We start from the raw sequence: 105,163 nt of genomic DNA, 5'->3' as shown, positions 1-105,163 counted from the left end.
CGAATTTGCAGACCATGCTCGAGTCTCAAACAAGACTGGGGCAACAATATACTTCGCCAGGCCATATGCAAGCTGGCAGAGAGGGACGAATGAAAACACCAATGGCAGACTCCGCAGATTCTGGCCTAAAAGGTTCGATTTTGCCACTCTCTCAGAGCAGGAGATTCAGGACGGAGTGTTCGTGCTAAACCTAACACCAAGAAAAGTACTGAACGGCCTGACGCCTCTGGAGGCGTTTACTGGTCGACGCGTTGCACTTATTACGTGACTCCAGCACTAACCATAGTATGGGGTATATCTGCGGCAAAATTAAGAAAGAAAAGCTTTTGATTAGCCGATATATAAAGATGAAAAATCTTGTGAGGTAAAAAGAACAAGAAGTGATTACTTGTCTGGAGTTATTCTATTCTTGAATTTTTCATTGACCTGATAGACAAATGCAAGGACCTCAGCCACTGTCTGGTAGAGTTCTACGGGGATTTCATCACCGATAGGGACTTTGGCAAGCAACTCAACAAGATTGGGGTCTTCATGGATGTGGATACCGGCTTCTTTGGCAGTTTCGATAATCTTCTCAGCGAGAAAACCTTTACCTCCTGCAATGACACGTGGTGCTGCACCTGTCTCTTTCTCGTTGTAGATAATGGCTACAGCCTGTTTCTGAGCCGCGCGTTCCTGCATAATCAAGCCGTGGTGTCGAATACCGATCGTCCTTCAGGGACGATGCGGCGGATGAGTTCTGTAGCAGGGTCAGGAGCGTTGGCGCCAAACGAGATGCCAAGGAGAGGTGCTTCTGAAATTGACTGTTTGAGATCGCTTTCGTATGTGGCGATAAAGTTAGCTTTTTCCTCCGAATCTGCATGAAAGCGGATGAGCAGTCCTTCCGGGCTGTGAAAAAAATCTATCCGCAGATTTCCCAGTTCCTTCAGTTTCAAAAACAATGAAAAACGATACTCCTGCTGTTCATAATCAGCACCGCCGCCACCATCATCGTCATTTCGTTTCTCCACCAGAAGAAACCCCTGTTCGAGAAAGGGTAGGGGAAGAGGGAAAATAAATTGCTGGGATGATTCGGTGTGGAGTTGAGCGAGCTGAAAAAACTCAAGGGTGGTCAGGGAGCGCAAGGCGCTATTGTGGATTTGACTGTCTGTTTTGAAGTTGCTAAGCACTTCAAGGAGGGCTGCTTTCAGGGTTAGAGCACTTCTTGCGCCATTTCCTTCACCAATCATTCTTTCAAATGCTAATCCTATCTGGTCCACCATTTGTTTCAGGAAGGTTCCGCCGTTCTCCGTATTTGGGTTGAGACTACTTTGTTGCAGACTCATAAAACTTTCCAGCGCTTCTTTGCTGTTAAGAGACAAGGTGGTGAGAAGTGATTGCGGTTGTTGGAGAAGAGAAAACAGTTCCCGAATATCGACGGTATTGCCGATCAACGTTAGTGGACGGCCGAGAAACTGCTGGAGGGTATCGTTGACTATTTTCAGTTCAATCTGCGGAGAGGTGGCGACCAGTTGCAGCTGCAACGTCTGACCAGGTTGCAGGGGCATGTCAGAGCGGGCGGGGAGGAGGTTGTCGCCGATCTGCAGAATAACAGTGTTGCCAGCTCTGGCTTCGATAACCAAAGCCTTCAGTAACTGGCCTGGTTCTGGGAGTTGCAGTGATTGAGGCGTTCGAGCGGTTGCAGGGCTGCTTTGAGTATACTGTGTTATGGATTGAAGTGGAGTTATGGTCTTCATGAGCGCTCATCTTACTCGTTATAATGAACAGCAGCCCCAGAGAAAACATGGTGGTTAAGTAGAGTGCGGTGAAGTGCAGCGTAATAATCAGCTCGAAAGTGTCAATTCTCAGCGGTCTGAACTCTTTCTCTCAACTGCCGGCGCTGTTCCCAAAGGCAATTGGTGATGATCGAATCCCGATCCTTGCTGGTAATGTTATCAAAATGCAAGGCAACCTGCCAGCGGCCGCCACGCAGTCGGTTGGTTCTCACCACATGGCCGATGCACTGGATCGATTTTTCCGGGTGGGTGAGACGTATTTCAATAAAGAGGCTCTGGCTGTTTTGCGGTGCATCACTGAACAGGCCAAGCACTCCGGAGCCGGAGATGTCAAGAGTTTGACCTTTTATGGACCAGTTGCGGGATGAGTCCGGGTTCATAGTTTCATGGCTGATCGTCATCGCAGTGCGAAGGTCCACCCGAAAATATTCACGTAAGCTTATAGGATCAATAGCCTTCGTTGCAGTCAACTCAATCGATCGCTCACTTGCTACATCAAGAATCCTGGCATTGATAGCAAAGGAAGTTCCGGTTTCGTCCTGTAATGTTACAAGGCATGGTGCCGAGGTATTAACATTTTCCGGAATGGACCCGGGAGGAACAACAACAAAAAAACTCGGAGCGTGCGACTCCTTATACATGCAGTCGATGGAAACGGCATATCCATCGGTGGTCGAGAGTTGAATGGATGCCGGCTGGTTGTCTTGTAAGGATTTAACCAGATTACTGAGAGAAGAGTCGGACATGGGATCGAGACAGGTAGATATTAAAGTTTAGTGCTATCCTTAACCTGAACCTTCAATCGCAGTAGTTTGCGCTGAATGATCAGGCAGTAGCCGATAATCCGGTCTCTGTCTTCTGTTGAGATATCGTCAAAATGATAGGCCACCTCGTAATGGTTTTCTGCAATTTTCAGAGATCGGACAGGATGGGCAAGTACGGAAATTGTGCTGGATTCGCCGGTCGAGAGAGCGATTTCAAGTTTGATCTGTTTGTCTTTTGGCGGTTGCTCTGTAAAGACGGCAAGAATACCACTACCACTGATATCGATTGTTCTGCCTTTAATTGCCCAGGGTTCTCCCTGTTTATCAAAAAATTCCGGATGGAATGAACTGCTGATGACACTGGTGGTGGCATCAACGCGAAAAAATTCGCGCATCTGCTCGTGACTGACCGATTTTTCAATGGCCATCTGCAGCGTCTGTTCGCCGATAATTTTGATGATACGGGCTTCAATAGAAATACTTGGCCCACCCATATCGACAGAAATCAGACATGTCTGGTAGGTGTCGATAACATCGGTGGGCATGACACCGGCCTGAAAGAGGAGTTGAAATGCTGTTGGGCCTGTTTTATGAAGGACGCAGCTTGCTCTATATCGTTCCGCCTTACCGATTATAGGGATGAATACACGAACCGGCTTTGCATCGGGGATTGAGTCTAGCAAATGAATATCAGAGGTCATAGGTTGTCCACAACAGGAGTTTTTTCAGTAAATCTCAAGCGAAGCTACCGCTCTTAGGCATCTTGTATCTCTGCATAGTATCACCTAATTTATGCTGAGGCAATAGCCTATCAAAACAAGGTGTTGATATTACAAGCGAGTTGGCAATTGAGATGTGTGGTCAATAGATGTTATGGCAGATTACCTCATTGCAAACTATTGGGCGTCTCAGGCAAGGAAGGAAGATTAATGACGCGTAACATCCTGAAGTGATTGTTTGATAATAAGCAGCTGACTGTGAACGGAATTCACGGATTGGACCGCTGATGAAAAGGCTTTTCTATAATGGTTGAGATGATCGTTATGGACAATATCTTTGCCTGCCAGTTTGAGAATTTCTATAAGCTCATCGTCAAGGGTGGATAATTCTAACCGCTCTTCGTTAAGTTTTTGGCATCTATGTTCTATGATATCCGGTTGCAAGAGATGGATTTCTGAAGCAAGTGACGCAGCCTTGTGCCCAATAAGCGTGTATCTTTCTGTAATTCTTTCTAGGAAGTCATTTACGTCTATGATGGATGCATTGTTCATTGGAAGTTTGGCTGCTCTCGTTTATTGGAAAAGAATCGGTGAAGGATGTGAAGAGGGCAGCCTGAGGTGTTCACATCGCATTTCTGAAAGATCCGCTGTTTCGTTGCTGCTCTGGGGTGCGATATCCTTTAATGGCAGTATGGCCGTTTGTCGCTTTTCGAATCTCATCACCAATCAGGGATTTGACGGCCTGTGCTTGCACGGTTACCGTTTTGTTCAGATTGATCAGTTCTTCTATTAGTGCATGACGCTCGTGCAGTAGTTGTTCAATATGCTCATCTCGGTGATCCAGCTCTAACAGGGTCGTATTCAGCAAGCGATCATTGGCTTCAATGTTCTCTTGCAGCACACTGAATCGTTGATATCTAACTTCAATCTGTTGGGCTGTTGCTGTTTCGGGCGATTCTCGCAGTGTCTTCAACATATGCAGCATCTGTTGATAGAGTTCGTTTGATTTCTGGAGATGTTCGCTACAAGTTGTCATAATGTTTTTCGTGGGGCGAAGGAGAAGTACTCTCTTTATTCCGGTTTGGAAACAGATGGTTTAAGATTTGATCAACCGGCAGTCATTAATGATTTATACGGTCTTTGCATATCTGCCGCGGAGTCTGCTGTACTGGTTTGAACAGTTCTGGCCACAGCGATTTCTTGACGATTGATCTCTACTGCCTGACCCCAGGTGTCACGCAGATCGAGCAACAACGTCTCAACAGTCTTCAAATGTTCGCCGCTGTTGTCATTTCGAGCGAGATTCAGTTCACGAATCATGAACTGGTAAAGGGCATCAAGGTCTTCTGCGATATTGCCGCCAATATCGTGATTGAGCGAGTTGGAAAACTCGGCAACAATAGCCATGCACTTGCTGATTCCCTGAAGCTTCTCCACTTGTTTGCTCTCATCGTTGGCAACAATGGCACGGCGTATAAACCTGATTGCTCCGTCATAGAGCATAAGCAGAATCTGCTCTGGCGTAGCGGTTGCGATCTGGTTTGTCTGATACTGGTTGTAACCGTTCATGCTTAATCCTTTTGATTCAGATTATTGATCTGCTGGGTAAGAAAATTCCCTTGGGCATTCAAACCGCTGATCAGCTGTTCCATTGCGGTAAACTGGGCGCGGAGGGAGGCCTCGCGCTTGGTCATACGTAATTCCATGAGCCCAATCTGTTTATCAATGTTGGCTTCCGACGATTGGAAGACTTTTTTCTGGGTCGCATAGATGCCACTTGAGAGGCTGGTCATGTTAAGCAAAACGGAATTGAACCGTTTCATGACGCCGCTCACCTCGCCTTCTCCGGAGAGCAATGCAACCATATCATCAAAGTTGTTGGCAAGTGCCTTGTCGAGCTTGGTGTTGTTTTGTTTGAGGCTACCATCCTTCTGGGTGGAGATACCAATTTCCGAAAGGATATTGAAGGTGCCGCCGCTCTTGATACTGTCCGTGAGGACGGCCTGAAGTTGACGTTTGGCGCCATTAACGGTTGCGTCGCCACGGAGAACCGCTCCCAGCAGCTTATCCTTATCGGTAGTGGTTGATTCTTTATCCTCTTCAGCGGTATCTTCAAGCAACGAGCTGCCGCCAAACTCCTCATATCCCGAATTGATGAATTCCATGACAGAGTTGTAAGCCGTAACGAAACTGGTGATTTTTTCTTTCAGGGCGTCGGTGTCAGCGGTTACATCGAAGCGGGTGGTAGCCAATGTCGGTGGATCGGTGTTAGGCACCATCTCGTCCACCGCAGTCAGATTGAGTGTTACACCACTGATGGCATCGGTGATTGTGTTGGAATTACTCACCACCTTGATCCCGTCGATATAGGCAACGGCCTGTTGCGCGGATTTTGCCAGGGTTGTGGTGAATGCTATTGAATTTCCGGGGCTGCTTTCCAGGTCAGGCACAATATCAAACTCGGTGTTCGCATCTTTGCCGGTAAAAACCATACGGTACGGACTGGAGCCACCGTCGTTGATGATGGTGGCGCGTACCCCGGTCTGATCTGCCACAGCGTTTACGCTCTCGGCCAGGGTCCGGAGCGAATTGTTGCCTTCACCAACGGTGATAGTAACACTGTTTACCTCTATAGTGCCGGTGCCAAGGATGCTGTCGGTATCAGAGCTGAATCCACTGGTGATCGTTTTTTGTGTCTGGGCCAACTGGGCGACCGCAATATCGTAACTGCCAAGTGCTGCGCTGTTGGTGGTGGCGGTAAAACTTCCTTCTTTACTGAGTGTGCCTTTGGTACCCCTGACCTGGCTGGTCAGGCTCATATCACTCACGGCGGTTTTCAGCGCATCAAGTTTGCCTTTGAACTGAAAGAATGCATTCAATCTCTGGGTTGCATTGTTTTTCTGCGTTGTGAGCCGATCAATAGGGGCACGTTCGAGCTGCATGATCTGCGTGACGATCGAATCCGTGTCCAGGCCGGTGGCAAGACCGCTGAATGTGATAGCCATAACTGAGCCTCGTAGTTGTTACTCGTGCTGCTTGTTGAGATTACGCGGAAGTATTTACCAGATTGCCGCGTAACTCTTCGATGGTCATTTTTAATTGAAGAAGCTCTTCAGCCGGGATTTGCCTTATAACCTCTTCAGTCTCGTTGTCAAATATCTGCACAACCAGCTCGTTGGTATCCTTGAACTGCTCAAATCGAACACTGTACAAGCCATCCTGGGTGATTGACTTGATGGCGGCCAGCAGCTCTTCCGGTTGCACCTTCGCTTCCTTGGTCTCGACCTGAGGTTCGCTCGACTGCTCCTCTTTCACCTTCTTGCGCTGGAGATCAACTTGCTCTGAAGAGGAAAATTTCGGTAGAGCTGATCCTCCCAGGCTATTTACTGTATCGACATTCATGGGAAACTCCTTAACGGAAAAATCGTAAAGTGAGTTCAGGGGAGCTGGAAAACCAGCTCCCCTGAACGGTTAAGGATATTAGCCAAGCAGTGAAAGCGCAAGCTGCGGGGCCTGGTTTGCCTGGGCAAGAATGGATACGCCAGCCTGCTGCAGGATGTTGTTTTTCGTCATAGCTGAAGTTTCCTGGGCGATGTCCGCGTCAAGAATCCGGCTACGAGCTGCCGAAAGATTTTCAGAAACGTTGTTAAGGTTTGAGATGGTTGATTCAAAGCGATTCTGCATGGCGCCGAGAGTACCTCGGAAACTATCAATATCACTTATTGCCTGGTCGACACGTTTTATTGCCAACCCTGAATTGCTTGCAGTGAGGATGTCAGAGTTGTCAATGCCTTGTACATTAGTGGTCTGATTGGCACCATTTGCAGGTCCAGTTCCACCAGTACCACCGGCAAATAAGTTAGCAGATCCAGCGGCTACTGCTACTGTGATAGATTCCGCACCACTCAAGGTGATATCAGCCTTGTAGATATCATGGTTTGTGGCAGCGGCTCCGGTAAGAGTATTACCAAAATAACCGACGACAGTGTCAGCAGCGCCGTCAGTGGCGCCACCAAGTACTTCCTTGATATCGATATTGCGGCCATCAGCGGTGGAAAGTTTCATGCTCCCATCGTCCTGGGCGGTGGCGATAACACCTGTGGTGTCACTTAGTGCGTTAATATCAGACACAAGCTGGGTAACAGTTTTTGGGGTGTCACTTTCACCGGCTTGGAAGATCTGAGTATCGTTAATTGACAGGGTATATGTCAATGTATCAGCAGTACCAACATTATCAGTCCAGATACCACCCGCAGCAATATCAGCACCAGAGACCGATACTGAGCTGGTACTAGCTTCGGCAGTAACGCCGGTTTTATCGGTTAACAAGTTGATCGCATTGGCAATTGATTCGGCACTGCCATCCGACAAGCCGTTGAGACCATCTACTGCAGCACCTATTGCTTCACCGTTGATGGTCAGATCACCTGAAGCATCCATCAAAAGTGTGTCATCTACTGCTGAGTCAAGCACATTGCCCAAGGTATAGGTTACGGATGCATAATCACCAATGGCACTAGCCCGCATGCTAGAGCTGAGATCCAGCGTGATAACCTCGCCGGAATTAGCGCCAACTTGGAAGCTAGCTTGTCCAAAAGTACCATCAAGAAGCTTTTTACCGTTGAAGGAGGTTGTTGTTGCGATACGATCCAATTCTTCTGAGAGTTGCTTGAATTCGGAGTTGAGGGAAGAACGGTCACCGTCGCTATTAGTTGCGTTGGCAGATTGAACAGCAAGTTCACGCATCCGCTGCAAGATGTTTGTACTTTCCTGCAGAGCACCCTCTGCGGTTTGCGCCAAGGAAATACCATCATTGGCGTTTCTGGAAGCCTGATTCAGACCGCGGATCTGCGAGGTCATACGGTCGGAAATGGCAAGACCAGCTGCGTCATCTTTTGCAGAGTTGATTCTGAGGCCAGATGACAGGCGCTGCATGGATTTGGACAGCGCGTTTTGTGATGTGCCCAGGTTACGCTGAGCATTGAGAGACATTACGTTTGTGTTAATTGAAAGTCCCATTTTATTCCTCCATGAATAAGTTGATGGGTTACTGGCGGGCATCCTTGCCCTGGTATTGCGTATTTACTTTTTTCTACTTTACTGCTTTCGTTGTTTCGTGTGCGGCACCTCCCTCCTTGCAGTGATTCTTTCTAGTTTATGCTGTATCGACAGCGTGGTCAAAAAGCTTAAGAGAAAAAATCTATCAGTTCTCTTTTCCTGTAAGTCTCATATCGGTGGACCTTAAGGAAAGCTTTAGGGAAAAATGTATTTTTTCTGGAAATATGTAAGAGAAAAAGTAAAAGGCCGACTAAATAGTCGGCCTTTTACAATATTTATGATGTAATTATGGAATGTTATCCTTGGAGTAACTGCAGCGCCAACTGCGGAGTAGTGTTGGCCTGGGCCAGAATCGAGACACCCGCTTGCTGGAGAATATTGTTCTTGGTCATGGCCGACGTCTCCATGGCGATGTCAGCATCGAGAATCCGGGAGCGGGCCGCCGACAGATTCTCAGATACATTCTGCAGGTTGGCAATGGTTGATTCAAACCTGTTCTGAATTGCACCCATGTTGCCCCGCAGACTGTCGATCTGGCCAATGGCACCGTCAACAATTTTTATTGCCTCGTTGGCACCTGCCACTGTGGAGATGTCGATAGTATCGACGGATTTGAGTTGGGACGCGTTGGCCTCACCATCGTCTGTGTTGAATAATGAGCCGGCTGCCTGGGCTATACTGCTGGTAATATTGTAATTACCTGAGCTAGTAAAGGTGATTTCTCCTCCTATAACGGTGGAGTCACCAGGAACTGTGGGAGCCTCAACTGTTGCTGCGGCGACAGCTGCGACACCACCCAGAGTGATTGTTGAAGCTGGCGTTACTTGGGTTATTGCCGCACCGTCGCCGGCAATAACGTCAAGAGAGGCTGGGATCGCTGTACCGCCAGAGTCGACTACGCCAAATGCTGTGATAGCGATTGTCTGGTTGGTCGCTGCGGTTGACAAGGTGATACTGCTCTTATCGTCCCCAAAGACATCGGTAAAAGATGCTGTTATTTTAGGGGTAGTGCCCTTAATATTTATAGCTTCCAATAAATTAGTAAGATCCTTGGTGTCAAGAACGACAGCGGTAATCACCTGAGCACTTGGCAGAGTTAAGGATACGGTTCCAGGATCTGAGAGGTTAGAAAGAGAAGCAATGGTCGCCGCTTCGTTAACACCCTCGTCAACAAGATTGGTGGCAACGCCTTCCGTGCCTGTGACCCGGATGGACTGGAGCGTCCCATCAGCTGCGCTATGTGTGTAATCGCTAATCTTGATGTCGTAACCTTCACTCTGAACAAGCCGCAAGCTTTCCTTATTCCCTGAGAGTTCGGCAGAAATGCCGGTATTGCCGCTCTGGGTATTGATGGCCAGGGCAAGGGCTGTCAGATTATCAGTGGTTACAGTGGCACTGATCGGGATGGGAAACTCATTATTGCCCTGAATGTCAAAACCGATGGTGCCGTCGGCGGCCAGATGGCTGAGGGTGACTTCCGTCCTGGCGTTGGCTCTGACCCCGGTAATGTCTGCTTCGATATTGACGAGCTCAGCGATCTTTTTGGCGCTATCGTCAGCATCGATTTTGACGATGCTTGTTCCGCGAGCACCAGTAATGGTAAGGTCCTGGGCGGCAACGGAATTACCTGCACCGGTATTGGCTTTTCGAGGGGTTGCCATTTCAATACCGGTCGGATTGTTGGAACTGAGGGACTCGTCTCCAAGTTCACCGGCCTTGGCTGATGAGATAGAAAAGGAGATGGTCTCATTGGCGTTGGCGCCAACCTGGAACTGGGCACCAGTAAGCGAGCCATCAAGAATATTCTGCTCATTGAAACTGGTGGTTTCCGCAATTCGGGTTATCTCCTGCTGCAGCTGATTGACTTCAGCCTGCAGGGAAGCGCGATCGGAGGCGCTGTTGGTATCGTTGGCGGACTGGATTGCCAGCTCACGGATACGCTGGAGCATATTGGTGGTCTCCTGCAGCGCGCCTTCTGCGGTCTGGGCCATGGAGATTCCATCATTGGCATTTCGGGCAGCCTGGTTGAGGCCGCGGATCTGCGAGGTCATACGATCGGAGATCGCAAGACCGGCAGCGTCATCTTTAGCGGAATTGATTCGAAGGCCTGAAGATAGCCGCTGCATGGAGCGGTTCAGATCGTTCTGGCTTTTTCCTAAGTTTCTCTGGGCATTCAGTGCAGCAATGTTTGTATTGATTGTCAGTGCCATTATTCGTTCCTCCTTGAAAAGGTCATTTGGCGTCGTTGTCAATCGATACAAACGTAATATCTCTTTGGGTGTACCTCGCAGTTGGATCTTTTTCGTCAGAAGAGAGATCTATCTTTAATCTAAAAGAGAAAAAAAACATTAATACAGAAAAAAATATTAAGCAGGTAAGATTCTGAAAAAATATCTAAAGATTTGAAAAACCAGAGCAGGGTGGCAGGATGGCTGAGCATTGATAGATGCTCATGTTTGGATAATGATGATGGGATGAAAAAAAAATGCCGGAATCCAACAGAAGGACGCCGGCATTTTGAAGGTATTGAGAAATGTATTATTTCGGCAAAGGTGTTTTCGTCAGATATTTCGGATCATCTAAAATAACTTGTATTGCCCTGTTGGTGTTTGGGGCAAACAATATAGGAGCTGAAAGGTTCAGCGTAATATTCTGGTCGGGTGGAACCGTAACTACAGTTAGGATAAAACATTCATCCTCATTGGCGATCTGTAATATTTTTCGCTCTGTTTCATCAGGTACAACAATGTAATCAAGAAAGAAGTTCGAGGGATCTGTCAGGACAAAGGCGATATCCGGATCGTCGACACTCTGGATCCAGAAAAGCGGCCCCTCTTTTTTATTGGGCATGACGATGAACTTATGGAGCTGCGGAAACCCGATCATGCCTGCTGGGAAATACAGCAGATTGTCCGGATCATAGTCGACTTGGCCAAAACGGGTGTTGATTGTTTTCATTTCTTCCGTGTCTTTTCTTGAAGGTTGTCACTCAGAGAGTCGAGAACGTCCATGTTCCAGTTCGCGGCTTCAAGGTTCTCCTGACAGATTTTCTCGTAAACTTCCTGGCGATAGATCTTGTTTTCACGGGGGGCTTCAATGCCAATTCGAACTGATCCCCCCTTCATCTCAATGATTTTGATCGTTATATCGTCCCCGATGATAATGCCTTCACCGAGTTTTCTGGTTAAAACCAGCATGTCGTGCTCCGTTCCGAAGTGGTGGTAAGTAACGTGACTGCAATGAGTATAGCGTATTACGTTCTGCTATACTAATTGAAATCACCAATAGATGTCAAAGGTTAGCTTGCCACACTAAAAATAGTCGAGGATGGAAATTTGGGAAATCTTTGCGGTGACGTTTAAGGCTGCCTGAAAAGCCGTTTCTTGCTTCACAATATTATTGAAGGTCTCGATGACATCCGCATCCTGATAGCGGGAGAGAATCTGCTCGAGGTCAACTTTTACACCCTCTTGACTAGAGATAGCCGTCTCAACACGTCCGGCCCTGGCACCGAGCCGGCTGCGAACCCGGCGGTTCTGGTTGGCGGCTGTCTCAAGATTGTCCACCTGGGACTGGATAGAACCGCCTGGACCGGTTGGGTCATCAAAATTGCCGGCTCGGACTGCCTCTTCGGTACGGGTGAGAATAGAGAAAATATCTATTCGACCACTGTGGCCATCAAGGGTGGTTGGCGTCAGGCCGAGGGCAGTCAGGCCTGCGCCGTCGATGGTCACATTCTCACGAGTATTGGTGGCGATATCGACTGTACCGTAAACCGTTTGGTTGCCGCCGGAGATGCCTCCACTGGTGCTTGAGTCAGGATCGAAAATGGTTTCAGTGAGAGATATTTCCTCACCTGTTGTTGGCCCGGTGAGGACTAATGATCCGCTCGAAATATCGTAAGTAACGCCATTGGCAAGAGTACCACCGGTTGTTGTAACTGCGATGGCACCTACGGTATTGCCAAGTGCATTGGCTAGGCCTTGCAGTGTGTAATCATACGTTGCTCCATCAAGCGTGACGTTTATGGGGGAACCGGCGACATCTACGCTGAGGCTATAGGTATCTCCACCGTTATAGCCAGCCAGGTTGAGAGGGCCTAGATCGGTTGTGGCAGCATTAACCGTCGCCGTTAACCCTGTGGGATTGCTGTTGATAACGTTGGCCACATTGGCGGCATAATTGGCGTCGGTATCGGCAGGGATGACATAGCTAACGAGCGGGGCATCACCGATAGTAAGGTCGAGTGGACCGGGAGCAGTGGCGGGGTTGAGCGTTGCCGTGACTGTTTCTCCGAGGTAGGGTGGGTTATAACCTGATGCCGCCAGCTCGTTGGTCACGCCCATAAACAGTTCGTTACCGGTAATATTCACCGATACATATTCGCCCGGAGTAATCTCCAGCATTGTCGGATTGGCATCACCCTGATACAGGTAGGGCCAGGTGTTGACGTTGTTCTCGTCGTAAAGAGCTGGGTCGTAATCTGGATTTTCGACAAAGGGAATGGTGTTTTCTTTGAATCCGGAGAAAATGTACTTTCCGTCAATTGTTGCATTGGCTGAGTCGAGGAGCTGGTTTTTTAGCTCGGCTATTTCGTCGGCAATAGTCTGGCGGTCTGCGCTGCTGAGAGATGAGTTGATCGCGCTGAGTGCAAGTTCCTTGGCACGTTGCATGATATTTTCCACGCTAGCCATGTGACCATCGGTTGCCTGCATTTTATCGAGACTGACTCCCATCGTTTCCAGATAGCGATCGGTGCGGCTCATCTGGGTACGGGTAGTCAGTACCGGACGGATTGAGCCGGGAGCATCGGAAGCTTTGTTGAATTTCAGGCCGGTTGCGCCCTGATACCTGAGATCAAGCAGCTTATTGGAGACCCGGTCGAGGTTGGTCTGCATCAGCCGGAATGTGGCGTTGTCGGTAACTTTCATAGCAGGGCTCTCCTGTGGATATTCTCAAACTATCGCTTATCGATGGTGCAGATTATCGCTTGATAGCCAGGAGTGTATCCATCAACTCATCGACGGTTGTAAGGAATTTGGCTGAGGACTCAAATCCACGTTGGTAGGTGATCAGTTCAATCATCTCTTCCTCAAGAGATACGCCGGATAGTCCGTCTCGCAGGTTATCGAGTTGTACCACCGCGTCTTCAGTTCCCTGTAAAGAGAGCTGGTTTTGGTTGGTTTCGAGACCAACACGGGCAACAAGTTTGCCGTAAAAGCCATTGAAATTGTCAATGCCAGCAATGAGGTAGGACTCGTCAAGATCAGCGAGCAACAGGGCGTTCCGGTTATCACCAGGTGCAACAACGCCAGGTGGAGTTGGCGCCTGGGAAGCTGCAATCTGTTCAGCACTGGTTATCTGCACTGACATTGCGCGTGCTGCATCATGCCAGGGATCTGTTGGTGGCGCGGCAGTTCTGTTCGGTGAATCGACGAAAAAGTATCTGCCGGAAATGGAATCGAGTCCGGCACCAAGTGCGTGCTGCTCATTTACCTGGGTGGTGATCTCATAGGCAAGGCGGTCGATATCATCAATTAACCCAGGGATAAATGAGTCCCTTAGATACATTAACCCTTTAAACTCACCACCGATATTTCTCTGGTCTATTGGTCGGGTAATCCCGCCGGCATGCAGTACGACATCAAGATCTGCGCCTGATGAGATTGTTTCCAGCGACATCGCGGTGCTGCCCTGAACAAGTGGCAATCCTCCGGGCAGCTGGACAGTCAGCATGCCGCGTGAATCGGAAAAAGACTGGGCGCCAACCGATTCCGCCAGTTGTCTGGCCAGGAGCTCGCGTCGGTCTCGAGCGGTATTGGCGGACTGACCATTAATCTCTACCGAAAAGATACGGTAGTTCAGGTCGGCAATTTCCTGGATCTTGGAGTTGATGTCATCAACCTTCGAGGTCAGGGTGTCGTTGATGTTTTCCTGGACCGTATTGAGTTCGGTGATGGTGTTGTTGAAATTCGTGGAGAGTATATCCCCGCGCTGGATGACCACATCTCGCAATACGAGATCGCTTGGGTTGGCTGACAGCTCTTGCCATGAATCAAAGAAGTTGTCCACATCGGTGGCCAGGTTTCCATCGGTGATTGCAAAGACCCTCTCAAGCTCGGAGAGCGGGCGAGCCTGGGCATTCTGGTAGCCGTAGTCGGCAGATTTATCGACCAGCTGGTTCTGAATGAAGACATCGTGGTCACGCTGGATGTCGGAGACTTTTACACCTTGTCCGATAAAAAAACCACCGAAGTTAACGGAGGGGTATTGGGTCAACTGAGTGTACTGCCGGGAATACCCTTCGGTGTTGACGTTAGCAATATTGTTGCCAACTACCTCAATCGATTTCTGATTGACCTCGAGTGAGGTTTTGGCTGAATTGAGGGCATCGAGCAGGCCAGCCATCTCACACCTTCCCGGAGATAAGTCTGCCGTTTACTTGTGCGGCTACCTGATAGGCAGATGCGGAATAGGTCGAAGAGACAGTTTTTCGGCCGAAAAATTCCATGGTATCGCGAATCCAGCCCAAGGCGGATTTGAATAGAAAGGCGTTGCGGCGATTCTCATGACGAATTTCAGCGGCAAGCGGTTTATCCTTGTCGTCGATAAGTTTGACATGGGCCAGAACCTGGAGCAGTTGCTCTTTCTCGTAGGTGGCGGAGGCCATTCCTTCCAGGTCGAGTTGTTTGGCACACTCTCGCTCCTGGAGAATAACGTCCCGTAGGCGAACGAGATAATCATGTGTTGTTCCGGCATTCATATCGTTATTTTCCCTGCAGCAGAAATTCCACCAGAGAGGACGCTACTTTTTCCAAGTCTGGCTTGTAGGAGCCATCAGCGATTTGGGCTTTCAGTTCAGCTATTCTTTCAGTACGTTCGGAGCTGGCTGCGCTTTTGGCACCCTGCGCCTTGTTAACGTTCTGCAGAACAGTTGAGAACTCTACCTTGTCAGCTGAGGTGCTTTCAGTTTTTTTGTCGGTTACGGCCGCTGGCGTCTTTTTCAGACTACCTATCTGTTTTGGTCCACCGACTCCGAAGAATTCAACGCTCATAATGTCACCTGCTTAGGTTATGCCTGGATTGACGTTGTGTTGTTGACCCAGTCATCAAGTTTTTCCATCACTTTATCATAGGTATTGTAGGAAATATCTGGGAGCCAGTCGCCGAATGCCTGCTTCGCTTCGCTGAATCCCTTATCAATACCCGCCTTTATTGCATCAATTCTGGTGGGATCTCCGCCGGCGATGCCTATGGCGAAATCTACAATACGATCGGAAGTCTGTTCAACTCCAAAATAGCCGTCATCTGCGATAAGTTGTTCGGCTTCTTGCGGGGTTATCTCTTCAAGGTTGATTTCTTCCATCCCAGGCTCGGTATTGCCGGTTGGGATATTCAGTGAGAGCCCCTGTTCTTTAAACATGTTGATGACCAGGCCTCGAAGCAGATCAAACCCGTCATTATGTACGACCTGCAGCGTCATTGAACTGTCATAGGTGGTGACGGATTCGGTGCTATATGAGAGGGTGACTTTATCGACAGATAAAGAATTTCCAACTGCCTTCACCGTCTCGTTTTGCCTGGATTCGCTATAACTTTCAGCTTTGTACTGTTGAAAGATCCTTGGGTTTATCCCAGGTTGAATCGCTGTATTTTCAATCATTTTGACGCCTCCGTGCTGTCTGAATCTGCATCCGTGCAGTTCCTGAAGGAGATGTTATCTGCCTCCTGTTATTACTCTTATCGGAGTATTATGACGTGAACTTTAGAAAAAAACTACGAAAGGGAGAAAGTGCGGAAGGAGGCGGGCGAATGTGTCAGGCAAAAGGAAAAGAGGGCTGAGGACTGTGTGTTAAGCACATCCGTCCTCATGTATTATTCATACTTTTTGTTTTCGATCTGATCAGCCATTTGGCGGTACATCGCCTCGGCTATGCCAATGCCGGAGCCACTGGCGGTCTGACGTGCAACCTCCATATCAAACATCTCTTGATATGTGTCTTTGGCTATCGATTTCTCAAAAAGACCGCCCTCGGGAACAGCCTTTCGCATGGATTTGTACATTTCCATCACCAGTATGGACTCAAATTCCTGGCAAGTTTCACGTAATCGCTCCAAGTCCTTGGCCTTTTTTTCCTGTGGTGTAGATGGGCTAAGAGAATGACTTAAAACTGTTCGAGGATCAATTTTCATATGTTTTTCCAGTTATAAAATAACAAGTTCTCCATTCATGGAGCCCGAGGCCTTGATTGCCTGAAAAATGGCAATCAGATCACGAGGCGTAGCGCCGATTGCATTCAATGCTGTGGCGATTTCGCCAATGGTTACTCCCTCTTTCATGTCAATGAGTACCAGTTGTCCCGGTTCTTCAGATATAGCGATGTTGGTATTCGGAGTCGCAGCGGTCTGGCCTGCCCCGAGTGGGTTCGGCTGCACTACATCAGTATTTTCTTTAATAATGAGACTCAGATTTCCATGGCTGACGGCAACAGTAGAGAGTCGCACGTCTTTGCCCATGACGATGGTACCGGTACGTTCATTGACAACCACCTTGGCCCTGGAGTCAGCTTGGACATCAAGACTCTCGATCGAAGCGATAAACTGCACGGTATTGTCTTGCAATTGTGTGGGGATGTTGATTCGCACTGCACCGGAATCCAGCGGGAAAGCAGTTTCCGGACCAAAATTGGCGTTGATGACTTCGGCCATATTATTGGCAGTGGTAAAATCAGCATTACTGAGCTGATAGACGAGTTGACCGTTTTCGCCAAGGGCGACAGGTACAGTTGATTCTACAATTGCGCCACCGGGGATGGTTCCGGCGTTGGGATGGTTTTTCTGCGCCTGCGCAGCTTTGCCGCCAAAAGAAAATGCACCAATGGCAAGCGGTCCCTGGGCTACAGCATAGACCTGATTGTCAGCCCCATGGAGAGGTGTCATGAGCAATGTGCCGCCAGCGAGGCTTTTGGCGTCGCCAATGGAGGATACAAGGACATCAATGGTTGAACCCGGCCGGGCAAATGGCGTAAGTTGGGCGGTGACCATAACTGCTGCGATGTTTTTCAATTTGATATCGTTAATATTGTCTGGGCTGATAGTGACGCCGTTTCTGACAATCATGTTGTAGACCGACTGCAGGGTGAAACGTGATTTTTTCATGTCATCGCCGGTGCCGTTGAGGCCCGTGACGAGACCATAACCCAGGAGTTGGTTATTACGAACCCCCTGTAAAGAAGCGATATCCTTCACCCGTACAGCCATACAATCTGCAGCCATGAAAATGGTGAGCCAAACTGCTACAAGTAGGACTCCATAAAAGGTGGGGCGTTTCATATGCTCTGGCTGTTTGTTTTTTGTGTTCATGATGGACTCACAATGTCAGAAAGGCCAGACGTTATCAAGGGTGCGCATGAGCCAGCCTGGTTTCTGTTTGTCGGCAATGGCCCCTTGGCCGGTGTAGGTGATTCTTGCGTTGAGCACTTTCGATGAAGGGATAGTGTTTGCCGCTGTAATGTCTACTGTTCTGATAATACCGGTAAGATAGATTATCTGAACTTCGTTATTCACCATCACTTCCTTGCCGCCACGAATCTTGAGGTTGCCATTGGGATAACGCTCGATGACCTGGGTTGTGAGTGATGCTGTCAGGTTGCCTTTTCTGGTGGTTGTTCCAGTGCCGTCGAAAGTGTCTGAAAAGTTGCCTGTCACGATATTGTTGAGGTCAAGATTCGAGTCGGTGATAAAACTGGAATTCTCCAAACCAAACAGATTAGGGATACCCGCGCTGATTTCTGTATCACGGCCGGTGGAGGTCGTTGCTTGTTTGGAGGCGCTCGAACTCTCACTGATGATGATGGTGACGATGTCACCGACATTTCTTGCCTTCTGGTCGGAAAACATCGATGTGGACTCGCTGGTCCAGAGGGAGCCTGGAGTGCGGTGGCTCTGTTCCGGTGTTTTGCTGTCTTCGAGCGGTTCCGGGATATCAACGATACTGGTTTGTTGGCGGGCACAAGAAGCGAGCAACAAGAGCAGCATGGCAAAAAGTACATTTCTCATATCAGAGTGCGACCTCCACGACTCCCGGGGCGGCAACCCGGCAGTAGATCATTTTTTTTGATGCGATATTTTGGACACGAATTGTTTCGTTGGCTATTCCGTTATTTCTGGCTATACCGGTGGCTGTCAGGTACAGATCGCCGCGCTGCAGAATGATACGTACAAGCTCCCCCTTCTTGACCATTGGCGGAAACTCAACCTGATGCTTTGCAAGAGGCTTGCCTGATTGGAGGGAAACAAGAAGTCGTTTGCCCAGAACTTCCCTGGGGTTAAGAATTGGATCTTGCAATTCGCTGATGTCCTGCACAGTCATAGCCAGATGTTGAGGGCCAAGTATGGTGCCTTTTCTGACATCACCCTTTAGCACGACAATCTGGGCGAGGACCTCCAGCTGACCTCGAACCGACATGTTTTTTCTGACCCGGCCGTCAACACTGAAAATGACCGAGAAGCGGGAGCTTCCAATGATTTGTGGGTCAGAAGGGACTACTTGCCAGGTCAGCTTGCCTGACGGTAGGGAAAATGGCAGCGGTTGGGCTGAAGGAATAAACCTGATCTTCGCCTGCGCAAATTCTCTGGTGTTTTCATGAATGAACGTATCGATAATTTTCAAGACATCGGCGGAGCTGACAACGGTGGCGCTTCTTGTCACCTTGATATCCGTCGCACCTTGCCATTGTACCGGTGCGTACTGGTCAAGACCGTTAACCAGGTTTTTAATTATCGAAGAGGCCTGCAGGGTGATTTCCTGGCCTGGCGAGGGGGCCTGGCCGACTGGCTGACTGGCCAGGGCTCTGCTCAAATCTGTATCTTCATCAAAGGTGGCTATATCACCGAGCGTGACAGTGGCCTCTGCAACCTCGGCTGATCCGTTGAGCGAAACGGTGAGCCCGTACGCGTCGGCGCAGACAGCAAGTAGCAGGATGATGAGAGATATTCTGAACATGATAATTCTATAATTATTTCAGGTTATTGGTGGTCTGCATCATTTCATCAGAGGTCTGGATGGTCTTCGAGTTGATCTCATAGGCTCGTTGAGTGGTGATCATGAGCGCCAGTTCCTCGACGATGTTGACGTTTGAACCTTCTAAGTAGGTCTGGAGCAGGGTGCCAAAACCATCTGTGCCGGGTGTGCCGATGTCGGCGGTACCGGAGGATCCGGTCTCTTCAAAGAGGTTTTTTCCTACAGCCGAAAGTCCACCGTTATTGGTAAATCGGGCAAGCTCGAAGGTGCCGAGTTCGGTAGCTTCGGTATCACTGCCGATTACGGCAGTAACAATACCGGTATCCCCGATGGAAATTCTCTGAGCACCGTCGGGGATAGTGATTGCCGGCAGTATCGGATAGCCATCGGAATTGGTAATGCGACCGTCGCTGTCACGTTTAAATGCGCCGGCGCGAGTGTAGGCAGTGTTGCCGTCGGGAAGTTCGACCTGAAAAAAACCATCTCCTTCAATGGCTACATCGAGTTCGTTTTCTGTCTGGATGATATCTCCCTGAGTGAAAATTTTTGTCACGGCGGCAGGTTTGACTCCGAGGCCAATCATGATACCTGTGGGTGACTGCGTATCAGGTGAGGTTTGGCTGCCTGGTACCTTCATTGCCTGGTAAAGAAGATCCTGGAAGTCGGTATTGCTTTTCTTGAAACCAGTGGTTGAGACGTTCGCGAGATTGTTGGCGATGACGTCGATATTGAGCTGCTGGGCGTTCATACCGGTGGTGCCGGTCCAGAGTGAACGAATCATGTGGCGTCTTCCTGTTGGTAAAAGTTATCGGGCAGGTGATAACCGGGATGATCTATTTTCAGGATCGCTGATTATCCTGTTTAGCCGATTGTGCCCAGTTCATCTTGCTGCTGGCCAAGCGTCGAATAGCTTTCAAGTACTTTATGATAGGTCTCGAACGTTCTCATGCTGTCGATCATTCGGGTCATCTCTGTTGTCATGTTGACATTGGAAAGTTCAAGAAAACCCTGGTCAACCTGCGGATTGTCCAAGGCGATCTCCGTCCCCCCAGGTTGAAGTGAGAAGCCAGTATTATCTTCTCTTTGCAATAGAGAACGGTCATCAACATCGACTATTGCCAGGCGACCAGCTTCGGTGGCGATTCCATCAGGGGTAATGGTAGAGACCGTGCCATCCTCGTAGACGACCAGTTTGGAGGTGTCAGTATCGGGGACAGTAATTTGGCCATTGGCGTCATCGAGTACCGCCAGGCCGGAACTGGTACGTAGCACGCCTTCCTGATCGACGGTGAAATCGCCACGGCGGGTGTAAAGAGGGCCGTCAGGTCCTTCAATTTTAAAAAAACCGTCGCCTTTAATAGCCACATGGAAGGGATTGCCGGTTTCACGCATTGCACCTTGTTCAAAATCGGTGACATTTTGCTTAACCCGACTGTAATTGATGCCTTTTGCTTTCTGCGTTTGTTGTTCTCCGCGGAGAAGCGACTCAAAGCTGACAGAAGTTCGTCGATAACCTGAGGTGTTAACATTTGCCAGATTGGCGCTGATGTTAGCGATTGACTGTTCTCTGGAGATAGCTCCTGCCAGTGCGCTGTATTTTCCGGATACCATAGTTTTGATCCTGGCTGATGGGGAAAAAAGATTTTTCTCTGCTCTGGTGATGTATCGGTTGTAAGGGCTGTTTTCTTAATGAAAAACAGAGGAAAATCACAATTCAAGACTATTGGTGTTATTTGCTGGCACCTGAGCGAGCCTGGAGAGGTTGACCAGTTGCTCAGCCTCTTGGGTGGAGATGGAAAGGATGGAGGCAATCTCTTTGGCATCCATACCATTCTGGGCAAGCGAGCGGACATAGAGGTAGCGCTCTGGCGCATTGACCTGGCCCAGGACATGCTGTGCGGAAAGTCGTGGCTGCTGCAAACGAGTGGTGAGCTCAGCCTCGCTCAGATTCTTCTGGAATTCAACGGTTTCTTGATAACGTTGGTCCAAGTCCTGTAACTCGGCATGAGCTACGGCGAGTTTCTCTAAGGCAACAGAAAGTTTACGGGATAACGTTGCGGCTTTACGACGATAGTAAACGGACAGGCCAAAGGCGAGGCAGGTGAGGAATAACGCCAGGAGGGCGATGATGATGGCGAATGAATCGTTGTCCATGTTCAATGGTTGGTATCTCGTTTGGCGGGGGTATTATTCCCTGCATCGATAAGACCATGGCGGCCTGAGTGTTCAGTGAATTGACACGTTCAGTCGAGACGGGACTGAACTTTGGTCTTCAGTTTAATAAGGGCCTGACTGTGAAGTTGCGAGACTCTGCCTTCCGAGAGTTCGAGGATGTCGGCAATTTCTTTCTGGGTTAGCTCCTCGTAATAATAGAGTGAGATTACCAATCGTTCCTTCTCGGAGAGTTGCTCGAGAACCTGGGCGATAACCTGGGTCAGTTCAGTGGCCTCGAGCCTGTGCCCAGGCTGCATGCCTACCTTGTCTTCGGTGAGCGAATCGAGAAACGACTGTCCCTCGTCTGAGTGATCAAGGGTTTCGTTGAGGCTCACACAACCAAGGTGGCTCACCTCGCCAAGCATCAACTGGTACTGGTGGAGGCTCATTTCCATAGCCGCGGCAATTTCCTCCTCTTCGGGGTCTCGGCCGAGTCGCAGTTCAAGGTCATGGATGGTGCGGGCGATACGATTATGTTTGTCGCGCAATGATCTGGAGAACCAATCGAGTTTTCGCATCTCGTCAAGGATGGCGCCACGAATGCGATGCTCGGCAAAGGTCTTGAACATGATATTTTTTGAAGCGTCGAATTTGTTGGCTGCGTCGAGCAGACCGACCATGCCGGCGCTTCGCATGTCATCCTTGTTCATAAAGGATGGTACCTGTGTAACCATGCGCCCGACAAGGATGTCGACGAGGTAAAGATTCTCCTGGATGAGTCTGGAGCGGTCATCGACCATAGGAGGCTGGTTGTAGAGCATTGTTATCCTTTGCTGCCGAAATTAAGGAGCTTATTCCAGAAAAACTGCAGATTACCTTTGGGCTCGGTGTGGGCCGGTTCCATGCAGATCCTGCCGGCAATCTGGGCAAAGGCGGCGGTGATCTTGGAATGAGGGTAGAGATCGATGATTACCCGTTGTTTTCGTATGGAATCAATCATCTGTCGGTCTTCAGGGACAGAGCCCAGATAATCGATGGAGATGTCGAGATACCTGTTGGATACCATAGTGAGTTTTCGAAAAACGTCGAGGGCCTCATCCTCATTCTGGATCTGATTGACAACAAGGTTGAAGTGTCGCTCGTGATATTTTGTGGAAAGCAACTTCATGAGAGCGTAAGCGTCGGTAATGGCGGTTGGTTCTGGAGTGGTAACCAGCAGAATTTCCTGGGCTGCCGTGTTGAAATAGGTGACGTTTTCAGAGATGCCGGCTTCGGTGTCGATCAGGACGTAGTCAAAGCTGTTGTGCATCGAGTCGAGCCCGTCGAGCAACCGCATTTTTTGATGGGAGTCGAGGCGTATAAAGTTCTGGATGCCTGAGCCTGCCGGGAGAATTTTGATACCCATTGGGCCCTCGACCAAAATGGCATCAAGCTCCTGGTCACCTGAAAAAAAATGGTTGAGATTGTACGTTGGGGTCAGGCCGAAAACCACATCAATGTTGGCCAGTCCAAGGTCAGCGTCAAGGATCAGCACCTTCTTGCCGAGTTTTGCCAGGGAATAAGCGAGGTTGGCGGTGACAGCGGTCTTGCCTACGCCACCCTTGCCGCTGGTCACCGAATAGACGCAGGTGACCCGATCTGATCCTGTCAATAGACCCGTCTCATTCTGTTGTGAATTCAGGGCTCGCAGGGTTTTTGCCTGATCGGCAGCCATGTAGCTTGTATTAGTCATGCGCAATTCCTTCATGATGGGACATTATGAGTTCCGCAACCGAGCGTTTTGTAATCTGCAGCAAATCTTCAGGTACCCGCTGACCATTAGTGATATAGGAAAGCGGCGCTTGGTGCTGCAGTTGAACGTTCAGGATGACTCCGGTTCTCATGCACTCATCAACCTTTGTGAAAATGGTCTTGTCGATACCAACTTTTTCAAAGTGATGGATGGTGTCCAGCAGTTCATTTTCTCGCGTGGCGGCAGAAAGAACAAGGTGTTTTTCTATTTCAAGATGAGGCCGGAGAAAAGAGGTCAGCTCCTCGATACAGAGGGTGTCACGCGGACTGCGGCCTGCAGTATCGATGAGAATGAGTGATTTGTCGGAGTGGCGTGTAATTGCCTCTTCAAGCTGGTCAGGGCTGATTACCACGTCTACCGGCAAGTGCATGATTTCGCCATAGACTTTCAACTGCTCCACCGCGGCTATCCGATACGTATCGATGGTAATCATTGCCACCGAGTTGGAGTGGTTGCCGAGATAATGAGCAGCTAACTTGGCCAGGGTAGTGGTTTTGCCGACACCGGTCGGGCCAATAAGGGCGATTCTGGACTGGGCTTTGGTTTTCTGAAAAGCCGGCGGTCTGACCTCGACCAGGCTTTCAATGGCCCGAAGAGCAAAACGTCGTATTTTTCCCTTGTCTTTGAGGTCATCCTGCGTAAGCTGTTCAGCTGCAACAGCGGCGATGGTTCTCGCTGGTTCACCTTCAATGCCATGGCGGTGTAAAAGCTCAGAGACCGGATCGCGCACCGGTTTCATCTGGCTTAAACGATCTCTTAGGGCAGAATTGAAAGTGTCCTGGCCTTGCTCCTCGCCCTCATTGTAGGCCGGCTTATCTGCAAGTTGGGCTGCGAGCTGTTGCACTAAGCCTTTTAATTCATCGACTTCATTACGAAGTGCGGTATCGGCTGTTGACTGGGAGCTACGCTTTGGTGTTGGGGACATGGTCAGCAGTTGCCGTGCTTCTTTGCTGTTGAGATCGTCCGATGTTTCATTCCCGGAATAGTCCAGTTGGATATCATCTCCACCTACCGTTGTGTTGATACGCTTTTTCTTTGAGCCTGTACGGCCAAAGATACGAGATGGCGAGGTGGGCCTGCCTGCTGCGGCAGGTTCCTGAATAGTAGTGTTCTCTTCCCTGGGCCAATTGGTGTCGATGGCGGCGGTGATCTCGATGGTCGGCTTCCCGAGAAGGCCGAGCTTGCCATTGCGCACCGTACGGGTCGAGAGGATCAGCGCGTCTGGGCCAAGCTCTTTACGGACAAGCTTTAAGCCGGAAGCCATATCTGGTGATTCAAATACTCTAACTTGCATTAAGCGTTACCGTTCCGAGTGATCGTACTTTAAGGTTAGGAGTGATTTCGTTATGTGAAATCACCGCCAGTGCTGGGTAATACCTTTCGGTCAGACTGCGAACATGCGGACGAATCTGGGGGGCTGCCAACAGTGTAGGTCTACTGCCCCCTTCAAACAAGGGGATCGCCTGGCCAATCGAGTCGAGGATCTTTTGGGCAGTATGCGGATTGATGGCCAGGTAGCTGCCGGTTTCCCGATGCTGGATCGAGGTCTGGATTGCGTCTTCCACCTCTTTAGCCAACGTGATAAGAGGGATAATGCCGTCTATAGCCAGCTGAGAGCTGATGGTACGGGCCAGGGCATGACGGACATATTCGGTGAGGACGTCTGTGTCCTGGGTCGCCTGGGCCCAGTCAGCCATTGTTTCAAGGATCGTCCGAAGATCGCGAATGGAGACACCCTCTTTCAAAAGATTCTGAATGACCCGCATGATGGTACCAAGGGAAAGGACCGTCGGCACCAGTTCTTCCACGAGTTTCGGATAATGCTTGGACAGACTGTCGAGCAGGCCCTGTACTTCCTGTCTGCCGATCAGTTCGTGGGCATGTTGTTTGATCACCTCGCTGATATGGGTAGCCATAACGGTCGTGCAGTCTACCACGGTATAGCCCGCCAGTTGGGCGCGATCTTTTTTATCGGCGGTGATCCAGATAGCGGGTAGTCCAAAAGCCGGTTCTGTGGTAGCGATGCCTTTGATGGTCTCAGTGACCATACCGGGATCCATAGCCATGAAGTGGCCTGGAAGGATTTCGGCTTCGGCGACGACGACACCTTTTAAAGAAAAGGTGTAATGGTTTGGCGAGAGCTGCAGGTTGTCCTTGATGTGCACCGGAGGCACAATGAAGCCATTATTGATTGCAAACTGCTTACGGATTGACTGGATTCGAGTCAACAGCTCACCATCCTGGGAGGAGTCGACAAAAGGAATGAGACCGTAGCCTACTTCAAGCTGCAGCAGGTCGACATGGAGCATCTCCTCATAATTTTCTTCCCGTTTTGCTATAGGAGCTTCTGGTGGAATCTCTTCTCGTTCCTTGATTTCGGCAATTCTCTCTTTCTTGTCGAGAGTGAAAGCCAAAAAGGAAAGCGATATTGCCATCAACAAAAATGGGAAAAATGGTAGCCCAGGGATGAGTGCAAAAGCAAGAGCAATAAAGGCTGCAACCCAGATGGCAACCGAGTTTCGGCTGAACTGTTCTTTTATGTCGCTGCCGAAATCCTTGTCGCCCGTTGAGCGGGTAACAAGCATACCGGCGGCAGTGGAAATGATCAGCGCCGGGATCTGGCCAACAAGACCGTCGCCGACGGTAAGGATGGTATAGGTCTGAGCGGCTTCTGCCATGGGCATGCCTTTTTGCAGTACCCCGATAATGAAACCCGCACCAATATTGATGAGGGTGATGATGATGCCGGCAATAGCATCGCCTTTGACGAATTTCGATGCACCGTCCATAGCACCATGGAAAGCTGATTCAGCGGCAATTTCCTCTCGTCTGCGACGTGCTTCTCCCTCATCAATCAGGCCGGCGTTAAGGTCTGCGTCGATGGCCATTTGCTTGCCGGGCATGGCATCAAGGGTGAAACGGGCGGCAACCTCAGCGACACGGCCGGCACCTTTGGTGATGACCATGAAGTTGATAAGGACGAGAATGGCGAAGATAACGATGCCGACTACGTAATTGCCGCCGACCACGAACTGGCCGAACGACTGGATGACCGAGCCGGCTGCTGAAGGTCCTTCATCACCGTGGAGGAGAATGAGTCGGGTTGAGGCGACGTTCAATGCGAGGCGAAAGAGGGTAGTCGTGAGGAGGATCGACGGGAAAATCGAGAACTCCACCGCTTTTACCGCATAAAGACTAATGATCAGAATGAGTAGGCCAATAGTGATGTTTGTGGCCAGAAAAATGTCGAGAATGATAGAGGGCAGGGGGATGATCATGATCATCAGGATCGATATCAGACCTATCGCAGCAATAACATCGCTGCGTGCCGCCAGATCCTGGATCTTTATCCTGCTGAATATGTCACGTGCTTCTGCTAATTCCATCTCTTCGTATTGGTCGTTTAGTGTTGATCAGATAATGTTGAGATTGTTCATCGCTGTTTCAGTGAATAGACATGGGCTAGAATTTCAGCTACAGCCTTGAACAGGTTCTCAGGAACAAATGAATTTAATTCAAGCTTATGCAATAACCGCGCCACGGGCGGATTTTCAATGATGGGGATCTCGTGTTCACGGGCGATTTCGCGGATTTTCATGGCAACAATATCAGAGCCTTTGGCGATGATCATTGGTGCATCCATTTCGTCTGCAGAATAGCGAATGGCAACAGAAATGTGCGTAGGGTTGGTAACAATCACGTCTGCTTTGGGAACCTCGGCCATCATCCTTTTTCGTGCCATCTCCTGCTGAATTTGCCTGATCTGTGCCTTGATGTGAGGGTCGCCTTCCATCTCCTTGTATTCTTCTTTCAGTTCCTGTTTGGTCATCTTCATTTTTTCTTCCATCTCCCAGCGGACAAAGAGAAAGTCGAGAAAGGCAATAAAGATCAGGACAGCGCAGATTTTAGCGAGAATAAGTGCTGCTGTTTCGGCTAGAAAAGAGACCGTGGCCCCGACCGTTGTGTCAGCAAGCAACAAGGCTTCGCCGAATTTTCCCAAGACTGTTGAATAGCCCACCCAGGCGATGAGAGCGACTTTGGCCATGGATTTCAGGACTTCAATAAGGGATCGACGTGAAAAAAAACGTCCAAAACCTTTGATTGGATCAAGTTTGGAAAAATCTGGTACGAGTGGCTGGGTGGTAAAGAGCCAGCCGATCTGGAAAAAGGAAGAGAAGAATCCGATGATTAAGACAAGAAGAAACAGTGGTGCCAGCAGCAGAGCGGATTTCTGAATAATAAACCAGAAAAGGGCAATGGTCTGGGTGTCGGTAGACTGGAAATTGCCAATTCCTTGGAAAAACGAGGTGAGTAGATCATTTATTCCACGCCAGAATACAGGCATATAGAAGATCCAGAACAACAACACGATGGTAAAGAGCGTCGCAGTCTGTACCTCTTTGCTCTGGGCGACCTGGCCTTTCTTGCGAAAATCCTCCCGTCGTTTCGACGATGGGGCTTCCGTGCGTTCTCCGCCTGTGGGGGCCTCTTCAGCCATGGAGTTGGCTCCTGCCTGCAGCTGTTGCGACCAAGTGGGTCGGTAAGGTGGTTCTGGTTATCTTCTGGATCTACTGCAACGAAATATGTTGCAAATTGCAGGCCGGAAGCCAGGAAGGAAAAGCTGGAGGATATTTATTGTGCCAGGTAGTTCATAAGCGTGACAAGGGTTTCACCAAGCGTGTCAAATTCCCGACTCAAAAGGGCCGCTGCAAGCTCAAGTGTCAAAGCGATGACAATAAAAGCTGTGGCGATATTGAGTGGAAAGGAGAGGAGAAAAACATTGAGCTGAGGAAATACCCGGGCGAGAACGCCAAGTATCAGACCTGATAGGAGGAGGAGAATGAGGACGGGAGCGCTGAATTGGACACCAAGGGCAAACATGCGGGAGGCGAGTTCCATTAAAAAAGGTACTGCATCTCCGCTGAGATTGAGGTCGCCGGGAGGCAGCAATTCATAAGACCTTACCGCCAGTCGGAAAAAGAGGTGATGACCATCTATTGCCAGGAAAATAAGAATGGCAAAGACGTTTTGAAACTGGGAGACCAAGGCGATTTGCCTCTCTCCGGTTGGATCAAAAACGTTGGCGGCGGCAAAACCCATCTGATAGCCAATGACCGTAGCGCCATATTCCACTGCTGTGAATATGAGTCTGGCGACGAGTCCAATCATTGCTCCTAAAAGGGACTCGTTAATGAGAAAAATCATGAAGGGGAGCGGCATAAAGCTGATCGGGGGCAATTTCTGTGACATTATTGGAAAAAGTACCATTGCCACAGTAAATGCCAGGGCGACGCGAACCCTTACTGGTGACTGACCTGAAGAAAAAATAGGGATGGCCCCGATAAATCCTGCAATCCTGGCAAGGACTACAAGGAAGGCCTGGACCTGCTCTATCGGGATAAGCTGGAGATCCACAACCTGCTGCTAAAGGGTAATCATGGTCTCAAAGAGACCGATGGTGAAAGTGGTCATGATATGGATTATCCAGGGCCCGAAGAAAAGTAAGGTCAAAAAGACCGCGACTATTTTCGGGATAAAGGACAATGTTTGCTCGTTAATCTGGGTTGCCGCCTGAAAGGTGGAGACGAGAAGACCGATTAGAAGGCCGGCCAACAGCATGGGAGCCGAGATCATGAGAATTGTCTGGATTGCCTTACGGCAGATATTGATAGCCAAGTCCGGAGTCATGTTCTCCTCCTTCAAGCAAAAAAGTTGTGTCAAAAAATGTTGAAGCTCTTGATCAGCGAGCCGACGATCAGGTTCCAGCCGTCAACGAGCACGAACAAGAGCAGCTTGAACGGCATGGAAATAATGACCGGTGGCAGCATCATCATGCCCATGGACATAAGGATGGAGGCGACGATCATGTCAATGACCAGAAATGGGATATAAATCATAAAGCCCATCTGGAACGCGAGCTTCAGCTCTGAGAGCATGAAAGCAGGGATGAGGGTCATTGTGGGGATGTCATCTTCGTTGGCTGGTTCACCGTCGAGGGTGAGTTCTGTCATGAGGCCCAGTTCTGATTCTCGCACCTGGCTGAACATGAATGTCCTTAAGGGGATAATAGCTTTATCCAGCGCCTCGCCCTGGCTGATTTGCTCTGCCATATACGGCTGCAATGCAGTGTCGTTGATTTGGGAAAGGGTTGGTGACATTACGAAAAAGGAGAGAAACAGTGATAGACCGAGGATAATCTGGGTGGGCGGCATGTTCTGAGTGCCCATGGCTTGGCGTAAAAAGCCGAGGACAATGACGATCCGGGTAAAACATGTGGTCATCAGGATGATACTGGGGGCGACAGAGATAATGGTGATAATGAGAAGGATCTGCAGTGCTGTCGAGACCTGCTGAGGGGATTCGGCTTGGGTCAGTCCCAGGTTAACTGTCGGTAGGGTAATGGCAGCGCCAATTGTTGGTAGCAACAACAGGATGCAAGCGGTAAGGATAGCCGGAAAGGTGACGCGGCCGGTTGCTGAAAAAGCACGGTGTTTCATGGCTGCTGCCCATTGTGGGAATCGTCCAGTATGTCCTGGAATGAGCTTTTGTTGCTGTTGTTCATGTCTGCAAGAAGGGTTATCGATTCGTTGGCAATGCCAAGCAAATACTCTTTTCCTCGAACTTCGATGAGGCAGATCGATTTTTTTGGCATCAGTGGTTGTATTTCCAATACCCTAATGGCCTTGGTGCTGCGAGGGTTGATAATGGAAAATCTTTTTTTTAAAAAAGCAAAGAGAACAAGCATGATGGCTAGGACTATTAGGAGCCCCCACATGACCCGAAAATAAGCAGTGATATCACTTGTGGCAGCTACCGCGGCTTGAGCGCTGGCGGCGGGCGCGAGGGCAAGCACGCAGGCGGCAATAATCTGGATATGTGAATATGGCCGGTTCATGTTTTATCCAAGCTTTTCGATGCGATCAGTTGTGGAGATCACCTCGGTGAGACGGATGCCGAATTTTTCGCCAACCATGACGGCTTCACCTCGGGCAATGAGGCGGGAATTAACATAAAGATCGAGTGGTTCACCAGCCATTTTATCAAGCTCTATGACATACCCTTCGCCCATTCGCAAAAGATCACGCAGGAGAATGCGGCTTCTGCCAACTTCTACTGAGACCTGGAGGGGGACGTCATAGAGAAAGTCGAGAGATCTCGAACGATCGCGATCCTGTGCTCCCGCCCTGCCGCTGGTCATGTCCTCATTATCAAGGAGCTCTTTTAATTCCTCTGGGGCTGGTCGAGCACTATTGCTGTGATTGTGTGAATCCATATTACATTCCTTCTTGGGCGACGCCGGTTATACTGATGGCTTTTCTGCCATTAATTGTTCCGGGTATGGCATTGAATTTTAATTGATCCTCAATAAGAATTTTGAGCGGCGAGTTGGGATCGTAATCCAACTGAATGATATCGCCTTCATTCAGTCGAAGAATCTTGTCAATTGTCAACGTAACCGAGCCGGATTGGGCGACGATATCGACAGTGGTATATTTGATGGCATTCTCAAGCGACTCCTTCCAGGTGTCCCGGGTGGTAACGTCAACCATGAGCAGCTCGCGAAGTTTATCGCGAAGCGGATCGAGCGTCATGGCCGGGAAGACGAGATCGATCTCGCCGGAGAGATCGTCAACTTTCAGGTGAAAGGTACCCACCAGTACCTCGGATTCCGGTTCCGTGATAGAGACGAGTCTGGTGGTGTTTTCAATTTTCACCAGAGTTGAGTGAAGATCGATCAGAGATTTGAAGGATTTGTCAATATCAACACAGGCATCGCGCATTGCGGTTTTCAAAATCGACAGCTCAATGGTAGTGAGTGGACGATCAAGCTGCAATGGATCAAGTTCGGTGGATGCGCCTAGCATGACTTCGATCATGGAGTAGGAGAGTTGCCGATCAAAAACAAGCAGCGAGTTATGCTGGAGCGGTGACATATTCAACATGCCGATGGCTCCTGGAACCTTGCGTTTGGCGAGATACTCCTGGTATTCGCAGTTCTCCATTGAGATGCGAGTTAAAGTGAAAGTCCTTTGGAGCTGGTTTGTGAGTGATATTGAGTAGTTGCGGCAAAAATTATCAAGGATAATGTCAAAGTTTGGTATGCGGGTTTGTTCATCCTTCCGCTGGGCCATCTGGAAAAGATTGATCGGAGTGCAGGCGAGAAAATGGTCATCGCGATAATCTTCATCCAGGTCAAGCGGAACCTTGCCCGCTTTGATAGCGGCGAGCAGGTCGGCAATTTGTTGTTTTGAGAGAATGGGCTCCAAAGGACACCTTGACGTAAATGACTTATTGGACGACGAAATCGGTAAAATATATTGCCTTGACTTTTCCTGTTTGCAGAATCGAGTTGATCTTGCTGGTCAACTCGGCTTTGAGTTGTTTTTTTCCCTGCAGATCTTGTAGTTCCTCGTAGGTTTTATTGCCAACCAGCAACAGGATGGAATCGCGAATCTGCGGCATACGTTGGTTCATTTCGTCCTTGACTAGTTCGTTGGTAAGTTCAATGGTCAGTTTTGCCTTAACATAGTGGTTGGCATCGTCGCTTATGATGTTGACGATGAACTCATTGATATCGACCATGGGGCCGATGGTGGCGGCAGGATTCAGCTCAGGTACGGGTACCTCGAGGCCTGGGTCTTTATTTTTCTCATCTTCCTCTGCCTGTTTCTTCTTCATAAAGTAGAATGCGGCACCCCCACCAAGTGCGAGCAGTAGGACGAGCGCAGCAACGATGATGATAATCATCTTTTTTTTGCCGCCGCCTTCTGCCCCTTCTTTTTTCGTCGCCTTTTTCTCAGCCATGACAGTCCTGATGCTAAATTAAATGTGCTGGTGATAACCACTCATCAGAGCGGCACATGAGTGTTTCTTGTTGAACCCTGCTTTGTATCGTCCGGTAGCCTGTCGAGTCGAAGGACAAAGTCAACACGCCGGTTTTTGGCCCTGCTCGCTTCATCGCGATTGGGAACAAGCGGCTGATCAGGACCAAAACCGATAGCAGAAATGCGTTCCATGTCAAGCAAGTCTCCCTGCTTGAAAAAGCGCATGACCGAGACGGCACGGGCCATGGAAAGATCCCAATTGCCGATAGGATTTTGGGAAACTTTCACATCGTCAGTGTGACCTTCTACGAGAAGCTTCATCGGCAAAGGGCGAATAATGTCTGCAATGTTTCTGAGGAGAGGATACGCGGTCGGAGGAACCTGTGACTGACCTGGTTTAAACAGCAGCGATTCATTTACCCGCAGAATAATGGTATCGCTGTCTTTCTGGACCACGTCGACATCATCATTCATGTTTTTCATCTCAAGCTGCGCCTTAAGGCGTTCATGAATCTTGGTTGTCATCTCCTGTTGGACCGGGGTGAATTTTGTTTGCGGTGGCGAAGGCAGGATGGGCAAGGTGAACTCTAGTTGGGATGGCTGTTTATGCATACCGAAGGCATCTTGCAAAGAGTTGGAGGCTTGGGTAAACCTGACCGGGTCCATGCTTGCCATCGATAAGAGCAATACAAAGAAGGTGAGCAGCAGGGTCACCATGTCGGAATAGGTGACCATCCACATTGGTGCACCGGCGGGACAACTCTTTTTCTTTTCTTTTTTTTGTTCCTGAGGAGCCTGTTCTTCTGCCATGATCTGGTCTCCTTGCTACTTGAACATCGATTCACGCATCTTCGGAGCGATGAATGAATGGAGTTTTTGTTCCATAATTCTCGGGTTCTCACCCGAGAGGATGGATTGCATTCCTTCGATAATAAGGGTTTTTTGCAGCACTTCCGATTGGGAGCGGAGTTTTAGTTTACCTGACATCGGTGTGAAAATGATATTAGCTAGAACTGCACCGTAAAAGGTGGTGAGGAGAGCGACAGCCATGGCAGGTCCGATGGATGACGGATCATCCATGGTCTGGAGCATCTGGACAAGACCGATCAGGGTGCCGATCATACCCATGGCTGGGGCGTAAGCCGCAAGAGAAAGAAAAATCTCAGCACCTTTTTCATGGCGGAGTTCGATATACTCAATTTCGGTAGAGAGCATGTCTCTCAGGGTTTCCGGTTCCTGGCCGTCAACTGCCATCTGCATGGCCTTGATGAGAAATGAATCCTCAACACTTTCCATGGCACCCTGCAGGGAGAGTATACCCTCTTTCCTGGCTTTGTTGGCGAATTCCATCAACTGGACGATCATATTGTTGATCGACGATTCTTTGTGGAGTAGGGTTTTTTTGGCCACGCTGACGGCACCGAAAACCTCGCTGAAGGGGTAATGAACAAAAGCTACGCCGATAGTGCCACCGATAACGATCATTGCAGAAGGGACGTCGAAGAAAATAGAGAGCGGCCCGCCCTGAAGGATCGCCATGATCATAAGCCCGAAGGCTGCACCAATGCCGATTATAGTTGAAAGGTCCAAATAACACTCCTCTAAGTAAAAATAGAGACCTTTGTGGTTCTCATTGTTATGATTGCAGTCCCAACATGCCAACAGAACATCAGGATATACAAATGCTTTCAGTCTGATACTCACGACAATCATAGACCTTTGCTTGTGAAAACTCAAGAATGCAAAAAATATTCCATGAGAAGAAATTGGATGGTAAGCAGGTTATTAATGATAATGTATCGCAAAAGAAAGGCAGGATATAAAAAAAGGCTGAATCCAATTGGATTCAGCCTTGTAGTGGCAAAGCGAGTGTCAAAATGTTGACACGTTAGCGTTTCAGATTGATCAACTCGTTCATTAGTTCGTCAATTGTGGTGATGATTTTGGAGTTTGCTTGGAAACCACGTTGAACGGTAATCATTCTTACGAATTCAAGTCCCATATCAACGTTGGACTGTTCAAGGGAGTTTGTAAAAACATTACCAAGCTCTTCTCCAGGTAAACCTACCCTGGCAACACCAGATTCGGGAGAAGCGAGGAAAAGGTTGCTACCGGCAAGCTTAAGAGAGCCAGGATTATTAAAAGCTCCAAGGGTAATGTTTGCAAGATAAATATTCTTTCCGTTGGCATACGTAGCAATAACCGCGCCCGCCTCATCTACGTTTACTCCTGTCAAGGCACCAGGGCCGAAACCATCTTGTTCTTTGGATATGACCGACGATTCGGAGTTGTATTGAGTGGTATTGAAGGTGATATTAATGTCCTGAGCAGTGCTGCCGTTTAACCAGTCGAGTGAAGCTCCGGGAATGGTAATCGTCGAAGGTATGGTGACCAGATCACCGTTCCCGTCGAAGGTGAGTGTTCCTGCAGGAGCAGGTCCAACGCCGACTGAGCCAATTGGTGTACCCCTAGCATCCTCGGCTGTCCAATACACGCTCCAGACATTCGGGTCTCCAGGAACTACCTCAGGCCCACCTGTTTTCTTGTAATACGTTGTCATGAGATGGGATGTGCCAAGAGTATCGTATATCTCGACTGTTGTCGAATAATCAAACGTGTCCGGGTCGGTATAGTCAAAAGGAATTGGGACGGCCGGAATCACTACAGAAGCATCGAGGTTGGTTGTGAATGAAACTTCAGCGGTTGGTTCACCAGGAGCCATTCCAAGATTATTTATCTGAATCACGCCAGGAACTCCAGGTGTAAGGGTCCCATCGGGATTGTATGGGAGGCCTAGAACATTATACCCTTCTGGGTTGGTAAGATAGCCGTCTCGGTCAAAGCGGAAGGACCCTGCTCTGGAATAATATACCGTTTCATCACCTTCTTGTGTGAGCATGAAGAATCCTTTACCTTCAATGGCTAAATCAAGTGATGACTCGGTTGATTCAAAAGTCCCTTGGGCAAAGTTGCCATCTACGCTGGAAAGCCCTACGCCGCGCCCGACCTGAGATTCGCCACCAGAACCACTGATAGAAGCGGACAGAAGATCGGCAAAAATGGTCCGAGATCCTTTGAACCCAATGGTATTGGTGTTTGCCAGATTGTTACCGATGACAGTCATCGCCTGGGCATTGGTGTTGAGACCACTGACGCCACTGAATAATGCACTTGATATACCCATTGTTTACTCCTTCGAATCCCTTTTGCTTTTCATGACCAGCCTGGCAGCATGATTTGGTGATTTGTGCGGCGACTTACTAGTTCTGCACCGTAGATGTTTCGGCAACAATTGCTGTTTCGCTCTTGGTCGTATTTGTTATTCTATATATCGGATGAAAGTGTTTTCATATTTAATCATTTCAACCATTTTCATCTGCAATCTCTTGATCAATCTTGCTTGTGGGGTCAAAAACCCCAAAAATGGTATTGAAAGATACATTTCCCGAACCGGTCAATAATGTCCCCCCGGTCGTTCCATCAAGATCTGCACCCGTGACGATTGACCGAACAATGGATTCGACAGACATATTTTCACCCTGGGTATTTTTTGCTTTAATCAGTATGGTGTAATTCCCTGGCCCTGCTGCATCACCTTTGGAATTAAGCCCATCCCATGTAATGTAATGTGTACCCATATTCAGCTCTTCACCCTTTAATACCGCTACCGTTGCACCGTCTTTTTGGAGTGCGATAGAAACATCAGTAGCCTCTTCATCAAGACTGTAGCCAAGCGTTACAGGTTGGCCGTTAAAGGTGAGGACATCTGATTTGAATGCGACTTCTTTACCGATAGTATTAAGGGCAGTAAGTTTGTCACTGTTCTGGAAGGAGGATACAAGATTTTCCATACTGCCATTGAGGTTAAATAACTGCTCTAGCTGGCTGAACTGGGCTAGTTGGGCTGTGAACTGGGTCGGGTCGTCTGGGTTTAGAGGGTCCTGATTTTTCATCTGGGCGACCAGTAGCGAGAGAAAATCCTCTTTGCCAAGGATGGATTTGTCCTCTTTGGATGTGCTGGCGGAACTCTTTGTCGGTGAAGATGGAAATAGTGCGTCGAGAGCGCTGGTCATAAGATACCTCTATGCCGTAATATTGACACTGGTTGACGTCTCATCACCGGGTGTGACGATGCTGTCAAAGGTGTCGTCGAAATGAGTGTCGGAATAATGACTTTTTGTATTGGTTAGATTCTGCTTGTGTGCTCCCTGGTCCTGGAAAAGGTCAGAGTTGCTGATAGACTCAGGAGCGGTCGAGACGAGAATTTCTTCAATTGAGAAACCCTGACTCTCAAGAATCCCTTTGAGCCTGGTCATATTCCTTTCAAGCAGTTCTTGTACCTGACCGCTCTGGGCTATTACATGGGCCCTGATCGAACCTTCTTTTACAGTCAGGTTGATATCAAGATCGCCAAGTTCTGCTGGCTGAAGTTGGATTCTTAACCTGGTCTCTTGATTTTGCATTTGAATTTGAAAACGTTCGGCCACCTGTTGTAGTAAACTATTGTCATGAATAACTGGTGAAAGTGAAACTGCCGGAGATATAGGTTGCGGGATGGCAGGAGCGTTGTGTGATGAATTTGACGCTATTGCAATTTGGCTAACCTCAGAATAGTTGAGGGGCTGTCCAGTCGAGTTCGTGAGAGAATTGGGCGAACTCTGGTTCAGTATTATGGTGGCTGTTTCTTGCTTTGAGCTAAATTGCTGTTCGTTCCCTTTGCTGCTCTTTGCTTCGGTTTTAATTTGCATCTGCTGCTCGTGAAATTGCTGCCGAAGGGGATCACTGGCAAGAGGACGATATTTTTCCTGTGAGTCAACAGTAGGTGATTTGATGGAGGTTAACTGATTCAACGAGACCATTAGTGGAGATGTTTCGGTTACGATTTGCTGGGGCGTGTGCATAGCGACCGGAGAGCTAGTGGTACTCGTTATTGGGGGTTGCTCGGTGATAACTGTAAGATGACGAAGGCCCTGTTCCAGTGCAGGTATAGCTTTTTGCAATGTGGGTACAACTTTTTGCTCAGTAAAATATCCGGAAATTGTTATGGTTTCCTTCCCAGTCATTGATGCATCAGTAGGCCAAAGACTTGGCGAGGGTGATGATGGGGAAGAAACAGATTGGGTAATATTGGCACCGTTAGATACGGTGACGGTTGGTTGTAATGTGGTTGAGGCCGCTGGATCAGTATCCTTTGGAGTCGCGGGACTAGTGAAAGCTTGCTTTGTGGAAATGCTGGGAGATTGTGGCGAGAGTGTGTACTTTTCTGGAGTCTCCGCTTGTGTCGAAAGGAGAATTTGTTCCTCACCTGCAACTAGCAACAGGTCATTCTCCACTGTTGAAATTGTTGAAGGAACACTTGGGGTGTTGGCTGTAAATCCTTTCAAAACGATGTTTTGAGGGATAGTTGAATCTGTGCTTGCCATCTGGGGAGAGAGGTTTCCCAAGAATATATTCACCAATTCAGGTGCGTCGGACATATTAGATTGTGAGTTGTCATCGTTGGTTCCAGATTGCGAAGCTTGGATACTGGTGGTGTCAGGCTCTACAAATGGAATGGCTTCAGTAGTCTCAGGAGATGTCGTATGCTGCTCGCTGGTGCCTTGTGATTCATCTTTAGAAGATTTCGGGAGGTTGTCTTTAGGTGGTTGTTGATCATTGATTTTTTCAGAAAAAACTTTCCCAAATATTGATTCGCTCCCCTGGCTGCTACCAGGGTTAGTAGTGGGGGGGGATGTCGGTTGCGACGGGGTGAGAAGGGGAGCAATATTCATCATAAAGATTCACTCAAGCTGAATTGTCGAGAATGTTGTACTGAGTTCCTTAGCTTTCTGTTGGGATATCTGGTCAAGTATCTTGGCTGCCGATTTCACCTTCATGTTGGCAAGGAGGTCTGCGGCAAGCTGCTTATCCAGTCCGGCGAGGGCAAGAGCAGCCTTGTCCGGACTCATCTTTTCATAGATTTTGGCCAGTTCCTGAGTCTTTTTCACTTCTTCTTCGGATTTGGCCGCAAGCAGCGTTTGTATCTGTTTACGAAGCGCCTTCATTTCTTCAAGTTTGGCATCTATCTCCGCTAGTTTCTTATCGACACCCTCCTCGATGCTCTTTAGCTCGATTTTCTTCATATCAAGTTCCTTTCTCTCCTCACGGATACCGGCACGCTCGGTCTCGACAGAATTATAGAGTCGACGTTCTTCAACAGAATTGAACTGTTCGGGAGAGGGTGTACCATTCTGAGCTATGACTGTTGCCGATATGATTGTGTTGATGAGGAAGGCCAGGATGATAACTGCGGCCCCATTGCCGATGGGGTTTGTGATCCGCAAAAAGAATCTGTTGTCTATGAAATGATCTGTCATCGCAGCCTGCTATTTGTTGTGGAAGATAATGGCGATCTCATCGAGTATTGCCGCTTCCTTTTTGTTGAGATACTGTTGCCAGTCTGCGTTTTGCCGTTCTTTGAGTTTTTCCATGACCTGTCTGTCTTTGGCTTTTTTCATCAGCTCTTTTCGTGTTCTGGCAATGTGTTCGCGTTTCTTTTTCAACTCTTTTTCCAGTTCGATAACCCGTGTTTTGATGTATTTGAGGTGCTCTTCATGGTGAATAAGTTCCATGATATTCACACCTATTTCCTGAACACGTTCGATGGTCGCCACCAGTTGGCGGTAATGATCCTGTTCTTTCTCGAGTTGATGCCTGACCTCTTCTTCAGCCTGCCTGGCCTGAGCGAGATTGTTTTTGGCAATATCCTCAAGTCGCTGCCGGTAATCGAGTACCGTATCGAGACCAAATGGTTTCATCTCTTACGCACCACAATTCAATAGAGGCTAGCGATCGCCTTCCCGACGGTTCTTCGGCTGAACGGTCTCGTCCTTTCGTTCGCTGAGAATTGAACCAAGCTGCTCTATTGTCGTTTTAAATGGTGTCGATTCATTGAATCGCTGCTGCAAAAACTCATTGATAGGGTCTATCTTTCCTAAAGCATAATCAATTTTTTCGTTTGAGCCTCTGGCGTAGGCGCCAATGTTTATGAGGTCTTCAGCTTCCGAAAATGTTGCCAGGACATTTCTTGCCCGTCCTGCAAGTTCTAGGTGGCGTGACGAAATAATGTCGCGCATGACCCTGCTTGCAGAATTCAGTATATCGATTGCCGGATAATGGTTGCGGGCGGCAATGCTTCTCGACAATACTATATGGCCATCGAGGATGGATCGGACCGAATCGGCTACAGGTTCGGTCATGTCGTCGCCGTCGACAAGAACTGTGTAAATCCCTGTGATTGAACCCTGATCGCGGAAGCGTCCGGCTCGCTCAAGCAGCTTGGGAAGAGTTGCGAAAACGGAAGGGGTGTAACCTTTGGTGGTCGGCGGTTCACCCACGGCCAGACCAATCTCCCGCATAGCCATGGCAAAACGGGTAACCGAATCCATCATGAGCAGGACATTCTTGCCTTGCCTGCAGAAGTATTCGGCTATGGTCGTGGCGACAAAGGCTCCGCGCATTCGGAGCAGTGGTGACTGATCAGAGGTGACGACCACCAATACTGAACGGGCAAGACCTTCATTGCCGAGATCACGTTCAATAAACTCACGAACTTCACGGCCGCGCTCGCCGATAAGGGCGATAACGTTGATATCGGCTTTAGCGTAACGAGACATCATACCAAGCAATACACTTTTCCCGACACCGGAACCGGCCATAATGCCCATACGTTGGCCCATGCCGCAGGTCGTGAGGCCATTGATAGCACGTACACCGAGATCAAGCACATCAGTGATATTCTGGCGCTGCATCGGCCCGGGCGGTGGGGCGTAGAGAGGCAGTTCCTCGGTAAGGGCAGGAGCTGGTAAACCGTCACTCGGTCGTTCCATGCCGTCGATAACACGGCCAAGAAGGTTTGGGCCGACCTTTATCGTGGCACTGTCGCGAATAACCCGTATTCGACTTCCCGGTCCAAGTCCACGCAAGTCCCCAAGGGGCATCAGTAGCGCTTGTTGGTCCCTGAAGCCGACAATTTCAGCAAATACCGGTTCGCCTCCGTCTCGGGGGATTATCTCGCAGAGTGAGCCAATTGATGAGGAAGGGCAATAGCCTTCAACGACCAGACCGATGATACGTGTCACTTTGCCCCAGACCTTGATGGTGTTGAGACTGGCGAGATGTGAGATTTGAAGGGGGGGCATGAATTCGGCTACCAGAGTTATGGTGGTTGTGTGGGGCTATTGTTCGTGCAAATGCTCTCGAACTATCTCCAGCTGGCTGGTGATTGTGCCGTCTACGGTGCAATTATCCGACTCGACCCGACAGCCACCCCGGTCTACGGTCGTATCTTTTTTGACGACAATGTTGTTGAGACCGTTCATTCCAGCGATGAGTTCATCAGCTTTGGCGGCAATCACCGTATAGTCATCAGGATGGACATAGATGTAGAATTCTCCTGATTTGACCGCTTTTTGAATTGCTTCCTCAACAGTGTCAATAATGGTCTCGCTCTGTTCCTGAACGGAATGGCGAATGATTTTTTCAGCGATGGCGATGACCAGATCCTGGATTTCGCCGACACTGTTTTTTATGACGGTTTCACGAAGGGTGTCAAGTTGTTGACAGACAAGTATCAGGGCTGCTGTTGCTGATCCAAAATCGTGTTCTGCCTGTTGCAGACCTTCAGTAATCCCCTTTTCATAGGCTTCAGCCACCAGTCGATCTACCTCGGCATGGGGCACGCCAGGTGGAGGCTGTGGAGGGGCAGGGATTTTTTCTTTTTTGGGTTGTGCTTGGGTAGTGCTTTCCTGGTGAGTTTCTTGTGCTGGCTTATCAGGAGGGACGGACGTCGGTTGGATTTGCGCCCCGTTGTTTACTGTCGGCTCAATTTTTTCCGGTGCAGCCTTTAGGCGCACAGTTTCTGCGGTGAGTTCCTGTCGCTGAAACCCTTTATCATTGAGTCGAGAAGAAATGATGGATTGATTGAAAACAGGTGGTTCCACCAGCCTGGCGCTAATGATGTCCTCGGGCTGGAAGGTATCCTGTGTACTGTAAACCTTAGACAAATTCATCTTTTCCTCCGGCGCCGATAACCAGTTTACCTTCTTCTTCAAGCTTCATGGCGATCTTGACAATGGACTGCTGCATGAGCTCAACTTCTGAGAGCCGGACAGGACCCATTGCATCAAGGTCGTCACGTATCATATCGGCAGCGCGGGCTGACATGTTTGCAAAAATCTTTTCTCGCATTTCGTCGGAGGCGGTCTTCAAAGCCAGAGTGAGGGAGTCATTATTGACTTCTCGTAGAATAAGCTGGAGAGAGCGACCATCGAGGGCAACCAGATTTTCAAAGGTGAACATCTTCTTTCTGATCTCTTCCGCCATGTCAGGGTCAGTCTCTTCCATGGCTTCTAGTATCTCGGCGTCGATATTATCTTTTAAATGCCCAAGCAGGTCGACGACTTTTTCGAGTCCTCCGACCTGCCGGTGTTCGGCGCTTGCAACAAGGCCAATTTCACGATTGAGTGCATCATCGATTCGGGAGATGACCTCAGGTGAAACTTTTTCAATTTTGGCAATTCGATAGACGACATCGGTACGTTGCTCTTCAGGGAGATGAGCAAGTATTTCACTGGCATGCTCGATGTGCTGGGTTGCAAGTACCAGGGCAACAGTCTGGGGATGCTCTTTTTCCAACAAACCTGCCACCATTCGTGGATGCATAAGGGCAATGGTCTCAAGGGATCGGGTTTCGGTGCCGGAAATAAATTGTTCAAGCAGTTGTCTGCCGCGAGAATCGGTTGAGATCGACTCGAGGGATTTTTTTGCAAAATCACGGCCTTTAACGAAAAGTCCGGCATAGTCTTGCTGGGATTTCCTGTAGCTCTCCAGCACTTTTTCCTTAATGTCCGTTGGGATATGGTTGATCGTTGCCATGGTTCGGGTAACCTGGCGGATTTCATCATCGGACAGCTCAGAGAAGATCCGCGCTGTGGCTTCTTCTCCGAGGCAGATTAAAAGAACAGCAGCCTTGTTGAGGCCGGTGAGTGTTTCAATTCCCATGCACTTATCCTTCCTGGATCCAGTTCTTCACGATATAGGAGGCGGGGACCTGGTTTTGCATCACTTCCCGTCTGATTCGAACAATATCGTCATCTATTGAAGGAGGCGGCTCCATTCTTTCCTGCTCTTCAGCCGCAAGGCGGGCGGCCTGATCCCGCTCTAACTCCTCAACAGTCTTGTAATGTTGGGTAACCTCGCCTTTCATCGTCTTGATCACCGGCCGTATAAGTAGAAAATAGAGCAGAAGTGCCCCAAGGGAAACCAGTCCAATCTTGATAATCGGCAGATACTGGTAGATCGATTCCGCGATGAGGGGGCTTTGATCCTGATCGCCAGCGCCAGGGGGTGTTTCTATAAAAGGCATAGAGATAACATTAATCTGATCGCCTCGCTGAGGACTCAGGCCGAGAGCTGCAGAAATCATGTTTTGTATGGAAGTCAGCTCTTCTGGAGTACGGGTTGTCTGCAATATCTTTCCATCAGCGTCTTTTTCTTCTTTGTCGGCGACAAGTACCGAAACAGAGACCTGAGTAACCGTTCCTACCGGATTAACGATCTTGCTGACCGTCTTGCTGATTTCGTAATTGGTGGTTCGGGTATTACTGCTTGATGACGGGGAGGTGGTGCTGCTGACTTGGGTATTGCCCTGCAGGTTGGATTCTACACCGGGAATGCCTCCTTGGCTGGTGGTGCCACTAGCTTCCTGGGCGATCTGCTCACTACGGATCACAGGCTCTTCCGGATCAAACAGCTCCTCCGTCTTTTCTACCTTGGAAAAATCGATGGTAGCGGTAACCCGTACCATGGCCTTATCTGTGCCCATGGTCTTGTCGAGAAGATCCTGGGCTCGCATTTCCATGCGGTGTTCCACTTCCTGCTGGAAGGCGAGCATATCGACGGAGAGCATTTTGTCTTTATCGGTGAGTTCGTCAGACTCGAGTACCATTCCCCTTGAATCGATCACTTTGACATTCTCTGGCTCAAGGCCGGGTATGGAGCCGGCCACCATATGGACGATCCCTTTCACCTGCTCACCGCTCAAGGTGCGATGAGGTGCCAGCGTAACAATGACCGAAGCAGTGGTGAGTTTTTGCTGGTCCTTGAATAATCGCTTTTCAGGGATAGCCAGATGGACACGGGTCGATTCGACAGGCTCGAGAGATGAAATCGTACGTGCCAGTTCTCCTTGCAATGCCCTGGTATAATTTACCTTCTGGACATAATCCGTGAGGGCAAAGCTCTGGTTGTCAAATACTTCAAAACCCACACTTCCTCCGCTTGGTAACCCGTTGGCAGCCAAATCGAGGCGGGTCTCATAGAGTTTGTCGGCGGGGACCCAGATGTTTTTACCGTTGTTTTTCAGAGAGTAGGGGATTCGTTGGGCTTTTAGCCAATTGACAACCGAGGCAGCATCCGACTCTGTCAGGTTGGCATAGAGCAGCTGCTGGTCGGCGACCCTCGCCTGGATTATCAGCACCGCAAAGAGCGCAATACAGATGAGAAGTACCGCACCTGTGGCGATTTTTCTCGGCATTGGCCAATCCTTTGCCAGCTGCAGGAAGTTTTTCCTGGTCGGGGCCTGGGGGGTGGCAAGTCCGGTTTCTGCATTTCTCTGGAGTTCAGCTTCCATACTTTCGTTCCTGTTAAGCTCTTCCGTGAGTAAAACTCATTGTTCCGGTAAGTTGAGGGTAAAACATTGTGCGATGCAGACATGTAGGCCTGAGAAAATTCAGGGGATTATGCTGGTTCTTATGTTCATACAATTCGAATGCCAGTTCTGTAAAAAGAGGTAAACTTTATACACGCATCAGATCTGCAATCGCATGATTTCTTCGTAAGCCTGTTGAACCTTGTTGCGCATCTGGACTAGCATGCGAAGGGAAATATCTGCCTCCTCGATGGCGATCATCGCCTCATGGAGATGCTTTGCATCACCGGTTTGCACCTTATCAGAGGCGACGTCACCTGCAACCTGTTGCTGGTTCACTTCATTGATGGTTTTTGTGAGCAGTTCGCCAAAACCCTCCTTGGCTTTACTGACACTGCTGGTGTCGGGTTGCCGGAGCGGCAGGGGATTTGCCGGACTTATGAGAATGGTATTGTTCATAGGTTATTATCCTCCTATTTCCAAGGCTTTTAATGCCATTCGTTTGGCGGATTTGATAGTGGTCACATTGGCCTGGTAGGATCGGGTGGCGGACATCATGTCGACCATTTCTTTGAGTACACTTACGTTTGGCATTTCGACGTATCCTTCTTCGTTGGCATCAGGATGAGAAGGATTGAAGACTTTCTGCGGAGGTTCCTGGTCTTCGATGATCTTGGTGACCTCAACTCCCTGGCTGGCATTACGGAGGTTGCTATCCAGATGTTCTTTGAAGCTGACTGGCTTTGACTCAAAATAGACCGATTTTTTCTTATAGGGTCCACCTTCTGGGGTCGAAGTCGTCTCAACATTGGCGAGGTTTGAACTGATGGTGTTTAATCGTATGCGGTTGGCCTTCAGGGCGGATCCGCTTATTTTGAAAGTCGTAAATAAGTCCATAGAATTTCTCCTGTTTAGAAGTGACCGGAGCCTGTTACTGTCCGCCGGAAACGACATACTTGATCATGCCGAGTTTCTTTCTGAGCAGTTGGGCTGCGGCTTCGTATAGCAGCTCGTTTTCTGATAGCTTCATCATCTCTTCGTCGACACTCACCCCGTTTTCGTCACCGATTCCTGTCTGGTCTGGTGTGGTGGTGATTGTTCCGCGAACCGATTCGAGGCTACCAAGGGTTGGGGCGATATGGCGCTCATTTGAACCGGCGAGGGGCAAGACGGTACTTTTGGAGACGGCGCTACGTAGTTCATCTTCAAAGTGGAAGGTCGCAGGCGAATATCCTGGTGTTTCGGCGTTGGCAATATTAGAGGCAATCACCTGTTGGTTTCTGGCTCGGAGGTCAAGGACCTTGGCCAAGATTTGCGTGCTGGAATCAAACGGCGATGTGTGGATCATTTAGTATATCTCCTGTAACTGTTCAGCATTTTATGGATTTGTCATCTTTTCGATGCTGGAGTTCAACTCAGAGTATTCAATTTCTTTTTGGGCATACTGTTTCCAAAGGTCATCTGTTCCTTTGTCGACAATTTTTCGGAAGAGTTTTAGGGCGTTCTCTTCATTACCTTGCTTACGCTCAATCTGTGCCAGCCGAAACAGGGATTGTTGACCAATGGTTTTGCTATCGACAAGAGCCGTAAAAAGTGTTGCAGCACCTGGGTAATCGGCCAGTTGGTATTTGCTCTCTGCGAGTCGGAATTGGGCGTCGATAGGAAGTGGTATCTTCCTGTCGTTAAGTCTCTCGAGAACTTCTCGGCTACTGGCGTAATTCAGGTCATGAAAATAGATATCAGCTGCCAATAATTGTAACTCCGTATTTTCAGGTAGAGGCGAAGGCAGTAGTGCTCCCGCTTCATCAAAGCGGGAGGTGGCGATCAATGCTTTTATGCGAAGCAGCAAAATTGCGAGATTGTCGTTTCCTTGGCCGTAGTTGTAATTGTATTGGGAACCAAAATCCTCAACAAGACTGTACTCTCCCTGCTCAAATGCCGCTCGAACGAGTGGCAAAAAGTACTGTTCGCGTTTATCTACATCACTCATCTCGAGCAGGTAGAGGTACACTCGCTGGGCTTCACTGTATATGCCGACCTTCTGGTAAGCTTCGGCAATTTGTGCCAGTAACTGAAGGCTGATCCAATTATTTTGGAAGAGTTCCCTGTTTTGCTTGGCGAGCACGAGGGCCTCCATGTTTTTTCCTTCTTTGATGAGTCGCTCGATTTCCCCTGGCAGGAGATCGATCAGCAGGGCCAAGGCGCTGTCCCGAATATCCGATATCCTGAAATTCCGTAAAAAATCGGTTAAGAGTTCAATGGCCTTGCCTTTTTGGCCTATGAGTGACCAGACGATGGCCTCTTTGAATGATGCTTCCGCCACTGTAGGTCGTAGAACAGAAGTTGCGGCAATCTGATTGTATTGATCAGCTGCTTGTTTGCCCCAGTTCGTATTGTAGAGAAATTTCAGATCGGTTTGCTTTATGGCTGCCCGGGATCCGGCTTCAGTGTCGGGGAAGGCATCTGCAACCCGTGCAAAGCCTGAAATGATGGTGTTACCGCCTTGGAAATGGAGTTCCGCCATACTGGTTCGATACGATATCAGTCCAAGAGCAGCGGTATCGCTGACCCGCGGGGCAAGCTCGCGATAGCAGGAAGCAGCCTGTTCAAACTTTTTCTGGAGATAGATGGTGTTACAGTAGCCATTTTGCGAATATGGATGGGCGTGGAGTAACGTACTGTCCTTTAAAAGCACATATGACACGTAGGCTTTGACGAGCTGGGCTGTGCCGTTGTAATAGTCGCCTTGCCGGAGTTCACGAATTTTCTGCGTGTTGCCGGGGAAGGCAATATCATCTCGATTAAGGAGCAGTCGGGCTTGTTCAAACTGTTTTGTGGCAAGTGCCGTTTCGACCCGGGATAAAAGAAGGTAGGGTGCAAGGGGGTGATCAGGAGTTATAAGCTGCTCCATCTCGCGAAAGTTATAGTCGGCCAGGTAAGGGTCACGGAATTTGGCATCGAGCAGGATAAGCAGGTATTTGGCGATAATGCCGATATGCTCATCAGGGTATTTTTCCTTCAGCAGATAGAGTTGCTTAAAGGCCCCCTCGTAATCACCGGCTCGCAAAAGCACTTCGCCATAGGTGAGGGCGATCATTTTCTGGTTTTCAAGTCCATTGGGCGCCTTTAAAAGGTCGAGAAAGAGTGGAACAAGGGTGTTCCAGTCGCCTAATGCGGCAGTTTGCAACATTTCGGCTGGTAGTAATTCGCTGTTCTTTTCAAGTCCAGGGGGAATCAGGGCAATAGCAGGAAAAGGGGGCGTGGTGTATTCAATTGGCACAGAGATGTTGATTGGCGGCTCATATAACTGGATAAAACTTTTCCAGTTATATGCATAGGGAGACGAGAGCAAAGGGTTGCTATAATCAATCTTTTCTTCTTCCACCACGGTGAGTCCCTTGAGGCGTTCTGAAAGATCCTGGTACGAACGGCTGTAACGATTACCCAGAAGGATTTCGAGAACAAGTTTCCCGTCACTTGATGTATCAAGTTGGACCTTCTGGGGTTGGTAGCGGAAGAAAAACGAGACGATTGTCATGTCGTTACGGGTAGTCGGAACAACCCTGATGATACGATCATCGGTTGCGAAAAGTTGGAATTCCTCCGCCCTTCTCGTTTTCTCAAGGAGTATGTCGATACGTTTATTACCGATTTTCTGAGAGTATTTTGGCAAGCTGTCAAAAGAAAAAAATACCTGAGCGATATCCTTGCCATCTGCTTTGGCAATTTTCACAAGCGTTGACTCCGCCGCAGCATTATGATTGCAGAAAAATATAAAGAGGCAGAAAATGGCTATGGTCGTTTGTTTCATTGGCATATAGATTGAGATATGTTTTAGTGATACTCTGCAATATTAATACCACTTGTCGTTCGATTCCTTCTGCTGGTAATTTTATGATATATTTATGATTATGTATGAATTCGGTGGCTCACCGGCCTGATTTCTCATGTCAAAAAAATGACACGATGTCTCTGAAACCTCTTTCACACGTGATATGAAATCTTTCCCTCATTTCTGTGTGTCATTTTTTTGTCGAAAATCTCAAGCGCGAATTTTTCAATCTGTTTACAGTGCACGCGAGTTTGAGATAGGCTTGTGGCTGAGACATTTGCGGAAAAAATCTTGTGATAATTTTGAGCAAAGGGCTCGAATGATATTTTTTTTCATACAGAATTGATTTTTCCTGTTTCAAACTGCTATTATTCCTCAGTGGATATGAAAACCTATTAGCCCGTGCGGTGATTGCAGGCTTTAGCTGTAAATGTGATGTTTCGTTTTGGATCGGTTGTTCCGGATTTTAGGGTAAATACCGATGTTATTATTATGAGAGGAGAATAGAATGGGTAAGAACGTATTGCTGGTCGATGACTCAAGTACCATGCGCAAAATCATTGGCCGCTCCCTGCGACAGGCCGGCATTGATTTCGATAATATTTTTGAGGCAGGTGATGGACTGGAAGCCTTGGCGGTATTGGAAAAGGAGAAGGTGGATATAGTCCTTAGCGACATCAATATGCCAAACATGGATGGTATCTCTTTTTTGCGTGAAAAAGCCGGGCGGGCCAACATGAAAAATATTCCGGTGCTCATGATCTCTACTGAGACTGGGGACGATATCATCGGCGAAGCAAAGTCGCTCGGCGCTGTGGGGGCTATCAAAAAGCCGTTTACCCCTGATAAGGTCAATGAGGTACTTGGACCGCTTCTGTAAATCTGCCTAAGGAGCCTTAAATGGATCTTGAAGATAAGATCATTGCGTCGGCGAAAGAGATATTTTCGTCTATGATCATGATGGAAATAGATGTAACCGATGAGGTGGTTACTGGAAGCCAGTCTCTGGAAGACAGCATCTCAGGGATTATCGGGCTGGCTGGTATGCGTAAAGGTGTTCTGGCTATCCATCTTCCAAATTCCGTTGCCATGGCCATTACCGGGAATTTTCTTGGTATGGAGGTGACAGAAATAAACGAAGATGTGGAAGACGCGGTGGGTGAACTCGCCAACATGCTTGGTGGGAATGTAAAAACTATCCTTTCTGAAAAAGGTAGAGATATAGAGCTATCCATGCCGTCAACCATAACCGGTAAACATTATGATTTTCAGACAACCAAGGATGCGGAAAGACATGTCATCCCGTTTGTCAGCGATGCCGGAAAGTTCAGTGTTGAACTGCAACTTGAAAAATAGCGCAAAAAGTGCTTAAGAAAATGACAGAGTCCGTCAAGGGGGCTCTGTCTTTTTTTTTGTGAGATGAGAGAAAGCGTATGACCGAAATAGAAAAACAACTGGACCTCGCGCAGGAGATTATATCTGCCACTCAGGAGGTCTTTTCTTCCATGCTGATGATAGATGTCACCGGAGAGGACATCTCTGCCAGCGGACGCAGCGTCATTCAATCCAATATGACCAGCATGATTGGTCTTGGCGGAGGGGTGCGGGGGATGCTGGCGGTACACTGCCCAGCAGAGGTGGCCAAGGCGATTACCGGTGGTTTTCTCGGTATGGAGGTTGAGGAGCTTGATGAAGATGTTAAGGATGCCATTGGTGAGATTGCCAATATGGTCGCCGGTAACCTGAAAATCGCCTATGCTAACGGCGGGGTAAACGTTGAGCTTGCAATCCCCACCTCCGTTATCGGCAAGTCTTTTCGATTAAGTGGTATTGGCGGTGCTATCCGTCACTATGTCTCCTTCCAGCTGGAAAGCGGCCCGTTCTGGGTCGAACTCATGTATGTTCTCAGTTGATATTCCCCTGATCTAGTTATAAAGTTTTAGTAGCACCCGGCCGATACGAAACTATCGGGCGGGTGCGCTGGGCGTTTTCCATTCGTCATACGCACCTGATCGGTCTCTGAGCCATTCGATACTGATCGAGATTTGTTTATGCAGGAACGCAGTGTCGGTGAAGACGAGGTGGAAACTTTTGAGGAGGCTGGATGAACCGTTGAAGTTCACACCATTTTCGGGTTTGTTCAGAAAACGGGCATGACAACCGCTTATTTCAATACGCTCGGTGGTGTACTTTCATCAACCGGCTGACAGGTAGACGAGAAACCTTGCATGGACGCAAAAAAACGCATCGATAAAATCCTCTCTGCTGTACATGAACAGGTAGCGGAGGAGATCAAGGTTCTGCTGGGTGTGGAGTTCTCCCTCGGCGATTCCCACAATGATCTCGTCAGTAAAGAGAAGTTTTTTGATAGCGTTGCCGGCAAGCAGGTTGTTGCCCGAATCGATCTGGCCGGCGAGGTTGAGGGAGTTGGTTGTTTGGTTATTGGCATCAAGGATGCCATTCGCCTCGGTGGAACCCTCATTATGCTTCCCGACAGTGAACTTGAAGAGGTGGTCGGGCGCGAGGAATATACAGGGGAGACCGAAGATTCATACGGCGAGATTGCCAATATCGTTGCCGGCGCATATACCAAAACCTTTGAAGAGATGCACAGCAACGCCTTTCGTTTTGTACGTAAGGCGCAACAGGTCGTTATCCCGGTAAAGGTGGATATTGCCGGCCCCGAACCCATCCCCGATCAGCCTTACTATCAAGTCTCCTGTTCCATGAAACTGGAGGGGCGGCAGATGGGCGATATCCATATGCTTATGCCGGCAGCTCCGTTAGGATTACTGCCGAAGGAGAAAGAAGTCGCCGAACCGCCCCAGGTCGAATCCTCCGAACCTGTTGCTTCGCCGACCGATGAAGCAACTGAGTCCTCTATCGCTGCCATTCCTGAACCCCCCGAAGCCGTTATCGCAACATCTTCCATAGCGGAGGATGTCGCTTCACCACAAACCGCCTCAGCTGTACCCCGAAAGCCAGGCGATGCGCAAAAAAATAAAAAGCGTATAGATAAGCTGCTTGAACTCTGTGAGAAAAAGCTGGGAGAAGATCTCTCTTCACTGTTAGGTGTTGAGGTGAAATTCTCTGAAATTGACAACCGGTTGATATCAAAAGAAGATCTTTTTTTTGAAGAGTTGCAGCGAAAACAGGTGGTCACCGATATGGAGATCGTTGGTGATCTTCAAGGTAAAAGCTACTTTTTCACCGACCTTAAAGACGCCATTCAGCTAGGCGGCATTCTTATCATGCTGCCACCTACCGAATTGGAAAATGTCGTAATCGATGAAGATTTTGGTGAGGATGCGCGTGATGCCTTCGGTGAAGTAGCCAATATCATTTCCGGAGTATACACCTTGATGTTTGAGGAACAGTATCCGGAGAAAATCCGCTTTATCAAGAAAGGGATGCAACAAGTTGTGCCCTTGAAAGTGGATGTCGCTTCAGACGAGCCTTGTCCAGATCTGACATATTATATGAGCAGTATGTCGCTCACGGCCGACGGTGACCACCTTGGAAGAGTGAGGATGCTTTTACCTGCATCCCTGTTCCAGCTGGATGCGCAACCAGAGCAGGCACAGGCTGCCTCCGTCGACGAACCTGCAGCAGCCCCAAAAGCAGTTGTTGAAAAAACGGAGGAACCCCAAGCTGCTCCGGTGGTTGCTCCAGCAGATGAACGAAAGGGACCTCCACGTGATCCAAAGTTTGACGTTGGCAAGCACCGGAAACGTGTAGATAAGCTGCTGAAAGAGTGCCGCAAGAAGATGCAGGAGGAGGTGGGCGCGCTTCTGGGGGCAGAGGTTACCTTTACCGAAATGGAAAACCGGCATATCACCAAGGAAGAATTTTTCTTTGATGTGGCAAGCGGTAAGCAGGTGGTCACCAACTTTGATGTGGTTGGTGAACTTGAGGATAAAAGTTATCTTTTTCTCAGTTTAAAAGATGCCATTCATCTTGGCGGCGTTTTGATCATGCTGCCCCCCGCCGAGCTTGAGTCGGTAGTGGTTGATGAAGAGTTCAGTGAAGACAGTCGTGACGCCTTTGGTGAAATTGCCAATATAATTTCAGGAGTATATACAGCGGTTTTCGAAGAGCAGTATCTGGCGAAAATTCGGTTTGTCAAAAATGAGCTTGGGGTGGTTGTGCCGATGAAAGTCGATATTGACTCCGGTGAGCCGATCCCTGATGTTGAATACTACATGAGTACCATGTCCCTGGGTGTTGAGGGGCATGCCAAAGGCAAGGTTCATCTGCTTTTTCCGGCGGAAATGTTGATGCTGGATTCGAGGCAGGAAGTCATGCCAGAGCCGGAGCCGGTTCAACCTGCTTCTCCGCCGCGGGAGGTATCTCCAACCGTTCAGCATGTACCTGTCGATATCCTGGTTATCAGCGATGATGAGTTTGAAGCGGCAAGGTTAGTGGCTGTCGCAGAGAAACGGGGATTTACCATAAGGCAGGTTTCTTTTAAAGATAACATTAAAAATGCTATCACCCAGGAGCTGAAAGCGGTTTATATTGTGATGCGGGAAGTGAATGAGCAGGCTTTTGGTATTGCGATAAAGATAAGTTCTTCCTGCTCGCTGCCGCTTATCGCAGCCGGACCCGACTGGACCCGCAGCCGTGTTATAAAGGCGGTGAAGTACGGAGTAAATGATATCCTGCTTACCCCTGCGAGCGCTGAAGATATTCAGGAAAACCTAGAAAATAACCTGGTTCAGATGGCCGCCTGATCCCTTAGAAGGCCTATAATAAAGCGCGAATGACTCATTCTCCCCAAAGACTGTTTAACGATTTTTTCTTAATTTTTTCCAAAAGTGTGGTTCGTTTGAGATTGAGCAGACGGGCTGCTTCCTTTTTGTTACCGTCAGTAAGCTTCATTGCATGCACTATGAGTTCAGTCTCAAAACTGTTGATCAGTTCTCTGAAATCTACCTGACCTTCATGCCAGGGGATATTTTCTATCGAATTCGTTGCTTGAGCAAGATTTTCTTCAGACGATTCGGCAGGTTTCCCTGTAGGAGCAAGGTCGGTGGATGGCTCTGCCATGATACTCGCAACGAGCTCTCGTAAATGATGAAATTTATCTGGAAGATCATCAAATTCAACCTGTCGGCCGCCAAAGAGAATTGACATGTGCTGCACCAGGTTTTCGAGCTCGCGAACATTGCCACGCCATTCAAAATTCATAAGAGCGAGAAGGGCGGCTTCGGAGAAGGTGAAAGGTTCCCTGTTTCGTTTGCCTGTAATACCATGGACAAAACTATCGATAAGCAGGGGGATATCTTCACGTCGGTCTTTTAATGCCGGGATGTTTAATGGCACAACGCTGAGCCGGTAATACAGGTCTTCGCGAAATCGTCCTTCGCTGACCAGCTGTTCAAGATCGCAATGAGTGGCGGCAAGGACTCTAGTGTCCACAGGAATCGGTTTCAAGCCACCTACCGGTTCAAATTCCTTTTCCTGCAGGACACGCAGCAGCTTGGCCTGGAGTGTCGGCTTCATATCCCCAATTTCATCGAGAAAAAGGGTGCCGCCATCCGCATACTGGATTCGCCCGATCTTGTTGCTGCTGGCCCCGGTGAACGCCCCTTTGGTGTAACCAAACAGTTCGCTTTCGAGCAGGTCATCAGGAATGGCCGCGCAATTGACAGGGACAAAATTCTTTCCACTTCTTGAACTCTGGGCATGAATGGCCTTGGCGACCATCTCCTTGCCAGTGCCGGATTCGCCTCGGATGAGCACGGTCGAATCGTCGTCTTCAGCCACTCTGGTGATGAGGTCAAACAGGCGTAGCATGGTGCGACAAGAGCCGATCATGCCGTGAAAATTGACATCCTCGCGAGGTTGCGGTGACGTGGAATTTTTAGGCTGAGACTTTAGATGTTCGAGGGCTCGGGTTATGGCAATGGTTGTTTCAGCCGGTTCGATGGGGGTGTAGAGATACAAAAAGACATCTAGGCTGAGCAGCTGTTTCACCAGTTCTCTGCGACTGGCGGGAATGAGCGGCAAAATAATGATGGCGGGATGGGAACGGCGTAGCTCGCGGACCATCTCTATTCCCTGTTCCGGTAATTTCGCTGAAATATCGACAATAAGGATGTCCGGACAATCTACATCAAGGTAACCACGCAATTCTGCTGATACTGCTGTCATCCGAATTGCAGCATTGAATTTGTCGCGGATATGGTTGGCAAGTACCTGACTGTCAGGTGTTTGGGGAGCCGCGATGATGATGGACGGTGTTGAAGCCATAAATACAACCAGATGATTTGCAAAAAGAGATGAAAATGAAAAAATCTGCTGATATCAAGTAAGACAATCAGTCGTTCACTCGACTATCTGAGCAGCAGACAAGCGCGTGTCTTTTAAAGGTTCGGATCCGACTGCATGAGGTCGGCTAGCCGACTCGAGGTTCGGCGCATATAGAGGCTCAAGAGCCGTGCAACTTTCTGGATCACTTTGACACCGAGAATTGGAGAACGTTCAGTCAGCAGATCGAAACCTTTGTCGGTGAGTGTGACCATGGTAGTTGGTTGCTTGGCAACCACCGTTGCCGAGCGTGGCGATTTGTCAATTAACGCCATTTCGCCTATGGAATTCCCCTTGGTGAGTCGGGCAATGACGATGTTTTGACCGGTGTCTGACTTTTTCATTACCTCAAGCAATCCCTGGACAACAAAGCCCATGAAATTACCTTTATCACCTTCCATGAAAAGATACTCACCACGTTGCAAGTGCACGTAACTCATATGTTTGGCAAGGAGTGTCAGCTCATCGGTGTCGAAGCTGTCAAATACCGGAAGATGCAATAGAAAATTTCTGGTATCCTCTTCCGTTTCTGAGAGTTGTTTCTGTGACATGGCGGGCTCGGCGAAAGTAAGTTTTTCAATTGGTTACCGTGTCGCAATCATGTAAATTGCAAGATCAACAATAATGGTTAATGACATGAAATGACATAACATTAGAGCTTGCAAGGTGTTTGTGACTGTTTTTTGACACTTGTGATATTTTCAACATTATCATAACAAAAGAACAATGAACAGATATCATTTAACAAAAAAACATTAAACAACGTGTGACCCTGGGCCATATATCTGGTGAAAACAGAGCCCCTTTGAAGTGCTACAAAGTCGCATGGTGGCGGAAAATTGACTTTATTTATGTGAAACATGAGACTAATGTTGATTATCCAGACATTTATCCTGTTTATTCTAACTGTTACCAGTTTCGGGATGGATGCTGGAAGGATATTACGCGGTAGGGTGGAAAAGGTAATAGATGGCGATTCGCTTATTGTAAGGGAAGGAAAAAGAAAATATGAGGTTCGGCTCTGGGGGATTGATTGTCCCGAGTATGGCCAACCGTATGGAGCCAATGCCCAAAAACTGAGTAAAGCGCTTCTTTTGAATAAAAATGCTCAGGTGGTTGTGAGAACGCGTGACAGCTATGGTCGATATGTAGGTGTCGTCTATCAGGGAAATTTAAATGTAAATGAAGAATTGGTGAGGCGGGGGGCAGCCTGGGTGTACAAGCATTATTGCCGCGAATCCATTTGTGACGAATGGAAGTCGTTAGAGAGCAAAGCTCGTTTTGAACAACGTGGTTTATGGAAGGTGAAAAAACAAGTTGCCCCCTGGCAATGGCGGAGGGACACCCACTGATGCTGCTATGGCAAAGAAGGCGATAACACGGATTCGATCATCTCTCATCATTCTGGATGGTTCGGTTTCCATGCTCTGATGTGATGAAAACAAGAGTTTTGCTTTCTGGTTATCTCATGTACCATATGGCTGGTTTAAGGTGTTTGTCGAACTGTTTACAATTGCATTAATAGTATTTATTACGGGGAAATATGAAAAAACAATATGGTGTAAAGAACATTATCGTAATAGCTGCGCTTCTTTGCGTACCCCTGGTGGTAACCTCCAAGGCCTTCGCTGGCGAGAATGTGAATGACAATCTAACGACCCTCCTGAAAACAAAAAGTTGCAGGGAATGTGCTCTTCAGGGTGTGAATCTCAATCGAGCTGACCTGGAAGGGGCCGATCTCGAAGGTTCTGACTTAACCGGTGCAAAATTGCAACTTGCTAACCTGGCTGGTGCCAACCTGAAAAACTGCAATCTGCAGGGTGCAGCATTTGGTGGTGCTGATCTGGCGGGGGCCGATCTTCGCGGTGCACGAATGACGGAAACTACCCTGGATGGGGCTTATGTGGTTGGGGCTCTTTTGCAGGATCCTGATAACAACGAAAAGGCTGAGGAATCACAGGTTGTTGTTCAGGAAGATTCTGAACCCGTTGAGGGCGTTCATGTTGAGCAGGTCGCACAAGAAGAACCTGCCGAAGCACCTCCGGTAGCAGAAGAAGTAGAGGTTGCTCAGGAAAAAAGCGGTGACATTGGTGAAGATATAGTCGAGATAGATGAGCCGGAGCAGCCAGCAACACCGGAAGTAGCCAGCCCACCGCTTCCCAGTGAAGAGGTTGCAAGCGAAAAAACTACTGAGGAGACTGGAAAAGAGAAAATCGTTGAGGAAACAACCGAAGCCTTACCTGTAGTTGCCCACGAGGAAAAGGAACAACAGTCACCCGTTGAAGAGAAGGCGGAGGTTGTTGCCGAGCAGGTCGCTCCAGTAGTTGTAGTTCCTGAAGTGCAAGATGTTGCGACCCAAGCGGTTGACCAGCCGAAAGTTGAGCAGGAAGAACCTGTTGTTGATGCTAAGGCTGTTGCCAAAGAAAAACTGCTCGATTCAAAAAAATGTTATGGTTGCGACCTCTCTGGTCAGGATCTCTCAGGAGCCAGCTTGAAAAATGGCGATCTTGAAAAGGCCAATCTGAGCGATTGTAATCTCTCTGGAGCCAATCTCCGCAAAAGTAATCTCAAAGGGGCAATGATTCAAAATGCAAATCTGCAGAATGCTGATCTGCGCGGAGCAGATCTCTACCGGGCGGATCTTTCAGGAAGTGATCTGACGGGCGCAAATCTGGAGGGTGCCATCTTTGAGGATACTCAGCTGGCAGGCGTGACAGGTATGGTGAAGTAGCGAGAGTGAATCTGTTGTTATTGATGTTGCCGGCTGTTTCCACGTAACTGCCGGCAACACCACTACTCTCCGGTAAGAATATCGATAGCGTTTGCTATTCGTTCATCCTCGGCCTTAGTTCGGTCTCGCAGTGCGGTTTCCACCTCATCCAGCCTGGTCTGTAATTTTGCCACAGTCATTTCTAAATTTTGAATGGTAGAGGCGGCTTCTGCTTCGGTTATCGACATGGCCTGGCCGATGTCTTTGGCGCTTTTCAGAATGGACTTCAGGTTCGCGATCTTGTCCATCCTGAGGAAAAGTTCATCGAAGTTAATCGGCTTTTCAAGATAGTCGGCGGCGCCTTTTTTCATGGCCGCCACAGCGGTGTCCACCGAAGAGTGAGCAGTTATAAGTACAACCTCAGTGTCGGGGCTGAGTTCTTTGGTGATCTCTAAGACTTCTATACCGCCGATGTCGCCAGGCATAACCAGGTCGGTCAGTACGACATCAAAATGCTGTTTTTTCAGGAGCCGTTCTGCCTGATAACCGTCATTGGCGACCATGACCGAATAGTGTTCATTTTTCAGGCGCTGCTGCAGGAGCCTCCGAATGACCGGGTCATCATCGACCACTAGAATAGTAAGGCTTTCCATGGCAGTTTTCCTCCTTGCTGATCTTGTGCCGGTAATTTCTGACAGAGTGACACCGGCGGTTCTGCTGGGCGATATTCGGATTGTGCCTGTTTCTGTTACCTTCCTCTGAAATTGTCTGTCAGTTCAACTCTTCTGATAGAAGATCGCGCGCAGATGCCTTTTGGGCACGAAACGGCTACATACCCCTGTCAACGACTCGGTGGAGCCAATTACCAGATAGCCGTCATCGGCCAGACTGTCGGCTATCTTGTTAAAGAGCTTGGTGCGATCCTGAAGGGTAAAGTAAATTGCGACATTACGACAGAAGATGATGTCGAATTTGCCAAGAGCGGTAAATGGCTGCATGAGATTCAGTTTACGAAAATTCACCATTGATCGAATCTCATCCTTTATCTTCCAGGAGTCGCCAAAGAGGGAAAAATATTTTTGCAAAACAGCTCTATCCAGACCGCGTTCAATTTCGAACTTATTGTATTTGCCGTAGCTTGCCTGGGCTATTGCCGCATCGGATATATCTGTTCCAAGCAGGGATATGTTATATTTTGAAAGGTCTCGGAGCAATTCTTTGATGATGATTGCTATGGAGTAAAGCTCCTGACCGGTGGAGGCGGCTGCGCTCCATATGCGGATGTTGGTCTTCATCATGCCGGACTTTGGAGTTCTGGCATCAATCATTTCAGGAAGAAGCTTGTGCTGGAGTAATTCAAAAGGCCCTTTATCACGGAAAAAGAGCGTCTCATTCGTGGTGATGGCATCAATAATCGCCCGTTCCAGCTTTTTGGCTGGGTCCTGCTTGGCCTTCTGTTGAAGTTCCCGGTAGGAAGAGCAGCCGGATGCCTCAGCAATAGAACTCAAGCGCGTCTCAAAGAGGTACGACTTGCTCTGATCCAGATGTATCCCAGATATATCATGGATGTATTGAGCAACAACCTTGAGCTCGTCTGGTGAGATTTTTATCATATCGGTACGTCTTCCCAATCATCAAAAAAGTCGGCAGTGATTCAGGCGCCGGCTACTTCACGCTTTTTACAATTTCATCAGCGATTCTGTCGAGCGGAACAACTATGTCAGCATATCCACGTTCAGTTGGCGCCTTTGGCATGCCGTATACCACGCAGGACGCTTCATCCTGAGCGATAATGTGAGCACCTTTGTTTTTTAGTACTTCCAAGCCCTTCGTGCCGTCGGAACCCATGCCGGTCATGATAACAGCGGTGGTACGTCCGACATAATAATCGCCGATCGACCGGAAGAGATAGTCAGCAGACGGTTTGCAGCTGTTCTCTGGGGGATCGTCGGTTATCTTGATGAGACGGTGGGTACCGTCGGTAGCGGCAACCAGCTTCATTTGTTTCCCGCCAGGGGCAATGTAGACGACATTAGGTCGGAGAGGTTCACGGTCCTCTGCCTCTTTTACTGTCAATTTACATTTTTTATCGAGGCTTGAGGCCAGTGATTTCGTAAAAACCGGTGGCATGTGCTGAACGATCAGAATCGGCACATTGATATCGCCTGGAAGCTTCGGCAACATATGATTCAGGGCATTTGGTCCGCCGGTTGAAATGCCGATGGTGACGATTTCAGATTTGGTCCGCCGTAGAGCTGATGCAGGTCTCACCATCCCTCTACCAGCGATGGCGGCAGGTCGCGTCAGTCCATTTGTGGTGGTGGAAGTTCTTGGCAGTGAAGACGTCGCTGTTCGCAAGTGTCTCCCACTTTTCGATTTGGCATAGGCATCAAGGATCGGTTCAAGTAAGCGCCTGATTTCCTTTTTGCCTTCGACGAGATTTTTGCTCTGCGGTTTTAAAATAAAATCGAAGGCACCAAGTTCCAGGGCTTTCATAGTCATTTCGCTGCCGTCTGCTGTCAAGGTCGAGAGCATGATGACACCGATCTGTGGGTGTTTTTTCTTGAGTTCGGCAAGAACCTCAAGGCCATTCATTACCGGCATCTCGATATCGAGAGTCAAGAGATCGGGCTTTACTGTGGCAATTTTATCAAGAGCAATTTTGCCGTTATGTGCAACCCCAGCCAGTTCGACCCCGGAGATCTCAGCAACGATATCTGAAACAGATTTACGGTAAACGATTGTGTCGTCTACGACGAGGACACGCAATTTTCTAGCACTTATCATTTCTTAACTATTCTTCGAGGCTGAGGACTTTTTCAACATCGAGAATCCCTATCAGGGTCGACTGGGTCTTGTAGACACCTTTGAAAAATTCTCCTTGAATTCCACGCATATTGGCAGGTGGCCTTTCAAGTTTTTCCATATCCGCTTCTACAACATCACTTATTTTCGCCACCAGTAGGCCTACGTGTCCACCTGTGGAGTTGACAATGATATTGCGTGGGTCAAGGTTGAGGTCGGTTTCACCAAGACCCAGCTTTTTGCCAAGATCGATAATTGTGACGATCTGGCCGCGTAGATTCAGGATGCCAAGAACATAATCGGGAGCCTGTGGAACCTTGGTCATCTGCATGAGCTTGTTGATTTCCTGGACTTTGAGAATGTCCATTCCGCAAAGGGCGTCACCAATATAAAAGGTAGCCAGTTCGATAACCTGCTTGCGGGATGGCTGGCCCTTTTGTGATTCGTTTTTCATAATTCACGTGTCGTGTTGATAGGATCTCTGGCGGAGCTGGTAATACAGCTCCGCCTTAACGGCGTGGGTCAAGCCTGACTGTCAATATCGCTGTTTCATAAAATGATGGACAGAGGTCATCAGCTTTTCTTTGTCGAGCTTGAGATGGTATTCGTTTACTCCCACAGCAATACCCTTGGCGACATCTTCCTCGGCAGCCAGGGTTGTCAGGGCAATGACCGGCAATCCCGTGAAGCGTGGATCGCTGCGGATGGTTTTGGTAAATTGGAAACCATCCATGTTCGGCATTTCAATGTCGGTAATGACCATCGATATAACCTCACGATTTTGCTGAAGAAGATCCCACGCTATCTGGCCGTCCTCCGCTTCAATGACCTCATAGCCAGCTTCGGTCATGTACCCTTTTACCTGGTTGCGGAAAAAGTTGGAATCTTCGGCGAGCAGGATGGTCGGTGCAGAACCATCGGTGGTTTCTACTGCATCAAACACCTCTATACTGTCAAACCAGTCCGGGAAAAGGTTCTGGACAAGTTCAAAGATATTGACCAGCATGGTGGTGTGGGTATCGATAATCAGCGAGCCCATAATACCTGGCTGCTTTAGGGTGATGTCATCAATATCTGCAGTTATCTCAAGGGCGTCGATGGGGCCGATAGCGAGTAAACCGACATTGTGTTTGGCGACATTGAATACGATAACCAGTAGATTGTCGTAATCGGCAAGCGGTTGTACCATGGCCAGATCATCAACCCGGATAAGAGAAAGACTGCCGCCACGGTATTTCATAACACGTTTACCGCCAAGCATCTCGATATCGGAAGCCTTGATCTTTTCGATACGCTCAACCTGGTTGAGCGGAACGGCAAACTGCTCTGTCTCGGAACTGCGGAAAATCAGCAGGGCCTGTTTGTCTTTTTTCGCCTTGATCGCTTCTTCCATGGAGTGAGCGATTTCCGTCGCACGATCACTTCCGTCAAGCGAAGTGAGGTTGGACATTCGTGCGAGGTTGGCAACGTCGAGAATAAGGGCGATTCGGCCGTCACCCATGATGGTGGCGCCGGCGTATCCTTTACACTGCTGGAGATGACGACCTAGCGGCTTGATAACGATCTCTTCGGAGTCAAGAAGTCGATCGACGACAAGGCCGTATTTCATAGCTCCGGTGGAGACGACAACTATGTTTAAAGCGCTGCTGGCAGCGTAACGGCGATCAATCACAGAGCGATTGGGTCGCTGTTGCTGTTCGGATTGTGACTTGTCACTGGTACCAAAGAGCGGCGATGCCTTGCTTCGGCGGTCAGATATCATCTCCCTCCGATCTTCCTTGAAAGTCTGATCTTTGTCATCCCAGAAGGTGCGATCAAGGCCGATAACATCAGAGAGACGGATAAGCGGAAGCAGATTGCCGCGCAGTCGAACAACTTCAGCGTCACCGACTCGTTCAACCCGCTCTTTTACCTGATTGGCAGGAATCCGTAGTAATTCTTCAAGATTCACCTGAGGGATCGCATAACGCTCATCGCCCGTCATGATGATCTGGCAGGGGATAATGGCCAATGTCAGCGGTAGCTTGATGGAGATGGTGGTGCCGAGGCCAACTTCAGAAAGAATGTCGACATGACCCCCCAGTTGATCGAGATTGGTCTTGACCACATCCATCCCAACGCCTCGACCTGAAACATCGGTTACTTTGGCGGCAGTAGAAAAGCCGGGCAGAAAGATCAGGTTAACCTTCTCTTTTTCAGACATCACCTTGATCTGATCAGCGGTGAGCAGCCCTTTAGCAACAGCACTGGCGGCAAGAGCATCACCGTCGATCCCTTTACCATCATCGCGAATCTCGATGACCACCTGGCCGGCTTCATGGTAGGCCTTAAGAATGACCAATCCGGTTTCCGGTTTGCCTTTCTTCTTGCGCTCGGCCGGCATCTCAATGCCATGATCCACGGAGTTACGGATCAGGTGCGTAAGCGGATCGTTGATTGCCTCGATAATAGTCTTGTCGAGTTCGACATCTTTACCAACGATGGTAAGATCGATCTTTTTTGCGAGTTTTTTCGAGAGATCACGGACAACCCGCGGGAATTTGTTGAAGACGTTACCGATGGGCTGCATCCTGGTGAGCATGATCGCTTCCTGCAACTCGGAAGTGATAAGGTCGATGCGCTGACCGACGGTCTCAGCGTTGCGGAAGTCATCCGTGCCGATGGTCTGTAGAAGTTGGTTGCGGCTTAAGACCAGTTCGCCGGCCAAGGTCATAAGAGAGTCAAGCAAACTGACATTGACTCGAATCGAGGTTTCAACCTTGGTGGCAGGAGTGCTTTTTTTAGCCTGGTCTGTATCTTGTATTCTTTGTGGATTACTGACAACGGTTGCAGGAATGTCCTCTTCTTCTTCGATTTCCTCGTCTTCCTGATCCAGTACGTCCTCTTCCTCTGCCAGTTCGGGCTCTGGTTCCGGTTCCGCGACTGTCGGTTCTGGTTCCGGCTCAATCTCGACAACTGGCTCAGCAGCTTTTTTCTTCGGAGCTGTAGCCTTTTTCTTGGGTTCAGCTGCAGCTGCCTGAGCAAAGGTGCCGTCAAAAATCGAATTCAAAGGATCGAGGTGAGCGGATATGTCAACCTCGTTACTGTTTTGCACATCCTCGATCATCTGCCTGAGCTGATCTGAGGCCAGGAGCAGCACGTTAATGATCTCCGGATTTGGGATCAACTTTTTACTGCGGATAAGACCAAGGACGTTCTCGGAGGCATGGGACAATTCCTGAATTGAGGTAAGCCCCATAAATCCTGCGCCACCCTTAATAGAGTGGGCCGCACGAAAGACCTTGTTGACGAGTTCTTCGTCAATGTTCGCCCCTCCTTCCTCGATGGTCAGAAGGTCGTTTTCGATGTCAGCGAGATGCTCCAGAGACTCTTCTATAAAGCCCTGCAGTATTTCATCATCTTCAAATTCCATATGATAACTCCCTACAATCAGTATTAATGGCGGACAACTTACTTAATTAATACATACCGATTAGTGAATGTACAGGCCTTTTTCCAAAAGAAATATTGGGAAGTGCTGATAATTCTCGTTGAAGTTGTGAGAAAAAGGTTAAGGGATGATTGAGAAACGATACATTAGATAGTTACTGAGAGAACAAATCGGTTTTAAAGCTGAGCCAAAACCGATTTGTTCTTCTTAAAAGACAAGAATCTTGCAACAGGTGCGATTACCAAACGTTGCGAAAGGCCTTCTGGGGGCAAAGTGGTTAGCTACTTTTCTGGATATCGAGAATGGTGATGTCGTAGTTGAGGTGGTGCCCAGCGAGGGGATGATTGTAATCAACAACCACCGATTTGTCGTTGATTTCGATGACCGTAGCCGGAACCTGATGCTCCTCGCCTTCACGTTCTACCTTTAGAGAGAGTATCATGCCTGGGCGTGGCTTGATTTTTTCTATGAATTCGGGATTTTCTATGGTCTGAAGAAGGTCTTTTTGGCGGGGGCCATAGCCTTCGTCCGGCGAAACGCGTACCTTCCTGGTCTGGCCGACTTTGAGGCCGAGAAGCGCTGTTTCGACGGTAGGTGGCATTTCGCTGGCGCCGACATGGACTTTCATCGGGTTTTCCTGGGTAACTGTCATGAACTCGGCACCGTTATCCAGTTTACCGATAAAAGCGATGGTAACGATATCGTTCTTTTCAATTGTACTCATAGCTCGTTGAACTCCTGATAAATAATGGGTCGGATCTGTTTATAGATCGGGCAAACCCTGGTTCCGGCCAGATTTGACGTATGGGGCAGACATAATACCTGGGTTAGCTCAATTTTTTCAAGTCTAATGAGGTTTTGGAAAAAAACCGTTCTTCTGCTTGACAAAGATCTGCCATGTCCGTAATGTGCAGAGTTCACTTTTTTATTAAGACCTGAAGAACCGTTTTGTGCTGCTCCGATCGGATTGTGAAGGAATACTGCACATCGCAATAACGACAATCGGTATTGACGGTTATGAAGGTTGCTGCAGGAATGTCTTGCTGCGGAGGCCCTGTTTTTCATGTTGTCGAGCAGGTCTTTCGTTTCGAACCTGGAGATGGTGCGCGGAAAGTTCCTCTACCGCGAACCATTCACTGTCTTCATAAAAACAGTCTATGTGCCTCTGTAAATTTCCGTGAAAGAGTAGCTGGAAAATACATAGATAAAACGGCCGTACTCCGGTTGCAACCCGGATGACGGCAATATTTCACTGCAAACAAATGAGTAAGGTTATGTTGAATTTTGCAAAATCCGCTGATGGTCTGCTACCGGCGATAGCGCAGGATTATGAGACAAGGGAAGTATTGATGCTTGCCTATATCAATGAGCTTTCCTGGCAGAAAACCCTTGAAACCGGAACGGCCCATTATTGGAGCCGATCGAGACAGAAACTGTGGCTGAAAGGTGAGTCATCAGGTCATGTCCAGAAAATTCATGATATCCTGGTAGACTGTGATGAGGATACTGTAATTTTCCTGGTGGAGCAGGTTGGAGGGGCAGCCTGTCATACTGGGCATCGTTCCTGCTTTCATCGAAAAGTACAGGGCAGTGAGCTGATCACAGAAGGTGAGAAACTGTTTGACCCTGAGATGGTATACGGAAAAAAATGAACCGCATTGTCGGTTCCTGACACCAATTGATAGACTCGTGAGAAGCCTTGTTGGGTGAAACGTACACCGTGCGTTGACGAGTGAAATAGTTGAACCGTTGGTAGTCGCTACTTTTGACGATACCAATATCTAAATGAGATGGAGAAATAGTATGAATCAGTTGAAGCTTGGCCTTCCGAAAGGAAGCCTGGAAAATGCCACAATCGCACTCTTTGAAAAGGCTGGTTGGCTGATCAAACCAGCGGCACGTAATTATTTCCCGAAGATTGACGACCCGGAACTGGCTTGTTCCATCTGCCGCCCGCAAGAGATGTCGCGCTACGTCGAAAGTGGCATGCTTGATGCTGGTATCACCGGCAAGGACTGGACCATGGAAAACGAGTCAGACACCGTTTTGGTTGGTGACCTGATCTATTCCAAAGTAAGCAGAAAGCCGACTCGCTGGGTGATTGCCGTAGCTGGAGATTCCGATATTAAGACCCTGGAAGACCTGGAAGGTAAGAAGGTTTCCACCGAGTTGGTCAATGTTACCAAACGTTTTTTTGCTGAAAAGAAAATTAATGTCGACATTGAATTCAGCTGGGGTGCCACCGAGGCAAAAGTTGTTGCTGGCCTTGTTGATGCCGTGGTTGAGGTAACAGAGACTGAATCGACTATCCGTGCTCACGGCTTACGGATTATTCACGATCTCATGGAATCGAACACCCAGTTCATCGCCAACAGGGAGGCGTGGCAGGATCCCTGGAAACGCGAGAAGGTTGAAAATATCTTCATGCTGCTGCAGGGGGCACTGAAAGCGGACCGGATTGTTGGTCTGAAAATGAACATTTCGGAAGAAAAACTGGAAGATATCGTTGATATTCTGCCCTGTCTTAACGCGCCGACTATTGCCCATCTCTACAACCAAAAATGGTACTCGGTCGAAACCGTGGTGAGTGAAGATATCGTTCGTGACCTTATCCCACAACTGAAAAAAAAGGGCGCCGAAGGGATTATCGAATATCCTTTGAATAAAGTAATATGAACCATCAGTGGCCTGATCGTTTGAAGCGCTCAGGCCACTTCCATTTTCGTGGCAACTGCTGATTGAGTTGCTTGCCGGTAAACAGGACTTCCACAACAAGGGACAATAATGAATTTTCATGATGTGAAATTCGTACTCAGTGTGCACAGTGAGCGGCAATTGCCGACCGAGGAGCTACCTGAAATAGCCTTTGCCGGTCGATCCAACGTGGGCAAGTCAAGCTTGATGAACGCATTGATTGGTCGTAAAAGTCTCGTTAAAGTGAGCGGGCGTCCCGGAAAAACACAGGGACTGAATTTCTTTTTGGTAGATGATTCTTATCATCTGGTCGATTTGCCTGGCTACGGCTTTGCAAAGGTCAGCAAAGACATGCAAAACAGCTGGCAGGGGTTAATTACCAGCTACCTTGAAACCCGCCAGCAGTTAAAATGTGTGGTAGTTATTCTGGACATCCGCCATGAAGCCAAGCCGACCGACACCCAGTTGCTGAACTGGCTTGGTCAGCAGGGAATACCCTGTGTACCGGTCTATACCAAGGTTGACAAGCTGTCTGGCAACGAGCGTGGGAAAAACGCCAGACTACTTGATGCCGGCCATGGTATCCGTCAGGAAGATCGTATTCTCTTTTCCGCAAAAACAGGTCAGGGGCGTGAAGAACTGATTGCAGCCCTGACAAAATATCTGTAAAGATAAATTCTGATACAGCCTGTGAGCGGCATACCGTAAACGGCTGCCTTGCACTCTACCGGTCGAGCCTGTCCGGCTCGACATCTTTTCGATGAATAGAACAGGGAGGGGTCGGTGTCTGAATTGTCTGAATGGGCATGTTGGCAGATTCGTCAGTGTTCGCGGCCAGATGGCTGTCCTGCAAGTAGTGTTGCCGGAAAGCCCTGCTGGGAAGTGATTGGTAGTCTCGACTATATTCTGGCTGATATCTGCAGCGACTGTCTGGTCTATATCATAAAACACGGTAACGCTGGCCTGAGTTCACATGAACTGTCCGAAATTCGTCATGCCCGAGAATGCAACAGTTGCTGTATGACCGTTTCCGCCTGATACCCGCTCCATTTCTTCTGTTCTCCTGTCTTGCTCTTTGTTCTGTCACCTACAATCTCTGGTCTGCTTTTTTGCATGAAATACCATACGGTTTCGCCGGGACTTCTTGAATTATTTCCATCACCACCTCAAAAAGGATTCGGCGGAAAATAAATGAAACTGGTACTATAGTCACTATAGTTAGTGGCTATAGAGTAATTGAATCATTGCCCGATTCGAGGACAGTCTCCATTCGCAGGTAATGCGCAATGGTTCTGTTTGAATGTTTATTATAGGAGCAGGCATGCAGGAACTATCCAAATCCCAGAAGGCGCGCACCGCTATTCGTACATTTAAAACCATAGCCGATGCCCTGACCTTGCAGGGGGTTTACACCCCATCCGGTAAAACCGGTGAAAAACTTGCCGAGGCGTTGAAAATGCTAAGCCCTGAGATATATGGATCAATGTCCGATCCACGTATCGTCGAGTTAAAGGGGCTTGAGTATGTTATCGATCGTATGCCTTGTGGGGTAGAGGGCTGCACCCGGCTTATTCTCACTGCCCAGGAAGACTTCCAGGACACAGCGTTTTCCAAGATCGTTCCGCTGAAACGGCGCCGGGTTTCGTATGCTGTTTCCGATAAAGAGATGTGTTTTGTCATTACCCACGGTCTCAGTGAGATATACGATATCCTGACACACATCACCTTTTTAAATATCGAGGCTCATAAAATATATCATCAGGCCTGCAACCGTATAGATGGTACTACACCGGAGTGGCGCGAACTCGAACGGCTGGTACAGGAAGGACGTATGCCTGAAGGTGGTGAGCTCGACCAGGCTATCTGGAATCTTTCCATTATTCTTGGCCGAACCTATAAAGAGACCCGGGAAACCTATGAGTCACTTAATGCCAATCATAAGCAGTATGCCAGCAACAATGGTCTGTTTAAAATTGTTTATACCATCGGGAAAAGAGTGATCGATGAGCAGAAGGAGGGCAAAGATGAGCTGACTGTCTATTTTACGCCCTCCTTGCGAGAGATGATAGGCCAGCATACCTATGCAACACTTTGGGCTCAATCATTGAAGGAGCGGCTGTATGAACTCGGATTCAAAGAGCGCCCACTGCATGTGATCAGCGCCAATATGCACTCAATCAGAAACATCCTCTACGGATCGGGCGCATTATTGGCAAAAGGAATTGACGTACCTGAAGATTTATATCAGATGGTGCGACTTATTAGAAGTAAGGGTAAAGAGGTCAGCGCTTACGCTGCTGAGCATGGCTTTGTCATGCACAAGGATCAGTCCGGGTCCAATATAGATGTTCATATCGTAGATACTGCTCTCATAGATGAGAAAACCCTACATCCCAGTTGCACATTTGATATGGAATATGTGCGTGAGCATAAACCGGTCCTCGTGGTAATGGACTATGCTTTCGGTACCCAGGCCTTTGAGGTCATGGATGAACTACTTTGTCCGTGTTATTTTTCCGACAAGGTCGTCACTTACCAGATCGAGTCGATTTCCGTGATGGGTAAAGCGGGGATTTTGCCAGGTCGAAAAGGCGATATCATGCTTGCGACTGCCCATGTGATGGAAGGGACGCCGCATAATTATATTGTACAGAATGATCTGAATCCGGCGGATTTTGAAAACGGGGTGGATGTCTACAGCGGACCGATGGTTACTGTACTCGGGACTTCGCTTCAGAATCGTGATGTGTTGGAACGTTTCCACACTTCTAACTGGAAGGCTGTAGGCTTGGAGATGGAAGGAGGGCATTATCAGCGGGCAATTAACGCTGCGATAATACAGGGACACATTAATCCGGAAATGAAGACTCGCTATGCCTATTATGCTTCGGATAACCCGTTAGTGAGTGGCCAGACGCTGGCTTCAGGTCCCATGGGAGAGGAGGGGATTGTGCCGACCTACATGATTTCAAGAGTTATCCTCGAAAAAATTCTGAATCCTGAGGGCAGGCCAAAAAAATAGAGATACATGGGAGACTGCCGAATAGGGAAAGCATGGCTCTGGCTGAAGTAGTGATTTGAATTCGTTCACCATGCAGAGAATAAAAACATGAAAAATCGTCTTGCCGATGTCAGCCCGTGGATTCTTGCAGCGGCTTTTACCCTGCTGGCATTTATCATTGGGGCCTTTGCCGTGAACAACTATAGCCGTGAAAAGGCCTTGATGACCGAAGCGCTTCTACAGAAAGGGCTGTCAGTGATGCGTTTTCTGGAGACGGGTGTTCGTGTTTCAATGCGGGCCGGCTGGCAGAGGAGGGGCGGGGGGACAGTCAACTGGCAGGACCATGTCCAGGGGGTCATAGATCAATTGCACGACCAGACAGATATCCATTATGTCGAACTCATGGATAGTGGTGGGACAATCCTGGCAACCAGCAGGCCTGAACGTATCGGCGTAAAAGTTGATTCGAAAACATTGCTTTTTGCGCAGAGCGGGGGTGAGGAAGAGCCGGTTTTTCGAATTCATGAAGGGGTAGATGGCGGTGAAGCTGGATTTCAAGTAGCCAGTAATATGAAAACGAGACTGCGTTCTTGGCTCGCACCAAATGGGCAGCGTGGCAGGATGATGGAAAATATGCGTCGTCTGCAACCCGACATGGAGCACATGCAGGAAGAGCTCAAGAGGCTGCAGGGCCAGGAGTTTATTGTACTGGTTGAACTCGATCTCAAACAGTTCAACAGTGCGGTGCATGGACAGCTGCTGCAGATCGTCATTCTTTCAGTGGTCTTACTGCTGGTTGGAGCGGGGGGATGGTTGTCGTTGCTCACTCTTCAGGGTTTTAAAGGATCTCAGAGCAGGTTGCAGCGCATACGGGCCTTTAACGATATGCTTGTGGAGGTCTTGCCGCTTGGACTGATTGCCACCGACTCCAAGAACACTATTCAACTTGCTAACCAAGCCGCTGAGAAGATGGTTGGCATGAGTTCAGATACTCTTGTTGGTAAAAGCCCTGCCGAAGCATTACCTGAGTTGCTGGCGCGACCTTTTATCTTCGGGCCAAAAAATAATGGTATGCCACAGAATTATGAGGAAAATATTACTGTCGAAGGTGGTGATACCCGTACCCTCTACTTAACTATCATTGGAGTCAGCGATGAAGAGGGTGAATCTACCGGTGATGTTTTGTTGCTGCAGGATATGAGTAACCTGAGGCAGTTGGAGGCTAAGCTGAGACGTAATGAGCGGCTGGCCGCTCTCGGACGGATGGCCGCAGGTGTCGCCCATGAACTCAGGAATCCACTCAGTTCAATCAAAGGGCTTGCAGTGTTGCTTAAGGGTAGGGTCGCTGAGGATCCTGAAGGGCGACGGACGGCCGACATACTAGTGCAAGAAGTTGAACGGCTGAACCGTTCGATCAGTGAATTGCTAGATTATGCCCGGCCGGAAAAGCTTCAAACATCAACGATCGCCCTGCATGAGGTTTTGGAAAAAGCGTCGACACTCGTTGGGGTAGATGCAGCAGCACAGAATATCAGGATTGTGCCGTCCCTGACGCTAGACAATGATCTGGTGGAGGTGGATGAAGACCGGATGAACCAGGTTTTTCTCAACCTTATGCTGAACGCCATACAGGCTATGCCTGATGGCGGAGAACTGCGGATTGTTACAGAGCGGGAAGAAGGATGGCTTATCTGCTCCATCAACGATGATGGTGTGGGGATAGCAGAAGAGAATATGGGCCGACTCTTTGACCCCTATTTTACCACGAAAAGTGACGGCACTGGCCTGGGGCTGGCATTGTCAGCCAAAATTGTCGAAGAGCATGGTGGTTCCATCTCCATCAGCAGCAGGTTGGGGCGCGGAACTCAGGTTCGACTGCAGTTGCCTGCAGTGACCTGAGTCCCTCTCTTAAATAGTGCCCATGTGAGATCTGTCTTCTGGCAAATAACGTATAGCAGTGAGCGGCGGCAGATTTTTTTATTTGAACTGCATATTATAGAGCAGTTCGTATTCACCTTTTCGCGCCAGAAGCTCCTCGTGGGTGCCTTCCTCAACGATCCTGCCGCCTTTGACGACGATGATCCGGTCGCAATTGACAATAGTCGACAACCGATGGGCAATGACGAAGGTGGTTTTATTCTTCATCAGGTTCTCAAGGGCCTTCTGTACTTCTCTTTCCGATTCTGTGTCGAGTGCTGAGGTGGCCTCATCAAGGATCAGGATTGGCGCATTTTTGAGAATTGCCCTGGCAATGGAGATGCGCTGACGCTCGCCGCCCGATAATCTTGCCCCGCCCTCGCCGATAATGGTATCGAAGCCTTTCGGCAGTTTCTCGACAAAGTCGAGAGCAAAGGCGGCGCTCGCGGCATTACGAACGTCTTCAGCTGATGCTTCCAGATCACCATAGACAATATTGTTGTAGACCGTGTCGTTAAAAAGAATGGTCTGCTGCGTGACAATAGCGATCTGCTGACGCAGCGAAGCCAGAGTGACGTCGCGGATGTCTTTGCCATCAATGGCTATTGAGCCGGAGTCGATATCAAGAAAGCGGGGAATGAGATTGGTCAGCGTGGTCTTGCCACCGCCGCTAGAACCGACGATAGCCAACGCTTCACCACGGGGGACGGTGAGGTTGAGGTTATGGATGACCTGATCCTCATTGTCATAGCTGAAGCAGATGTCCTGAAAGACGATATCACGAGTGAAGGGCGGTAAGGATATTGCCCCTTCTTTGTCAGTGATCTTCGGCTCAATGTCCATAAGCGTAAAGACTCTGTTGGCTGAGGCAAGTCCCCGCTGAATAATCGGGTTAATCTTGCTGAGTGCTTTTACCGGTTCATAGGCCGCGATAAGTGCGCCAAGAAAAGAAAAGAAAGTGCCGGGGGTGGCAGAGCCAGCAATGACTTCTTTACCACCGAGCCAGATGATCAGGGCAATGGCTAATCCGCCAATAAATTCCATTATCGGATGCTGCAGTGAACGTAAACGTGCATCTTTGATAGTCACAGAAAACAGTCTGTCGATCTGGAATCCAAATCGCTTGTCCTCGTAGTCCTCACGGCAAAAGGCTTTGACGATACGATTACCGGTGATGTTTTCATATAGCCTATCGGAAACATTGGCGGTCTCCTCCTGGGTCCTGGTACTCAATTTCCTGAATCTGCGGCCCAAAGTGACGATAGGAAAAATGGCGATAGGAAGGATGATAAAGGCAAACATTGCCAGCTTCCAGTTCAGATAAAAGACGAGGGCCAGTAGAAAAATCATCTGGAAAAAGTCCCTGAGAGAGCTCACCAGTGCGTTGGAAACTGCATTCTGTATCTGGCTAACGTCGGAGATGATCCGGGAGATGAGGTTGCCGGTCGGGTATTCATGGAAAAAAGAAAGCGGCTGTGTGTTGATATGGGTGAAAAGGCGTGTGCGCATGTCGCGAATGATCGACTGGCCTACAAATTGAAGTAGGAATGTGTACACATAATAGGCAATGGCCTTGAAGAGAAAGATAAGTATGATAGCAAAAGGCAGCAGGGCGAGAACCGAGCTGTCTTTATTGACAAAGATATCATCGATAACCGGTTTTAAGATCCATGCCTGAGCGGACGTCAAGGCCGAGAAAACAACCATGGTCAGCATAGATATGATGAGCTTGCCTTTATATGGCAGGATAACCTGATAGAGTCTATTCAGTATTTCTTTATTGGTCATTGTCGTGCACTGAGAGGATGGCTTGGTAAAATTTGCCTGATTGGTAAACGGCCAGGGATTGTTTGCTGAGAAGGCGATGCGCATCCCTGGAAACGATGAAAGATGCGAATAGGTTCAGCCGAAATTTGCGCAGGAAATTATCACTACTTGTTTGTTGCGGCTGTCTGGGCAGAGCTTTACGAAAAATCGGCTGTAGTTTTACACTACCTGACAAGAAAGCCAAAGGCCTATTTTGCCGGAAACAGTGTCGATCGCTTTTGAATGTGAATTTGGTTCTGCTGACGATTGGGACTGCCAGTGACGAAAATGTGGTGTAGGTTGCTTTAGATAGATGCTATGACAATCGAAATGAGTGCATAATATATAAGAATTATAGGGGTTTCGCTGTTGCATGAGACAAGCGGCTCCAGGAGAAATAATTGTTATCCGTGTAGGTTTGTAAGAACATTTTAGTAGGATGAAGACGGAGAGTGGCAGATGGATCAAAATAATCATTCTTTATTTGCAGACCGGGTCGATAGACTTGAGAAAAATGTCTATGGGTCGGTAAAAGGCCAGATCCGTCTGGCCCTCCTGGAACAGGATTTGCGAGAGTATTGTCCTGAATATACATCATGTTCCTTACGGATTCTCGACATCGGTGGCGGTAGTGGACGATTTGCCCGTATCTGTGCCAATCAAGGACATTCGGTTCTGTTGCTCGACTCTTCGGAAGAGATGATACGCCGAGTGAGCGAGAGTCTCGTAGAGTGTGGTCCAGTTGGGAATATCGGTGTGACGCATCAGGATTTTATGGAAGAAAGCTGTGTGTTTAGCGAGCAATTCGACCTTGTTCTCCTCCATGGCTCCGCTGAGTGGATGTCTTCCCCTGAGGCTGCTATTGTCAAGGCATGTGGTTGTGTGCGATCCGGTGGGTACCTTTCACTTTTGGTTTTCAATAAAGATCGCCTGACATTTAAGAGGGGCATAAATGGTATGCTCCTTCAAGAGAAAGCCCAAAGTAGTAAAAAAATAAATACCCTCACGCCACCAGGGGCTATGTCTCCTGATGATATCATTAAAATCCTAACAAAATATCCTGGCAAAATGTGCAGCAAGTCGGGTATACGTATATTTCATAAATTCTTCCGGCAAGGAGTATCCGAGCAGGTTCTCACTCCTGAAGAGTGGCTACAACAGGAGCAACTCTATTTTCGGCAGGAACCCTTTGCAAGCCTTGGGGAGCATACCCATATTATTTGGCAGGCGAAATCTTGAGCATGTTTCATCTGTATTTTTATTAACTGGCTAAATGTAGGTTGAAATCCATCTATTGTCCGAGAGGGGGAATTACCTCTTCATGGCTGCCAGATTGCATTGTGAACCTATTTCTTAAAGAGATGCAGAAACTTTTGTCTGAACTTCATTGGAGATGATAGCGGCGTAAGATGGGTTGTGGACCCCGCAATGCCATCTACAGGTACACTTTCTCGTGGTTGGTATTTTCTCAAATAAAGGAGAAATGTATGAACAGGTATGGTGCAGAATTTTTTGGGACGTTCTGGCTGGTACTGGGTGGGTGTGGTAGTGCTGTGCTCGCTGCTGCTTTCCCTGAAGTAGGTATTGGTCTTTTAGGTGTCTCGTTTGCCTTTGGTCTGACTGTACTGACTATGGCCTTTGCCATAGGTCATATTTCCGGCTGCCATCTTAATCCGGCTGTATCGTTAGGTCTCTGGGCCGGTGGCCGTTTTCCGGCAAAAGATCTTATTCCTTATATTGTTGCTCAGGTTTTAGGCGGCATTGCTGCCGGAGGAGTGCTCTATCTGATTGCAAGTGGTAAGGCGGGTTTTGAGCTCTCTGGGGGTTTTGCGTCGAACGGTTATGGAGAGCATTCTCCAGGTGGCTATAATATGTTGGCTGCACTCATTACAGAAGTGGTTATGACCATGATGTTTCTCCTGGTCATACTTGGAGCTACAGATGAGCGGGCTCCGAAGGGATTTGCACCGATTGCTATTGGTTTGTGTCTTACCCTTATCCATCTGATCAGTATTCCGGTTACCAACACTTCGGTGAATCCGGCACGCAGTACTGCGGTTGCCTTTTTTGTCGGCGACTGGGCAGTTACGCAATTGTGGCTGTTCTGGGTTGCGCCGATTTTTGGCGGTATGCTCGGTGCCGTTGTCTACCGTTTCCTGTGTGGTGAGGAAAAATAACAGGGCATAGATATTGTGGTTGATGCTTGGCGAGTTGCCATTACCATAAAAAAAGCCGTTCAGGAAGAAAAATCCTGAACGGCTTGTGTTGTCACATGGTGACCCCAAGGGGACTCGAACCCCTGTTACCGGCGTGAGAGGCCGGTGTCCTAGGCCACTAGACGATGGGGCCAAGATGCGGCTTTTATAACTGACGGGCAGACCCTTGTCAACAAATTGTTTGTGATTGTTTCAAATGTATATCGTCTTTATGTATGATCAGTGGTCGTGTGAATAAATTCGAAAGCACGTCTGTCCTCGCTACTGGTGTGATTGATAAACCAGTGTCGGATCATGGCGATGAGCTCTGAGTGGAGGACGAGCTCACCGGCAATCACCAACCTGAATTTTTCGTAGAGCTGAAGTTCGAAATCCTTATGCATCCGGCGGTGGCGGACTATGTTTGGGTAGCCGTGTAACGCCATAATCCGTTCTTCCTCAAGAAAATGTTCCCGTGTGAAGTCGAGGATCTGTTTGAGTAACTCTACCTGCTCACTGCTTGGTGGGCCGGAACTGTTCAAAAGCGTGTCTTCTAGCTTATTAAAGATCCGAACCCATTCCATATGCTGTTGATCGATATGGGAGTTGCCAACGCTGTTGTCTTCATTCCAGTGAATCGGTGACATAGCTTTGTGGTATAGGGAATGGATATTCTGGGGATGTTGATAGTAATGCGAATTCCTTTTCTTATTCATCAAGGTCGCTTACCTGGTTAGTATGACATCTCCTGACAAAAGGAGCCTTTGATGAGATTGTAGGATCACTTTTTTAGAAGGCAAGGTCTTGCCGGCAATGATTGTCAGAAAGGGTGTTGAATGATTGAGGCAGGCAACCAGAATAAAAAAATGTAAAGCGAAGAAAATAAGAAGGTAGAGCTACTTTTCCTGCTCTTGTGGGGAGGGGAAGAGCCCGTTGGGCAGGCAGTGCTTGCCCAACGGTTGGTGTGTCTGAAAATATGGGGAATCAGTTGACGGACAACAACTCCAGCTCAAAAGTGAGATACTCACCGGCGAGCGGCGCATTGCCGTCTAAAGTAACTGTTTCGTCGGTCATTGCTGCGACGATGACCAGCATCGGTTCGTCGTCTTCAGTAGTTATCTCCAACTCGTCTCCAAGTTCAAGCTCGAGGTCTGCAGGCATATCGGAAAGAGACACTTCGACCACAAGGTCGTCGTAGCGCTCACCATAGGCTTGCTCAGGGGCAAGGGTGACAGTCTTTTTTTCGCCAATGGCCATTTCTTTAATGCTACTCTCAAAGCCATCAATGACCTCATTTTCGCCAATGGTGAATACCAGCGGCTCCTCTCCTTTGGAAGAGTCGAAAATGGTGCCATCGGCATATTTGCCAGTATAGTGGACGGAAACTTTATCGCCGTTTGCAGGCATGGTGTACTCCTTCTGGGAAATTTACGAAACTTAAAAAAGAAAAAAGCACTTAGCGTTTTTCCGCTAAGTGCTTGAATTTCTTGGTGACCCCAAGGGGACTCGAACCCCTGTTACCGGCGTGAGAGGCCAGTGTCCTAGGCCGCTAGACGATGGGGCCTAGTGGAGCGATTCTTATACTGGAACCCTGCACTCTTGTCAATCTTTTGTTGGTTCCAAAGGAAGAAAAGTCTCTTCCATGTTTTCTTTTACACTGCCAGGACATGGCGAAAACTGTGAACTATGCCGGGAGAAAAGCTCTGTACGTTGATTTAGACGCTGTCGAATTTCGCCTGTGAGAAATTCGGGAGCGCAGCGCCATCGCCAATTGCCGTGGGCGACACCGGGGATGTTCATTCGACAGTCATTACCAAACCCGAGTACATCCTGCAGGGGGATAACGGCGAGTTTAGCTGTTGACGCAAGGGCGAGATGAATAAGGTCATCATGTATGCCGGAATTGTCATGGATCTGTCGATTAGCAGTGCGTTTGAGACGGTCCCGGACCTGATCGTCTATCTGATTGCTGAGATACCAACCTACGGTTGTGTCATTGTCGTGGGTGCCGGTGTAGACGACACAGTTTGGCGTTTCGAAGTTGTGCGGGAGAAAGCTGTTGGCCGGATTGCCGTCAAAGGCGAACTGGAGCACCTTCATGCCTGGAAAATCTAAAGCATCGCGAAGTTCGAGTACCTTACTGGTTATGATGCCAAGGTCCTCTGCAACGATTTCAAGTTCACCCAGGCGGTCGAACACCGCTTCGAAAAATTTGGTACCGGGCCCTTGGAGCCATTTACCGTCAACAGCAGTCTCGTTTTCGGCAGGTATGGCCCAGTAGGATTCAAAACCACGAAAATGGTCGATACGGGCTACGTCGACCAGTTTAAAGATTGCGCCAAAGCGAGTGACCCACCAGGCGACCAGCTCATCTTGAATGAGTGGCGAGTCGTGGTCCCAGCGGTAAAGGGGATTTCCCCAGCGCTGCCCGGTAGCGCTGAAATAATCTGGTGGTACTCCGGATACATGTGTCGGTTGACACGTTGTCGGGTCAAGGGTGAATATCTTCTGATGAGCCCAGACGTCAGCACTGTCAAGGCCGACATAGATCGGGATATCACCAAAAAGAAGGATTTCTTTTTCTTTGGCAAGGCTATGGAGGATGGACCATTGAGAGTAAAAAATATATTGTTCGAAAATATAGTAGTTGATCCGTTCAGCACAGAGCCTGGTATAGTTGCTGAGAGCTTTTTTTTGACGGGTAGCTATGTCTCTTGGCCAGTCAAACCAGCCTTTGTCGCCAAAATGTTCCTTGAGGGACATGAATAAGGCGTAATCATCCAACCAGGGGGTGCTCGCCCGAAAGTTTTTAAATCCTTCATCTATTTTCGGGTTGAAGTTTCGAAAAGCTTCATCCAGAAGACGTGATTTGAACGATCGAACATTTTGGAAATCTGTTGTATACGGTGAGAAAGAAGGATGTGCCTCGAGACTTTGGCGGCTGATGAGACCCTCCGTAAACAAAAGGTCAGGAGAGATCAAAAGAGGCGAGCCAGCGAACGCCGAATTGCTCATATAGGGAGAGTTGTCAAAGAGGTCGCAGGTTGGGTTAAGAGGCAGAAATTGCCAGCAACTTTGGCCGCTCTCTGAGAGAAAATCGAGAAAGCTATGGCTGGCCGTGCCGATGTCGCCGATGCCATAGGGCGACGGGAGTGACGATATATGGGCGAGGATGCCGCTTCGGCGTCTCGCAGTGAGTGTACTTTTCATGGTAGGATTTCCTGAAAGTTTTGAGGTAAAAGTTTTGTTATTTTAATTTATTATGGGCATACACCTGAATGTTCAGTAAAAATATGGGGTCGGGCCGCCTTGTTTCCAGGGCAATGAATGCTATACTATCTGTCAATGGTAATGTTTTTTAGGGCAGGTGGCAGTAACGGGCCACATGCGGGATGAGGGCGTGACCAATGAATGTTCGGGACAGGTTTGCCGTTTTTGTGCGAACACACAATAGTGATTGCCATATTTCCTTGTTTGGGGTAAAATTGCAATCTTCAAGTTTTTGTGTCCGCTGGCAGTCTGGACCGATATTTTTTTGTGAATAATCAAGCCTTTCAAAGTTAGGTGATTGGTCATTACAGGCCTTGGCGATTGTTGGTTCCGTACAATAAGGACGAGAATCGACGGTTCATCATGAGAACGTATTGAGCTCTCATCTACGTCATGAATGCCTATTGACTTTATGCGAGTCCACCAGAATTCCTATCCCGCATACCCAGTGTACAGCAATCTGTTTTTCAAATTCAAGCAAATGGAGTGGTAGCCCTGTGCTGTCTGAAATAAAAGAAAACCTACTGAAAGCCGGTAAATCTGAAGGTTGTATCAGCTTTAACGATCTCAATGAACTCCTGCCGGACGAAATTAAAGATCCTAATGCTATAGAATCAATCTTTAATTTTCTCGGTGCGCACGATATTGAAATTGTCACCGTTGAGAAATCCGGTGAGAAGCGTACCTTGTCCGGCGAAGTCTGGGAGAAAAAAGAGGATGGAGGCGATGATTCGCTCGAAAACCTTGATGATCTTGAGCTGGCCGGTACGGTAGCGGATGACGAGTCCCACGAGGCCGAAGAGACTACCACAACCTATCTGCGAGAGATGGGACGGTTTGATCTGTTGACGCCTGAAGAAGAGGCCAAATACAGCAAAACTATCAGGCAGGGATTTGAGTCGATCATCGAAGCTATCCGCGAGGACAGTTCCGGGGTGAGGGAATTACATCTATTAAAGGAACGGATCGATCTTTGGGAAAAGCGTGACCCCACCCTGAAACCCAAGAAACAGCAGCTGAACCTGATGCGTTACAGCGTCAGTTCCGCCGCTCAGAAATATACCGACATCCGAGATTTGTTTGAGCTGCAGACCAAGATCGAGGCATACAGCCGTTCGATTGAGGTGGCAAAAGACACAATGATTCGGGCCAACCTGCGACTGGTTGTTTCAATTGCCAAACGATATATGCATCAGGGCCTGACCCTGGCCGACCTGATCCAGGAAGGTAATCTTGGTCTTATGCGTGCGGTTTTCCGTTTCGATTATACCAAGGGTAACAAGTTTTCTACCTATGCGAGCTGGTGGATACGACAGGCGATTACCCGGGCGATTCTCGACAAGACCAGAACTATTCGCTTGCCCGTGCATTTTCTTGAACTACGTAGCCAGTTTTTCAAGGCGTTCTATGCCTTGTATAAGGAACTTGGCCGGGAGCCCACGCCGCTTGAGATCTCCAAGGCGACCAATCTCCCCATGGACAAGATCCTCTCTATTCTTGAGGCGTCCCGTGAGCCGATTTCCCTTGAGACCCCCGTGGGTGACGATGACTCCACTTTGGGAGATTTCCTGGAAAACCAGGAGTCCCAGTCTCCCTACGATGCGGTGCAGAATCGTGAACTGGCTGGTAGGGTAACCGAGATTTTGTCAACGCTGAGTGAGCGTGAGGAAAAAATTATCCGTCTTCGATTCGGCATTGGTGAAAAAGCGGAATACACCCTTGAAGAGATCGGCAAGCGTTTTAATGTCTCCCGGGAACGTATCCGCCAAATTGAAAAGAAGGCTCTGAATCGTCTGCGCCATTCGAGCCGCCGGGATAAATTAAAATTCTTTATCGACTGATTGATGAATGAATTCCGATTAAAGCCGGGATGTTAAACTCCCGGCTTTTTTATTTGTCGTTAATGACGTATCTGCTCGGACTCACATCAACAGCATCTCTACAGCCGGCATATCAGAACCATACCTGAGTTGCCTCGCGAAGTTCACAATAACAGTTATCTGCCATGAGAAAATATATTGAACAGGCCGGTTTCGGTACGATCTTAGACAAGGTCGAATCTGGAGAGCGGCTAAGTGAGCAAGATGGCCTGAAGCTCTACAACAGTCCTGATATCCTGGCGCTCGGCTATCTTGCCAATATCGTGAGAAACCGGAAGAACGGCGACAATACCTACTTCATTTACAACCAACATATCAACTACTCGAACATTTGTACAAACCTCTGTAAATTCTGTGCCTTTGGCAAAGAGAAGGGTGCTGACAAGGCCTACGAGATGTCAGTTGAGGAAGTGAAACAGAAGGTCCGGGATCGTCTCGCTGAACCGATTACCGAAATTCACATGGTTGGTGGAATTCATCCTGACCTGCCGTTTTCCTACTATCTTGAGTTGCTGCGTGGCATAAAAGAGGTACGACCTGAAGTTCATATACAGGCCTTTACCTGTGTTGAGATTGCACATCTTGCCAGGCTGGCCGAAAAGTCGGTTGGCGAAACACTTGAAATTTTGAAAGAGAACGGGCTTGGCTCCATGCCAGGTGGTGGCGCCGAGGTATTCAGCCTTCGCATTCGTAACCTGACCTGTGGCGATAAGCTCCCTGGTACCCAGTGGATTGATGTCGCAAAGACTGCTCATCGACATGGACTGCACACGAATGCCACCATGCTGTATGGTCATATCGAGACCATGGAGGAGCGTATCGAGCATCTTTCTGCTTTGAGAGCAGCCCAGGATGAAACTGGCGGTTTTCTCGCTTTCATTCCTCTTGCCTTTCATCCGAAAAACACCGAACTCTCTCATATCTCGAGATCTACCGGTATCGATGATTTAAAAAATGTGGCAGTTTCAAGGCTCTTTCTTGATAATTTCCCGCATATCAAGGCGTACTGGGTTATGATTGGGCCAAAACTTGCCCAATTGGCGTTGTCGTTTGGCGCCGATGATATGGATGGTACGGTCAAAGAGGAAATCATCACCCACATGGCGGGAGCGGACACCGAGCAGGCCATTGGCAGCAATACCCTGGTGAAGCTTATCCGGGAGGCGGGCCGTAGACCGATCGAACGCGATACGCTCTACAACGTTATCTGTGCGTATGACGCGTAAACGGGAGTGCTAATAAAATGGAGCATGTGCAACCCATCGTTGACCAGGTAGCGGCTGGCAAACGGCTTGGTGATGACGAATTCCTATTGCTGGAAAAGAAAGCCGACCTCTATCAGCTGGGTTTTCTCGCCAATACAATCCGGGAACGACGACATCCGGAAAGATATGTCACCTATGTCATTGACCGCAATATCAATTATACCGATATCTGTGTTTCGGCCTGTAAGTTCTGTGCGTTTTACAAGGCACCTGACGAAAAGGGCGGTTATCTGCTGACCTTTGATGAACTTGCCGAAAAAATCCGAGAGACCAAAGAACTAGGGGGAACCCAGATCCTGCTGCAAGGCGGCCTGCATCCGGAGTTGCCGCTGGAGTATTACGAGGACATGCTGCGGTTCATGAAGTCCACTGGCATTCATGTCCATGGCTTTTCTCCCCCTGAGATCTGTCACTTTGCAAACATTGCAGGACTTAAAATTCGTGAGGTAATTGCACGGTTAATTTCTGCAGGGCTTGATTCGATTCCTGGAGGTGGCGCGGAAATACTTTCTGATAGGGTGCGACAAGCAACGGCACCGAGAAAGTGTTCGTCCGACGAATGGATCGGTGTTATGGAAGAGGCTCACCGGCAGGGCTTACGGACTACCGCCACCATGATGTTCGGACATGTTGAAACAATTGCCGAACGCCTTGAACATCTGCGTCGGCTGCGTGAATTGCAGGACCGGACCGGAGGCTTTACAGCTTTTATTCCGTGGCCGTTTCAACCAGATAATACGGTGTTGGCTGATATCGACAAAGTTGGTGCGAATGGCTACCTGCGAATGCTGGCGCTATCCCGAATCTATCTAGATAATTTTGACAATATCCAGGCGTCCTGGGTAACCCAGGGACCTAAAGTCGCACAGCTTTCTCTCTTTTTTGGTGCCAATGATTTTGGCAGCACCATGATTGAAGAAAATGTTGTAGCTGCAGCTGGAGTTAGCTTCAGGCTCTCCGAGCAGGAGATTCGCAGATTGGTTGCCGATGCCGGTTTCACACCGATGCAACGGCGTATGGATTATTCATTAGTGGAGTAAAATAGATCGTGTATCAGAGCGTGGACGATCAGATGAGAGTGAACGGTGTAGCTTCCGCTGAGAAGAAGTTGGCTATGTCAGTTTTGGAACCGCAGGAAGTGGCCGGTCCGCAAATAGAGATCATGGCTCGGATTGGTATGGTCAATTATATCAATACGGCGCCTATTTATGAGCCATGGAAAAGACGGGGTATTGATTTCGGTTGGCAGGTTGAGGAAGCACCGCCAGCAACACTGAATAAAAAACTCGCTGCAGGCGAGCTGGATCTCGGCTTTGTTTCCTGCATTGAGTATGGTCTGCATCCCTGGCTCTATCGGATTTTACCCGATCTTTCCATTAGCGCAAATGGACCGGTTGGTTCGGTCTTTCTCTTTTCAAAGATTCCGATCAAAGAACTCGACGGCCAGTTGGTACTGCTCAGTAGTCAGTCGGATACTTCGGTGCTATTGACTAAGGTAGTGTTGGAGGAATTCTTTGGAGTGAAACCAAGGTACGTGAAGGGGGAAGTGGCCGGTGAGTACCGGGTAGAGTGTGCAGCTCTTCTGGCGATAGGCGACGATGCCCTTCGACTCGTTGAGGAAGGCGCTTTTGATTATCAGCTCGATCTTGGTGAGACATGGAAAGAACATACTGGTCTGCCGTTTGTGTTTGCCGTCTGTGCAGTGCGTGAAGACTTCTGTGCAGCCCAGCCTGTAATGCTTGGTTCCATTCATCGCCGCTTCATTGAGTGTAGAGAAGAAGGGCGGTCACGGCTGAAAGATATCTGCATGATTGCCGCGCCCAGGATTCCCATGGAGGTGGCGGACTGTTTTGCCTATCTGAAAGGAATCGAGTACGATCTTGCCGATGAAAAAAGAGTCGCGCTTGAACGTTTTTTCGGTTATCTGATCCAGCGCGGCGAAATCGACCCTGGTGCATTGCCACTCAAAATGCATTCGTTCGTTAAGTAGGCTTTAATGCCATGAAGAGAGATCGCCCAAAACTGCTTATCGCCGTCACCGGAGCAACCGGCATGCTCTTTGTACGCTCCTTTGTTGAAGAGTTGCAGCACCTTGACTTAGTGGTTCACGGGATATGTTCATCTTCCGGGCGTAAGGTGATGCAGATGGAGTTGCAGGCAAATCCGGAACATTTGCCGCTCATCAGCAAATGGTTTAGCGAGGATGACTTCACCGCTGCTCCGGCATCCGGTTCAAGCAACTATTTCGGCATGGTAGTATTGCCTTGTACTATGGGCACACTTGGAGCCATTGCCGGTGGATTGTCGATCAATCTTATTCACCGGGCCGCAGATGTGATGCTGAAGGAGCGGCGAAAGCTGGTTCTTGCCGTGCGTGAGACGCCGTTTAACCGCACCCACTTGCAAAATATGCTGAAAGTCCATGATGCCGGTGCAGTTATTTGCCCACCTATGCCCGGTTTTTACATGAACCCCACAACGTTGGCCGAGGCAGCCCAGACCTTTTCCTGGCGCTTAGCAGATCAGCTTGGGCTTGATATTCCCGACAGAAAACGATGGGGTGGACAGGTCGAATGCTAAAAAAAATTGCCATTCTTCTGGAGATGATCAAGTTCAAATTGACCATCTTCGCCATGCCTTTTGCCTTTACCGGTGCGTTCCTCGCAGCTCGTGGTATTCCAGAATTACGGGTTTTTCTATGGATTATTGTTGCCATGGTCGGGGCCCGTACTGCCGCAATGGGTTTTAATCGTATTGTGGATGCTCGTTTTGACGGTGCCAATCCACGTACAGAAAAGCGGGCAATTCCAGCCGGTGAGGTGCGGATGAGTGAGGCCTCGGCTATGGTTGTCGTGGCCGGGCTCCTGTTTTTTTTCGCTTGTTATAACCTCAATCCTTTGACCCTGCTGCTGTCGCCGGTCGCACTTGCATTGACCTTTTTTTACTCCTATACCAAACGTTTTACTTCCTTTTGTCATGTCATCCTTGGTGTGGCGTTGGCCTTTTCCCCATTAGGGGGCTGGGTCGCGGTGAATGGCTCTCTGGCCGGATTTCCCTGGGTACTCTCCGTTGGGGTGCTGTTCTGGGTTGCGGGTTTTGATACTATCTATGCTTGTCTTGATGCCGATTTTGACCGAACGGCCGGACTCTATTCCCTGCCTTCTCGACTTGGAAGTCTGAGAGCGTTTCGCTTGGCCGGGCTGTTCCACGTGGTAGCGTTTATGCTGTTCACGCTCACCGGGATTGTTGCCGGTCTCCATCCTGTGTATTATCTGGGTGTTGCCCTGACAGCAGCAGCACTGTTTTATCAGCACCGTTTGGTACGTCCCGATGATTTGACGAAAATCCATCTCTCATTTTTTTCCATGAACGGTATCATTAGTGTTGCCCTGTTTTTTGCAACCTGGCTGGCACTGCTGCTTGCACCTTGAGGCTATGATGAGAAGAGGTCGTTTCATCTACTGTTTTTCACTGCTAGCCGTATTGGTTCCAGCAATGGAAGCAATGGCTGGTCCAGTAGTGACGGAAGCTGCAACGAACAGGGTTTATGGGGTGATGGAGCCGGCCTTAGTGGAAATTGCCTATGCAGGAACTGAGATTTTCAGTTATGAAATTGCTTTCACTGGCGGTATCAAACTTGGTGAGCTGGATCTGGAGATACGGGCAGTTGCGGATAAGGCCGATATTTTTGAGATATACGCACTGGTAACAACCGAGGACAGTGTACTCAATGCTATCTATCCCGTGCGCGATATTCACCTCACCAATGTTCGCGGTGTAGATAGGTTTCCCTTCTCGTATGAGGTTTGGCAGAAAGAGGGGTATAACTACCGTGCTCATCGATTCACTACATATGATCAGGAACAAGGTGTTGTCAGCTACACCAAAAACGATAAAGCACCGGTTGCTTACAAGGTCGATCCGCCGGTACATAACGAATTTAGTGCTTTTTTTGCCAGTCGTCTAATGCCATTAACACCTGGAAGTTCCTTTCTTGTACCCACCTTTGCCGACAAACGTCGCTCGGAAGTCGAGGTTAGGGTGATGGCGAAAGAACATTTTGAAGAAACCGTACTTGGCGTGGTGGACACCTTTAAGGTTTCACCGATCCTGAAGTTTAAGGGATTATACGACAAACGCGGGGATACAACCATATGGTACACCGCTGACGAATGCAGGGTACCGGTGAAAATTACTTCGAAACTCAAGATTGGATCAGTTACAGCGACACTTTTGTCCTATGAAAATCCACTCTGCAGTCGATATGACAAAAGTGGTCAGCTGGTAAAGGTCAATATAACGAGTAACACTCAAGGAAAGGCAGTGAATTGATCCCGGTCAGACCCTATTTCCGCAAAGCCTGAGACGGTTTTGCTTACAAGGCGACTATGACACAATGCTCGGATTAACCTGGGGGAGAAGGTGGGTTCGACTGGCGGCACTCACAAAGAGGCGCCTCTTAATCAACATGATATGAAGCTGTTTGAAAGGAGAACACGATGACAGAGCCGATGATTACAACAGATTTCCCGGGTCTCAACCTGGTTCACCGTGGCAAGGTACGGGATATGTACTCCATTCCTGGCCATGAAGACAAATTGTTGATGGTCGCCACCGACCGGATTTCCGCGTACGATGTGATTATGAACAGCCCTATTCCGGGCAAGGGGGCGGTACTTACCAAGCTTTCCCTGTTCTGGTTTGATTTGCTGGGCGATATCGTCGAGAATCACCTCATCACAGCCAAGGTGGAGGAGTACCCTGAAGCCTGCCAACCCTATGTCGATCATCTTCGGGGTCGTTCGATGTTGGTGAAAAAAACCAAACCGCTGACCATCGAGTGTATCGTACGGGGCTATATCTCAGGTTCTTTCTGGAGTGCCTACAAGAAAGATACTGTGGTTTGTGGCTTTAAGCTCCCGGAAGGGCTACAGGAATCTGATAAACTGCCAGAGCCGATCTTCACGCCGTCCACTAAAGCCGAACTTGGCAATCATGACGAGAATATCTCCCTTGCCACGATGGAAAAGATCGTTGGTGTTGAGAGAACACAAGAGATCGCTGATATCGCTATTCGTCTGTATCAGCGTGCTTCTGATTATGCCCGTGAACGCGGGATTATCATTGCCGATACCAAATTTGAACTAGGCGAAGTTGATGGTCGTTTGATTCTGATTGATGAGGTTTTGACTCCGGATTCCTCAAGATTCTGGCCGGAAGACTTATATGCACCAGGGAAAAGTCAGCCGAGTTATGACAAACAGTATTTGCGGGATTACCTTTCATCTCTTGACTGGGACAAGAACCCGCCGGCTCCGGAACTTCCCCCGGAAATTATCGACAAGACCAGAGAACGTTACGAAGAGGCGGTGCGACGAATAACTGAATAATATCAACAGCAATAGAGTATAGCTCTTGAGGGTTGTCGCTACAGTCTGCAGTTTAGGCAGGGAGAAAAGATTTCTATCTTTTCTCCCTGCCTTTTTTTGTGTCCGAGTTGGTTTACTCAGCCTGAAAGGAGAAATACAGAATTTAGAATCCCGAACAGTACAGTGAAATCAATTTCGTCATGAAGAATTGGGCCATCAACTGGAAAAGTCGTTATTACTCATAGTCCAAAGATGTAGGTGAGGCTATGGCGTAGATTGAGGTCAGGAAGTACAAAAGCGCAATGTTTCTGATAGGTTCACATCCTGAAAGCTATAGCCGGATGAAATGAGTTTTTCAGGTTTCACCCTGCTACCAGCTAGCAGCATCTCATCTGCCATCTCGCCAAACATGAGCCGCAGGGCGAAGGGGGGGACCGGAAGAAGGGCCGGTCGGCCAAGTACCCCGGCGAGACAACGGGTGAATTCTCTGTTGGTAACCGGAACCGGGGAAACAACATTAACCGGACCGTTGAGGGAATCGTCATTGATGGCAAAGTCAACGATCTCGACTAGATCTCGAATTGAAACCCAGCTCATATACTGTTTGCCATTACCAATAGGTCCTCCAAGTCCTGCTTTGAATGGCGGGAGCATCTTATGAAGTGCACCGCCTCCCGGGCTCAGAACCATGCCGAATCGAAGGTTGACCACCCTGCAGCCGATCTCCTGAGCTTTTTGGGCTTCAACTTCCCACTTTTTACAGACCTCCGCGAGGAATCCTTTACCAGCTTCACTTTCCTCTGTAAGTAGCTCACTGCCGCGGTTACCGTAATAGCCGATTGCAGAAGCACAGATAAAGGTGGCGGGTGGATTGGAAAGTTTACCTAAAAGCTCAATGAGTTCTCGAGTGCCTTTGATCCTGCTTTCCATAATGCGCTTTTTGCGGCTTTCGTTCCATCTGCCATCGGCAACATTTTCCCCTGCTAGGTGGATGATGGTATCAAAGTTGTCTTCATTTTCTTGTTGGGCGAAAACATCGGTGTTCCATATAGTTGATGCGCTATTTTTTTTGTTGCGCTGGAGGCAGCGGATAGCATGACCTTTGGCGTGGAGTGATTCTAGCAATGCAGAGCCGATAAGACCCGATGCGCCAGTTATCAGTGTTCTCATCCCGATGTTCTCCTTTACTTAAGATCAGTAGTGTTATGGTCGGTTGAAACCTTCTTGTTGCATGGAAATTGATCTGCTTTTCTGCGACTATCAAGCAAATGTCGGATTGCCATGAGTGGATGAAGGTAGATCATACGTGGCCCTGCAAATCGCATAACAATTCGAATTTTCTCCTGCATCTCCGGTTTGTAACAGTGGATACTGCAATTACCGCAAGTTGGTTTGTTTTCTTGAAATGGGCAGTGCTTGAGCCTTTTTTCGGCATAATTGAGTAGCTCGAAGCAGTCAGGGCAGAGCGTATGCCGGTAATGGTGATGAAATTTACAATAAATTGCGATCATCGCCCTAATGGTATGCAATTCTCTACGCATTCTTGGGTGGAGCGGTGCTCCTGTCCTTTCGTTAGACATGTGATCGAATTTCAACTATAATTTTATTGCAGACCTCTTCCTGAGAGAGCAGCGAGCAGTCAACGATGATATTTGCGTACCTGGTATACAGCTGATACCGTTCATCGAATAGGTCCTGAAATGTTTGATCTGGTCGTTTAGCCAGGCCCCTGGTTTCATAATTTTGAATCCTGGAGCGAAGGCAGGAGAGGTCCGCGTTGAGAAAAACGATGATTCCATCCTGCGCCAGATGGGTCATGGCCTTATGACTGTATGCGGCACTACCGCCGGTGGCAATAACGTGATGGCGATGATTGACGTCGAGCAGTACCCGTTCCTCAATATGGCGCAGCTCCATATGACCTTCACTGTCGACGATCTCCTGTAGTGTCCGGTTTTCAGCAAGCTGTATAAGTACGTCGGTGTCGACAAAATTCTTGGCCATCATTTTGGCGAGGATAATACCCACGGTGCTTTTTCCCGAACCAGGCATGCCGATGAGAACAATATTTGATTTTGACGTATAGTCAGTCATGATTAAGTCCTAGTTAAAGATATAGAATTACCTTGTAGAAAATAAGGCAGTATCAGTTCTTGACAAGAAAAGAACGCAATGCATTCATGAGCAAGGAAGAGGGCATGCTCAAAGAAACCGACTGGACTAGGGATGTGAGAAAAGAATTTAAGTAATCCCTGTTCTGCAGATTAAGAGTAGACATGAACAATTAGACGAGTCTGAAATTCTGGAACATCCCCTATGGACTGTAGGAGGTGATATCGTAATCGTCTATAAAGATAACATGTCGGCATAATTGTCAAAGGTTATCCTGCAGAAATTCATATCAGTGGTAGTATATAGGTGGTCGAGACCATTTTGCAAATGGACCTCGGTAGTGGTGTTGGGTTTATCAGGAATTGGCAGAAGAAAAAAATATTTCAATTTCTTTGAAAATCCGGTGCCGAGGAATAGATTACCCTGGCAATTGGTGTTATGCTATACGGGTGCCTCCGGTTGTAATTGGCTAATTAGGCTGAAAACATTTACAATGTGGTCTTGTGGAAACATCGTGAGGTTTTCGGTATGCAAGTGAACCATAACTAATTAATACGATACAATACATTATGAGTATGTTTTCTGGAATTGTAGAGTGGTTTGACTCTACGCATCTGCACGAGCAGATAACCGAGGTCGACTTTGTCGGACTTTTTACCAATCCCTGGTTTATGGTCCCTTTCGTTGGAATTGTTGTTTATTTATTGTATAAGCAAAGCTTTAAGGATCTTATTCTTCTAGCCATGTTGATTGGTGTATGGTGGGTGTCCGGCACCGAATACATGGATACGTTGATTGTAGGAAATGAGCTGCAGATGGATAAAGTGCTACCGGTAGTTTTTGGTGGAGCTGCAGCTTTAGGGCTCGCCATCTATATTCTTTTCGGCAGATCCGACTGACAGGGGTATCATGCGTTTTCGAAACGGTATATTCATCATCACCGAGGAAAATCATTGTCCACTCTATAATGTTGGTGAGGAACTGGCCATTGAAGAAGGGATTTTAAGCCTGCCCGCAGCAAAGCCAACCTGTATGACTCTTGCTACTGAGCTTATTAGGATTGCCTCGGAAGATGAATCGTTTGAGCGAATGCAGGATGGCCGGCAGCATAAGACCAAATTCGACTGTGGTGGCTGTACGGGTTTAATTCGTTTTGAGTTCAAGAAGGCCAAAGGTTTTGAGACGTTACAGATGAAACTGTTGGCTGCCTCAGAACGAAAAGAAAAGATTAAGAATGTTGCCCAGTTTGCCGGGCTGTTGCGTACTATTGATATCTTCGAGCCGCTACAGGATGATGACCTTCTCGATCTGGCAACCTTGTTGAAACTTGAAGATTATCCCTGGGGATTTCCCATTGTCCAAAAGGGTGATCCCGGTACGAATCTCTTCATTATTGTGAGCGGCAAGGTAGAGGTACTAGATAATGATGGGATAGCCCTGGCGGAATTAATGCGGGGAGATGTCTTTGGCGAGATGAGCCTCTTGTCCGGTGACCCTGTAACCACAACCATCATTGCGGCTGAACCGACCAAGCTGGCGGTAATGAATCAGAAAGATTTCCGTCATGTTCTCACCAGATTCCCGGCGCTACAGGTCTTTTTCTATAAATTACTGGTGAACCGTATTACTGCCATTAACCTGCAGCGTGCAGAAGAGCTTGCTTCCGGAATGGTTGGGCAGATAGCAGACATACCGGTAGTTGAGCTCTGTCAGATGATCAATTCCAACCAGAAGACCGGTGTACTGAAAATTGAATATGAAGATCAGCGAGCAACCTTGATGTTCAATGAGGGGGAACTCATTCATGCCGATGTTTTAAATGTTACAGGCAAGGATGCTTTTTTCCGGATTCTTGGTATGAAGAATGGCAGGTTTAAATTTACCCAGGGTATTCCCTCGGTGCGCAGGAGCAATGATGTTATTGGTGGTTTCATGGCTCTTATCATGGAGGGTATGAAACGGATCGATGATTCTTCCGCATGATGAAACACTGAGGCTTAATCAACAAAGCCTTTCATCTCACACCTCTCATCTAATCTTATCCGGCTGAGAATGAGGGGTAATCAAATTTATTCTTATTCAATACTCCCTACCTCTCTTCCCTTTCTGAAAATGATATGAGCAGGAGAAAGCTGAAACAGGAAATTCTCAACATACTGGGTAGAGAAGACCTGCTCCAGGTGAGACGATCTCTGGCATCATTTTCTGCAAAAGAAGTTGTCAATCCACTCTTTTCTGCATTGTGTTCACCAAATGAAATAGTGAAATGGCATGCGGTGACTGCTTTTGGCTGGGTAGTACCCAATATAGCCAACGAAGATTTCGAATCGGCACGTGTAATTATGCGGCGTTTTCTCTGGAGCTTGAACGATGAGTCAGGAGGGATTGGCTGGGGAGCTCCTGAAGCTATGGCTGAAATTATGGTGCAGGATGAGCGGTTAGCAGATGAATACCTGCATATGCTTATTTCCTATACACGCGATGATGGACCGGAACTCTTTCAGGACGGCAATTATCTTGAACTGCCCATGTTGCAGCGCGGACTTCTCTGGGGGATCGGCAATCTCTGTTTTGCCCGTAAAGAACGGATGCAGCATTTTTGCATTGGTAAAGATCTGCAGGCGTATCTTGCTTCACCCGATGGGCCGGTACGGGGCCTGGCTCTGTGGGCTCTTGCTGCCCTTGAGGAGAGTTCTGGCGGAAAGGCAGCGTCCGGGTTGCTGGAAGATACTGCGGAAGTGTTTATTTATTGGCAAGGACAGTTCCTCAGCCATACGGTGGGTGAACTGGCGAAAAGGTATTTGCAGGACCTCGAGGATGAGTCGAAGGTTCTCTGAGCGTGAAGTAGAAGAGAAATACCCATTTGATTAAAGAATTCCCTCGGGGAGGGGCGGAACCCTGTCCCCACCGAGGAGATAGCCGCCGTCCATACGGATGACTGTCCCGGTCATAAACGACGCCTGGCACGCCAAAAAATACACTGCCTCTGCAACTTCTTCCGGTTTACCAAGCCGACCCAGCAAGGTATGCTCGATGAGAGCATCTTTCTCTTTTCCCGACAGCGCCGTCCAGCCTCGGGTGTTATCTCCATGACGGCCACTGATCAGACCAAGCATCAGTTCGTTGACCCGGACAGTTGGTGCCCCTTGCCGGGCCCAGGTTTCAGTTAGAGAACTCACTGAGCGATTGGCCGCACTATACCCATCGTTGAAAAAACTGGCTGCTGGTCCACTGCGTCCGCAAAGACCGGCAATGGAGGAAATGTTGACCACGGCCCCATGAGTTTGCTGCATGAGCGGCAATGAGCAAGTGAAGAGGTTCCACTTGGCTTTTACAGTTGTGTCAAATTCCAACTCCCATTGGTCCCGGTTGTGCTCATGCAGATAGGAACCATGTACCACAGGCATTCCACCGCGCTCAATATTATTAATCAGATAATCTAGTCTGCCGAAGCGTTTTTTTGCTATCTCCAGTAACTCAGAGACAGCAGAAAAGTCACGGAGATCGCATTGGCAGCTTAGCACTTCCACATTCGCATCTTGGAACTCTTTTTCCATTTCTTCCACTGATTCGGGCCAGTCAAACCACGGAAGAATCAGGTTGACCCCGCATGCGGCGAAACGCCGGGCGATGTGACGGCCAATGATTCGAGATGCTCCGGGAATGAGGGCGGCAGGGCGAGGCGATAGTTCAGGGGACGACATGGCGATTGGGCCTCATTACAGTTGTACCCGTCACCCTGCTGTGGCATGAACGGGATAATATTTTCCAGGGGAATGACATGTTATCCTGAGTATTTAGTATCTGTTTACCTTCTTTGTCAATATCAAGATTGTCATTCAATGGTTAATTAAGATACCAACGTGCAGCATAAGTAGGCAATTCCATATGCAGCAGTGAAAACTCCCTCAGCAATGTCTTGTATTTCATCTTATTCTGCATAAGGTTGTTGAAGTTGATGACAGGGTGACGATGTCAAGCACAGCAATGCTCAACGACATCGTCTGGTACTGCTGTACCACTATTTTTAATTCTGATTACTTATAAAGCTCAGCTATTTTTTAGGGGTGTCACTATATGAGTACCCGCCCCTGTTACACTACCTCTATACCGTTAAACAAATGGAGGTAAACATGTCGCAAAACGTAATCCAGTTCCAACCAGGTATCAGTTTGCAAGAATTTATCTCAAAATACGGTTCAGAAGAGCAATGCTATCAAGCACTTTTCAGATGGCGATGGCCCAATGGATTTAGATGTCCAGAATGTGGTGGTGATCGCTATTGCTCTTTGAAATCGAGAAAACTCATGCAGTGCAACAGTTGCCGCTCTCAGATTTCAGTTACGGCTAGAACCATCTTTGACTCTACCAAGCTACCTCTGACTACTTGGTTTCTCAGTATATATATCGTTACACAATCTAAAATCAGTATTTCAGCTCTCAGTTTGAAGAGAACTGTTGGTGTGTCTTACAATACAGCCTTATTGATCAAGCATAAAATCCAACAAGTTATGAAAGAACGAGACGATTCCAAACCGATCTCAGCAACCCTCGTGCAAGTTGACGATGCTTATTGGGGCGGCAAAAAACGTGATGGCCGGAGAGGCCGCGGAGCAACAGGTAAAATACCTTTTGTTGCTGCAGTTTCAACCAATACGGAAGGCCTTCCAGTTCATATGCGTTTTAGCCAAGTGCCCTCATTTTCAAAGAAATCTATCATCGATTGGGCAGACAAACATCTTTGTAAGGGTAGCGATGTTGTCACCGACGGCCTCCTCGGTTTTGAAGGCTTCGATGATGCAGATTTCTCACACAAAGTTATTATCACTGGAGGTGGACCTGAGAGTGTCAAAATGGCTGATTTCAAATGGGTTAATACAGTCATTGGTAACGTTAAGAGGTCATTTCATGGCACGTTCCACGCCATCAGCAAAAAACACTTTGGCAGGTACCTCGCTGAGTTTTGTTATCGTTTCAATCGTAGATTTGATCTGCGACAGTTGATACCCAGATTTACTTATGTGGCTCTAAGAACGCCACCAATGCCACAAAAGCTCATAAAGTTGGCTGAGCTTTGTGGGTAATCAAAATTTTTATTGTGTAAATTTCAAACATTAACGAATACCCAAGGTTTTGGTATGCGATTTTTTATTTTCCTTCGAAAATTGTCTTTTTTCCCTTTATGCGTTTTGCTCATCTTCTTGCAAAGTCATTCAGTATTTTCCCAGGAAAGTTGTCTAGCACCGGGTTGGCCATCGGAGCGAAGCGATCTCCAGCCTGATCCTGCTCTTACACGAGGAACGCTTGCCAATGGATTCCGTTATGTAGTGATGGAAAATCATGAGCCCGAAAATCGAGTCGCCCTTTTTCTTTATGTTCATACCGGTTCGCTGAATGAAACTGATGAGCAGCGTGGCGTCGCCCATTATTTAGAACATATGCAGTTTAACGGCACAACCCACTTCCCTCCCGGACAATTAGTGAAATTCTTCCAGGACATCGGTATGAGCTTTGGCGGTGATACCAATGCCCATACGAGTTACGACGAGACCGTCTACAGAATTGACCTGCCAAAAGGCTCCCAGGAATACCTCAAAAAGGGTTTCCTGGTAATGTCAGACTATGCGCGGGGGGCTCTTCTTACGGAAGAGGAGGTGGAGAGAGAAAGAGGGGTCATCATTGCTGAAAAAAGAAGTCGTGATTCCGCGAAATATCGCAGCATGGTGGCAGCGAGCAGATATAAATATGATGGAACCTTATTGCCAAAGCGAGAGGTCATTGGGATCGATTCTGTTCTTTTGCACGCAGACAGTAAACTGCTCAGAAGCTACTATGACAGCTGGTATCATCCGCAGAACATGTTGCTGGTGGTGGTTGGAGATGTGGAACCCTCACAAACAGTGTCGCTTATCGGAGAGATGTTCGAACCGCTTAAAGGAATTGGCAAAATGCCACCATGCCCAGAAATTGGCGAGGTACATCACAAAGGGACGAAGGTGTTCTATCATCCGGAGTCTGAGTTAGGACGTACCAATATCGCCATCGAAACGTTCTGGAATGAGCAGCCCCGGAACGATTCTCGTAACCTGCAAAAAGAAGAACTTTTACGTTACGCATCAATAATGATTCTGCATAACCGGTTGCAGCAACTTCAGGAGAAAAAAAGCGATGTGCTGACGGATGCGGGTTACTACTCGGGAGACATGCTGGAGAGAATTCGTTACTCCACTATTATGGCAGCGACCACCGGGGATAAATGGCAGGAAACACTTGGATTGCTTGACACAATCCTCAGGCAGGCACTGGTTTATGGAGTAACGCAGGACGAACTGGAACGCGTAAAAATGGATATTCTTGCCTCTCTTGACTCCGCCGTTCTGACAGCAGGAACCAGAGACTCTGAGAAGTTGGGCCGTGAAATCATTCGTCAGTTCGGTGATAACCGGGTGTATCTGTCGCCTGCTCAAGAGCGTGAACTTTATGGTGGCTTTGTCAGGCAGATGAAGGTGGAAGATCTGAACAGTCTCTTGCAAACTGATTGGTTGCAGGAAAATCGGATAATTACCCTTAGTGGTGACGTGGCAATTGAGGAGCAGGATCCTCAAGAAGTCGTTTTAAAAACATATGAGGAATATGCGTCCAAAGAGGTTGTGCCCTTTCAAGGTGCGCGTCTTGAACAGTTCCCATACCTTAAGGTTCCTGAAAAATCTCAGGTGGTTGTAAAAGAAGAGCGTTTCCCTGATATTGGTGCTGAACGGGTAGAACTTGCTAACAACGTAGCAATTACATTCAAGAAAACGACTTACGAAGCTAATACTGTGAGAATTATGGTTGATATCGGAAGAGGGAAACTTTCCGAGCCAGTTCCTGGGTTGTCTTTATTGGCTGAAGGAGTAGTGAACGATTCCGGTACGATGCGTTTATCGTCGATTGATCTTGCTAAAACTCTGGCAGGGAAGACTGTCGACGTAAACTTTGGGGTAGGTCAGGAGAGCTTTAGGTATTCTGGCAGGGCGGTTGTCGGTGAGTCTGAACTGCTTATTCAGCTTATCTATCACCTGTTACAAGATCCTGCCTTGCGCGACCAGGCGTGGACACGAACCATGGGGCGGCTGCAGCAGATGTATGCTGGCATGGCAAAGGATATCCAGGGAGCTATCAGTATGGAGGTTGAAACCTTTTTGGCCGGCGGTGATCCGCGGGTCGGCTTGCCGCCCTGGCCGCAGGTGCGCAGTCTTCAGCTGGAACAGTTGCGTAGCTGGCTATTACCTGAGTTTGCATCCGGAAGTCTGGAAGTTACAATTGTCGGCGATTTTGATCCTGTGCAGATGCAGACGCTGGCCATGAAATATTTTGGTGCGTTATCACAACGGCAGGAAAACAAGCCGGAGTTTTCAGAAATAACTTTTCCGGTTGGTCAAATGTTGCGAACGTCGGTGGACACTTCAGTTCAAAAGTCTATTGTCATTGCTGCCTGGCCTACGGCTGACTTCTGGGATATCCATCGGACCAGGCGACTTAACATCCTGGCTGACATATTTCAGGAACGGTTGCGTCAGGTCATCCGCGAGAAGCTGGGAGCAAGTTACGCACCAGCTGTTTACAGCGCGCCAAGCAGAATCTATACCGGATACGGAAGGATGCAGGTACAGGTTGTGGTTGCCCCCGGGCATGAAGATGCTATTCTGGCGGAAATCGAGAAAATTGCCATTGAGCTCAAGGATGATGGCATTTCATCTACAGAACTTGCACGAGCCAAAGGGCCACTTATGACAGGTCTGAAGGATGTGGTGAAGTCAAATGACTATTGGATGAATTCAGTACTGGCAGGCTCTAAACGACATCCACAACAACTCCAATGGCCGTTATCCATGATAGATGATTTTCAAGGAATAACCGAAGCAGAAATCGAAGAACTGGCTGTCCGTTATCTCATTCCTGCAAAGATGGCAAAGGCCGTAGTCAGCCCGTCAGATAGGCGTTGATCAGAGTTCTCTAATGTCCGGATTAGCCAATAACCCACAGCGCCAGGTTTTCAGCCTGGCGAATGGTTCGTTTTGAGACCCCGCCGAAGATAGACTTCACTTCACTTTCTGGTCGCCGACCAATAACAATGGTGCCACAGTTGTTTTTTCTGGCGGCGCTGATAATGGCGGTGCTCTCCTCAATGGTAGTGGGTTCGGGCAAGGTGAATATACACTCTTGAGAGACGCCTCCTTCGGTCAGAAGATGAGTGGGGCCGGTGAACATGCAGCCGTTACCGGATAGGTGAGTGTCGCACCACTCTTTCCCCCAGCGATCGTAAAACATTTCCGGTCGACACACCGGTGGTGAGGAAAGAAAGCTTCTAGCATGAAAAAGGTACAATCTTACATCGGTTCGACCGCTGAAAATATGGGCCAGATGATCAATAGCCATCATCGAGTTTGGCGTACCATCGACAGGAATCAGAAATCTTTCTGATTGGATATTGCCATCAATAACCCAGAGTGGGGTAGATCTACACCTGTCGAACAATGCCGATGAGACAGAACCGAGCAGTAATTCTCCAACAATTCCCACTCCTCTACGGGCAACCACAATGGCATCGACCAGATGATGGGATCCGAACTGGTGAATTGCGGAGGCGATGCTTCCGGCGGGCTGGCAGCAGGTTGTGATGCGTTCTGCATGAATGCCATGTGCCTCAAGTTTCTGCCGGGCTTTTTGTAAAAGATGGTCCCCCTTTCGTGACATGGCTGATGTGGGACGATCTGGTGTTAGGCTATTCAGGCTATCTTCAGGCTCGGGAAAGGCTGCTGCGCTGCCGGCGTGAACGTGAAGCAGTAAAAAGTTGACATCCTCCTGTGAACCGAAGAGATGCGAAACATAGAGAAGCGCCTGGGAACTGGTGGGGGAGTCATCTATGCAAATCAAAATTTGTTTTTTCATCGGCCTGTCATCCTATGGAATCGTTTTTTAATATGATATGCATGGTTACGAGGATGGGTCAATACAAAAAACAAGATGGAGCCAAGGCACTGAGCCAGAGTTTGCAGTTAAGGTTGGGGGGATTTACAAAAAAAAAAAACAAATAGGTCGCTTCTGGTGCAGCTATCCTTAGCAGCTGCACCAGAAGCGAGGTGAACCAGAAAAGACTACTTCAATGCAGCTCAGCGTGAGGGCCATTGCCGCGTTTTCTCACAATAATGGTGGAAAAATAGTGGGGATTTTCAGGAATGGAAGAAAGATCACTGATGATTCGCTCGTCATGCATTCCGGCTTTTTCCACGTAGATCGCGTTTTCTGTCAGTCCAGCTTCCTTCAATAATCTGCAGATCTTATCCATCACTCGGTGGACTTTCATAAGGACAATAGCGTCAAAATCGCAAAACGCCTTTCTGATCTTTTCTTCGCAGAAGGTCGCAGGTAACACCGCAAGCATATCGTCACCCAGGCAGACCGGAGTCAAGGTAGAAGCGGAACAGCTGCTCATTGCCGAGATGCCTGAGATAAATTTCACCTGCAGATCGGGCCGGATGGACATAAGGGTGTCATACAGGTAGTAGCCGGTGGAATAGATGGCTGGATCGCCAAGGGTGGGAAATGCCACATTAGTGCCGGAGTCGAGTAGTGCAAGTACTTGGTTGGCGGTTTCTTTCCAGGCTGATTCAACCTCAGGTAATGGTGGTTGGCCGAGCTTAATCTTTTTCATAGGAAAATAGACTTCATGAACCTGTTTCTCGGCAATGTTGACGACCTGCTCGACTATTGAGAGCGCAGTGGAACGGCCGTCTTTTGAACCTTTCGGCGCAACAATAACAGGGCAGCTTTTCAGGGTGTTGAAGGCTTTTAACGTTAAATGTTCGGGATCGCCAGGTCCGGTGCCGATAATGAAGAGCGTGGATTGCATAATTATTGCCGTGTGATATGAATGGTGGGTTTTGGCATGTTGCCAGTTGTCATGGAGGTTGCCGATGGGGCATCGGGATAGAGGCAGGAGTGAATCTGCCTGATCCCATCAATGAGCCGCATAGTCGGTCTGGAAACAATATCCTCTTCGATGAGACAGACTGATTTGGTTCGTATTGCCTTTATCAATTGAAAACCGGGTTCGCTATAAATGTCGGTAAGGCTGACTCTGTTCATTCTTCCTACCTGACTGAGAAAAACATCTATTTCTTCCGCTTTTGAAAGCAGTTTCTCCTTGCCATACGGTGCTATATTACTGTCATTTCTGCCGGAGGCGTCAACCGCAATGTTATTGCCGCCGCCGATCTTTAACGCAAACATGGTGATCGCATCCGGATCAAAGGTTTTCATTTTACTGTGGATGGATTCAAAGTAGACAGTGGGGCGATCTTTTTCATTTTGCGGGAGAAGTGCTTCCTGGCGGGTCAATTCATCGCTGAATTTCTTTGCCATTTTCTGAGCCTGATCGTTACGTCCGCAGAGATCGCCGAGTTTTTGCCAGTAGGAAAACATCTGATCGATACTTGTAGGCTGCAGGGAGACGATAGTGATGCCGATTGCCCGTAATTTTTCAATGAGTTCCGGCTGGGATCTGGAGATCATCGGCCGGATGAGCAGCAAGTCAGGCTCGGCGGCCAGGAATTTCTCGGTGTTGTCCCGGTAGCTGAACCTGGGTTTTGAGGTAAATTTTTCTGGGTAATTGTCTGATTCCCCAATACCAATCAGCTCGGAATCGCAACCAAGGGATGCGAGGTTTTCGGTATGAGCCGGATAGAGTGAGATAATCTTGGAAAACGGTTTGGCAAAGGAGATCTCTTGACCTTCATCATCAACAATGGTCTGGGCTATTGTCACTAACGGCGTCATGACCAACATTAAAAGTGAAATAACGTATATATGAAGAGCTTGTGGCTTAGACATGGTTGTACCGGTAGTGAATGTGTGGGGTTTCGTCTGGTACATGGAGGATGGTTGCCTCGACTCCAAAAATATTTTTCAACAATTTTGGCGTCAGCAGCTCGCTAACATCTCCTGCAGAATGTATGCGACCCCCCTGATGCATGACGATCAACTCATCACAAAATGATGCCGCCAGATCAAGATCGTGGATGGCAGCAATAGCGGTGAGTTTTGCATCAATGACCTTGGCACGTAGCGCTTTCATGATGTCGATCGAATGGCGTACATCAAGGCTGGCAGTGGCCTCATCAAGAACCATTACTTCAGTATCCTGGGCAAGGGCTCGTGCAACCAGGACACGTTGCCTCTCACCTCCTGAAAGGCGGGTAACATATCTATCTTTCAAGTGCTGTATGTCAAGTATCGTAAGGGCGCTCTCTATAAGTTCATAGTCTCTTGTGCAGGGTGAACCAAAACGGCCAATATAGGGGTGGCGTCCCATCATGACCACCTCGGAAACTGTATAATCGAAATCCATGGAGAAGGTCTGGGGCACGAAAGACAATACCTTTGCAAGGTCAGGTTTTGTATACGTGTGGATTGGTCGATCTTTGAAAAGAATAGTGCCGGAGGTAGGATGAGTGGATCCGGTCAGGAGGTTGATAAGGGTGGTCTTGCCGCTGCCGTTAGGGCCGATAAGGCCGTACATTCTGCCTTTTTTGAGAGAGAGAGTGATATCACTCAGGCAGGGGGTTCCGCGATAAGAAAAATCGCAACCATCGAGAGTATAGATGGTGGTGGAGAGATCAGCGGCCATAGGCTACCCCCATTTGTCTTCTGCGAAAAATGTAGCAGAAGAAAGGTCCGCCAATAAGTGCGGTCAAAACGCCGATTGGTATCTCATGGGGGAGAACTGCACGGGTAATGGTATCGGCAAAGAGCAGCAGCATTCCGCCCGCCAGGAATGTTGCAGGCAGAAGAATTCTGTTGTCAGGGCCGGCTATCATTCGCAGCATGTGCGGGACGATGAGGCCGATAAAGCCAATGACTCCCGAAACGGCTACGCAGCTGGCGGTGATGAGTGAAGCACAGATCAGCAGTTGTCTCCTGAGTTGAGCAGTATCGACACCAAGAGTGTTGGCAGTGGCATTGCCAAGCGCCATTATGTTGAGGTCGCGGGCAAAATAGCAACAGAACAGGAGGCCAGGGCAGAGGATAATGAGCAGCAGACCCACATCCTGCCAGGATTTTCCGGTGAAACTGCCCATCAACCAGAAGATAATGACGTTGACCTCCTCATCGGCCATATACTTCATAAAACCAATTGCTGCTGACAGAATCGCGGCAACAATAACCCCGGAGAGAATCAGGGTGTTGGATGACAGTTGAGCATCTCCGGCAGAGAGTGCAAATACGGCGGCCAGAGTAGCAAGTGCGCCACAAAAGGCGAATATAGGAACTGAGAAAGTTAAGGGGAGAGTAAGGCCAAGCATGGAGAGGATAAAAGCTGTTGATGCCCCGAATGCTGCACCCGATGAGATCCCCAGCGTGTAAGGGTCAGCCAGTGGATTTAAGAGAATCGCCTGGAAGATACATCCGGCAACTGCAAGACCACCTCCAACAAGGGTGGCCGCGAGGATTCTCGGCAAACGAACATCCATGATGATGGTGGAAAAGGTCTGGCTGATCTCCTGACCTGTGGGGACAAGACCGAGGGTGTTGGCGCAAATAGTCTGTATCACTGCCTTGGCGGGAATGGCGATATAGCCCATTCCTGTGGCCGTGACAACGGTGGCAAGCAAAAGAAAAGTCAGTGATCCGAAAAGTAATGTGGAATTACAGCGCATTCAAGCTCCGACAAACTGCCGCTCCCGGACTGGAGGAACCGGGATAATGCCAAAATAGCTGGCAGGGAGGAAAGGATTCATCTCCTGCCAACAGGCATAAAAAAAACCCGAATCACCTGTTAGTGTGATCCGGGATATCCCTGGCTATCCAAAATCGACTGCATCAAGCGAATCTGTCCACGATTCATCTTGACCAATAGTTCAGGCAGGTCTTCTGACTCCCGGGTCATCCTTTTCCTGAGCCTTCCCATCCCATTCGGACAGTGGCATTTGTTCAGAAATCGTCACCGGTTACAGCGGCGGGCCCGTCTTCGATTTGCACGAAGTTCCCTTTTTACACTCAGCGCCAATTCTGCCGACGCTATAGAGTACCTGAATATTACATCTATTGCTTACTCAGAACAGATTCGAAAGTCAAGTGACAAAACATATTGCCTATGCTACGCTAATAGTAGGTGTTATTTTTCGTTGGAGGCCTTACTGTATTGTGTTATAAACTTCTGTAGTGATGGTTGGCTAACGTGTTGAATGCCAAAAACAAAATGTACCCTCAGCCTGGACTGGAGCACCATTATGGAGCGAAAACAGTTAAATGATCGTCAAGAGGCAGCGAATCGAATGGGGGGGTTTTCTCGACGTACCCGACGTGAGCGAGTCGCAGGATTCACCTGCGATATCGCTGATGGAAACCGTCTTCTCGCTGGAATTGTTGAGGATATATCCGCCAACGGTTTCAAAATGACGCAGGTGACCGAAGCTTTTCAGGGTGACGAACACTACTATCGTACGGTAGTGAATGGCGGTGGAAAACATTTCAAGATTCTGGCCAAGCCTTGCTGGAGTCGAGCATCTTCTGATGGCCTCGAAATTGGTTTTAAGATCCTCGATGTTTCCTGGGAATGGACTGAGTTGATTTTGACCGCCGAGTTTCTTGGGATGGACGAGGATTGGGCAGCCGGAAACGCCTGATAGCTGTCCAACTGCTGTATATTGATCGCCTTATTCCAAATGTATTATTATGCTCGGACGATAAAGGTGTAATATTGTCACTTTTTTGTAAATAATCCTACAGTAATCTCCTATTTTTATAGCAGTAATTTCTAGAAGACTTTCCTTTATAACGTCCAGTAGTAATATATTACACCAACAATCACCAGGCTGATAACTCTTGATGCCTGGCTGTATATGATGAGCTGGGCAGCCATGGCCGGCTTGAAAATTCCCGCGTAATATGGGAACTGGTGACGTACGGCTCGTAGTGGCGACGACAGCACGTTTCCCACCAGAAGTGCTAAGATAATTTCCCTCTGTGACATTGCCCCTTCCTGTAATAATGCTCCGGCAGCTGCTACGCCGGCTGTTAATTCAGCTGCCAAGTGCAGGGTGATGATGCCAATGGATTGCGGAGATAGCCATGGAATCATTACCAGATATTGAGAAGCAAACTGTTCAAGTTCGCGGAAATATCCAACCCTGTGCATGATGAAAATGACGATATAGATTGGTACCGTGAAGGTTATTATTTTGCGTATTCGTCGTTTGAACCTTTTCCAGCTTTTCGTCATTGCCCCATGCCAGTCAATTCCGTTCTTATTACTCGATTCTTCTTTCATCTCAGTCGATTCTTCAGGTTTTGGCAAAACGAATCTGCCAACCAAGACGATGGCAAGAGTGCGCAGGACTGCTGCCGCCACAGTCATTCCTACATAGATAAAAGCTGCAGCGTGAATAAGAGGTACCGTGATGAAAAAAATGGTTGGCAAATGCGTGAAGTAGGTTGGAAAACTGTTGAAAAGATTGGCAATGATCAATTCTTTCCGGCTCATCTTTTCTTTGTCGAAAGCTTCTGCGAGCAAGGTATTTGCGGCGAGTCCCGAGAATATAGCCAGTGAAAAAGAGGCACTGGTTGTATCCGACATATTACCGAGCCGGGCAAGAGGTCTGGAAAGCAATCCGATCCATCTGGTCCAGTTGAGGGCTTCAATAAAGTTTGCTACCAGAAGTCCTAATGAAATAAAGACAATAAGTCGTATCAGCGGCCAAATGAGCCGCTCCCAAAGCATAAAGGCAAATTCGGGTGAAAAATCCATAAGGTAAAATACACCTGAAAGGAAAATGGCAGGGCTGCATGGACCCGGTACCTGAGTAGGAAAAGGCGTGGCACATTTTGGTCTGCTTGTGCCTACCGCTTTGTCTTAATTAATGTGACGTTTATTCTCTAAATCAGGAACATTCAAATCTAATGGGAATTGGTGCGGATGAAAGGGAATGCAGTTGGATATTCGGATAACTTTAGCAAACAACCACCCAAAAGAGTGGGCAAGATGATATACTTTTATTTTCATCATGCCCACTCTTTTTGTCGTTTTATATATCAGACTTTGAACTGACCCATCAATTTACTCAACATATCCGCAAGAGACTGGAGTTCCTTCGACTGAGTAGTGATCATGGTACTGAATTCGGCGATCTCCTGCACTGAAATATTCACCTCTGAAATATTTCCGGATATGGTGCCAGCAACAACCGAGCTTTGGTTGACATTGGTGTTGACATCCTGAATACCCAGGGAGGCTTGGGAAACGTTGTCGGCGATTTCCTGACTGGCGGACGCCTGCTCTTGTACAGCATGGGCGATGACGGCAACAATCTCATCTACCTTGCTGATAACATTGCTTATCTCTTCAATCTGTTTTACGGTCGTATCCGTTGATCTCTGCACCCCATCGATCTGCTTTTTGATCTCCTGGGTGGCTGATGCCGTCTGGTTGGCTAATGCCTTTATCTCATTGGCGACGACGGCAAAACCTTTGCCAGCCTCACCTGCACGGGCGGCTTCGATGGTGGCATTGAGTGCCAGGAGGTTGGTTTGCTCCGAGATTTCGGTGATAGTCTCGGTTACCGAGCTGATTTTAGAGGCAGTCAGGCCCAACTCATGAATTTTGCCGGAAGCTTCTTCGGCTTTGGCTACAGCTTCTTGCGTTACCTGCCGTGCATTTTCGGTATGTTGTGAGATCTCCCTGACCGTTACCGTCATCTCTTCGGCTGCTGATGCCACCATGTTAACATTGGTTGATGCTTCTTCGCTGGCCGCCGCAACACTTGTCATATTGCTGCTCATTTCTTCGGAGGCAACCGTGACCTGGTCGGTACGCTCGGAAATCCTTTCAACGCCGGCCGTCATCTTGTTTGAGATAGATGACAGATCGCGAGAAGAGCTATTGAGACTCGTGGCATCAATGGTAATCTGTTTAACAATGCCTTGCAGTTTATCCATAAAATTATTGAACCAGAAAGCCATCTCGCCCATTTCATCTTTAGTGTCAACTGCCAGCCTTTTGGTAAGATCTCCTTCGCCCTGGGCGATATCCTTTAACATCAGAGCTGTTCCCTTAATGGGTTTGATAACCAACGCGGTTGTGGTAAGAGCTGCAGAGAATACCAATACCATGGTCACCAGGATAATGACGATCATTGTGTTCCTGAGGGAATCAACTGCACCGAAAATTTCCTCAGTGGCACCTGTAGTGATCATAGCCCAGGATGCACCATAAATTTCCAGTGGTTCATAGCGAATCAGCTCCTCCTTGCCGTCAGTCCCCTGTTGCCTGGCAAATCCTGACTCACCGGTAAACGCTTTTTCGATATTCGCACCGGCAACCTCATCGCCCGTACGCCCAGATTTTACTACCCGATCAGTTCTCAGGGTAAGTTTATCTTTACTCTTCCCAACTAAAAAGCTCTCACTAGTCTCACCCATGCCACTACGCTGTTGGATAATAGCATTCAGAGTGTCGAGTTATAGTCAAATCTGGTGTTTGAAGAATCATTCTTAGATATTGACCACCCTGGTCAGCTCACCTTCTTTTACTGGTTCAACCCTCTCGCCATCCTTGAATCTCACCCCTCGAATGACCTCAGCAAGTAGCTTGAATCCCCTTAGCCGACGCCATTTCTTCTGGGCGCTCTGGCCGAGTTTGTAAACCATCGACAAGATAGTATGTCTTGCGACACATCCCCTTGTTTTTGCTGTCCGAAGTCGTACAGTGGCAAACGTTGACTCGATAG

Annotated in this window: 104 protein-coding genes, 2 tRNA genes, 2 pseudogenes and 1 riboswitch; of the genes and pseudogenes, 29 read left to right on the top strand and 79 right to left on the bottom strand. The window is 48.4% G+C overall.

Going from position 1 to position 105,163, the window contains the following annotated elements; translation table 11 throughout:
* Window positions 1–268: IS30 family transposase (locus BUF15_RS18025; RefSeq protein WP_143170767.1), on the top strand; the 268-nt coding region annotated here is incomplete at its 5' end.
* A gap of 116 nt (window positions 269–384) precedes the next feature.
* Here BUF15_RS18025 and BUF15_RS18020 read toward each other — a convergent pair.
* From BUF15_RS18020 to BUF15_RS17765, 53 genes and pseudogenes are all read right to left on the bottom strand, one after another.
* Complete coding sequence (locus tag BUF15_RS18020; protein ID WP_073615102.1) at window positions 385–681, bottom strand: EscU/YscU/HrcU family type III secretion system export apparatus switch protein; 297 nt, start codon at window positions 679–681, stop codon at window positions 385–387.
* A 2-nt stretch (window positions 682–683) separates the two neighbouring features.
* Window positions 684–1,736 carry a hypothetical protein gene (locus BUF15_RS18015; RefSeq protein WP_073615101.1) on the bottom strand — a complete coding sequence of 351 codons (1,053 nt, stop codon included), beginning with the start codon at window positions 1,734–1,736 and terminating at the stop codon, window positions 684–686.
* Between the two features lie 101 nt (window positions 1,737–1,837).
* The gene (locus tag BUF15_RS18010; RefSeq protein ID WP_073615100.1) at window positions 1,838–2,521 is read right to left on the bottom strand and encodes a PilZ domain-containing protein; all 684 of its coding nucleotides are present in this window, start codon (window positions 2,519–2,521) and stop codon (window positions 1,838–1,840) included.
* A 20-nt stretch (window positions 2,522–2,541) separates the two neighbouring features.
* A complete protein-coding gene (locus BUF15_RS18005) occupies window positions 2,542–3,240 on the bottom strand; it encodes a PilZ domain-containing protein (RefSeq protein WP_073615099.1) in 699 nt (232 codons plus the stop codon).
* Window positions 3,241–3,465: 225 nt separating this feature from the next.
* Window positions 3,466–3,810, bottom strand: a complete 345-nt coding sequence (locus BUF15_RS18000) for a hypothetical protein (protein ID WP_073615098.1) — start codon at window positions 3,808–3,810, stop codon at window positions 3,466–3,468.
* 70 nt (window positions 3,811–3,880) lie between these two features.
* Window positions 3,881–4,234 (bottom strand): hypothetical protein, encoded by a 354-nt coding sequence (locus tag BUF15_RS17995; protein ID WP_143170765.1) that lies wholly within the window; start codon window positions 4,232–4,234, stop codon window positions 3,881–3,883.
* A gap of 131 nt (window positions 4,235–4,365) precedes the next feature.
* Window positions 4,366–4,827, bottom strand: a complete 462-nt coding sequence (gene fliS / locus BUF15_RS17990; RefSeq protein WP_073615096.1) for a flagellar export chaperone FliS — start codon at window positions 4,825–4,827, stop codon at window positions 4,366–4,368.
* 2 nt (window positions 4,828–4,829) lie between these two features.
* The gene (gene fliD, locus BUF15_RS17985; RefSeq protein ID WP_073615095.1) at window positions 4,830–6,263 is read right to left on the bottom strand and encodes a flagellar filament capping protein FliD; all 1,434 of its coding nucleotides are present in this window, start codon (window positions 6,261–6,263) and stop codon (window positions 4,830–4,832) included.
* A gap of 40 nt (window positions 6,264–6,303) precedes the next feature.
* Complete coding sequence (locus BUF15_RS17980; protein WP_073615094.1) at window positions 6,304–6,660, bottom strand: flagellar protein FlaG; 357 nt, start codon at window positions 6,658–6,660, stop codon at window positions 6,304–6,306.
* 78 nt (window positions 6,661–6,738) lie between these two features.
* Window positions 6,739–7,323, bottom strand: coding sequence for a flagellin (locus BUF15_RS28405; RefSeq protein ID WP_407642627.1), 585 nt, complete (start codon window positions 7,321–7,323; stop codon window positions 6,739–6,741).
* A 591-nt stretch (window positions 7,324–7,914) separates the two neighbouring features.
* Window positions 7,915–8,250, bottom strand: a pseudogene (locus tag BUF15_RS28400) (flagellin N-terminal helical domain-containing protein); the annotation flags it as partial.
* Between the two features lie 362 nt (window positions 8,251–8,612).
* Window positions 8,613–10,526, bottom strand: a complete 1,914-nt coding sequence (locus BUF15_RS28230; RefSeq protein WP_073615092.1) for a flagellin N-terminal helical domain-containing protein — start codon at window positions 10,524–10,526, stop codon at window positions 8,613–8,615.
* A gap of 328 nt (window positions 10,527–10,854) precedes the next feature.
* Window positions 10,855–11,274, bottom strand: a complete 420-nt coding sequence (locus BUF15_RS17965; RefSeq protein ID WP_073615091.1) for a flagellar assembly protein FliW — start codon at window positions 11,272–11,274, stop codon at window positions 10,855–10,857.
* On the bottom strand, window positions 11,271–11,513 hold the full coding sequence (gene csrA / locus BUF15_RS17960) for a carbon storage regulator CsrA (RefSeq protein ID WP_073615090.1): 243 nt from the start codon (window positions 11,511–11,513) through the stop codon (window positions 11,271–11,273). Before csrA ends, BUF15_RS17965 begins: the two co-directional genes overlap by 4 nt.
* 114 nt (window positions 11,514–11,627) lie before the next feature.
* Entirely contained in the window at window positions 11,628–13,247 is a 1,620-nt protein-coding gene (flgL, locus tag BUF15_RS27790) for a flagellar hook-associated protein FlgL (protein WP_073615089.1), read from the bottom strand.
* A 52-nt stretch (window positions 13,248–13,299) separates the two neighbouring features.
* Complete coding sequence (flgK, locus tag BUF15_RS17950; RefSeq protein WP_073615088.1) at window positions 13,300–14,724, bottom strand: flagellar hook-associated protein FlgK; 1,425 nt, start codon at window positions 14,722–14,724, stop codon at window positions 13,300–13,302.
* Window position 14,725: 1 nt separating this feature from the next.
* A complete protein-coding gene (locus BUF15_RS17945) occupies window positions 14,726–15,079 on the bottom strand; it encodes a flagellar protein FlgN (protein ID WP_073615087.1) in 354 nt (117 codons plus the stop codon).
* A gap of 4 nt (window positions 15,080–15,083) precedes the next feature.
* Window positions 15,084–15,371 carry a flagellar biosynthesis anti-sigma factor FlgM gene (flgM, locus tag BUF15_RS17940; RefSeq protein ID WP_073615086.1) on the bottom strand — a complete coding sequence of 96 codons (288 nt, stop codon included), beginning with the start codon at window positions 15,369–15,371 and terminating at the stop codon, window positions 15,084–15,086.
* 17 nt (window positions 15,372–15,388) lie between these two features.
* The gene (locus tag BUF15_RS17935) at window positions 15,389–15,979 is read right to left on the bottom strand and encodes a hypothetical protein (RefSeq protein ID WP_073615085.1); all 591 of its coding nucleotides are present in this window, start codon (window positions 15,977–15,979) and stop codon (window positions 15,389–15,391) included.
* Window positions 15,980–16,191: 212 nt separating this feature from the next.
* Window positions 16,192–16,509: a rod-binding protein gene (locus BUF15_RS17930; protein ID WP_073615084.1), complete on the bottom strand. Its 318-nt coding sequence runs from the start codon at window positions 16,507–16,509 to the stop codon at window positions 16,192–16,194.
* A 12-nt stretch (window positions 16,510–16,521) separates the two neighbouring features.
* Complete coding sequence (locus BUF15_RS17925; protein ID WP_073615110.1) at window positions 16,522–17,649, bottom strand: flagellar basal body P-ring protein FlgI; 1,128 nt, start codon at window positions 17,647–17,649, stop codon at window positions 16,522–16,524.
* 45 nt (window positions 17,650–17,694) lie between these two features.
* Window positions 17,695–18,375 carry a flagellar basal body L-ring protein FlgH gene (locus tag BUF15_RS17920; protein ID WP_073615083.1) on the bottom strand — a complete coding sequence of 227 codons (681 nt, stop codon included), beginning with the start codon at window positions 18,373–18,375 and terminating at the stop codon, window positions 17,695–17,697.
* Between the two features lies 1 nt (window position 18,376).
* Window positions 18,377–19,321: a flagellar basal body P-ring formation chaperone FlgA gene (gene flgA / locus BUF15_RS17915; RefSeq protein ID WP_073615082.1), complete on the bottom strand. Its 945-nt coding sequence runs from the start codon at window positions 19,319–19,321 to the stop codon at window positions 18,377–18,379.
* A gap of 13 nt (window positions 19,322–19,334) precedes the next feature.
* Entirely contained in the window at window positions 19,335–20,120 is a 786-nt protein-coding gene (gene flgG / locus BUF15_RS17910) for a flagellar basal-body rod protein FlgG (protein ID WP_073615081.1), read from the bottom strand.
* An 80-nt stretch (window positions 20,121–20,200) separates the two neighbouring features.
* Window positions 20,201–20,950 carry a flagellar basal-body rod protein FlgF gene (flgF, locus tag BUF15_RS17905; RefSeq protein WP_073615080.1) on the bottom strand — a complete coding sequence of 250 codons (750 nt, stop codon included), beginning with the start codon at window positions 20,948–20,950 and terminating at the stop codon, window positions 20,201–20,203.
* 96 nt (window positions 20,951–21,046) lie between these two features.
* Window positions 21,047–21,493 (bottom strand): hypothetical protein, encoded by a 447-nt coding sequence (locus BUF15_RS17900; protein ID WP_073615079.1) that lies wholly within the window; start codon window positions 21,491–21,493, stop codon window positions 21,047–21,049.
* Between the two features lie 89 nt (window positions 21,494–21,582).
* Entirely contained in the window at window positions 21,583–22,314 is a 732-nt protein-coding gene (locus BUF15_RS17895; protein ID WP_073615078.1) for a FliA/WhiG family RNA polymerase sigma factor, read from the bottom strand.
* A 2-nt stretch (window positions 22,315–22,316) separates the two neighbouring features.
* Window positions 22,317–23,225: a MinD/ParA family protein gene (locus BUF15_RS17890; RefSeq protein ID WP_073615077.1), complete on the bottom strand. Its 909-nt coding sequence runs from the start codon at window positions 23,223–23,225 to the stop codon at window positions 22,317–22,319.
* Window positions 23,218–24,579, bottom strand: a complete 1,362-nt coding sequence (gene flhF / locus BUF15_RS17885; RefSeq protein WP_073615076.1) for a flagellar biosynthesis GTPase FlhF — start codon at window positions 24,577–24,579, stop codon at window positions 23,218–23,220. The genes BUF15_RS17890 and flhF overlap by 8 nt, the downstream gene beginning before the upstream one ends.
* Window positions 24,569–26,671, bottom strand: coding sequence for a flagellar biosynthesis protein FlhA (gene flhA / locus BUF15_RS17880; protein WP_073615075.1), 2,103 nt, complete (start codon window positions 26,669–26,671; stop codon window positions 24,569–24,571). The genes flhF and flhA overlap by 11 nt, the downstream gene beginning before the upstream one ends.
* A gap of 47 nt (window positions 26,672–26,718) precedes the next feature.
* Window positions 26,719–27,783 carry a flagellar biosynthesis protein FlhB gene (flhB, locus tag BUF15_RS17875; RefSeq protein WP_073615074.1) on the bottom strand — a complete coding sequence of 355 codons (1,065 nt, stop codon included), beginning with the start codon at window positions 27,781–27,783 and terminating at the stop codon, window positions 26,719–26,721.
* Between the two features lie 134 nt (window positions 27,784–27,917).
* On the bottom strand, window positions 27,918–28,700 hold the full coding sequence (fliR, locus tag BUF15_RS17870; RefSeq protein WP_073615073.1) for a flagellar biosynthetic protein FliR: 783 nt from the start codon (window positions 28,698–28,700) through the stop codon (window positions 27,918–27,920).
* Window positions 28,701–28,709: 9 nt separating this feature from the next.
* Window positions 28,710–28,973, bottom strand: a complete 264-nt coding sequence (gene fliQ, locus BUF15_RS17865) for a flagellar biosynthesis protein FliQ (protein WP_073615072.1) — start codon at window positions 28,971–28,973, stop codon at window positions 28,710–28,712.
* Window positions 28,974–29,002: 29 nt separating this feature from the next.
* Window positions 29,003–29,782: a flagellar type III secretion system pore protein FliP gene (gene fliP / locus BUF15_RS17860; protein ID WP_073615071.1), complete on the bottom strand. Its 780-nt coding sequence runs from the start codon at window positions 29,780–29,782 to the stop codon at window positions 29,003–29,005.
* The gene (fliO, locus tag BUF15_RS17855) at window positions 29,779–30,180 is read right to left on the bottom strand and encodes a flagellar biosynthetic protein FliO (RefSeq protein ID WP_084554160.1); all 402 of its coding nucleotides are present in this window, start codon (window positions 30,178–30,180) and stop codon (window positions 29,779–29,781) included. The genes fliP and fliO overlap by 4 nt, the downstream gene beginning before the upstream one ends.
* A gap of 3 nt (window positions 30,181–30,183) precedes the next feature.
* The gene (gene fliN, locus BUF15_RS17850; protein WP_073615070.1) at window positions 30,184–30,558 is read right to left on the bottom strand and encodes a flagellar motor switch protein FliN; all 375 of its coding nucleotides are present in this window, start codon (window positions 30,556–30,558) and stop codon (window positions 30,184–30,186) included.
* Window position 30,559: 1 nt separating this feature from the next.
* Window positions 30,560–31,552 (bottom strand): flagellar motor switch protein FliM, encoded by a 993-nt coding sequence (locus BUF15_RS17845; RefSeq protein WP_073615069.1) that lies wholly within the window; start codon window positions 31,550–31,552, stop codon window positions 30,560–30,562.
* A 22-nt stretch (window positions 31,553–31,574) separates the two neighbouring features.
* Entirely contained in the window at window positions 31,575–32,090 is a 516-nt protein-coding gene (locus tag BUF15_RS17840; protein WP_073615068.1) for a flagellar basal body-associated FliL family protein, read from the bottom strand.
* 44 nt (window positions 32,091–32,134) lie between these two features.
* Window positions 32,135–32,920, bottom strand: a complete 786-nt coding sequence (locus tag BUF15_RS17835) for an OmpA/MotB family protein (RefSeq protein WP_073615067.1) — start codon at window positions 32,918–32,920, stop codon at window positions 32,135–32,137.
* A 15-nt stretch (window positions 32,921–32,935) separates the two neighbouring features.
* Window positions 32,936–33,700, bottom strand: coding sequence for a motility protein A (locus tag BUF15_RS17830; RefSeq protein ID WP_073615108.1), 765 nt, complete (start codon window positions 33,698–33,700; stop codon window positions 32,936–32,938).
* Window positions 33,701–33,998: 298 nt separating this feature from the next.
* A complete protein-coding gene (locus BUF15_RS17825; RefSeq protein WP_073615066.1) occupies window positions 33,999–35,294 on the bottom strand; it encodes a flagellar hook protein FlgE in 1,296 nt (431 codons plus the stop codon).
* A gap of 178 nt (window positions 35,295–35,472) precedes the next feature.
* Complete coding sequence (locus BUF15_RS17820; protein WP_073615065.1) at window positions 35,473–36,183, bottom strand: flagellar hook assembly protein FlgD; 711 nt, start codon at window positions 36,181–36,183, stop codon at window positions 35,473–35,475.
* Window positions 36,184–36,192: 9 nt separating this feature from the next.
* Entirely contained in the window at window positions 36,193–37,884 is a 1,692-nt protein-coding gene (locus tag BUF15_RS17815; protein WP_073615064.1) for a flagellar hook-length control protein FliK, read from the bottom strand.
* Window positions 37,885–37,890: 6 nt separating this feature from the next.
* Complete coding sequence (locus tag BUF15_RS17810; protein WP_073615063.1) at window positions 37,891–38,466, bottom strand: MotE family protein; 576 nt, start codon at window positions 38,464–38,466, stop codon at window positions 37,891–37,893.
* A 9-nt stretch (window positions 38,467–38,475) separates the two neighbouring features.
* Window positions 38,476–38,907 carry a flagellar export protein FliJ gene (fliJ, locus tag BUF15_RS17805; protein WP_073615062.1) on the bottom strand — a complete coding sequence of 144 codons (432 nt, stop codon included), beginning with the start codon at window positions 38,905–38,907 and terminating at the stop codon, window positions 38,476–38,478.
* Window positions 38,908–38,934: 27 nt separating this feature from the next.
* A complete protein-coding gene (locus tag BUF15_RS17800; RefSeq protein ID WP_073615061.1) occupies window positions 38,935–40,290 on the bottom strand; it encodes a FliI/YscN family ATPase in 1,356 nt (451 codons plus the stop codon).
* Between the two features lie 36 nt (window positions 40,291–40,326).
* Window positions 40,327–41,160 (bottom strand): FliH/SctL family protein, encoded by an 834-nt coding sequence (locus BUF15_RS17795; RefSeq protein WP_073615060.1) that lies wholly within the window; start codon window positions 41,158–41,160, stop codon window positions 40,327–40,329.
* On the bottom strand, window positions 41,147–42,151 hold the full coding sequence (gene fliG / locus BUF15_RS17790; RefSeq protein WP_073615059.1) for a flagellar motor switch protein FliG: 1,005 nt from the start codon (window positions 42,149–42,151) through the stop codon (window positions 41,147–41,149). Before fliG ends, BUF15_RS17795 begins: the two co-directional genes overlap by 14 nt.
* Before the next feature lie 4 nt (window positions 42,152–42,155).
* Window positions 42,156–43,781 carry a flagellar basal-body MS-ring/collar protein FliF gene (fliF, locus tag BUF15_RS17785; protein ID WP_073615058.1) on the bottom strand — a complete coding sequence of 542 codons (1,626 nt, stop codon included), beginning with the start codon at window positions 43,779–43,781 and terminating at the stop codon, window positions 42,156–42,158.
* 177 nt (window positions 43,782–43,958) lie between these two features.
* Window positions 43,959–44,258, bottom strand: a complete 300-nt coding sequence (gene fliE, locus BUF15_RS17780; protein ID WP_073615057.1) for a flagellar hook-basal body complex protein FliE — start codon at window positions 44,256–44,258, stop codon at window positions 43,959–43,961.
* A gap of 6 nt (window positions 44,259–44,264) precedes the next feature.
* Window positions 44,265–44,696 carry a flagellar basal body rod protein FlgC gene (gene flgC / locus BUF15_RS17775; protein ID WP_073615056.1) on the bottom strand — a complete coding sequence of 144 codons (432 nt, stop codon included), beginning with the start codon at window positions 44,694–44,696 and terminating at the stop codon, window positions 44,265–44,267.
* Between the two features lie 34 nt (window positions 44,697–44,730).
* Entirely contained in the window at window positions 44,731–45,147 is a 417-nt protein-coding gene (flgB, locus tag BUF15_RS17770; protein ID WP_073615055.1) for a flagellar basal body rod protein FlgB, read from the bottom strand.
* A 30-nt stretch (window positions 45,148–45,177) separates the two neighbouring features.
* Complete coding sequence (locus BUF15_RS17765; RefSeq protein ID WP_159441325.1) at window positions 45,178–47,532, bottom strand: tetratricopeptide repeat protein; 2,355 nt, start codon at window positions 47,530–47,532, stop codon at window positions 45,178–45,180.
* Between the two features lie 607 nt (window positions 47,533–48,139).
* On the opposite strand from BUF15_RS17765, the gene BUF15_RS17760 reads away from it, so the two are divergent.
* The 4 genes from BUF15_RS17760 to BUF15_RS17745 all read left to right on the top strand — a co-directional run bounded on the left by BUF15_RS17760 (window position 48,140) and on the right by BUF15_RS17745 (window position 52,364).
* Window positions 48,140–48,511: a response regulator gene (locus tag BUF15_RS17760; protein WP_073615053.1), complete on the top strand. Its 372-nt coding sequence runs from the start codon at window positions 48,140–48,142 to the stop codon at window positions 48,509–48,511.
* Window positions 48,512–48,531: 20 nt separating this feature from the next.
* Window positions 48,532–48,987, top strand: coding sequence for a chemotaxis protein CheX (locus BUF15_RS17755; RefSeq protein ID WP_073615052.1), 456 nt, complete (start codon window positions 48,532–48,534; stop codon window positions 48,985–48,987).
* 77 nt (window positions 48,988–49,064) lie between these two features.
* The gene (locus BUF15_RS17750) at window positions 49,065–49,544 is read left to right on the top strand and encodes a chemotaxis protein CheX (protein ID WP_084554158.1); all 480 of its coding nucleotides are present in this window, start codon (window positions 49,065–49,067) and stop codon (window positions 49,542–49,544) included.
* 315 nt (window positions 49,545–49,859) lie between these two features.
* Window positions 49,860–52,364: a hypothetical protein gene (locus BUF15_RS17745; RefSeq protein ID WP_073615051.1), complete on the top strand. Its 2,505-nt coding sequence runs from the start codon at window positions 49,860–49,862 to the stop codon at window positions 52,362–52,364.
* Between the two features lie 34 nt (window positions 52,365–52,398).
* On the opposite strand, the gene BUF15_RS17740 is transcribed toward BUF15_RS17745, so the two are convergent.
* Window positions 52,399–53,886, bottom strand: coding sequence for a sigma-54-dependent transcriptional regulator (locus BUF15_RS17740; RefSeq protein WP_073615050.1), 1,488 nt, complete (start codon window positions 53,884–53,886; stop codon window positions 52,399–52,401).
* Between the two features lie 113 nt (window positions 53,887–53,999).
* Window positions 54,000–54,494 carry a cyclic nucleotide-binding domain-containing protein gene (locus tag BUF15_RS17735; protein ID WP_084554156.1) on the bottom strand — a complete coding sequence of 165 codons (495 nt, stop codon included), beginning with the start codon at window positions 54,492–54,494 and terminating at the stop codon, window positions 54,000–54,002.
* A gap of 318 nt (window positions 54,495–54,812) precedes the next feature.
* Between BUF15_RS17735 and BUF15_RS17730 the strand changes: the two genes are divergently transcribed.
* Entirely contained in the window at window positions 54,813–55,295 is a 483-nt protein-coding gene (locus BUF15_RS17730) for a thermonuclease family protein (protein ID WP_073615049.1), read from the top strand.
* 191 nt (window positions 55,296–55,486) lie between these two features.
* Window positions 55,487–56,674 carry a pentapeptide repeat-containing protein gene (locus BUF15_RS17725; protein WP_073615048.1) on the top strand — a complete coding sequence of 396 codons (1,188 nt, stop codon included), beginning with the start codon at window positions 55,487–55,489 and terminating at the stop codon, window positions 56,672–56,674.
* A 62-nt stretch (window positions 56,675–56,736) separates the two neighbouring features.
* Here BUF15_RS17725 and BUF15_RS17720 read toward each other — a convergent pair whose 3' ends face one another.
* The 6 genes from BUF15_RS17720 to BUF15_RS17695 form a co-directional block, all read right to left on the bottom strand.
* Window positions 56,737–57,306, bottom strand: coding sequence for a response regulator (locus BUF15_RS17720; protein WP_073615047.1), 570 nt, complete (start codon window positions 57,304–57,306; stop codon window positions 56,737–56,739).
* A gap of 123 nt (window positions 57,307–57,429) precedes the next feature.
* The gene (locus BUF15_RS17715) at window positions 57,430–58,266 is read right to left on the bottom strand and encodes a CheR family methyltransferase (RefSeq protein WP_073615046.1); all 837 of its coding nucleotides are present in this window, start codon (window positions 58,264–58,266) and stop codon (window positions 57,430–57,432) included.
* A 52-nt stretch (window positions 58,267–58,318) separates the two neighbouring features.
* On the bottom strand, window positions 58,319–59,440 hold the full coding sequence (locus tag BUF15_RS17710) for a protein-glutamate methylesterase/protein-glutamine glutaminase (protein ID WP_073615045.1): 1,122 nt from the start codon (window positions 59,438–59,440) through the stop codon (window positions 58,319–58,321).
* 7 nt (window positions 59,441–59,447) lie between these two features.
* Window positions 59,448–59,912 (bottom strand): chemotaxis protein CheW, encoded by a 465-nt coding sequence (locus BUF15_RS17705; protein WP_073615044.1) that lies wholly within the window; start codon window positions 59,910–59,912, stop codon window positions 59,448–59,450.
* Between the two features lie 81 nt (window positions 59,913–59,993).
* On the bottom strand, window positions 59,994–62,870 hold the full coding sequence (locus BUF15_RS17700) for a hybrid sensor histidine kinase/response regulator (RefSeq protein WP_073615043.1): 2,877 nt from the start codon (window positions 62,868–62,870) through the stop codon (window positions 59,994–59,996).
* Between the two features lie 295 nt (window positions 62,871–63,165).
* Window positions 63,166–63,612, bottom strand: a complete 447-nt coding sequence (locus tag BUF15_RS17695; RefSeq protein WP_073615042.1) for an FKBP-type peptidyl-prolyl cis-trans isomerase — start codon at window positions 63,610–63,612, stop codon at window positions 63,166–63,168.
* 550 nt (window positions 63,613–64,162) lie between these two features.
* On the opposite strand from BUF15_RS17695, the gene hisI reads away from it, so the two are divergent.
* The 6 genes from hisI to BUF15_RS17665 all read left to right on the top strand — a co-directional run bounded on the left by hisI (window position 64,163) and on the right by BUF15_RS17665 (window position 70,482).
* Window positions 64,163–64,540 (top strand): phosphoribosyl-AMP cyclohydrolase, encoded by a 378-nt coding sequence (hisI, locus tag BUF15_RS17690; RefSeq protein ID WP_073615041.1) that lies wholly within the window; start codon window positions 64,163–64,165, stop codon window positions 64,538–64,540.
* A gap of 151 nt (window positions 64,541–64,691) precedes the next feature.
* Window positions 64,692–65,564, top strand: coding sequence for an ATP phosphoribosyltransferase (gene hisG, locus BUF15_RS17685; RefSeq protein WP_073615040.1), 873 nt, complete (start codon window positions 64,692–64,694; stop codon window positions 65,562–65,564).
* 108 nt (window positions 65,565–65,672) lie between these two features.
* Entirely contained in the window at window positions 65,673–66,251 is a 579-nt protein-coding gene (yihA, locus tag BUF15_RS17680; RefSeq protein ID WP_073615039.1) for a ribosome biogenesis GTP-binding protein YihA/YsxC, read from the top strand.
* A gap of 114 nt (window positions 66,252–66,365) precedes the next feature.
* On the top strand, window positions 66,366–66,620 hold the full coding sequence (locus BUF15_RS17675) for a MerR family transcriptional regulator (protein WP_073615038.1): 255 nt from the start codon (window positions 66,366–66,368) through the stop codon (window positions 66,618–66,620).
* A gap of 283 nt (window positions 66,621–66,903) precedes the next feature.
* Entirely contained in the window at window positions 66,904–68,604 is a 1,701-nt protein-coding gene (locus BUF15_RS17670; RefSeq protein WP_073615037.1) for a DUF6909 family protein, read from the top strand.
* Between the two features lie 87 nt (window positions 68,605–68,691).
* The gene (locus tag BUF15_RS17665) at window positions 68,692–70,482 is read left to right on the top strand and encodes a two-component system sensor histidine kinase NtrB (protein WP_073615036.1); all 1,791 of its coding nucleotides are present in this window, start codon (window positions 68,692–68,694) and stop codon (window positions 70,480–70,482) included.
* 78 nt (window positions 70,483–70,560) lie between these two features.
* Here the strand turns inward: BUF15_RS17665 and msbA are convergent, their stop codons facing one another.
* A complete protein-coding gene (gene msbA, locus BUF15_RS17660) occupies window positions 70,561–72,288 on the bottom strand; it encodes a lipid A export permease/ATP-binding protein MsbA (RefSeq protein ID WP_073615105.1) in 1,728 nt (575 codons plus the stop codon).
* 477 nt (window positions 72,289–72,765) lie between these two features.
* On the opposite strand from msbA, the gene BUF15_RS17655 reads away from it, so the two are divergent.
* Window positions 72,766–73,545 (top strand): methyltransferase domain-containing protein, encoded by a 780-nt coding sequence (locus BUF15_RS17655; protein WP_073615035.1) that lies wholly within the window; start codon window positions 72,766–72,768, stop codon window positions 73,543–73,545.
* A 248-nt stretch (window positions 73,546–73,793) separates the two neighbouring features.
* The gene (gene aqpZ, locus BUF15_RS17650; protein WP_073615034.1) at window positions 73,794–74,483 is read left to right on the top strand and encodes an aquaporin Z; all 690 of its coding nucleotides are present in this window, start codon (window positions 73,794–73,796) and stop codon (window positions 74,481–74,483) included.
* A gap of 96 nt (window positions 74,484–74,579) precedes the next feature.
* Here the strand turns inward: aqpZ and BUF15_RS17645 are convergent.
* The 5 genes from BUF15_RS17645 to malQ form a co-directional block, all read right to left on the bottom strand.
* Window positions 74,580–74,655 (bottom strand) — tRNA-Glu (locus BUF15_RS17645).
* 76 nt (window positions 74,656–74,731) lie between these two features.
* Window positions 74,732–75,148, bottom strand: a complete 417-nt coding sequence (locus BUF15_RS17640) for a bacteriohemerythrin (protein WP_159441324.1) — start codon at window positions 75,146–75,148, stop codon at window positions 74,732–74,734.
* Window positions 75,149–75,485: 337 nt separating this feature from the next.
* Window positions 75,486–75,908 (bottom strand): FKBP-type peptidyl-prolyl cis-trans isomerase, encoded by a 423-nt coding sequence (locus BUF15_RS17635; protein ID WP_073615032.1) that lies wholly within the window; start codon window positions 75,906–75,908, stop codon window positions 75,486–75,488.
* Window positions 75,909–75,989: 81 nt separating this feature from the next.
* Window positions 75,990–76,065 (bottom strand) — tRNA-Glu (locus BUF15_RS17630).
* Window positions 76,066–76,103: 38 nt separating this feature from the next.
* Window positions 76,104–77,711: a 4-alpha-glucanotransferase gene (gene malQ, locus BUF15_RS17625; RefSeq protein ID WP_073615031.1), complete on the bottom strand. Its 1,608-nt coding sequence runs from the start codon at window positions 77,709–77,711 to the stop codon at window positions 76,104–76,106.
* A 557-nt stretch (window positions 77,712–78,268) separates the two neighbouring features.
* On the opposite strand from malQ, the gene BUF15_RS17620 reads away from it, so the two are divergent.
* From BUF15_RS17620 to BUF15_RS17585, 8 genes are all read left to right on the top strand, one after another.
* Window positions 78,269–79,612, top strand: coding sequence for a sigma-70 family RNA polymerase sigma factor (locus tag BUF15_RS17620; protein ID WP_073615030.1), 1,344 nt, complete (start codon window positions 78,269–78,271; stop codon window positions 79,610–79,612).
* A gap of 164 nt (window positions 79,613–79,776) precedes the next feature.
* On the top strand, window positions 79,777–80,877 hold the full coding sequence (gene mqnE / locus BUF15_RS17615) for an aminofutalosine synthase MqnE (RefSeq protein WP_073615029.1): 1,101 nt from the start codon (window positions 79,777–79,779) through the stop codon (window positions 80,875–80,877).
* A gap of 17 nt (window positions 80,878–80,894) precedes the next feature.
* Window positions 80,895–81,956, top strand: coding sequence for a cyclic dehypoxanthinyl futalosine synthase (gene mqnC, locus BUF15_RS17610; protein WP_073615028.1), 1,062 nt, complete (start codon window positions 80,895–80,897; stop codon window positions 81,954–81,956).
* Window positions 81,957–81,988: 32 nt separating this feature from the next.
* Window positions 81,989–82,906 carry a menaquinone biosynthetic enzyme MqnA/MqnD family protein gene (locus BUF15_RS17605; RefSeq protein WP_234981213.1) on the top strand — a complete coding sequence of 306 codons (918 nt, stop codon included), beginning with the start codon at window positions 81,989–81,991 and terminating at the stop codon, window positions 82,904–82,906.
* 11 nt (window positions 82,907–82,917) lie between these two features.
* Window positions 82,918–83,496, top strand: a complete 579-nt coding sequence (locus BUF15_RS17600; protein ID WP_073615027.1) for a UbiX family flavin prenyltransferase — start codon at window positions 82,918–82,920, stop codon at window positions 83,494–83,496.
* Window positions 83,490–84,347 carry a UbiA-like polyprenyltransferase gene (locus tag BUF15_RS17595; protein WP_073615026.1) on the top strand — a complete coding sequence of 286 codons (858 nt, stop codon included), beginning with the start codon at window positions 83,490–83,492 and terminating at the stop codon, window positions 84,345–84,347. The genes BUF15_RS17600 and BUF15_RS17595 overlap by 7 nt, the downstream gene beginning before the upstream one ends.
* Window positions 84,348–84,351: 4 nt before the next feature.
* A complete protein-coding gene (locus BUF15_RS17590; RefSeq protein ID WP_084554152.1) occupies window positions 84,352–85,248 on the top strand; it encodes a DUF3108 domain-containing protein in 897 nt (298 codons plus the stop codon).
* Between the two features lie 167 nt (window positions 85,249–85,415).
* On the top strand, window positions 85,416–86,306 hold the full coding sequence (locus BUF15_RS17585) for a phosphoribosylaminoimidazolesuccinocarboxamide synthase (protein ID WP_073615024.1): 891 nt from the start codon (window positions 85,416–85,418) through the stop codon (window positions 86,304–86,306).
* A 261-nt stretch (window positions 86,307–86,567) separates the two neighbouring features.
* On the opposite strand, the gene BUF15_RS17580 is transcribed toward BUF15_RS17585, so the two are convergent.
* Genes BUF15_RS17580 through BUF15_RS17570 form a run of 3 tightly spaced genes read right to left on the bottom strand, consistent with a single transcriptional unit; the run spans window position 86,568 to window position 88,379 of the window.
* Entirely contained in the window at window positions 86,568–87,455 is an 888-nt protein-coding gene (locus BUF15_RS17580; protein ID WP_073615023.1) for a TIGR01777 family oxidoreductase, read from the bottom strand.
* Between the two features lie 14 nt (window positions 87,456–87,469).
* Window positions 87,470–87,826, bottom strand: a complete 357-nt coding sequence (locus BUF15_RS17575) for a nitrous oxide-stimulated promoter family protein (RefSeq protein WP_268753200.1) — start codon at window positions 87,824–87,826, stop codon at window positions 87,470–87,472.
* Between the two features lie 31 nt (window positions 87,827–87,857).
* Window positions 87,858–88,379, bottom strand: coding sequence for a shikimate kinase (locus tag BUF15_RS17570; RefSeq protein WP_073615021.1), 522 nt, complete (start codon window positions 88,377–88,379; stop codon window positions 87,858–87,860).
* A 587-nt stretch (window positions 88,380–88,966) separates the two neighbouring features.
* Here BUF15_RS17570 and BUF15_RS17565 point away from each other — a divergent pair.
* From BUF15_RS17565 to BUF15_RS17555, 3 genes are all read left to right on the top strand, one after another.
* Window positions 88,967–89,296, top strand: coding sequence for a hypothetical protein (locus BUF15_RS17565; protein WP_073615020.1), 330 nt, complete (start codon window positions 88,967–88,969; stop codon window positions 89,294–89,296).
* Window positions 89,297–89,306: 10 nt separating this feature from the next.
* Window positions 89,307–90,380 carry a DUF4388 domain-containing protein gene (locus tag BUF15_RS17560; protein WP_073615019.1) on the top strand — a complete coding sequence of 358 codons (1,074 nt, stop codon included), beginning with the start codon at window positions 89,307–89,309 and terminating at the stop codon, window positions 90,378–90,380.
* Window positions 90,381–90,514: 134 nt separating this feature from the next.
* A complete protein-coding gene (locus tag BUF15_RS17555; RefSeq protein ID WP_073615018.1) occupies window positions 90,515–91,234 on the top strand; it encodes a DVU0298 family protein in 720 nt (239 codons plus the stop codon).
* A gap of 30 nt (window positions 91,235–91,264) precedes the next feature.
* Here BUF15_RS17555 and BUF15_RS17550 read toward each other — a convergent pair whose 3' ends face one another.
* Window positions 91,265–92,101, bottom strand: a complete 837-nt coding sequence (locus BUF15_RS17550; protein WP_073615017.1) for an SDR family NAD(P)-dependent oxidoreductase — start codon at window positions 92,099–92,101, stop codon at window positions 91,265–91,267.
* Between the two features lie 429 nt (window positions 92,102–92,530).
* Between BUF15_RS17550 and BUF15_RS17545 the strand changes: the two genes are divergently transcribed.
* Together BUF15_RS17545 and BUF15_RS17540 are read left to right on the top strand one after the other, a co-directional pair.
* Window positions 92,531–93,481 (top strand): IS1595 family transposase, encoded by a 951-nt coding sequence (locus BUF15_RS17545; protein ID WP_073615016.1) that lies wholly within the window; start codon window positions 92,531–92,533, stop codon window positions 93,479–93,481.
* Between the two features lie 246 nt (window positions 93,482–93,727).
* Window positions 93,728–96,382, top strand: coding sequence for a M16 family metallopeptidase (locus BUF15_RS17540; protein WP_073615015.1), 2,655 nt, complete (start codon window positions 93,728–93,730; stop codon window positions 96,380–96,382).
* A gap of 22 nt (window positions 96,383–96,404) precedes the next feature.
* On the opposite strand, the gene BUF15_RS17535 is transcribed toward BUF15_RS17540, so the two are convergent.
* The 5 genes from BUF15_RS17535 to BUF15_RS17515 form a co-directional block, all read right to left on the bottom strand.
* Complete coding sequence (locus tag BUF15_RS17535) at window positions 96,405–97,328, bottom strand: universal stress protein (RefSeq protein WP_073615014.1); 924 nt, start codon at window positions 97,326–97,328, stop codon at window positions 96,405–96,407.
* Window positions 97,329–97,539: 211 nt separating this feature from the next.
* Window positions 97,540–98,289 (bottom strand): precorrin-2 C(20)-methyltransferase, encoded by a 750-nt coding sequence (gene cobI, locus BUF15_RS17530; RefSeq protein ID WP_073615013.1) that lies wholly within the window; start codon window positions 98,287–98,289, stop codon window positions 97,540–97,542.
* Between the two features lie 2 nt (window positions 98,290–98,291).
* Window positions 98,292–99,215 carry an ABC transporter substrate-binding protein gene (locus BUF15_RS17525; protein ID WP_234981211.1) on the bottom strand — a complete coding sequence of 308 codons (924 nt, stop codon included), beginning with the start codon at window positions 99,213–99,215 and terminating at the stop codon, window positions 98,292–98,294.
* Between the two features lie 46 nt (window positions 99,216–99,261).
* Window positions 99,262–100,065 (bottom strand): ABC transporter ATP-binding protein, encoded by an 804-nt coding sequence (locus tag BUF15_RS17520; RefSeq protein WP_084554146.1) that lies wholly within the window; start codon window positions 100,063–100,065, stop codon window positions 99,262–99,264.
* Window positions 100,055–101,095 carry a FecCD family ABC transporter permease gene (locus BUF15_RS17515; RefSeq protein WP_073615011.1) on the bottom strand — a complete coding sequence of 347 codons (1,041 nt, stop codon included), beginning with the start codon at window positions 101,093–101,095 and terminating at the stop codon, window positions 100,055–100,057. The genes BUF15_RS17520 and BUF15_RS17515 overlap by 11 nt, the downstream gene beginning before the upstream one ends.
* 187 nt (window positions 101,096–101,282) lie before the next feature.
* Window positions 101,283–101,485, bottom strand: a riboswitch (cobalamin riboswitch).
* 183 nt (window positions 101,486–101,668) lie between these two features.
* Here BUF15_RS17515 and BUF15_RS17510 point away from each other — a divergent pair.
* Entirely contained in the window at window positions 101,669–102,064 is a 396-nt protein-coding gene (locus BUF15_RS17510) for a PilZ domain-containing protein (RefSeq protein WP_073615010.1), read from the top strand.
* 146 nt (window positions 102,065–102,210) lie between these two features.
* On the opposite strand, the gene BUF15_RS17505 is transcribed toward BUF15_RS17510, so the two are convergent.
* From BUF15_RS17505 to BUF15_RS17495, 3 genes and pseudogenes are all read right to left on the bottom strand, one after another.
* On the bottom strand, window positions 102,211–103,185 hold the full coding sequence (locus BUF15_RS17505; RefSeq protein WP_073615009.1) for a hypothetical protein: 975 nt from the start codon (window positions 103,183–103,185) through the stop codon (window positions 102,211–102,213).
* Between the two features lie 284 nt (window positions 103,186–103,469).
* On the bottom strand, window positions 103,470–104,855 hold the full coding sequence (locus tag BUF15_RS17500) for a methyl-accepting chemotaxis protein (RefSeq protein WP_073615008.1): 1,386 nt from the start codon (window positions 104,853–104,855) through the stop codon (window positions 103,470–103,472).
* A 72-nt stretch (window positions 104,856–104,927) separates the two neighbouring features.
* Window positions 104,928–105,163 (bottom strand): annotated as a pseudogene (locus BUF15_RS17495) (IS256 family transposase); the annotation flags it as partial.

The sequence above is a fragment of the Desulfopila aestuarii DSM 18488 genome, assembly GCF_900143695.1.
Taxonomy (GTDB): Bacteria; Desulfobacterota; Desulfobulbia; order Desulfobulbales; family Desulfocapsaceae; genus Desulfopila; species Desulfopila aestuarii.
Note: the sequence above shows the minus strand (reverse complement) of the source record. Positions and strands in the feature narration are given on the sequence as shown.

Coding starts and splice junctions, on each gene's coding strand:
- BUF15_RS17635 (WP_073615032.1), bottom strand. CDS start 75,908: ATGCCTGCAAACGGCGATAAAGTTTCCGTCCACTATACTGGCAAATAT.
- BUF15_RS18010 (WP_073615100.1), bottom strand. CDS start 2,521: ATGTCCGACTCTTCTCTCAGTAATCTGGTTAAATCCTTACAAGACAAC.
- flgM (WP_073615086.1), bottom strand. CDS start 15,371: ATGAGCGTTGAATTCTTCGGAGTCGGTGGACCAAAACAGATAGGTAGT.
- mqnC (WP_073615028.1), top strand. CDS start 80,895: ATGGAGCATGTGCAACCCATCGTTGACCAGGTAGCGGCTGGCAAACGG.
- BUF15_RS17740 (WP_073615050.1), bottom strand. CDS start 53,886: ATGGCTTCAACACCGTCCATCATCATCGCGGCTCCCCAAACACCTGAC.
- cobI (WP_073615013.1), bottom strand. CDS start 98,289: ATGCAATCCACGCTCTTCATTATCGGCACCGGACCTGGCGATCCCGAA.
- flhB (WP_073615074.1), bottom strand. CDS start 27,783: ATGGCTGAAGAGGCCCCCACAGGCGGAGAACGCACGGAAGCCCCATCG.
- BUF15_RS17640 (WP_159441324.1), bottom strand. CDS start 75,148: ATGTCACCGATTCACTGGAATGAAGACAACAGCGTTGGCAACTCCCAT.
- msbA (WP_073615105.1), bottom strand. CDS start 72,288: ATGACCAATAAAGAAATACTGAATAGACTCTATCAGGTTATCCTGCCA.
- BUF15_RS17745 (WP_073615051.1), top strand. CDS start 49,860: ATGGACGCAAAAAAACGCATCGATAAAATCCTCTCTGCTGTACATGAA.
- BUF15_RS18015 (WP_073615101.1), bottom strand. CDS start 1,736: ATGAAGACCATAACTCCACTTCAATCCATAACACAGTATACTCAAAGC.
- flgK (WP_073615088.1), bottom strand. CDS start 14,724: ATGGCTGGCCTGCTCGATGCCCTCAATTCAGCCAAAACCTCACTCGAG.
- BUF15_RS17560 (WP_073615019.1), top strand. CDS start 89,307: ATGCGTTTTCGAAACGGTATATTCATCATCACCGAGGAAAATCATTGT.
- fliE (WP_073615057.1), bottom strand. CDS start 44,258: ATGAACAATACCATTCTCATAAGTCCGGCAAATCCCCTGCCGCTCCGG.
- BUF15_RS17700 (WP_073615043.1), bottom strand. CDS start 62,870: ATGGAATTTGAAGATGATGAAATACTGCAGGGCTTTATAGAAGAGTCT.
- BUF15_RS17825 (WP_073615066.1), bottom strand. CDS start 35,294: ATGGGTATATCAAGTGCATTATTCAGTGGCGTCAGTGGTCTCAACACC.
- BUF15_RS17965 (WP_073615091.1), bottom strand. CDS start 11,274: ATGAAAACAATCAACACCCGTTTTGGCCAAGTCGACTATGATCCGGAC.
- BUF15_RS18005 (WP_073615099.1), bottom strand. CDS start 3,240: ATGACCTCTGATATTCATTTGCTAGACTCAATCCCCGATGCAAAGCCG.
- BUF15_RS17520 (WP_084554146.1), bottom strand. CDS start 100,065: ATGGCCGCTGATCTCTCCACCACCATCTATACTCTCGATGGTTGCGAT.
- BUF15_RS17665 (WP_073615036.1), top strand. CDS start 68,692: ATGAAAAATCGTCTTGCCGATGTCAGCCCGTGGATTCTTGCAGCGGCT.
- BUF15_RS17820 (WP_073615065.1), bottom strand. CDS start 36,183: ATGACCAGCGCTCTCGACGCACTATTTCCATCTTCACCGACAAAGAGT.
- BUF15_RS17575 (WP_268753200.1), bottom strand. CDS start 87,826: ATGCGTAGAGAATTGCATACCATTAGGGCGATGATCGCAATTTATTGT.
- BUF15_RS17570 (WP_073615021.1), bottom strand. CDS start 88,379: ATGACTGACTATACGTCAAAATCAAATATTGTTCTCATCGGCATGCCT.
- BUF15_RS17500 (WP_073615008.1), bottom strand. CDS start 104,855: ATGGGTGAGACTAGTGAGAGCTTTTTAGTTGGGAAGAGTAAAGATAAA.
- BUF15_RS17540 (WP_073615015.1), top strand. CDS start 93,728: ATGGAAAATCATGAGCCCGAAAATCGAGTCGCCCTTTTTCTTTATGTT.
- BUF15_RS17605 (WP_234981213.1), top strand. CDS start 81,989: ATGAGAGTGAACGGTGTAGCTTCCGCTGAGAAGAAGTTGGCTATGTCA.
- BUF15_RS17995 (WP_143170765.1), bottom strand. CDS start 4,234: ATGTTGAAGACACTGCGAGAATCGCCCGAAACAGCAACAGCCCAACAG.
- flgC (WP_073615056.1), bottom strand. CDS start 44,696: ATGGACTTATTTACGACTTTCAAAATAAGCGGATCCGCCCTGAAGGCC.
- aqpZ (WP_073615034.1), top strand. CDS start 73,794: ATGAACAGGTATGGTGCAGAATTTTTTGGGACGTTCTGGCTGGTACTG.
- BUF15_RS17735 (WP_084554156.1), bottom strand. CDS start 54,494: ATGTCACAGAAACAACTCTCAGAAACGGAAGAGGATACCAGAAATTTT.
- fliQ (WP_073615072.1), bottom strand. CDS start 28,973: ATGACTCCGGACTTGGCTATCAATATCTGCCGTAAGGCAATCCAGACA.
- flgG (WP_073615081.1), bottom strand. CDS start 20,120: ATGATTCGTTCACTCTGGACCGGCACCACCGGTATGAACGCCCAGCAG.
- flgF (WP_073615080.1), bottom strand. CDS start 20,950: ATGGTATCCGGAAAATACAGCGCACTGGCAGGAGCTATCTCCAGAGAA.
- BUF15_RS17945 (WP_073615087.1), bottom strand. CDS start 15,079: ATGAATGCCGGAACAACACATGATTATCTCGTTCGCCTACGGGACGTT.
- BUF15_RS17525 (WP_234981211.1), bottom strand. CDS start 99,215: ATGACGCCGTTAGTGACAATAGCCCAGACCATTGTTGATGATGAAGGT.
- BUF15_RS17935 (WP_073615085.1), bottom strand. CDS start 15,979: ATGATTGAAAATACAGCGATTCAACCTGGGATAAACCCAAGGATCTTT.
- fliO (WP_084554160.1), bottom strand. CDS start 30,180: ATGAACCGGCCATATTCACATATCCAGATTATTGCCGCCTGCGTGCTT.
- BUF15_RS17505 (WP_073615009.1), bottom strand. CDS start 103,185: ATGGATTTTTCACCCGAATTTGCCTTTATGCTTTGGGAGCGGCTCATT.
- BUF15_RS17925 (WP_073615110.1), bottom strand. CDS start 17,649: ATGAAACGCCCCACCTTTTATGGAGTCCTACTTGTAGCAGTTTGGCTC.
- BUF15_RS17810 (WP_073615063.1), bottom strand. CDS start 38,466: ATGACAGATCATTTCATAGACAACAGATTCTTTTTGCGGATCACAAAC.
- BUF15_RS17580 (WP_073615023.1), bottom strand. CDS start 87,455: ATGAGAACACTGATAACTGGCGCATCGGGTCTTATCGGCTCTGCATTG.
- fliN (WP_073615070.1), bottom strand. CDS start 30,558: ATGGATTCACACAATCACAGCAATAGTGCTCGACCAGCCCCAGAGGAA.
- mqnE (WP_073615029.1), top strand. CDS start 79,777: ATGAGAAAATATATTGAACAGGCCGGTTTCGGTACGATCTTAGACAAG.
- yihA (WP_073615039.1), top strand. CDS start 65,673: ATGAATTTTCATGATGTGAAATTCGTACTCAGTGTGCACAGTGAGCGG.
- fliJ (WP_073615062.1), bottom strand. CDS start 38,907: ATGAAACCATTTGGTCTCGATACGGTACTCGATTACCGGCAGCGACTT.
- BUF15_RS17695 (WP_073615042.1), bottom strand. CDS start 63,612: ATGAGTACAATTGAAAAGAACGATATCGTTACCATCGCTTTTATCGGT.
- BUF15_RS17920 (WP_073615083.1), bottom strand. CDS start 18,375: ATGAGAAATGTACTTTTTGCCATGCTGCTCTTGTTGCTCGCTTCTTGT.
- BUF15_RS18000 (WP_073615098.1), bottom strand. CDS start 3,810: ATGAACAATGCATCCATCATAGACGTAAATGACTTCCTAGAAAGAATT.
- BUF15_RS18020 (WP_073615102.1), bottom strand. CDS start 681: ATGCAGGAACGCGCGGCTCAGAAACAGGCTGTAGCCATTATCTACAAC.
- flhF (WP_073615076.1), bottom strand. CDS start 24,579: ATGCAAGTTAGAGTATTTGAATCACCAGATATGGCTTCCGGCTTAAAG.
- hisI (WP_073615041.1), top strand. CDS start 64,163: ATGTTGAATTTTGCAAAATCCGCTGATGGTCTGCTACCGGCGATAGCG.
- BUF15_RS17545 (WP_073615016.1), top strand. CDS start 92,531: ATGTCGCAAAACGTAATCCAGTTCCAACCAGGTATCAGTTTGCAAGAA.
- fliF (WP_073615058.1), bottom strand. CDS start 43,781: ATGGAAGCTGAACTCCAGAGAAATGCAGAAACCGGACTTGCCACCCCC.
- BUF15_RS17510 (WP_073615010.1), top strand. CDS start 101,669: ATGGAGCGAAAACAGTTAAATGATCGTCAAGAGGCAGCGAATCGAATG.
- BUF15_RS17710 (WP_073615045.1), bottom strand. CDS start 59,440: ATGATAAGTGCTAGAAAATTGCGTGTCCTCGTCGTAGACGACACAATC.
- csrA (WP_073615090.1), bottom strand. CDS start 11,513: ATGCTGGTTTTAACCAGAAAACTCGGTGAAGGCATTATCATCGGGGAC.
- BUF15_RS17655 (WP_073615035.1), top strand. CDS start 72,766: ATGGATCAAAATAATCATTCTTTATTTGCAGACCGGGTCGATAGACTT.
- BUF15_RS17590 (WP_084554152.1), top strand. CDS start 84,352: ATGATGAGAAGAGGTCGTTTCATCTACTGTTTTTCACTGCTAGCCGTA.
- BUF15_RS28230 (WP_073615092.1), bottom strand. CDS start 10,526: ATGGCACTGACAATCAATACAAACATTGCTGCACTGAATGCCCAGAGA.
- fliD (WP_073615095.1), bottom strand. CDS start 6,263: ATGGCTATCACATTCAGCGGTCTTGCCACCGGCCTGGACACGGATTCG.
- BUF15_RS17840 (WP_073615068.1), bottom strand. CDS start 32,090: ATGGCTGAGAAAAAGGCGACGAAAAAAGAAGGGGCAGAAGGCGGCGGC.
- flgA (WP_073615082.1), bottom strand. CDS start 19,321: ATGTTCAGAATATCTCTCATCATCCTGCTACTTGCTGTCTGCGCCGAC.
- malQ (WP_073615031.1), bottom strand. CDS start 77,711: ATGAAAAGTACACTCACTGCGAGACGCCGAAGCGGCATCCTCGCCCAT.
- BUF15_RS17600 (WP_073615027.1), top strand. CDS start 82,918: ATGAAGAGAGATCGCCCAAAACTGCTTATCGCCGTCACCGGAGCAACC.
- BUF15_RS17815 (WP_073615064.1), bottom strand. CDS start 37,884: ATGATGAATATTGCTCCCCTTCTCACCCCGTCGCAACCGACATCCCCC.
- BUF15_RS17585 (WP_073615024.1), top strand. CDS start 85,416: ATGACAGAGCCGATGATTACAACAGATTTCCCGGGTCTCAACCTGGTT.
- BUF15_RS17535 (WP_073615014.1), bottom strand. CDS start 97,328: ATGAAAAAACAAATTTTGATTTGCATAGATGACTCCCCCACCAGTTCC.
- fliS (WP_073615096.1), bottom strand. CDS start 4,827: ATGAACGGTTACAACCAGTATCAGACAAACCAGATCGCAACCGCTACG.
- hisG (WP_073615040.1), top strand. CDS start 64,692: ATGAATCAGTTGAAGCTTGGCCTTCCGAAAGGAAGCCTGGAAAATGCC.
- BUF15_RS17800 (WP_073615061.1), bottom strand. CDS start 40,290: ATGCCCCCCCTTCAAATCTCACATCTCGCCAGTCTCAACACCATCAAG.
- BUF15_RS17550 (WP_073615017.1), bottom strand. CDS start 92,101: ATGTCGTCCCCTGAACTATCGCCTCGCCCTGCCGCCCTCATTCCCGGA.
- flgL (WP_073615089.1), bottom strand. CDS start 13,247: ATGAAAGTTACCGACAACGCCACATTCCGGCTGATGCAGACCAACCTC.
- flhA (WP_073615075.1), bottom strand. CDS start 26,671: ATGGAATTAGCAGAAGCACGTGACATATTCAGCAGGATAAAGATCCAG.
- BUF15_RS17670 (WP_073615037.1), top strand. CDS start 66,904: ATGCAGGAACTATCCAAATCCCAGAAGGCGCGCACCGCTATTCGTACA.
- BUF15_RS17725 (WP_073615048.1), top strand. CDS start 55,487: ATGAAAAAACAATATGGTGTAAAGAACATTATCGTAATAGCTGCGCTT.
- BUF15_RS28405 (WP_407642627.1), bottom strand. CDS start 7,323: ATGAAACTTTCCACCGCTGATGGCCGCAATATCGATATCAAGGAAGTA.
- BUF15_RS17930 (WP_073615084.1), bottom strand. CDS start 16,509: ATGAAAATTGATCCTCGAACAGTTTTAAGTCATTCTCTTAGCCCATCT.
- BUF15_RS17720 (WP_073615047.1), bottom strand. CDS start 57,306: ATGGAAAGCCTTACTATTCTAGTGGTCGATGATGACCCGGTCATTCGG.
- BUF15_RS17595 (WP_073615026.1), top strand. CDS start 83,490: ATGCTAAAAAAAATTGCCATTCTTCTGGAGATGATCAAGTTCAAATTG.
- BUF15_RS17795 (WP_073615060.1), bottom strand. CDS start 41,160: ATGAATTTGTCTAAGGTTTACAGTACACAGGATACCTTCCAGCCCGAG.
- BUF15_RS17895 (WP_073615078.1), bottom strand. CDS start 22,314: ATGCTCTACAACCAGCCTCCTATGGTCGATGACCGCTCCAGACTCATC.
- BUF15_RS17705 (WP_073615044.1), bottom strand. CDS start 59,912: ATGAAAAACGAATCACAAAAGGGCCAGCCATCCCGCAAGCAGGTTATC.
- BUF15_RS17755 (WP_073615052.1), top strand. CDS start 48,532: ATGGATCTTGAAGATAAGATCATTGCGTCGGCGAAAGAGATATTTTCG.
- BUF15_RS17980 (WP_073615094.1), bottom strand. CDS start 6,660: ATGAATGTCGATACAGTAAATAGCCTGGGAGGATCAGCTCTACCGAAA.
- BUF15_RS17730 (WP_073615049.1), top strand. CDS start 54,813: ATGTTGATTATCCAGACATTTATCCTGTTTATTCTAACTGTTACCAGT.
- BUF15_RS17555 (WP_073615018.1), top strand. CDS start 90,515: ATGAGCAGGAGAAAGCTGAAACAGGAAATTCTCAACATACTGGGTAGA.
- BUF15_RS17760 (WP_073615053.1), top strand. CDS start 48,140: ATGGGTAAGAACGTATTGCTGGTCGATGACTCAAGTACCATGCGCAAA.
- BUF15_RS17715 (WP_073615046.1), bottom strand. CDS start 58,266: ATGATAAAAATCTCACCAGACGAGCTCAAGGTTGTTGCTCAATACATC.
- BUF15_RS17515 (WP_073615011.1), bottom strand. CDS start 101,095: ATGCGCTGTAATTCCACATTACTTTTCGGATCACTGACTTTTCTTTTG.
- BUF15_RS17750 (WP_084554158.1), top strand. CDS start 49,065: ATGACCGAAATAGAAAAACAACTGGACCTCGCGCAGGAGATTATATCT.
- BUF15_RS17900 (WP_073615079.1), bottom strand. CDS start 21,493: ATGGACAACGATTCATTCGCCATCATCATCGCCCTCCTGGCGTTATTC.
- BUF15_RS17890 (WP_073615077.1), bottom strand. CDS start 23,225: ATGACTAATACAAGCTACATGGCTGCCGATCAGGCAAAAACCCTGCGA.
- fliG (WP_073615059.1), bottom strand. CDS start 42,151: ATGGGAATTGAAACACTCACCGGCCTCAACAAGGCTGCTGTTCTTTTA.
- BUF15_RS17835 (WP_073615067.1), bottom strand. CDS start 32,920: ATGGCAGAAGAACAGGCTCCTCAGGAACAAAAAAAAGAAAAGAAAAAG.
- flgB (WP_073615055.1), bottom strand. CDS start 45,147: ATGATCCACACATCGCCGTTTGATTCCAGCACGCAAATCTTGGCCAAG.
- fliP (WP_073615071.1), bottom strand. CDS start 29,782: ATGAAACACCGTGCTTTTTCAGCAACCGGCCGCGTCACCTTTCCGGCT.
- BUF15_RS17565 (WP_073615020.1), top strand. CDS start 88,967: ATGAGTATGTTTTCTGGAATTGTAGAGTGGTTTGACTCTACGCATCTG.